104 protein-coding genes and 1 riboswitch (1 of these 105 running past the window's edge) are annotated in these 114,025 nt (G+C 69.8%); of the genes, 51 read left to right on the forward strand and 53 right to left on the reverse strand.

All coding sequences use genetic code 11. The features are described from left to right. Positions 1–4: 4 nt before the first annotated feature. Entirely contained in the window at positions 5–235 is a 231-nt protein-coding gene (locus tag B2363_RS12405; RefSeq protein ID WP_286930602.1) for a hypothetical protein, read from the forward strand. Further along, positions 232–621: a TA system VapC family ribonuclease toxin gene (locus B2363_RS12410; protein WP_286930603.1), complete on the forward strand. Its 390-nt coding sequence runs from the start codon at positions 232–234 to the stop codon at positions 619–621. The genes B2363_RS12405 and B2363_RS12410 overlap by 4 nt, the downstream gene beginning before the upstream one ends. Positions 622–648: 27 nt before the next feature. Here the strand turns inward: B2363_RS12410 and B2363_RS12415 are convergent, their stop codons facing one another. From B2363_RS12415 to B2363_RS12425, 3 genes are read right to left on the reverse strand one after another with little or no spacing between them, the layout of a single operon-like run. Beyond that, entirely contained in the window at positions 649–1,014 is a 366-nt protein-coding gene (locus B2363_RS12415; RefSeq protein ID WP_286930604.1) for a VOC family protein, read from the reverse strand. Between the two features lie 39 nt (positions 1,015–1,053). Further along, positions 1,054–2,196, reverse strand: coding sequence for an acyl-CoA dehydrogenase family protein (locus B2363_RS12420; RefSeq protein WP_286930605.1), 1,143 nt, complete (start codon positions 2,194–2,196; stop codon positions 1,054–1,056). Beyond that, positions 2,196–3,359, reverse strand: coding sequence for a CaiB/BaiF CoA transferase family protein (locus B2363_RS12425; protein ID WP_286930607.1), 1,164 nt, complete (start codon positions 3,357–3,359; stop codon positions 2,196–2,198). The genes B2363_RS12420 and B2363_RS12425 overlap by 1 nt, the downstream gene beginning before the upstream one ends. Positions 3,360–3,528: 169 nt before the next feature. Between B2363_RS12425 and B2363_RS12430 the strand changes: the two genes are divergently transcribed. Further along, a complete protein-coding gene (locus tag B2363_RS12430) occupies positions 3,529–4,362 on the forward strand; it encodes an alpha/beta fold hydrolase (protein ID WP_286930608.1) in 834 nt (277 codons plus the stop codon). Between the two features lie 66 nt (positions 4,363–4,428). Here B2363_RS12430 and B2363_RS12435 read toward each other — a convergent pair whose 3' ends face one another. From B2363_RS12435 to B2363_RS12445, 3 genes are read right to left on the reverse strand one after another with little or no spacing between them, the layout of a single operon-like run. After that, positions 4,429–5,160, reverse strand: coding sequence for an amino acid ABC transporter ATP-binding protein (locus B2363_RS12435; RefSeq protein WP_286930609.1), 732 nt, complete (start codon positions 5,158–5,160; stop codon positions 4,429–4,431). Beyond that, positions 5,160–6,023: an amino acid ABC transporter permease gene (locus B2363_RS12440; RefSeq protein WP_286930610.1), complete on the reverse strand. Its 864-nt coding sequence runs from the start codon at positions 6,021–6,023 to the stop codon at positions 5,160–5,162. The genes B2363_RS12435 and B2363_RS12440 overlap by 1 nt, the downstream gene beginning before the upstream one ends. Before the next feature lie 4 nt (positions 6,024–6,027). Next, positions 6,028–6,903 (reverse strand): transporter substrate-binding domain-containing protein, encoded by an 876-nt coding sequence (locus B2363_RS12445; RefSeq protein ID WP_286930611.1) that lies wholly within the window; start codon positions 6,901–6,903, stop codon positions 6,028–6,030. A gap of 94 nt (positions 6,904–6,997) precedes the next feature. On the opposite strand from B2363_RS12445, the gene B2363_RS12450 reads away from it, so the two are divergent. Beyond that, positions 6,998–7,537 (forward strand): PadR family transcriptional regulator, encoded by a 540-nt coding sequence (locus tag B2363_RS12450; RefSeq protein WP_181753694.1) that lies wholly within the window; start codon positions 6,998–7,000, stop codon positions 7,535–7,537. Here B2363_RS12450 and B2363_RS12455 read toward each other — a convergent pair. Next, positions 7,506–7,733, reverse strand: coding sequence for an SCO4848 family membrane protein (locus B2363_RS12455; protein ID WP_286930612.1), 228 nt, complete (start codon positions 7,731–7,733; stop codon positions 7,506–7,508). The two genes, B2363_RS12450 and B2363_RS12455, sit on opposite strands and share 32 nt — an antisense overlap. Positions 7,734–7,766: 33 nt before the next feature. Between B2363_RS12455 and B2363_RS12460 the strand changes: the two genes are divergently transcribed. The 5 genes from B2363_RS12460 (at position 7,767) to B2363_RS12480 (ending at position 11,835) form a co-directional block, all read left to right on the forward strand. Continuing rightward, positions 7,767–8,180, forward strand: coding sequence for a nuclear transport factor 2 family protein (locus B2363_RS12460; RefSeq protein WP_286930613.1), 414 nt, complete (start codon positions 7,767–7,769; stop codon positions 8,178–8,180). Then, positions 8,177–10,198 carry an NADPH-dependent 2,4-dienoyl-CoA reductase gene (locus B2363_RS12465; protein ID WP_286930615.1) on the forward strand — a complete coding sequence of 674 codons (2,022 nt, stop codon included), beginning with the start codon at positions 8,177–8,179 and terminating at the stop codon, positions 10,196–10,198. The genes B2363_RS12460 and B2363_RS12465 overlap by 4 nt, the downstream gene beginning before the upstream one ends. Positions 10,199–10,313: 115 nt before the next feature. Beyond that, positions 10,314–10,838, forward strand: coding sequence for a DUF1697 domain-containing protein (locus B2363_RS12470; RefSeq protein ID WP_286930617.1), 525 nt, complete (start codon positions 10,314–10,316; stop codon positions 10,836–10,838). A 71-nt stretch (positions 10,839–10,909) separates the two neighbouring features. Next, complete coding sequence (locus B2363_RS12475; protein WP_286930618.1) at positions 10,910–11,053, forward strand: hypothetical protein; 144 nt, start codon at positions 10,910–10,912, stop codon at positions 11,051–11,053. Continuing rightward, positions 11,050–11,835 carry a Sir2 family NAD-dependent protein deacetylase gene (locus B2363_RS12480; RefSeq protein ID WP_286930620.1) on the forward strand — a complete coding sequence of 262 codons (786 nt, stop codon included), beginning with the start codon at positions 11,050–11,052 and terminating at the stop codon, positions 11,833–11,835. Before B2363_RS12475 ends, B2363_RS12480 begins: the two co-directional genes overlap by 4 nt. Before the next feature lie 141 nt (positions 11,836–11,976). Here the strand turns inward: B2363_RS12480 and serA are convergent, their stop codons facing one another. After that, entirely contained in the window at positions 11,977–13,221 is a 1,245-nt protein-coding gene (gene serA / locus B2363_RS12485) for a phosphoglycerate dehydrogenase (protein ID WP_241732814.1), read from the reverse strand. A 51-nt stretch (positions 13,222–13,272) separates the two neighbouring features. After that, positions 13,273–13,360: riboswitch (ZMP/ZTP riboswitch) on the reverse strand. Positions 13,361–13,413: 53 nt separating this feature from the next. After that, the gene (locus B2363_RS12490; protein ID WP_286930623.1) at positions 13,414–13,842 is read right to left on the reverse strand and encodes a PaaI family thioesterase; all 429 of its coding nucleotides are present in this window, start codon (positions 13,840–13,842) and stop codon (positions 13,414–13,416) included. Between the two features lie 93 nt (positions 13,843–13,935). Here B2363_RS12490 and B2363_RS12495 point away from each other — a divergent pair, with 93 nt between their 5' ends. The 7 genes from B2363_RS12495 to B2363_RS12525 all read left to right on the forward strand — a co-directional run bounded on the left by B2363_RS12495 (position 13,936) and on the right by B2363_RS12525 (position 20,956). Then, positions 13,936–14,229 carry a metal-sensitive transcriptional regulator gene (locus tag B2363_RS12495; RefSeq protein WP_181753681.1) on the forward strand — a complete coding sequence of 98 codons (294 nt, stop codon included), beginning with the start codon at positions 13,936–13,938 and terminating at the stop codon, positions 14,227–14,229. Positions 14,230–14,234: 5 nt separating this feature from the next. Next, positions 14,235–14,462, forward strand: a complete 228-nt coding sequence (locus B2363_RS12500) for a heavy-metal-associated domain-containing protein (protein WP_181753679.1) — start codon at positions 14,235–14,237, stop codon at positions 14,460–14,462. Further along, positions 14,462–16,615 carry a heavy metal translocating P-type ATPase gene (locus B2363_RS12505; RefSeq protein WP_286930626.1) on the forward strand — a complete coding sequence of 718 codons (2,154 nt, stop codon included), beginning with the start codon at positions 14,462–14,464 and terminating at the stop codon, positions 16,613–16,615. The genes B2363_RS12500 and B2363_RS12505 overlap by 1 nt, the downstream gene beginning before the upstream one ends. A gap of 145 nt (positions 16,616–16,760) precedes the next feature. Further along, entirely contained in the window at positions 16,761–17,177 is a 417-nt protein-coding gene (locus tag B2363_RS12510) for a hypothetical protein (RefSeq protein WP_181753675.1), read from the forward strand. 100 nt (positions 17,178–17,277) lie between these two features. Beyond that, positions 17,278–17,568 carry a YbaY family lipoprotein gene (locus B2363_RS12515; protein ID WP_153302926.1) on the forward strand — a complete coding sequence of 97 codons (291 nt, stop codon included), beginning with the start codon at positions 17,278–17,280 and terminating at the stop codon, positions 17,566–17,568. Between the two features lie 4 nt (positions 17,569–17,572). Then, positions 17,573–19,549, forward strand: coding sequence for an ABC transporter ATP-binding protein (locus B2363_RS12520; RefSeq protein WP_286930629.1), 1,977 nt, complete (start codon positions 17,573–17,575; stop codon positions 19,547–19,549). Between the two features lie 60 nt (positions 19,550–19,609). Next, the gene (locus tag B2363_RS12525) at positions 19,610–20,956 is read left to right on the forward strand and encodes a hypothetical protein (RefSeq protein WP_181753673.1); all 1,347 of its coding nucleotides are present in this window, start codon (positions 19,610–19,612) and stop codon (positions 20,954–20,956) included. 68 nt (positions 20,957–21,024) lie between these two features. Here B2363_RS12525 and B2363_RS12530 read toward each other — a convergent pair whose 3' ends face one another. Beyond that, positions 21,025–27,045 (reverse strand): Ig-like domain-containing protein, encoded by a 6,021-nt coding sequence (locus B2363_RS12530; protein WP_286930631.1) that lies wholly within the window; start codon positions 27,043–27,045, stop codon positions 21,025–21,027. Between the two features lie 315 nt (positions 27,046–27,360). Next, positions 27,361–28,758, reverse strand: coding sequence for an NAD-dependent succinate-semialdehyde dehydrogenase (locus B2363_RS12535; RefSeq protein ID WP_286930632.1), 1,398 nt, complete (start codon positions 28,756–28,758; stop codon positions 27,361–27,363). A 53-nt stretch (positions 28,759–28,811) separates the two neighbouring features. Here B2363_RS12535 and B2363_RS12540 point away from each other — a divergent pair, with 53 nt between their 5' ends. Next, positions 28,812–30,488, forward strand: coding sequence for an alpha/beta hydrolase (locus B2363_RS12540; protein WP_286930633.1), 1,677 nt, complete (start codon positions 28,812–28,814; stop codon positions 30,486–30,488). 13 nt (positions 30,489–30,501) lie between these two features. On the opposite strand, the gene B2363_RS12545 is transcribed toward B2363_RS12540, so the two are convergent. Next, positions 30,502–31,143: a DedA family protein gene (locus B2363_RS12545; RefSeq protein WP_286931531.1), complete on the reverse strand. Its 642-nt coding sequence runs from the start codon at positions 31,141–31,143 to the stop codon at positions 30,502–30,504. 68 nt (positions 31,144–31,211) lie between these two features. Between B2363_RS12545 and B2363_RS12550 the strand changes: the two genes are divergently transcribed. Continuing rightward, the gene (locus B2363_RS12550) at positions 31,212–32,582 is read left to right on the forward strand and encodes a hypothetical protein (RefSeq protein ID WP_286930634.1); all 1,371 of its coding nucleotides are present in this window, start codon (positions 31,212–31,214) and stop codon (positions 32,580–32,582) included. Here the strand turns inward: B2363_RS12550 and B2363_RS12555 are convergent. The 5 genes from B2363_RS12555 to B2363_RS12575 form a co-directional block, all read right to left on the reverse strand. Beyond that, the gene (locus B2363_RS12555; RefSeq protein ID WP_286930635.1) at positions 32,569–33,708 is read right to left on the reverse strand and encodes a MalY/PatB family protein; all 1,140 of its coding nucleotides are present in this window, start codon (positions 33,706–33,708) and stop codon (positions 32,569–32,571) included. The genes B2363_RS12550 and B2363_RS12555 overlap by 14 nt on opposite strands. A 90-nt stretch (positions 33,709–33,798) precedes the next feature. Continuing rightward, positions 33,799–34,869 (reverse strand): cohesin domain-containing protein, encoded by a 1,071-nt coding sequence (locus B2363_RS12560; protein WP_286930636.1) that lies wholly within the window; start codon positions 34,867–34,869, stop codon positions 33,799–33,801. Beyond that, positions 34,866–36,704 carry an amidase family protein gene (locus B2363_RS12565; protein ID WP_286930637.1) on the reverse strand — a complete coding sequence of 613 codons (1,839 nt, stop codon included), beginning with the start codon at positions 36,702–36,704 and terminating at the stop codon, positions 34,866–34,868. The genes B2363_RS12560 and B2363_RS12565 overlap by 4 nt, the downstream gene beginning before the upstream one ends. 172 nt (positions 36,705–36,876) lie before the next feature. Then, positions 36,877–37,629, reverse strand: coding sequence for a hypothetical protein (locus B2363_RS12570; RefSeq protein ID WP_286930638.1), 753 nt, complete (start codon positions 37,627–37,629; stop codon positions 36,877–36,879). Between the two features lie 51 nt (positions 37,630–37,680). Beyond that, positions 37,681–38,256 (reverse strand): uridine kinase family protein, encoded by a 576-nt coding sequence (locus B2363_RS12575; RefSeq protein WP_286930639.1) that lies wholly within the window; start codon positions 38,254–38,256, stop codon positions 37,681–37,683. Between the two features lie 91 nt (positions 38,257–38,347). On the opposite strand from B2363_RS12575, the gene B2363_RS12580 reads away from it, so the two are divergent. After that, a complete protein-coding gene (locus B2363_RS12580) occupies positions 38,348–38,821 on the forward strand; it encodes an SRPBCC family protein (protein WP_181753652.1) in 474 nt (157 codons plus the stop codon). A 172-nt stretch (positions 38,822–38,993) separates the two neighbouring features. Here B2363_RS12580 and B2363_RS12585 read toward each other — a convergent pair whose 3' ends face one another. Together B2363_RS12585 and B2363_RS12590 are read right to left on the reverse strand one after the other, a co-directional pair. Further along, entirely contained in the window at positions 38,994–39,653 is a 660-nt protein-coding gene (locus B2363_RS12585) for a response regulator transcription factor (RefSeq protein WP_181753650.1), read from the reverse strand. After that, complete coding sequence (locus B2363_RS12590) at positions 39,650–40,831, reverse strand: sensor histidine kinase (RefSeq protein ID WP_286930641.1); 1,182 nt, start codon at positions 40,829–40,831, stop codon at positions 39,650–39,652. Before B2363_RS12590 ends, B2363_RS12585 begins: the two co-directional genes overlap by 4 nt. Before the next feature lie 67 nt (positions 40,832–40,898). Between B2363_RS12590 and B2363_RS12595 the strand changes: the two genes are divergently transcribed. After that, positions 40,899–41,741: an MOSC domain-containing protein gene (locus tag B2363_RS12595; RefSeq protein ID WP_286930643.1), complete on the forward strand. Its 843-nt coding sequence runs from the start codon at positions 40,899–40,901 to the stop codon at positions 41,739–41,741. A 13-nt stretch (positions 41,742–41,754) separates the two neighbouring features. Here the strand turns inward: B2363_RS12595 and B2363_RS12600 are convergent, their stop codons facing one another. Genes B2363_RS12600 through B2363_RS12615 form a run of 4 tightly spaced genes read right to left on the reverse strand, consistent with a single transcriptional unit; the run spans position 41,755 to position 45,048 of the window. Beyond that, positions 41,755–42,444: an NAD-dependent deacylase gene (locus B2363_RS12600; protein ID WP_286930644.1), complete on the reverse strand. Its 690-nt coding sequence runs from the start codon at positions 42,442–42,444 to the stop codon at positions 41,755–41,757. After that, positions 42,441–43,220 carry an inositol monophosphatase family protein gene (locus tag B2363_RS12605; RefSeq protein ID WP_286930645.1) on the reverse strand — a complete coding sequence of 260 codons (780 nt, stop codon included), beginning with the start codon at positions 43,218–43,220 and terminating at the stop codon, positions 42,441–42,443. The genes B2363_RS12600 and B2363_RS12605 overlap by 4 nt, the downstream gene beginning before the upstream one ends. Positions 43,221–43,255: 35 nt before the next feature. Further along, entirely contained in the window at positions 43,256–43,870 is a 615-nt protein-coding gene (locus B2363_RS12610; RefSeq protein WP_286930647.1) for a GyrI-like domain-containing protein, read from the reverse strand. Continuing rightward, a complete protein-coding gene (locus B2363_RS12615; RefSeq protein WP_286930648.1) occupies positions 43,867–45,048 on the reverse strand; it encodes a helix-turn-helix domain-containing protein in 1,182 nt (393 codons plus the stop codon). Before B2363_RS12615 ends, B2363_RS12610 begins: the two co-directional genes overlap by 4 nt. 89 nt (positions 45,049–45,137) lie before the next feature. Between B2363_RS12615 and B2363_RS12620 the strand changes: the two genes are divergently transcribed. The 3 genes from B2363_RS12620 (at position 45,138) to B2363_RS12630 (ending at position 48,795) form a co-directional block, all read left to right on the forward strand. Beyond that, entirely contained in the window at positions 45,138–46,814 is a 1,677-nt protein-coding gene (locus B2363_RS12620; protein WP_286930649.1) for an FAD-binding dehydrogenase, read from the forward strand. Positions 46,815–46,884: 70 nt separating this feature from the next. After that, on the forward strand, positions 46,885–47,904 hold the full coding sequence (locus B2363_RS12625; protein WP_286930651.1) for an SGNH hydrolase domain-containing protein: 1,020 nt from the start codon (positions 46,885–46,887) through the stop codon (positions 47,902–47,904). A 15-nt stretch (positions 47,905–47,919) separates the two neighbouring features. Further along, complete coding sequence (locus B2363_RS12630) at positions 47,920–48,795, forward strand: SGNH hydrolase domain-containing protein (RefSeq protein WP_286930652.1); 876 nt, start codon at positions 47,920–47,922, stop codon at positions 48,793–48,795. Between the two features lie 5 nt (positions 48,796–48,800). Here B2363_RS12630 and chrA read toward each other — a convergent pair whose 3' ends face one another. Continuing rightward, the gene (gene chrA, locus B2363_RS12635; protein ID WP_286930653.1) at positions 48,801–49,997 is read right to left on the reverse strand and encodes a chromate efflux transporter; all 1,197 of its coding nucleotides are present in this window, start codon (positions 49,995–49,997) and stop codon (positions 48,801–48,803) included. Positions 49,998–50,177: 180 nt separating this feature from the next. Here chrA and B2363_RS12640 point away from each other — a divergent pair, with 180 nt between their 5' ends. Next, a complete protein-coding gene (locus B2363_RS12640; protein ID WP_181753629.1) occupies positions 50,178–50,984 on the forward strand; it encodes a cutinase family protein in 807 nt (268 codons plus the stop codon). Positions 50,985–51,095: 111 nt separating this feature from the next. On the opposite strand, the gene B2363_RS12645 is transcribed toward B2363_RS12640, so the two are convergent. Continuing rightward, complete coding sequence (locus tag B2363_RS12645; protein WP_286930654.1) at positions 51,096–51,314, reverse strand: hypothetical protein; 219 nt, start codon at positions 51,312–51,314, stop codon at positions 51,096–51,098. A 317-nt stretch (positions 51,315–51,631) separates the two neighbouring features. Between B2363_RS12645 and B2363_RS12650 the strand changes: the two genes are divergently transcribed. The 4 genes from B2363_RS12650 (at position 51,632) to B2363_RS12665 (ending at position 54,597) form a co-directional block, all read left to right on the forward strand. After that, positions 51,632–52,198 carry a hypothetical protein gene (locus B2363_RS12650; protein WP_286930655.1) on the forward strand — a complete coding sequence of 189 codons (567 nt, stop codon included), beginning with the start codon at positions 51,632–51,634 and terminating at the stop codon, positions 52,196–52,198. A gap of 293 nt (positions 52,199–52,491) precedes the next feature. After that, a complete protein-coding gene (locus tag B2363_RS12655) occupies positions 52,492–52,917 on the forward strand; it encodes a hypothetical protein (RefSeq protein ID WP_286930656.1) in 426 nt (141 codons plus the stop codon). A gap of 552 nt (positions 52,918–53,469) precedes the next feature. Continuing rightward, complete coding sequence (locus B2363_RS12660; protein ID WP_286930657.1) at positions 53,470–53,997, forward strand: hypothetical protein; 528 nt, start codon at positions 53,470–53,472, stop codon at positions 53,995–53,997. A gap of 132 nt (positions 53,998–54,129) precedes the next feature. Next, positions 54,130–54,597: a DUF4265 domain-containing protein gene (locus B2363_RS12665; protein WP_286930658.1), complete on the forward strand. Its 468-nt coding sequence runs from the start codon at positions 54,130–54,132 to the stop codon at positions 54,595–54,597. Positions 54,598–54,651: 54 nt separating this feature from the next. On the opposite strand, the gene B2363_RS12670 is transcribed toward B2363_RS12665, so the two are convergent. Further along, positions 54,652–56,301 carry a capsular polysaccharide synthesis protein gene (locus tag B2363_RS12670; protein WP_286930659.1) on the reverse strand — a complete coding sequence of 550 codons (1,650 nt, stop codon included), beginning with the start codon at positions 56,299–56,301 and terminating at the stop codon, positions 54,652–54,654. 57 nt (positions 56,302–56,358) lie between these two features. On the opposite strand from B2363_RS12670, the gene B2363_RS12675 reads away from it, so the two are divergent. Beyond that, a complete protein-coding gene (locus B2363_RS12675; protein ID WP_286930661.1) occupies positions 56,359–56,517 on the forward strand; it encodes a hypothetical protein in 159 nt (52 codons plus the stop codon). A gap of 143 nt (positions 56,518–56,660) precedes the next feature. Here the strand turns inward: B2363_RS12675 and B2363_RS12680 are convergent, their stop codons facing one another. Both B2363_RS12680 and B2363_RS16315 read right to left on the reverse strand, forming a co-directional pair. Next, positions 56,661–57,335, reverse strand: coding sequence for a DUF4304 domain-containing protein (locus B2363_RS12680; protein WP_286930663.1), 675 nt, complete (start codon positions 57,333–57,335; stop codon positions 56,661–56,663). A 207-nt stretch (positions 57,336–57,542) separates the two neighbouring features. Further along, a complete protein-coding gene (locus B2363_RS16315) occupies positions 57,543–60,071 on the reverse strand; it encodes a zinc-ribbon domain-containing protein (protein WP_376785977.1) in 2,529 nt (842 codons plus the stop codon). Positions 60,072–60,091: 20 nt separating this feature from the next. Here B2363_RS16315 and B2363_RS12685 point away from each other — a divergent pair, with 20 nt between their 5' ends. The 3 genes from B2363_RS12685 (at position 60,092) to B2363_RS12695 (ending at position 62,408) form a co-directional block, all read left to right on the forward strand. After that, positions 60,092–60,994: a hypothetical protein gene (locus tag B2363_RS12685; RefSeq protein WP_286930664.1), complete on the forward strand. Its 903-nt coding sequence runs from the start codon at positions 60,092–60,094 to the stop codon at positions 60,992–60,994. 139 nt (positions 60,995–61,133) lie between these two features. Next, on the forward strand, positions 61,134–61,694 hold the full coding sequence (locus B2363_RS12690; RefSeq protein WP_286930666.1) for a hypothetical protein: 561 nt from the start codon (positions 61,134–61,136) through the stop codon (positions 61,692–61,694). 75 nt (positions 61,695–61,769) lie between these two features. Continuing rightward, positions 61,770–62,408, forward strand: coding sequence for a hypothetical protein (locus tag B2363_RS12695; protein ID WP_286930667.1), 639 nt, complete (start codon positions 61,770–61,772; stop codon positions 62,406–62,408). 123 nt (positions 62,409–62,531) lie between these two features. Here B2363_RS12695 and B2363_RS12700 read toward each other — a convergent pair whose 3' ends face one another. The 6 genes from B2363_RS12700 to B2363_RS12725 all read right to left on the reverse strand — a co-directional run bounded on the left by B2363_RS12700 (position 62,532) and on the right by B2363_RS12725 (position 69,795). After that, positions 62,532–62,813, reverse strand: coding sequence for a hypothetical protein (locus B2363_RS12700; RefSeq protein ID WP_286930668.1), 282 nt, complete (start codon positions 62,811–62,813; stop codon positions 62,532–62,534). Positions 62,814–62,982: 169 nt separating this feature from the next. Continuing rightward, positions 62,983–64,584: a TniQ family protein gene (locus B2363_RS12705; RefSeq protein WP_286930669.1), complete on the reverse strand. Its 1,602-nt coding sequence runs from the start codon at positions 64,582–64,584 to the stop codon at positions 62,983–62,985. Further along, positions 64,581–66,023 (reverse strand): TniQ family protein, encoded by a 1,443-nt coding sequence (locus B2363_RS12710; RefSeq protein ID WP_313601167.1) that lies wholly within the window; start codon positions 66,021–66,023, stop codon positions 64,581–64,583. The genes B2363_RS12705 and B2363_RS12710 overlap by 4 nt, the downstream gene beginning before the upstream one ends. Beyond that, a complete protein-coding gene (locus B2363_RS12715; protein ID WP_286930671.1) occupies positions 65,968–67,014 on the reverse strand; it encodes a TniB family NTP-binding protein in 1,047 nt (348 codons plus the stop codon). The genes B2363_RS12710 and B2363_RS12715 overlap by 56 nt, the downstream gene beginning before the upstream one ends. Continuing rightward, a complete protein-coding gene (locus B2363_RS12720; RefSeq protein WP_286930672.1) occupies positions 67,014–69,161 on the reverse strand; it encodes a Mu transposase C-terminal domain-containing protein in 2,148 nt (715 codons plus the stop codon). Before B2363_RS12720 ends, B2363_RS12715 begins: the two co-directional genes overlap by 1 nt. A gap of 4 nt (positions 69,162–69,165) precedes the next feature. Then, positions 69,166–69,795 carry a TnsA-like heteromeric transposase endonuclease subunit gene (locus B2363_RS12725; RefSeq protein WP_286931532.1) on the reverse strand — a complete coding sequence of 210 codons (630 nt, stop codon included), beginning with the start codon at positions 69,793–69,795 and terminating at the stop codon, positions 69,166–69,168. 412 nt (positions 69,796–70,207) lie between these two features. Between B2363_RS12725 and B2363_RS12730 the strand changes: the two genes are divergently transcribed. Further along, on the forward strand, positions 70,208–70,732 hold the full coding sequence (locus B2363_RS12730; protein WP_286930673.1) for a hypothetical protein: 525 nt from the start codon (positions 70,208–70,210) through the stop codon (positions 70,730–70,732). A gap of 63 nt (positions 70,733–70,795) precedes the next feature. Here the strand turns inward: B2363_RS12730 and B2363_RS12735 are convergent, their stop codons facing one another. Both B2363_RS12735 and dnaB read right to left on the reverse strand, forming a co-directional pair. After that, positions 70,796–73,162, reverse strand: a complete 2,367-nt coding sequence (locus B2363_RS12735) for an AAA family ATPase (protein WP_286931533.1) — start codon at positions 73,160–73,162, stop codon at positions 70,796–70,798. Positions 73,163–73,342: 180 nt separating this feature from the next. Further along, a complete protein-coding gene (dnaB, locus tag B2363_RS12740) occupies positions 73,343–74,680 on the reverse strand; it encodes a replicative DNA helicase (RefSeq protein WP_181753625.1) in 1,338 nt (445 codons plus the stop codon). Positions 74,681–75,160: 480 nt separating this feature from the next. Between dnaB and B2363_RS12745 the strand changes: the two genes are divergently transcribed. Both B2363_RS12745 and B2363_RS12750 read left to right on the forward strand, forming a co-directional pair. Further along, positions 75,161–76,471, forward strand: coding sequence for an MATE family efflux transporter (locus tag B2363_RS12745; RefSeq protein ID WP_286930674.1), 1,311 nt, complete (start codon positions 75,161–75,163; stop codon positions 76,469–76,471). 63 nt (positions 76,472–76,534) lie between these two features. Continuing rightward, a complete protein-coding gene (locus B2363_RS12750; protein WP_286930675.1) occupies positions 76,535–76,933 on the forward strand; it encodes a hypothetical protein in 399 nt (132 codons plus the stop codon). 84 nt (positions 76,934–77,017) lie between these two features. Here the strand turns inward: B2363_RS12750 and B2363_RS12755 are convergent, their stop codons facing one another. From B2363_RS12755 to B2363_RS12810, 12 genes are all read right to left on the reverse strand, one after another. After that, positions 77,018–77,797, reverse strand: coding sequence for a siderophore-interacting protein (locus B2363_RS12755; RefSeq protein ID WP_286930677.1), 780 nt, complete (start codon positions 77,795–77,797; stop codon positions 77,018–77,020). Beyond that, positions 77,797–79,488, reverse strand: a complete 1,692-nt coding sequence (locus B2363_RS12760) for an ABC transporter family substrate-binding protein (RefSeq protein WP_286930678.1) — start codon at positions 79,486–79,488, stop codon at positions 77,797–77,799. Before B2363_RS12760 ends, B2363_RS12755 begins: the two co-directional genes overlap by 1 nt. Further along, positions 79,485–79,931 carry a 50S ribosomal protein L9 gene (gene rplI / locus B2363_RS12765; protein ID WP_078699657.1) on the reverse strand — a complete coding sequence of 149 codons (447 nt, stop codon included), beginning with the start codon at positions 79,929–79,931 and terminating at the stop codon, positions 79,485–79,487. The genes B2363_RS12760 and rplI overlap by 4 nt, the downstream gene beginning before the upstream one ends. An 18-nt stretch (positions 79,932–79,949) precedes the next feature. After that, complete coding sequence (gene rpsR / locus B2363_RS12770) at positions 79,950–80,186, reverse strand: 30S ribosomal protein S18 (RefSeq protein WP_067861076.1); 237 nt, start codon at positions 80,184–80,186, stop codon at positions 79,950–79,952. 36 nt (positions 80,187–80,222) lie between these two features. Beyond that, on the reverse strand, positions 80,223–80,810 hold the full coding sequence (locus B2363_RS12775) for a single-stranded DNA-binding protein (protein ID WP_078699656.1): 588 nt from the start codon (positions 80,808–80,810) through the stop codon (positions 80,223–80,225). Positions 80,811–80,885: 75 nt separating this feature from the next. Continuing rightward, the gene (gene rpsF / locus B2363_RS12780; RefSeq protein ID WP_078701340.1) at positions 80,886–81,179 is read right to left on the reverse strand and encodes a 30S ribosomal protein S6; all 294 of its coding nucleotides are present in this window, start codon (positions 81,177–81,179) and stop codon (positions 80,886–80,888) included. Between the two features lie 127 nt (positions 81,180–81,306). Further along, positions 81,307–83,865 carry an ABC transporter permease gene (locus tag B2363_RS12785; protein ID WP_286930680.1) on the reverse strand — a complete coding sequence of 853 codons (2,559 nt, stop codon included), beginning with the start codon at positions 83,863–83,865 and terminating at the stop codon, positions 81,307–81,309. A 1-nt stretch (position 83,866) separates the two neighbouring features. Next, the gene (locus B2363_RS12790) at positions 83,867–84,610 is read right to left on the reverse strand and encodes an ABC transporter ATP-binding protein (protein WP_078699654.1); all 744 of its coding nucleotides are present in this window, start codon (positions 84,608–84,610) and stop codon (positions 83,867–83,869) included. A 51-nt stretch (positions 84,611–84,661) separates the two neighbouring features. Next, positions 84,662–85,735, reverse strand: coding sequence for an L-glyceraldehyde 3-phosphate reductase (gene mgrA / locus B2363_RS12795; protein WP_286930681.1), 1,074 nt, complete (start codon positions 85,733–85,735; stop codon positions 84,662–84,664). Positions 85,736–85,775: 40 nt separating this feature from the next. Further along, complete coding sequence (locus B2363_RS12800; RefSeq protein WP_286930683.1) at positions 85,776–86,606, reverse strand: transglutaminase family protein; 831 nt, start codon at positions 86,604–86,606, stop codon at positions 85,776–85,778. 8 nt (positions 86,607–86,614) lie between these two features. Then, entirely contained in the window at positions 86,615–87,541 is a 927-nt protein-coding gene (locus tag B2363_RS12805) for an alpha-E domain-containing protein (protein WP_181753608.1), read from the reverse strand. Beyond that, on the reverse strand, positions 87,541–89,016 hold the full coding sequence (locus B2363_RS12810) for a circularly permuted type 2 ATP-grasp protein (RefSeq protein ID WP_376785980.1): 1,476 nt from the start codon (positions 89,014–89,016) through the stop codon (positions 87,541–87,543). The genes B2363_RS12805 and B2363_RS12810 overlap by 1 nt, the downstream gene beginning before the upstream one ends. Before the next feature lie 158 nt (positions 89,017–89,174). On the opposite strand from B2363_RS12810, the gene B2363_RS12815 reads away from it, so the two are divergent. Beyond that, a complete protein-coding gene (locus B2363_RS12815; protein WP_181753607.1) occupies positions 89,175–89,609 on the forward strand; it encodes an HNH endonuclease in 435 nt (144 codons plus the stop codon). A 12-nt stretch (positions 89,610–89,621) separates the two neighbouring features. Here the strand turns inward: B2363_RS12815 and B2363_RS12820 are convergent, their stop codons facing one another. After that, positions 89,622–90,512: a siderophore-interacting protein gene (locus B2363_RS12820; protein ID WP_286930685.1), complete on the reverse strand. Its 891-nt coding sequence runs from the start codon at positions 90,510–90,512 to the stop codon at positions 89,622–89,624. A 112-nt stretch (positions 90,513–90,624) separates the two neighbouring features. Here B2363_RS12820 and B2363_RS12825 point away from each other — a divergent pair, with 112 nt between their 5' ends. Then, positions 90,625–91,737 (forward strand): lipid II:glycine glycyltransferase FemX, encoded by a 1,113-nt coding sequence (locus B2363_RS12825; protein WP_286930686.1) that lies wholly within the window; start codon positions 90,625–90,627, stop codon positions 91,735–91,737. A 56-nt stretch (positions 91,738–91,793) separates the two neighbouring features. Further along, positions 91,794–92,828 carry an alanine racemase gene (locus B2363_RS12830; RefSeq protein ID WP_286930687.1) on the forward strand — a complete coding sequence of 345 codons (1,035 nt, stop codon included), beginning with the start codon at positions 91,794–91,796 and terminating at the stop codon, positions 92,826–92,828. 12 nt (positions 92,829–92,840) lie between these two features. Here the strand turns inward: B2363_RS12830 and B2363_RS12835 are convergent, their stop codons facing one another. Further along, positions 92,841–95,030, reverse strand: coding sequence for a transglycosylase domain-containing protein (locus B2363_RS12835; protein ID WP_286930688.1), 2,190 nt, complete (start codon positions 95,028–95,030; stop codon positions 92,841–92,843). A 166-nt stretch (positions 95,031–95,196) separates the two neighbouring features. Between B2363_RS12835 and B2363_RS12840 the strand changes: the two genes are divergently transcribed. The 3 genes from B2363_RS12840 (at position 95,197) to B2363_RS12850 (ending at position 97,587) form a co-directional block, all read left to right on the forward strand. Then, positions 95,197–95,778: a PadR family transcriptional regulator gene (locus B2363_RS12840; protein WP_181753597.1), complete on the forward strand. Its 582-nt coding sequence runs from the start codon at positions 95,197–95,199 to the stop codon at positions 95,776–95,778. A 7-nt stretch (positions 95,779–95,785) separates the two neighbouring features. Then, positions 95,786–96,886 (forward strand): inositol-3-phosphate synthase, encoded by a 1,101-nt coding sequence (locus tag B2363_RS12845; RefSeq protein WP_181753595.1) that lies wholly within the window; start codon positions 95,786–95,788, stop codon positions 96,884–96,886. An 80-nt stretch (positions 96,887–96,966) separates the two neighbouring features. Next, a complete protein-coding gene (locus B2363_RS12850) occupies positions 96,967–97,587 on the forward strand; it encodes a LysE family translocator (protein ID WP_181753593.1) in 621 nt (206 codons plus the stop codon). A 16-nt stretch (positions 97,588–97,603) separates the two neighbouring features. Here B2363_RS12850 and B2363_RS12855 read toward each other — a convergent pair whose 3' ends face one another. Then, positions 97,604–98,551, reverse strand: coding sequence for a DUF808 domain-containing protein (locus tag B2363_RS12855; protein WP_286930690.1), 948 nt, complete (start codon positions 98,549–98,551; stop codon positions 97,604–97,606). 96 nt (positions 98,552–98,647) lie between these two features. On the opposite strand from B2363_RS12855, the gene ppgK reads away from it, so the two are divergent. Continuing rightward, entirely contained in the window at positions 98,648–99,397 is a 750-nt protein-coding gene (ppgK, locus tag B2363_RS12860; protein ID WP_181753589.1) for a polyphosphate--glucose phosphotransferase, read from the forward strand. Positions 99,398–99,416: 19 nt separating this feature from the next. On the opposite strand, the gene B2363_RS12865 is transcribed toward ppgK, so the two are convergent. Then, positions 99,417–100,013 (reverse strand): TetR/AcrR family transcriptional regulator, encoded by a 597-nt coding sequence (locus tag B2363_RS12865; RefSeq protein ID WP_181753587.1) that lies wholly within the window; start codon positions 100,011–100,013, stop codon positions 99,417–99,419. Between the two features lie 142 nt (positions 100,014–100,155). Between B2363_RS12865 and B2363_RS12870 the strand changes: the two genes are divergently transcribed. The 6 genes from B2363_RS12870 (at position 100,156) to B2363_RS12895 (ending at position 107,132) form a co-directional block, all read left to right on the forward strand. Next, on the forward strand, positions 100,156–100,935 hold the full coding sequence (locus tag B2363_RS12870) for an ABC transporter ATP-binding protein (protein ID WP_078699638.1): 780 nt from the start codon (positions 100,156–100,158) through the stop codon (positions 100,933–100,935). Positions 100,936–101,007: 72 nt separating this feature from the next. Then, the gene (locus tag B2363_RS12875; protein ID WP_231949000.1) at positions 101,008–101,799 is read left to right on the forward strand and encodes an ABC transporter ATP-binding protein; all 792 of its coding nucleotides are present in this window, start codon (positions 101,008–101,010) and stop codon (positions 101,797–101,799) included. Continuing rightward, on the forward strand, positions 101,796–103,664 hold the full coding sequence (locus B2363_RS12880; RefSeq protein WP_286930691.1) for an AMP-dependent synthetase/ligase: 1,869 nt from the start codon (positions 101,796–101,798) through the stop codon (positions 103,662–103,664). The genes B2363_RS12875 and B2363_RS12880 overlap by 4 nt, the downstream gene beginning before the upstream one ends. Before the next feature lie 76 nt (positions 103,665–103,740). Beyond that, a complete protein-coding gene (locus tag B2363_RS12885; RefSeq protein WP_078699635.1) occupies positions 103,741–104,637 on the forward strand; it encodes a branched-chain amino acid ABC transporter permease in 897 nt (298 codons plus the stop codon). Continuing rightward, positions 104,634–105,773, forward strand: coding sequence for a branched-chain amino acid ABC transporter permease (locus B2363_RS12890; RefSeq protein ID WP_286930692.1), 1,140 nt, complete (start codon positions 104,634–104,636; stop codon positions 105,771–105,773). Before B2363_RS12885 ends, B2363_RS12890 begins: the two co-directional genes overlap by 4 nt. 60 nt (positions 105,774–105,833) lie before the next feature. Next, positions 105,834–107,132 (forward strand): ABC transporter substrate-binding protein, encoded by a 1,299-nt coding sequence (locus B2363_RS12895; RefSeq protein ID WP_286930693.1) that lies wholly within the window; start codon positions 105,834–105,836, stop codon positions 107,130–107,132. 75 nt (positions 107,133–107,207) lie between these two features. On the opposite strand, the gene B2363_RS12900 is transcribed toward B2363_RS12895, so the two are convergent. After that, entirely contained in the window at positions 107,208–108,791 is a 1,584-nt protein-coding gene (locus B2363_RS12900; protein ID WP_286930694.1) for an ABC-F family ATP-binding cassette domain-containing protein, read from the reverse strand. 46 nt (positions 108,792–108,837) lie between these two features. Here B2363_RS12900 and B2363_RS12905 point away from each other — a divergent pair, with 46 nt between their 5' ends. The 3 genes in view from B2363_RS12905 to murJ are tightly spaced (at most 44 nt apart) and all read left to right on the forward strand, a layout consistent with a single transcriptional unit that may run on beyond the window. Next, a complete protein-coding gene (locus B2363_RS12905) occupies positions 108,838–110,313 on the forward strand; it encodes a CCA tRNA nucleotidyltransferase (RefSeq protein WP_286931534.1) in 1,476 nt (491 codons plus the stop codon). 44 nt (positions 110,314–110,357) lie between these two features. Then, a complete protein-coding gene (locus tag B2363_RS12910) occupies positions 110,358–112,409 on the forward strand; it encodes a DUF6049 family protein (protein WP_286930695.1) in 2,052 nt (683 codons plus the stop codon). Next, on the forward strand, positions 112,402–114,025 hold the 5' portion of the coding sequence (gene murJ / locus B2363_RS12915; protein ID WP_286930696.1) for a murein biosynthesis integral membrane protein MurJ. The gene runs 20 nt beyond the window's last position; only the first 1,624 of its 1,644 coding nucleotides appear in the window; it begins with the start codon at positions 112,402–112,404; the stop codon falls past the right edge of the window. The genes B2363_RS12910 and murJ overlap by 8 nt, the downstream gene beginning before the upstream one ends.

Consider the following 114,025-nt stretch of genomic DNA (forward strand, 5'->3'; position numbering starts at 1 on the left):
GTCCATGCGAACCACCGTCGACCTGCCTCCTGCGGTGCACCGCCGTGCGCTGGCACTCGCGGAAGCGCGCCACCAGTCGCTGTCCGCGGTCGTCGCCGAGCTCACGACCCGCGGCCTGGCCTGCCTCGGTGAGCCGGTCGAGATCAGCACCGACCACGTCAGCGGTCTCCCGGTGATCTCCATCGGGCGAACCATCACGTCGGCCGAGGTCGCCGACGCCCTGGACGACGAGTGACGGCACACCTGCTCGACGCGAACGTCCTCATCGCGCTCACCGTCGCGGAGCACGAGCACCACCGGGCCGCGGCCGCCTGGGCGGGGTCCGGCGTGGAGCTCGCGCTCTGTCCCGTCGTCGAGGGCGCGCTGGTGCGCTTCCTCGTCCGCCTCGGTGAGAGCCCGTCCACCGCGCAGGCCGTCCTCTCGGCGCTGTACGCCTCGGGCCGGTGCGCCTTCTGGCCCGACGCCACGTCCTACGCCGACACGCCGCTGGATCATGTCGTCGGGCATCGACAGGTCACCGATGCCTACCTCCTCGGGCTCGCCGCCAGCCGGGGCGCCCGTCTGGTCACGTTCGACCGAGCGCTCGCCGAGGCGTCCGAGCGTGTCGATCTGCTGACCTGACCGAGCGCTCGGCGGCTCCCGCAGGGATCAGTCCGCCGCGGCGCCCAGATGCACCACGAAGCCGCCGGGGTCGCGCACCTGCGCGACCCGCTCGCCCCACGGCATCACGTCGGGCTCGGCGATGCTCGTCGCGCCGGCCTCGAGCGCCCGCCGGTACGCCGCGTCGACGTCGTCCACGTAGAGCCACAGCGCGGCGCCGACGGGCTCGGCCGCCAGGTCCTCGTCGAGCCCGAGGCCGAGAGCGGAGTCACCGATGCTCAGGGCGACGTACACGTCGCGGCCCCCGGCCTCGAACGCGTAAGTGCGCTCGGCGCCGAAGGCGTCACGGTAGAACGCCTCGAGTCGCGGGAGGTCCCGCGTCGAGAGGATCGCGAAGCTGCTCCGTACCCCCATGCGGGCATCGTACGAACCTGCAGGGTCAGATGCCCAGCGTCAGATGCCCAGCGACCGGCCGACGATCTCCTTCATGATCTCCGTGGTGCCGCCATAGATCGTCTGGATGCGGGTGTCCCGGTAGGCCCGGCTGATCGGGTACTCGCTCATGTAGCCGTAGCCGCCGTGCAGCTGCAGGCACGCGTCGACGGTCTTCTTCTGCAGCTCGGTCGTCCACCACTTGCCCGCGGCCGCGTCGTCGATCGAGAGGGTGCCCGCGTTCAGGGCCTCGATGCTGCGGTCGACGAACACCTGGGCGATGCGCTGCTCGGTCTCGAGCTCGGCCAGCACGAAGCGCGTGTTCTGGAACGACCCGATCGGCTTGCCGAACGCGTGACGCGACTTCACGTACTCCAGCGTCATGTCGATCGCGGCGCGGCACGCGGCCGCCGCGACCACCGAGATCGTCAGGCGCTCCTGCGGCAGCTTCTCCATGAGGTAGACGAAGCCGCGGCCCTCCTCGCCGAGCAGGTTCTCCACCGGCACGCGGACGTCGTCGAAGAACAGCTCAGCGGTGTCCTGCGCCTTGAGCCCCAGCTTGTCGAGGTTGCGGCCGCGCTCGAACCCCTCCATGCCGCGCTCGAGCACGATCAGCGAGACGCCCATCGCGCCGGCATCGGGATCGGTCTTGCACGCGACGATCACGAAGTCGGCGTTGATGCCGTTCGTGATGAAGGTCTTCGCGCCGTTGACGACGTAGTGGTCGCCCTCGCGGACCGCCGTGGTCTTGATGCCCTGCAGGTCCGACCCCGTGCCCGGCTCGGTCATCGCGATCGCGGTGATCATCTCGCCGGAGACGAACTTGGGGAACCAGCGGCGCTTCTGCTCGTCGTTCGTGTAGCTGAGCAGGTAGCCCGACACCAGGTCGGTGTGCAGGGCGAAGCCGACACCGCTGGCGCCGATGCGGGTGAGCTCCTCCTGGAGCACCGCGTTGTAGCGGAAGTCCGAGACGCCGCCGCCGCCGAACTCCTCGGGCATCATGAAGCCGAGCAGGCCCAGCGCGCCGGCCCGCGTCCACACCTCGCGCGGGACGATGCCCTCGCGCTCCCACTCGTCGTGGTGGGGCACGACCTCCTTCTCGAGGAAGACGCGCACGGTGTTGCGGAACGACTGGTGCTCGGGCTCGAACAGGGTGCGTTCCATCAGTTCTCCTCGTCCTGGACGGCGACCTTGCTCTCGATGAGGTCGTCCACGTCCTCGATGCCCCACGCGGTCAACGCCTCGCGGGTGCTGGCGCCCGGGCGTTCCGGGGCGCGGTGGATCCCGGTCTCCGTCGCCGAGAAGCGCGGAGCGGGAGCGGGCTGGGTGACGCCGAACGCCGAGACGTAGGTGCCGCGGGCGACGTTGTGCGGGTGCTCGTACGCCTCCTCCGTCGGCATGACGGGTGCGACACACGCGTCGGTGCCGGCGAAGAGGGTGGTCCACTCCTCCTGGGTGCGGCTGAGGAACCACGTGCGCAGCGTGTCGCGCAGGTCGGCCCAGTTCTTCGGGTCGTTGCGGTCGGGCAGGTCGCCCAGGCCGACGGAGGCGAAGACCTCCTGCATGGCGTACCAGAACTGCGGCTCGAGCCCGCCGACGCTCATCCAGTAGCCGTCGGAGGTCTCGTAGACGTCGTAGAACGGTGCGCCGGTGTCGAGCAGGTTGGTGCCGCGGCGCGGCGACCACGTGCCCGACTGCTGCATGCTGATGGTCATCGACAGCAGGTGCGCCACGCCGTCGGTGATCGCCGCGTCGACGACCTGGCCCTGCCCGGTGCCGCGCGCGTGGGTGAGGGCGGCCAGCACGCCCGTGACGAGGTACATCGATCCGCCGGCGAAGTCGCCCAGCAGGTTCAGCGGGACCTGCGGGGGTCCGCCGGCACGGCCGATCGGGTCCAGCCCGCCGGCGACCGCGATGTAGTTGATGTCGTGCCCCGCGGCGTCGGCGAGCGGGCCGCTCTGGCCCCAGCCGGTCATCCGGCCGTAGACGAGGCGCGGGTTGCGCGCGAGGGCGACGTCGGGTCCGAGCCCGAGGCGCTCCATCACGCCGGGACGGAATCCCTCGATCAGGATGTCGGCACGCTCGACGAGGTCGAGGACCGTCGCGACGCCCTGCTCGTGCTTGAGGTCGATGGCCACGCTGGGCCGGTTGCGGCCCAGGACGTCGCGCTCGGGCGGCGCGACCTGCAAGGCGTTGCCGCCCGGTCGATCGATGCGGATGACGTCGGCACCGAGATCGGCGAGCAGCATGGCCGCGAACGGGCCCGGGCCGATCCCGACGATCTCGACGACGCGCATCCCGGCGAGGGGTCCTGTGCTCTGGGTCACGCCGTGATTCTGACACCATCGCTGTCACAGTGGCAACCGCGGTGCCACTGCCTCGCGCGGCGTGCCCGTCTGGTCCCGTTCACACCCGGGGAAATCTGTGCGATGCTGCATGCGACATCGTCAATGTCACATCGGGCGGGCGTCCGGTGGGTGAGCCTGAGGAGTTCCCATGTTGAGCGAGATGGCCTACACACGACGCGGCCAGGGCGAGCCGCTCGTCCTGCTGCACGGCATCGGGCACCGCCGCGCCGCGTACGAGCCGGTCCTCGACGAGCTGGCACGGCACTACGACGTCATCGCCGCCGACCTTCCCGGTCTCGGCGACTCGCCGCCCCTGCCCCACGGCACGGGCTACTCGGCCGAGAACGTGGCCGCCGCGATCGCGGAGAACTTCACGGCCTGGGGAGTCGACCGGCCGCACGTCGTCGGGAACTCGCTCGGCGGACTGCTCTCGATCGCGCTCGCCCAGCGCGGCGACGTGCGCTCGGCGACCTGCCTGTCACCCGCGGGCTACTTCCGGCCGTGGAGCCTCCTGCAGGCCACCGTCACCCTGCTGCCGCTCAAGCTGGGCTCGCACCTTCCGAAGCGGGTCCTGCGGGCGGTCTCGCGCCTGCCGATCGGCCGCCGCCTCATCGGCTTCTCGCTCTACAGCCACCCTGACCGCTACACCGCCGAGCGCGTCTACGGCGACGCCCTCGCAATGAGGCACGGCCAGGGCTTCTGGCGCTACTTCATCCGCTGCTTCCCGCTGGGCTTCACCAGTCCCGAGTCGTTCCGCGGCTCGGCCAGGGTGCCGATCACGATCGCGTGGGGCGACAAGGACCTCATCCTGCACAAGTCGCAGGCCAAGCTGGCCGCGAGGCGGATGCGCGGCGTGGAGTTCGTGACCCTCGCCGACTGCGGCCACGTGCCCATGGGCGACTCCCCCGAGCAGGTCGTCGCGGCGATCCGCGCCACCACCGCCCGCGCCACCGCGGCCCGGGACGACTCCTCCGTCGCCTGAGCGCTGGTCTCGATACGCCGCTCGTTCCTCGCGAGCTACTCGACCACCGGCCTGGCCGGTGATCCGTCAGCGGGCGCCGGAGTGGCGGGCCAGGAAGGCCGCGGTGCGCGGGTCGCGCGGCGCGGTGAACAGCTGCTCGGGCGGCCCGGACTCGACGATCCGGCCCTCGGCCAGGAACACGATCCGGTCGGCGCACTCGCGGGCGAAGTCCATCTCGTGCGTCGCCATGACGATCGTGCGGCCCTCGTCCTTGAGCTCGCGGACGACGTCGAGCACCTCGGCCACGAGCAGCGGGTCGAGCGCGGACGTGACCTCGTCGAGCAGCAGCAGCTCGGGATCCATCGCCATCGCGCGGGCCAGCGCGACCCGCTGCTGCTGACCGCCGGAGAGCGAGTCCGGGTACGCCGCCGCCTTCGCGTCGAGACCGACGCGCGCCAGCAGCTCGTGGGCCCGCTTCGTGGCCTGCGACCGGGAGACCCCCTTGACCCGGCGCGGTCCCAGCACGAGGTTCTGCAGGACGCTGAGGTGCGGAAACAGGTTGAACGCCTGGAACACGAACGCGATCCGCGCGCGGGCCGCGTTCTCGTCGATGGCCGGGTCGGTCAGCTCGAGGTCGCCCAGGAAGATGTCGCCGTCGTCGGTCAGCTCGAGCAGGTCGATGCAGCGCAGCAGGGTGGACTTGCCCGACCCGGACGCTCCGATGAGGCACACCACCTCGCCGCGGCCGACCGTCAGGTCGATCCCGTCGAGCACGACGTGGTCGCCGAACGACTTGCGGACTCCCTCGACGCGCAGCATCACTGGCCTCCCTGACGACGCATGGAACGGATGGTGAGCCAGTCGGTGAACCGCGCCAGCGGGATCGTCACGACGATGAAGAACAGCGCGGCCACGCACAGCGAGGTCACGTTGAACGTGGTGGCCTGGTAGACCGAGGCCGCGCGGAGCGCCTCGACCAGGCCGATCGTCAACACCAGCGCGGTGTCCTTCTGCAGCGACACGAAGTCGTTCATCAGCGGCGGCGTGACGTTGCGGACGGCCTGCGGCAGGATCACGCGCGTCAGCGTCTGGCCGTACCCCAGACCGAGGGCGCGACCGGCCGCCCATTGCGTGGGGTGCACCGACAGGATGCCCGCCCGGATCACCTCGGCCACGTAGGCGCCGTAGCTCAGCGTCAGGGCGATGACGCCGAGCCAGAACAGGCTGGTGGGGACCCCGGCAAGGCCGAGCGCCGGGAAGCCGAAGCCCACCAGCATCACGACGAGGATCGTGGGGATGCCACGGAACACGTCGGTGTAGGCGGCGGCGAGGAACTTGAAGGGCGCCATCGCCGGCGCCGGGATCACGCGGACCACCGCGACGAGCAGCGCCAACGGCAGCACGAGCAGCTCGACCGTGAGGAAGAGCCGCACGTTCAGCCAGAACGCGTCACGGATCGCGGGGAACGACTCGCGGGCGTGGTAGCCGCTGAAGAACGTCTCGCGGACGCGGGGCCAGCCCGGTGCGGACGTGACGACCCAGGCCAGCAGGCCCAGGACGACGAGGCTCGAGATCGTCCCCACCACCACGCGGCGCAGCGTGCGCCGGCGCCGGAAGGCGTTGCGCTGCTGCTGCCGAGCGGACGGAGGGGGAGGGCTCGCGAGCCCCGGGTCGTGGGTCACCGGGTCACTTCAGGACGGGGACGTCCTGCGACGCCGACAGCCACTTCTGCTCGAGGTCGGCCAGCGTGCCGTCCTCGGTCAGGGCGGTGACGGCTTGGTCGACGCACGGGGTCAGCTCGCTGTCCTTCTGCAGCAGGAGGCCGAACTGCTCGGGCTCACCGCCGTCGAACTCGAACTGGCCGGCGATCGTGGCGTCCTCGAGCTCCGCGGCGACGAGGTAGAAGGCACTGGGCAGGTCGGCCACGATGCCGTCGACCTGGCCGTTGGCCAGGGCGAGCGCCGCCTTGGTGGTGTCGTCGTAGACCAGCGGGGCGTCCTCGGTCTCGAGCGACTCGATCGCCTTGAGCGACGTGGTGCCGATCTGGGCGCCCAGGCTGGCGGTGCGGAAGTCGGCGAGGCTGGAGGCGTCGGCGAACTCGGAGTCGTTCCGGACGATGATCGCCTGTGCGGCCGAGTAGTACGGCTTGCTGAAGTCGACCGCCTTCTGGCGCTGCGCCGTGATCGAGATCTGGTTGATGTCGAAGTCGAACGCCTTCTTGCCCGCCTGGTAGGAGACGTTGAACGGAACCTTCGTCCACGCCACCTGGGCGCGGGTGAAGCCCATCTCCTCGGCCACGGCATAGGCCACGGCGGACTCGAAGCCTTCGCCGTTGCTCGGATCGTTGTCGGTGAACCACGGCTCGAACGCGGGGTCGTCGGTGGCGATCGTCAGCTTGCCGGACGTGGTCAGCGGCAGCTGGTCGACGGCGCACTCGCCGCCGGCGGACGCGGAGGCGGTGGACTCGGACGCCTTCGCGTCGTCGGAGTCGTCGGACGGCGCGCAGCCGGCCGCGACGGAGAGCATGAGCGCCAGGGGGACGGCGAGCAGGGATCGCTTCATGGTGCCCATCGTAATGGGCACGAGACACCGTCTCGTCCTGCGGATCCGTATGAACCTCGTTGCATATGGTCCGGCCGAGCCCTAGGCTCCCCGCATGGCCCTCGACCACGCGATCCTGGTGTCGCTGACCGAGCGCGCCGCCAGCGGCTACGACCTCGCCCGCCGCTTCGACGCCTCCATCGGCTACTTCTGGCCGGCCAGCCACCAGCAGATCTACAAGGTGCTGGCGCGGATGCAGGAGGCCGGCTGGGTCGAGAGCACCCTGCAGGAGCAGGACGGCCGACCCGACAAGAAGACCTACGCGATCACGCCCGACGGCGCCGCGGAGCTCGATCGGTGGGCCGCCCAGCCGACCGAGCGCGAGGCGCTGCGCAGCGACTTCGCCGTGAAGCTGCGCGCCTTCCGCGACGCCCGGACCGTGCTCGCCGACACGCGCGCCCGTCGCGCCGCCCATGCCGAGCGGCTGGCCGAGTACGAGGCCAGCGAGGCCCGCTTCTACCCCGACCCGTCCGCACTCGACGGGCCCGACCTCGGCTCCTGGCTGGCGCTGCGCGGCGGCATCCTCGGCGAGCGTCAGGGCATCGCCTGGTGCGACGAGATCCTCACTGCCCTCGAAGCGCGCGGATCCCGATGACGAGCACGATCACGCCCAGCGTCATCGCCGTGCCGATCAGCACGAGGTGCACCCAGAAGAACGACGTCGGCTCCTGCCACCGCGTCCCGCCCCACGCGCGGTCGTCGTCGACGATCGCCTTGAAGAAGCGGGGCCAGATGACGACGTTGAAGACGCCGGCCGCGATGAGCAGCCAGGACGCGAGCTTTCCGATCACCCCTCCATTGTCCCCACCGAAGGGAACCCGCCCATGAAGGCCTTCCGAGAACTCGTCGAGCGCGGCATCGCCACCGGCTCGTTGGCCGGCGTCGAGGACCTGCTGGCCGACGACGTCGTGTTCCGCAGCCCCGTCGCCCACAAGCCGTACCCCGGCAAGGCGATCACCACGGCGATCCTCAATGGTGTCGCGCGGGTCTTCGAGGACCTTCGCTACGTCGGCTCCATCGAGGAGGGCAATCGCAGCGCCCTCCTCTTCGAGACGAGGATCGGCGACGTCATCGTGAACGGCTGCGACTTCATCACGACGAACGACGAGGGCCTCATCACCGAGTTCACCGTGATGGTCCGGCCGATGTCGGGCGCCACGGCCCTCATGGAGGCCATGGCCGCGGAGTTCCCCCAGATCCAGGCCGACGCCGCCGCCTTCGCGGAGCAGCAGCGGTGAGCGAGTTCCCGCACCTGCTGAGTCCGCTCGACCTCGGCTTCACCACCTTGCGCAATCGCGTGGTGATGGGCTCGATGCACACCGGCCTGGAGGACCACGCGAAGGACCTGCCGAAGCTCGCGGCCTACTTCGCCGAGCGCGCCAAGGGCGGCGTCGCCCTGTCGATCACGGGCGGGTTCGCGCCGAGCTGGCGCGGCTGGCTGCTGCCGTTCGGCTCGGAGATGTCGCGGAAGCGGCACGCCGACAAGCACCGTCTCGTCACCGATGCGGTGCACGAGCACGACGGCAAGATCGCGCTGCAGATCCTGCACGCGGGCCGCTACGGCTACTCGCCGTTCAAGAAGGGCGTGTCGTCGGTGAAGTCGCCGATCACGCCGTTCCGGGTGTCCCCGATGTCGACGAAGGAGGTCGACCGCACGGTCACCGACTTCGCGCGGTCGGCCGCCCTCGCGAAGCGCGCCGGCTACGACGGCGTCGAGATCATGGGCTCCGAGGGCTACCTGATCAACCAGTTCCTCGCGGCGCGCACCAACACCCGCACCGACGCGTGGGGCGGGTCCGCCGAGAAGCGCATGCGGTTCCCGGTGGAGATCGTGCGCCGCACCCGCGAGCTCGTGGGCGACGACTTCATCGTCCAGTACCGGATCAGCCTGCTCGACCTCGTCGACGACGCGCAGTCGTGGGAGGAGACCGTCGCGCTCGCGAAGGCCCTCGAGGACGAGGGCGTCTCGATCCTCAACACCGGCATCGGCTGGCACGAGGCGCGGATCCCGACGATCGTCACGAGCGTGCCGCGCGGCGCATTCACGTGGGTCACGGCGAAGCTGCGCGCCGAGGTCTCGGTGCCGGTCGTCGCATCCAACCGCATCAACACCCCCGAGCAGGCCGAGGCGATCCTGGCCGCCGGCGAGGCCGACCTGATCTCGATGGCGCGGCCGCTGCTCGCCGACGCCGACTTCGTGAACAAGGCCGCCGACGGGCGCTCCGACGAGATCATCACGTGCATCGCCTGCAACCAGGCGTGCCTGGACCACACGTTCAAGAACCAGCGGGCCACCTGCATGCTGAACCCGCGGGCGGCGCACGAGACCGAGCTGGTCCTGCTGCCCACCCGGTCCACGAAGCGGATCGCCGTCGTCGGCGCGGGACCGGCGGGACTGGCGGCCGCCGTCGAGCTCGCGGGGCGCGGTCACGAGGTCGAGCTGTTCGAGGCACTGCCCGAGATCGGCGGCCAGTTCCGCCTCGCGATGCAGATCCCCGGCAAGGAGGACTTCGCCGAGACGATTCGCTACTACTCGGTGATGCTCGAGCGCCGCGGCGTGAAGGTGCACCTGAACCGCTGGGCCTCCGTCGAGGACCTCAGCGACTTCGACGAGGTGGTCATCGCAACGGGCGTCGAGCCGCGCGTGCCCGCGATCCCGGGTGTCGACCATCCCTCGGTCGTGACCTACCAGCAGCTGATCCGCGAGCAGGCCGTCGCCGGCGAGCGGGTGGCCGTCCTCGGTGCCGGCGGCATCGGCTACGACGTGTCGGAGTTCCTGCTGCACGAGTCCGGCGAGTCGCTCGAGCACTGGATGTCCCGCTGGGGCGTCACCGACCCCGAGGTCGAGCGCGGCGGGCTCGCCACGAAGACCAAGGCCCCGCCGAGGCGCGCCGTGACGCTGCTCCAGCGCAAGGCCACGACGTTCGGCAAGGACCTCGGCAAGACCACGGGCTGGGTGCACCGCACGACGCTGAAGGACTCGGGCGTCGAGTTCGTCGGGGGCGTCCGGTACGACCGCATCGACGACGACGGCCTGCACGTGACGGTCGGCGCCGACGGCGACTCCCCCGAGTCGCGCCTCATCGCCGCCGACACGATCGTGCTGTGCACAGGCCAGGAGTCGGTGCGCGACCTCGTCGAGCCGCTCGAGGCCGCAGGCGTCTCCGTCCACGTCATCGGCGGCGCCGACGTCGCCGCCGAGCTCGACGCCAAGCGCGCCATCCGGCAGGCCACCGAGCTGGCGGCTCGGCTCTGACGGTTTCCCCGGTTACGTGGGTTTGCTGTCACTTCCCGGGGATCGCATCCCCGGTAAGTGCGAGAGAACCCACGTAACCGGGGAATCTGTCCACCGGTCGCAGCACACTGGGGACATGGCCAGACGAGTGGTGCTGCTGCGAGCGGTGAACGTCGGCGGCTCGAAGCTGCCGATGGCGGAGCTGCGCGAGGTCGCGCAGGAGCTCGGCGCGCGGGACGTCTCGACGTTCATCGCGTCGGGGAACCTGCTGGTGGACGTCGACGAGCCGGAGGCGTTCGACCGGGCCCTCGAGCGAGCGATCGAGGAGCGGTTCGGGTTCTTCCGCGAGGCGATCAGCCGCTCCCCCGAGGAGTTGCGTGCGGCGCTGGAGGCGCACCCGTTCGCGATCGAGGGCGAGCGCAAGGCGCACCACGTCTACTTCCTGCTCGAGCCGCCGAGCGCCGAGCAGGTCGACGCCCTGATGGCCCGCGGTCTGCCCGACCGGCTCGCCGTGATCGGCCGTGACCTGCACATCCGCTACGCCGACGGGGTCGCGAACACGAAGCTGACGCCCGCGCTGATCCTGCGGACGCTCGGAAGTCACGGCACCGGACGCAACCTCAACACCGTCGAGAAGCTGGTCACCCTCGCGACGGTGTGAGCCTGTGGACGGGCGGGTGCGCGGCACCGTCGCGGGCTGACATCGTCACCGGCAGCCGTCACACTGGAGGAGTGCCCGTCATGGACCTGGAGTCGATCATCACCTTGGTGGGGTTCGCCGTGGACGCCCGCTTCGATGCGCTGGCGTCACGCTCTGAGGCACTGGAGCAGCGCACCTTCGACATCGGCGCGCGGCGCCGCCCGGGGGCCGGGTGAGCGACTGGTTCGAGCGCCGGTGGCTGGTGCTCACCGGCGCGGGCGTCAGCACCGACTCCGGCATCCCCGACTACCGCGGCCCCGAGTCGGTGCCGCGGCAGCCGATGACGTACCAGGACTTCATCGCCTCGCCGGCCAACCGCCAGCGCTACTGGGCCAGGGCGCACCTGGGCTGGAGCCGGATGGGCGGCGCCGAGCCGAACTTCACCCACCGCTTTCTCGCCGAGCGCCAGGACCGGCTCGTCGGGCTCATCACCCAGAACGTCGACGGCCTCCACGAGAAGGCCGGCTCGCTCGACGTCGTCGACCTCCACGGCCGGCTCGACCGGGTGATCTGCCTCGACTGCGGCGACGTCACGAGCCGGACCGAGGTGCAGGCGCGGCTCGACGCGCTGAACCCGGGCTGGACCGAGCAGGAGGTCACGATCGCGCCCGACGGCGACGTCGACCTCGAGGACACCGCGGGTTTCGTCGTGGCCGACTGCACCCAGTGCGGCGGCCGGCTCAAGCCTGACGTGGTGTTCTTCGGCGAGTCGGTGCCCAAGCCGAAGGTGAACCACTGCTTCGAACTCGTGGAGCGCGCGGGCCGCGAGGGGGCGGCGCTCGTCGTGCTGGGCTCGTCGCTGCAGGTGATGAGCGGCCTGCGCTTCGTGCGGCGGGCGGCCAAGGACGGCATGGAGATCGTGATCATCAACCGCGGCCCGACCCGCGGCGACGAGCTGGCCACGGTGCGGATCGACGACGGGGTCGCCGAGACCCTGCGGCGCCTCGGCGAGGGCTGAGACGCGACGGGGCCCGGTGCTAGGACTAGCACCGGGCCCCGTCGCCATGATCTCGATACGCCGCTCGCTGCGCTCGCGAGCTACTCGATCACCGGTGGTCGAGTAGCGCTGCGAGGAACGAGCAGGCGTATCGAGACCGGGTCAGCTCAGCTGGCGCAGGCGCACGGTCTCGGGCAGCGCGGCGAGCTCCTTGAGCACGTCGGCGCCGACCTCGGCCGAGACGTCGGTGACGACGTAGCCCAGCTCGCCGCGGGTGGCGAGCTGCTGGCCCTCGATGTTCACCCCGTGGTCGCCCAGGATCGTGTTGATCGTGGCGAGCACGCCCGGGGCGTTGTGGTGCACGTGCGCGAGGCGGTGACGCGCCGGGTCGCTCGGCAGGTTCAGCTCGGGGAACGTGACGGACAGGTTCGTCGTGCCGGCCTTGGCGTAGGCACGCAGCTTCGACGCGACGAAGCGGCCGATGTCCTGCTGGGCCTCCTCGGTGGAGCCACCGACGTGCGGCGTGAGGATCACGTTCGGCACGCCGCGCAGCTCGCTCTCGAACGGGTCGCCCTGGGCCTTCGGCTCCACGGGGAAGACGTCGAGGGCGGCGCCGGCGATGTGGCCCGACTCCAAGTGGCGGCGCAGCGCCGAGGTGTCCACGGCGATGCCCCGCGACAGGTTGAGGAACAGCGAGCGCGGCTTCATCGCGCGCATCTGCTCGTCGCCGAACAGGCCCGCGTTGCCGGGGCGGCCGTCGACGTGCAGCGAGACGACGTCGGAGATGGCGAGCAGCTCGTCGATCGTGGCGCACTTCTTGGCGTTGCCCAGCGCGAGCTTGTCGTCGATGTCGTAGAACACGACCGACAGGCCGAGCGCCTCGGCGATGACCGAGAGCTGGCTGCCGATGTTGCCGTAGCCGACGATGCCGAGCGTGCGGCCGCGCACCTCGTGGCTGCCGGCGGCCGACTTGTTCCACACGCCGCCGTGCATGGCGGTGGACTTCTCGTGCAGGCGGCGGGCGAGCGAGATGATCTCGGCGATCGCCAGCTCGACGACGCTGCGCGTGTTGGAGTAGGGCGCGTTGAAGACCGCGACGCCGTGGCGCTTGGTGGCGGCGAGGTCGATCTGGTTCGTGCCGATGCAGAACGCGCCGATCGCGAGCAGGTCGGGAGCGTTCTCCAGGACCTTCTCGGTGATGTAGGTCGTCGAGCGGATGCCGAGCAGGTGGACGCCCTTGACGGCCTCGATGAGCTCGTCCTCGGTGAGCGCGGCGCTGCGCGTCTCGACCTGGTAGCCCTTGTTGCGCAGGAAGTCCGCGCCGTCGGCGTGGATGTTCTCGAGGAGCAGGACCTTGACGTCCTGGTCGTCGATCGTGGTCATCGGTTCGTGAACGTCGAAGCTCATGCTCATCATCGTCATCGTGTGTGGCCTCCGGGTCAGCGGTCGATCGGGCTGACGCGGGGCCCAGGCGAACGGTCCCGTAAGTCGTGCTGTCCACGGCTCCCTGGTGGTAGCCACCTCAACGCCAGTCGCGCGCGGACCACCCCATCCTAGCGGCTCGGGCCTGATCCCTCGATCACGTCCGGGAGCGTGGACTCAGGCCGGGAGGTTGCCCTTCATCGCCTCGACCGCCTCCGGGGGGACCTCCTGGTCGAGGTTCGCCAGGCGCACCTGGCCCTGCGCGATGAGCTTCCCGTCCTGGTTGACCGAGTCCAGGTGCCACAGCTGCTGCGTGCGGCCGCGGTGGATCGGCGTCGCCGTGACGGTGATGGTGTCGCCGTTGCGCGCCTGGCGCAGGAAGTCGGTGGAGTTGTTGGTGCCGACGACGACACCCTTCGTGCCCAGCCAGATCTGGCCGGCCATGCTCGCGGTCGACTCGTGGACCGCGCAGTAGATGCCGCCGTGCGGGATGCCGAAGGGCTGCAGGTGGCGGTCGGTGATGGTGAAGCGCACCACCACCTTCTCGGGGGTCAGCTCGACGTGCTCGACACCGAGCACTCCGTCCAGTCCGGGAACTTCGCTCATGGAGGGGACTCTAGGCGAGCGCGCTCAGCCCTCGTCCGCCGACTGCCGCGGGCCGGGCTTGATACGGGTACCCCCTAGGGGTATGGTGAAGCCATGAGCCACGAACATCCCGGATACGCCGACGACAAGGCGGCCGTCCTCAAGCGGCTGGCCCGCATCGAGGGCCAGGTCCGCGGGATCAACCGCATGGTCGAGTCCGACACCTACTGCATCGACGTGCTGACCCAGATCAGCGCGACCACCAAGGCACTCGAGGCGGTGGCGCTGAAGCTGCTCGACGAGCACCTGGCCCACTGCGTCGCCGATGCCGCCGCCAAGGGCGGCCCCGAGGCCGACCTGAAGATCAAGGAAGCGTCCGACGCCATCGCGCGTCTCGTGAGGAGTTGAGGAAGATGAGCACCACCACCTACACCGTCACCGGCATGACCTGCGGCCACTGCGCCGCGTCCGTCACCGAGGAGATCTCGACCCTGCCCGGCGTCGAGGACGTCGCGGTCGACGTCGCCTCCGGTGCGGTCACCGTGACCAGCACGGCCCCGCTCGACGACGCCGCGGTCGCGGCCGCCGTGGACGAGGCCGGCTACGCGTTGGCGGGTCCGCGCGACCTGCCGATGGCCTGATGACCACGCACGAGACCGAGGTCGAGCCGACCACCACGTACCGGCTCGACATCGGCGGCATGAGCTGCACGTCGTGCGCCGCGCGCATCGAGAAGAAGCTGAACCGGCTCGACGGCGTCGAGGCCACGGTCAACTACGCGACCGAGAAGGCCACCGTCCACGCGCACCACGACGTGGACCCGAACGAGCTGGTCCAGACCGTGGAGAAGACCGGCTACACGGCGCAGGTCCACGACCCGCACGCCGGCCACGAGGGCCACGCCGCCCACGGCGGCCTGCACTCGGCCGAGTCGATGCGCAAGCGCTTGATCGTCGCCACGATCCTGACGCTGCCCGTCCTGGCGATCTCGATGGTCCCGGGCCTGCAGTTCACCGGGTGGCCGTGGGTCGCGCTCGCGCTGACGACGCCCGTCGTGCTGTGGTGCGCCTACCCGTTCCACTGGTCGGCGGTGCTCAACCTGCGCCACGGCGCGGCCACGATGGACACGCTCATCAGCATGGGCGTCACGGCGGCGTACGCCTGGTCGCTGGTCCAGCTGTGGATCGGCGTCACGGGCCACGGCGTGGAGCACGGGCACTACTACTTCGAGACGGCTGCCGCGGTGACCACGTTCATCCTCGCCGGCCACTACCTCGAGGCCACCGCGAAGGGCCGGTCGAGCGCCGCCCTGCGCGCCCTCATGGACCTCGGCGCCAAGCAGGTCACCCTCCTGCGCGACGGCCGCGAGGTCGAGGTGCCGATCGAGCAGCTCCACGCGGGTGACACGTTCGTCGTGCGTCCCGGCGAGAAGATCGCCACCGACGGTGACGTCGTCGACGGCGCCTCGGCGGTGGACGAGTCGATGCTGACCGGCGAGTCCGTCCCGGTCGACGTCGCCACCGGCGACACCGTCACGGGTGCCACGGTCAACCAGTCGGGCCGCCTCGTCGTGCGCGCCACCGCGGTCGGCCAGGACACCCAGCTGGCCCAGATGGCACGCCTCGTCGAGGAGGCCCAGGAGGGCAAGGCCGAGGTGCAGCGGCTCGCCGACCGCATCTCCGCCTGGTTCGTCCCCGGCGTCATCGCGATCTCGGCGGTCACGCTGCTCGTGTGGCTGCTCGTGGCGCCGGGCATCGGCGCCTTCGAGGCCGCCGTCGCGGTGCTGATCATCGCCTGCCCGTGTGCGCTCGGGCTGGCCACGCCCACCGCGCTGATGGTGGGCACGGGTCGCGGCGCCCAGCTGGGCATCCTCATCAAGGGCCCGCAGGTGCTGGAGTCCACCCGCGCGATCGACACGATCGTGCTCGACAAGACCGGCACGATCACCACCGGCACGATGACGGTCGCGCACGTCGACCCCGCCCCCGGCGTGGACGTCGACGAGCTGCACCGGCTGGCCGCGTCGGTCGAGGCCGCGTCCGAGCATCCCGTGGCGCGGGCGATCGCGGCACTCGCCGAGCCGCTCCCCGTCACGGCGTTCCGCAACCACGCGGGACAGGGCGTCGAGGGCACGGTCGACGGCCACGTCGTCCGCGCGGGCCGCCCGGGCTGGATCGGCGCCGACGACCGGCCCGATCGCACCGGCACCGTCATCGCGGTCTCCCGCGACGGCGAGGTCCTGGGCACGATCACCGTGGCCGACCGGGTGAAGGAGTCCTCGCGCGAGGCCGTCGCCGACCTGCGGCGCCTGGGCCTCGAGCCGATCCTGCTGACCGGCGACAACGAGCGCGTGGCCACGGCCGTGGCGGCCGAGGTCGGCATCGACCGGGTGCACGCCGAGGTGACCCCGCAGGACAAGCTCGACGTCGTGCGCGAGCTGCGGGAGCAGGGTCGCGTGGTGGCGATGGTCGGCGACGGGGTCAACGACGCCGCGGCGCTCGCCGGGGCCGACCTCGGGATCGCGATGGGCACCGGCACCGACGTGGCGATCGCCGCGAGCGACCTCACGCTCGTGCACGGCGACCTGGCCACGGCCGTCACCGCGGTCGAGCTCTCGCGGGCGACGCTGCGCACCATCAAGGGCAACCTGTTCTGGGCCTTCGCCTACAACGTCGCCGCGATCCCGCTGGCCGCCCTGGGCTTCCTGAGCCCGATGATCGCGGGCTTCGCGATGGCGGCGAGCTCGGTGTTCGTGGTGACCAACTCGCTGCGACTGCGCCGCTTCGGCCACTGATCGCGTCCGTCCGGCCCCCCCGATTCCGGGGGGCCGGACGTCGTCCCGGACGGCCCACGCAGACCGATGAGGCCTCCGCATGGCACGATTCCGGGAGAAACGCGGTGACCGTATCGGGACGGCGCCGCACCGACGAGGGGGAAACATGAACGTTCGCAAGCCTGCCGCCGCACTCGCCGCCGTGGTCCTGTCCCTGGGGCTCACCGCCTGTGGCGGTGGCGGCCAGTCCGTCGAGGACGCCTGCAAGGTGGCCGAGAAGGAGGTCAAGGACGCGATGGGTGACCTGAGCGGCATCGACCCCACCGACAGCGACAAGGCCACCGAGACGATCGCCTCCATGGGCGACGCCCTGCAGAAGACGCAGAAGAAGCTGGACAACCAGGAGGTCAAGGACGCCATCGCCGCGCTCTCGGCCGAGTTCGACAAGCTCGAGGGCGCCTTCGCCGACCTCAAGGCCGCCGGCCAGGACACCACGAAGCTGCAGGAGGTGTCCAAGGAGATGAGCACGCTCTCCACCGACATCCAGAAGAAGGGCGAGAAGCTCGACGAGCTCTGCGGCTGATCCGCACACCCCGCCGACGCCGCGGAGTCCCCTCGGGGGCTCCGCGGCGTCGTCGTCGGTGGCGGCGGCGGGTGTCGGGGCACGGGCATAGGCTGGCCGCATGTCGATGCTGACCGTCTCCGGTTCCCTGTCCGTCCGCGAGAAGATCGCGTTCCCCCCGGGCGGGGTGGCCACGGTCAAGGTCGTCGACGCCGACGGCGAGGTGCTCGCCGCCACGGCCCTGCCGGCCGACGGCGTGCCCGTGGAGTTCAGCCTCGACATCGACGAGCAGCTCGTCACCAGCGAGCTGTTCGTGTGGGCGTTCCTGCGCAACGAGGTCGGCGGCTGGGGCACCCTCGAGCTCGTCCCGGCCGACCTCGGCACGGTCGACCTGACACGGATCGGGGACTGAAGCCGTGCCGCGACCGGGCCCGTCCGTCACGCACCTGAGCGATGCCGAGATCGCTGCGGACAACCGCCCGGTGCTGCGGCGCATCGCCACCCTGTTGCGTCCCTACCGCGCCAAGATGGCCTCGGTCGGGGTCATCGTCGTGCTCGCGGCGCTGCTCACCTCGATCGTCCCGTTCCTCACCCAGGCGGTCTTCGACGACGCGCTGTTCGGCGAGGGAGGCCCCGACTTGGGCCTGCTGGGCTGGCTCGTCGCCGGCATGTGCGCGCTGCCGATCCTGGCGTCGATGCTCAACATCGCCCAGAACTGGCTGACCTCCACGATCGGCAACTCGGCGATGGCCGACCTGCGCAGCGAGCTGTTCGCCCACCTGCAGAAGATGGAGCTGGCGTTCTTCACCACCACGAAGACCGGCGCGATCCAGTCGCGCCTGGCCAACGACGTGGCGGGGGTCCGCACCGTCCTCACGGACACCGCCACCTCGATCCTGCAGAACACCGTCACGGTCACGGCGGCGTTCATCTCGATGGTGATCCTGTCGTGGGAGCTCACGATCCTCACGCTCATCCTGATGCCGCTGTTCGTGTGGCTCCAGCTCAAGGTCGGCCGCCGCCGCCAGCAGCTGGCCCGGCGCACGCAGGAGAGCCTCTCGGAGATGACCGCGATCACCGAGGAGTCGCTCAGCGTCTCGGGGATCCTGCTCGCCAAGGTCTTCAACCGCAGCAAGTCCGAGGCCGAGCGCTACCGGACGGCGAACCTCGAGCAGACCCGCCTGCAGGTCGAGCAGGCGATGACCGGCCGGCTGTTCTTCGCCACGGTGCAGACCTTCTTCGCCATCACCCCGGCGATCATCTACCTGTTCGCCGGCTTCATCATCGCGGGGCGACTCCCCGGGGATCCCGCCTCGCTGACCGCGGGCACCCTCGTGGCGTTCACCACGGTGCAGGCCCGCCTGCAGATGCCGCTGCTCCAGCTCATGCGCGTCTCGCTCGACGTGCAGACGTCGCTGGCGCTGTTCCGCCGCATCTTCGAGTACCTCGACCTGGAGCCCGCGATCGTGGACCGGCCCGGTGCGCGCGACGTGAGCCCGGCCGACCTGCAGGGCACGATCGAGTTCCGCGACGTGTGGTTCCGCTACCCCGAGCCGCGCACGCTCACCGGCGAGACCGCCAAGGACCGCTTCGGCGACTCCGCCGGCGCCATCGACGCCGAGTCCACGGCGCAGGAGGACGCCTGGGCCCTGTCCGACCTGTCGTTCACGATCGAGGGCGGCCAGCTGGCGGCGATCGTGGGCCCCTCGGGCTCGGGCAAGACCACCGCCACCTACCTGGTCCCGCGCTTCTACGACGTCGATCGCGGCCAGGTGCTGATCGACGGCATCGACGTGCGCGACATCAGCCTGTCGTCGTTGGCCGACTGCGTGGGCATGGTGACGCAGGAGCCCTACCTCTTCCACGGCACGATCCGCGAGAACATCGCCTACGCCAAGCCGGGGGCCACGCCCGAGGAGATCGTCGCGGCCGCCACCGACGCCAACATCCACGACCGGATCATGAGCTTCCCCGACGGCTACGACACCGTCACGGGCGAGCGCGGATACCGGCTCTCCGGCGGCGAGAAGCAGCGCATCGCGATCGCCCGCGTCCTGCTGAAGAACCCGCGCATCCTCATCCTCGACGAGGCCACCAGCGCGCTCGACAACGAGACCGAGCGGCTCGTGCAGGAGGCGCTCGAGCGGGCCACCTCCGGCCGCACCACGCTCGCCATCGCGCACCGGCTCAGCACGATCCAGAACGCCGACGTGATCTTCGGTCTCGTCGACGGTCGCGTCGTGGAGCAGGGCACCCACGCCGAGCTCGTCGACGACCCCGACGGGCTGTACGGCCGGCTGTACCGCGAGCAGTTCTCCACGCGCCGTCCCGCGCAGGATGCGCCGCATCCCGTGGGAGCCGTGGGGTTCCTGCGCGCCGATGTCTGCCTCTGATTCCAGGGGGACGCGACAAAGGCGTGGTCACCGCCCGCGAGGACTGCCAGAATTCACGCCATGACCACCGCCTACCTGGTGACCTCGGCAGTGCTGCTGCTGTCGGTCCTGGCGGTGCGGCACCACCGGCCGGCCGTGTCGGTGCCCGTGGTCATCCTCGTGCTGTCGGTGGCCGCCTGGAACCTGCTGCGGGCGCTTCGCGGACCCGACGACCTCGCGCCGAGCCTCCTCGTGGCGGTCAACGTCGTGGTCGTGCAGGTCAGCGCCGTCAGCTTCTTCGTGGCCGCGCGACGACTCGTCCACGGGCGCTGGGTGGTCGCGCCCTGGCTGTGGATCGCCGCGGCGGCGATCGCCGCTCTCAGCTTCGCCGGCATGGTGCCGGCGCTCGGCATCACCGACGGTGACCGCTACTACGACAGCCCGGTCTACGCGGCGCACCTGATCTACGCGTTCGGACTCCTCGGCGCCGGCGTCCTCACGCTGAGCACGCGCCAGCACGACCCGTCCAGGCACGTGCGCCGGGTCGTCCTCGCGGCCGAGGTCGCGGGCCTGTTCGTCGTGTCCTTCCAGGTGCTCGTTCCCGCACTGACACCGCTGGCCATCGCCGCCATCTGCCTCGTCCTGGTGTGGACGACGAGCCACGTCGGGTCGTGGTCGCGGTCGGCCTCACGGGCGGACCGCCTGATGAACTCGATCGGCGTCTTCATCTTCGTGATCGACCGCGCCGGGCGGCTGCAGGACTGGAACGGCCCGGCCGCCAGCCTGCTGCGCCTGATGGGTCGCACGGCCTCGCACGGGATGGACCTCACCGCTGCCCTGTCGATGCCTCCGCGGTTCGTGGACGGGGCCACCGTCACGCTGTTCATCCAGGGCGGTGAACTGCGCACGGCCCTGTCGGTGCACTCGGTCGACCCGCTCGCCCGCGACGGCGACCTGGTCCTGATGTTCCGTCCCGTGCGCTCCTCGGTGGAGGGCTCGTCCTTCCCGACCGTCTCCGGCGCCCTCAAGGGCCACGACCCCGGCACCCAGACCCTCGGCCGCAAGGCCGCCCTCGAGGTGCTGAGGACCGTGGCGGCGCAGGGCGGCACCGTCATCCGGCTCGTCGTCACACCGCGCGACCCGCACCGGACCGACGAGGTGATGTTCCTCATCGCGCGGCGCATGGAGGCCCGCGCGGCCGAGGCCGGCTTCCCCGACGTGGAGTGGGCCCGCCTGGACACGTGGACGTTCGTCACCGAGCTGCTGGAGCACGACTTCGACGCCGTCCCGGGAAACGTGCCGCTGGACGACCTCGGGGTCGACATGGAGGTCACCTTCCACACGCCCCTGCCGGGCGAGTCGTCGGCCGCCTTCATTCGCCGCGTGAGCGACGACGCCTACGGACGCGACACCGCCCACGGCAGCTGAGCCGGGGACCGAGCGGTGCCGGACGTGACTCGTCCGGGGCCCCTGAGGACCCCGGGCGAATCGAGCGATCAGGCCCGGCGGCGGCGTGCCATCACGATGGCGAGAGCACCGAGCGCGATCGCACCCAGTCCACCGGCCAGCGCACCGAGCGTGGCACTCGAGCCCGTGTCCGCCAGCGGCGAACGGTCGGCCGCGCGGTCGTCGGCCTTCTCGTCGCCCCGGTCGCTGCCGTCGACACTGTCGTCGTCACCCGCGACGTCGGGGTCGTCGCCCGGCTCGGCCGGCGCGTCGGGAGCCGCTGTCACGTCCACCATGACGGTCGCCGTGTCGCAGACGGGCACCGGAGTGGAGTCGTCGCAGCGCTCGTACTCGAAGGAGTCCGTGCCGACGAAGCCCTTCTTCGGCGTGTAGCGCACGGTGCCGTCCTGCAGGACCTCCGCGACGCCGTGCTTCGGCTGCGTGGTGACCCGCGCGGCCGTGAGCGGACGACCGGTCCGGCTGGTGTCGTTGCCCTCGACCTCGATGACCACGGGTCGACCCTCCTGGGTCGTGGCCTTGTCGTCGCCGGTCACGACCGCGTTGGCCCGCACCTTCACGGGGATCGTCACGGTGTGGCACTGCACGGGCTTCGACGTGTCGCACACCCGCAGGTCGAACGCGTCGTCACCGGAGTAGCCGTCGTTCGGCGTGTAGGTCACGGCACCGGTCTGGGGGTCGACGGTCACGTCACCGTGGGCCGCGCGTCCGGCGACCACCGACTGCGGATCCAGCGCCGCACCCGCGGCGCTCACCAGGTCGGCGAGCGGGAGCGTCAGCGCCTCGTCCTGGTCGGTCTCGACACCGTCGGAGACCAGCGGCGCGTTCGTGAACGCGTTCACGACCGTCACCGTGACCGTGGCGGTGTCGCACACCGGCGTGGGCGTCGACGTGTCGCACACGCGGTACTCGAACGTGTCCTCACCGGAGAACCCGGCCTCGGGCGTGTAGGTGACCAGGCCGTCGGCGTCCACCACGGCGGTGCCATGGGCCGGGGCCGTCGTGACCGTCGGGTGTGCCAGCGTCTGGCCGGAGGCCGAGCCGTCGTTGTCCCTCACGTCGACGTCGACCTCGGTGCCGAGCGCCGTCGTCGCGGAGTCGTCGGCCGCGGCGACCGCGTTCGCGGACACCTCGACGCCGATCGTGACGGTGGTGCACTGGGCCGGGACCGACGTGTCGCACACGCGGACCTCGAACTCGTCGTCACCGGAGTAGCCCGGGTCCGGGGTGTAGGTCAGCTCGCCCGTGGTCGGGTCGACCGTGACCTCGCCGTGGTCGGGACCGTCGGGGACGGTGACCGCGGTGGGGTCGAGCGGCTTGCCGGAGGGCGAGACCACGTCACTGAGCGGGATGTCCTTCGGAGTGTTCTGCGGCGTCGCGACGCCGTCCTCGACGGCGGTCTCGTCGGCGAAGACGTTCTCGACCGTGACCGTCACCGTGGCCGTGTCGCACACGGCGGCCGGCGTGGAGGTGTCGCACACGCGGTACTCGAACGTGTCCTCACCGGAGAACCCAGCCTCGGGGGTGTATGTGATCCGGCCGTCGGACTCGACCACGGTGGTGCCGTGCTCCGGCGCCTTCGTGACCGTGGGCGCCGCAAAGGGCTGCTCCGAGGCGCTGTCGTCGTTGCCACGGACGTTGATCGTCCGGGGCGTCTCGACCGCCGTGGTGGCCGAGTCGTCGGCCGCGTCGACGGTGTTCGCGCCGACCGAGACCTCGATCGTGACCCTCATGCACTGGACCGGGGCGGACGTGTCGCACACGCGCACCTCGAACTGATCGTCACCGGTGTACCCGGGGACCGGCGTGTAGGTCAGCTGGCCCGTGACCGGGTCGACCGTGGCGGTCCCGTGCTCGGGAGCCAGGGGGATGGTGACCTTCGTCGGGTCGAGCGGCTTGCCGGTCGCGGAGACGACGTCGTCCAGCTCGATCTTCTTCGCCGTGTTGTGCGGCGTCGAGACGCCGTCCTCGACCGCGCTCTCGTCACTGAAGACGTTCTCGACCGTGACCGTCACCGCGGCCGTGTCGCACACCGCGGCCGGCGTGGAGGTGTCGCACACGCGGTACTCGAACGTGTCCTCACCGGAGAAGCCGTCCTCGGGGGTGTACGTGATCCGGCCGTCGGACTCGACCACGGCGGTGCCGTGCTCCGGAGCCGTCGTCACCGTCGGAGCCGCGAGCGCCTGGCCCGACGCGCTGTCGTCGTTGCCACGGACGTTGATCGTCCGGGCCGTCTCGACCGCCGTGGTGGCCGAGTCGTCGGCCGCCTCGACCGTGTTCGCGCCGACCGTGACGCCGATCGTCACCGTGCTGCACTGGACCGGGTCCGAGGTGTCGCAGACGCGCACCTCGAACTCGTCGCCACCGGTGTAGCCGGCATCGGGGGTGTAGGTCAGCTCGCCCGTGGCCGGGTCGACCGTGACCTCGCCGTGGCCGGGCTCCTCGGAGACCGTGACCTTGGTCGGGTCGACCGGCTTGCCGGTCGCGGAGACCACGTCGGCGAGCGGGATGTCCTTGGCGGTGTTCTGGGGCGTCTTCACGCCGTCCTGCGCCGCGGTCCCGTCGCTGAAGACGTTCTCGACCGTGACCGTCACCGTGGCGGTGTCGCACACGGCGGTCGGCGTCGAGGTGTCGCACACGCGGTACTCGAACGTGTCCTCACCGGAGAAGCCGTCCGCCGGGGTGTAGACGATGCGGCCGTCCACCGTGACGGAGGCGGTGCCGTGCTCCGGAGCCGTCGTCACGGACGGCAGCGCGAGCGCCTGGCCCGAGAGCGAGGTGTCGTTCTGGCGGACCAGGACCGCGGTCGCCGTCCCCACCTCGGTGGTCGCGGTGTCGTCGGACGCCGCGACGGTGTTCGCGCCGACCGTGACCTCGATCGTGACCGTAGTGCACTGCGCCGGGCTCGAGGTGTCGCACACGCGCACGTCGAACTCGTCGTCGCCCGAGTAGCCCGGGTCCGGGGTGTAGGTCAGCTCGCCCGTGGTCGGATCGACCGTGACCTCGCCGTGCGCGGGTGCCTCGGGGATGGTCACCGCGGCGGGGTCGAGCGGCTTGCCCGAGGGCGCGACCACGTCAGCGAGCGGGATGTCCTTCGGGGTGTTCTGCGGCGTCGTGACGCCGTCCTCGACCGCGCTCCCGTCACTGAAGACGTTCGTCACCGTGACCGTCACCGTGGCTGTGTCGCAGGCCGCCGTGGGCGTCGAGGTGTCGCAGACCCGGTACTCGAACGTGTCCTCACCCGAGAAGCCGGCGGTCGGCGTGTAGGTGATCCGGCCGTCGGACTCCACCACGGCGGTGCCGTGGGCGGGAGCCGTCGTCACCGTCGGCGCCGCGAGCGACTGGCCCGAGGCGCTGTCGTCGTTGCCTCGGACGTTGATCGTCCGCGGGGTCTCGACGGGCGTGGTGGCCGTGTCGGCGGTGGCCGTCACCGTGTTGGCGGTCACCGTGACGTTGATCGTGACGGTGCTGCACTGGACCGGGCTCGACGTGTCGCACACGCGGACGTCAAACCGGTCGGCGCCGACGTAGCCGGCGTCCGGCGTGTAGGTCAGCTCGCCCGTGGTGGGGTCGACCGTCACGTCGCCGTGGCTCGGCTCCTCGGACACCGTGACCTTGGTCGGGTCGAGCGGCTTGCCGGTGGCGGAGACCACGTCGGTCAGCGGGATGTCCTTCGGCGTGTTCTGGCGCGTAGTGACGCCGTCCTCGGCGGCCGTCTCCTCGGCGAAGACGTTCGTCACCGTGACCGTCACCGTGGCGGTGTCGCACTCCGCGGTGGGCGTGGAGGTGTCGCAGACGCGGTACTGGAAGGTGTCCACACCGGAGAAGCCGGCGGTCGGCGTGTAGGTGATGCGGCCGTCGGACTCGACCACGGTGCTGCCGTGGGCCGGGGCCGTCGTGACGCTCGGCGCCGCGAAGGGCTGGCCCGAGGCACTCTCGTCGTTGCCGCGGACGTTGATCGTCCGGGGCGTCGCCACCGGGGTCGAAGCCGTGTCGTCGTCGGCCGTCACCGTGTTGGGCGAGACCGTCACCGCGATGGTGACCGTCGTGCACTGGGCCGGGTCCGAGGTGTCGCACACGCGGACGTCGAACTCGTCGTCACCGACGTAGCCGGCGTCCGGGGTGTAGGTCAGCTCGCCCGTGACCGGGTCGACCGTCACGCGACCGTGGTCGGGAGCACCGGGGACCGTCACCTTCGTCGGGTCGAGCGGCCGGCCCGACGGGGAGACCACGTCGGCGAGCGGGATCTTCTTCGCGGTGTTCTGCGGCGTCGTCACACCGTCCTCGACGGCGGTCTCGTCGCTGAAGACGTTGGTCACGGTGACGGTGATCGTCTGGGTGACCTCCTGGCCGGAGGCGTCGCGCAGCGTGTACGTGAAGCGGCCGGTGCCGGAGAACCCGGGGGCCGGGGTGTAGGTCACGACGCCCTGGTCCAGTGCGACCGTTCCGTGCTCGGGCGAGCCGACACCGACGAGCTCGAGGCCCGTGCCCCGGCCGAGCGCCTGGAGGGCTGCCTCGGAGATCGTCACGGGGACTTCGGCCTGCGTCGTGCGGCTGCCCGGGTCCGCCTGCGGCGTGACCTGGACGAGGACGGTCACGAGCGTCCCGTCGGACATGCGGTACGTGAAGGAGTCCGAGCCGGAGAAGCCCGCCGGCGGCGTGTAGGTGTAGCGACCGGCGGCGTAGGCGACCGTGCCGCCCTTCACCGAGGTGCGGTCGTACGTGCCGTTCGAGGTGTCCGTGACCGTGGCCGGGACGTTGACCTCGGTGGCGAGGACGACCTGCGTCTCCGCCGTGGCCGGCGGGGCGGGGTTCGGGTCCTCGTTGCCGATGGCGTAGGCCTTGTTGATCAGCGGGCCCGGGGTGGAGGGCGCGGTGGCGCTGACGTTGACGACCGCCTCGGCGCCGACCGGGAGGTAGCCGCCGTTGCACGTGGCGATCTTCTGCGTGGTGCCGGTCACGACGCACGACGTGTCGGTGCTCGTCACGCTGACGTTGCCGAGGTTGTTCGGGAGCACGTCGTTGAGGACGAAGCCCGACGTGTTGCCCGGGCCCTCGTTCTTCACCACGACGCGCCACGTGATGGTCTTGCCGACGACGACGGTGGCGGGGCCGGTCTTCGTCACGCTGAGCTTCGACTCCAGGGCGGTGGCGCAGTTCGTCGCGTCGCTGCGCTGGTTCGACGGGGCGGTCACGCGGCTGATCAGCTCGAACGTGGGCGTCGCCTGGTCGGCGTTGCGGATCGCGATCTGGTACATGAAGCCGTTGGTCGCGATGAGGGCGAGGTTGCCGTTCGTCATCGTGAACGCCGAGCCGTAGGAGTTGGTCGGCATGATGTCGGTCGGCACCGTGAAGGCCGTGACGGCACCGGTGGAGGGGTTGATGCGGTAGAGCTCGGACGCCTGGCCGTAGTTGGCGGCCCACAGGTAGCCCTTGAGGAACGTCAGGTCGGCGAAGCGGATGCTCCGCGAGAGGGTGATCGTCGTGCGCGTCGGTCGCGGGGTGCTCGAGGTGCTCGTGACGTTCTTCAGCCCGGCGATCCTCTGGATCGTCGTCGTGCCGGCGTTGCCCGAGGCCACGTAGTAGTTGCCGTCGGCGTCGAACTCGCCGCTGTCCCACAGGGTGCTCGGGGGCGCACCCAGCGCCGTGCTCGCGTCGCCCAGCGGCGTCACGGCACCCGAGCGGTTGATGCGGGCGAGCGAGCCACGGATGTTCGTGCCCGAGGTCTGTCCGTAGAACGTGCCGTAGAGGTACTCGTCGGTCGGGTTGAACGCGAGCGCGTTGAACACGTTCGCGCCGGTGTAGTTCGTTCCGATCTGGGTCCACTGGGAACCACCCGAGGTCGTGTACGAGCCGGTGTTGAGCTTGACGGTGCCCACCGGGTCCTCGGCCTGGGCGAAGAAGCGCGGGACCGTGCAGTCGAACGCGGGCGCGGGTGCAGCCTCGGCGACCGGCGCGGGCGCGAGGACCGTCATGGTCCCGGCGAGGCTGAGCGCGATCAGGGTGAAGGCGGTGGCACAGGTGAGCAGACGGCGGTGCAGACGGAACGCCATGGAAATACGAGACCTCTCGACAGAGGGAGCTTCAGAGCACGCGAAGGCAGGACGAGATCGGGCCCGATCGGTGCGATCCGGCCCGTCGTTGCTGGGTCCTGAGGGAGCGTGTCCGGCTCCCTCCGGACCGCTCCGGCAGGACGCTACCCGCGGCGGTCCTCGCCTGTCGGCGTTTCGGCGCCCTGCGGGCGCGGAGCCGTCGAGAAGGGTCCCAAAGAACTACACAGGGGTGACCAAAGTGTCATGACGCACACCACATGAGTCACATGAGGTGAGTTCCGAAGCACCCGCCGCGCCTGGCGACGGGCGGGCGGATCACGGGGCCAGACCCACGTACTTGGTCTCGAGGTACTCCTCGATGCCCTCGTCGCCGCCCTCGCGACCGAAGCCCGACGCCTTCATCCCGCCGAACGGTGCGGCCGGGTTGGAGACGACACCCTGGTTGATGCCGACCATGCCGGTGTCGAGGCCCTCGTAGACCTTGATCGCGCGCGAGTAGCTCTGCGTGAACGCGTAGGCGACGAGACCGTACTCGGTGTCGTTGGCCATCTGCAGCGCCTCGTCGTCGTCGGAGAACGTGAAGATCGGCGCGACCGGCCCGAAGATCTCCTCACGCCAGACCCGGGCCTCCCGGGGGACGCCGGTCAGAACGGTGGGCGGGTAGTAGTAGCCGGCACCGTCAGGCACCGCGCCGCCGGTGAGCACCGTGGCACCGTGCTGCTTCGCGTCGTCGACGAGCTCGGCCACCTTGTCGCGCTGCTTGGCCTCGACGAGCGGGCCCACCTCGGCCTGCTCCATCCGCTTCGCGAAGCGCGTGGCGAACTCCTCCGCGAGCGACTCGTGGACGATGAAGCGGTTCGCGGCCGTGCAGGCCTCGCCGATGTTGCGCATCTTGGCCAGCATCGCGCCGTCGACCGCCTTCTCCAGGTCGGCGTCCTCGAAGACCAGGAACGGGGCGTTGCCGCCGAGCTCCATCGAGACGCGCAGGACGCCCTCGGCCGCCTGCTCGATGAGGGAGCGACCCACCTCGGTGGAGCCGGTGAACGTGAGCTTGCGCAGCCGGGGGTCGCGGATGATCGGCTCCATCACCTTCCCGGTGCTCTTCGTCGTGACGATGTTGAGGACGCCGTCGGGCAGGCCGGCCTCGGTGAGGATCTCGCCCAGGCTCAGCATCGTGAGCGGCGTCAGCGAGGCGGGCTTGACCACCATCGTGCAGCCGGCCGCGATCGCCGGGCCGATCTTGCGGGTGCCCATCGCGAGCGGGAAGTTCCACGGCGTGATCATCAGGCACGGGCCCACGGGCTGCTTCAGCGTCAGCAGCCGAGTGGCGCCGTTGGGGGCGACGGAGTGGCGGCCGGCGATCCGCACGGACTCCTCGGCGAACCAGCGGAAGAACTCGGCCCCGTAGGCGATCTCGGCCTTCGACTCGCTGACGGGCTTGCCCATCTCGGCGGTCATCTGCTCGGCCAGCTCGTCGGCGCGCTCGGTGATGATCTCGAACGCGCGCCGCAGGATCTCCCCGCGGTCGCGCGGCGCGGTGCGCGCCCAGTCGGCCTGCGCGGCGACCGCGGCGTCGAGCGCCGCCCTGCCGTCGGCCACGGAGGCGTCGGCCACCGTCGCGAGCGTCTCCCCCGTCGCGGGGTTCTCGACGTCGAAGGTCGCGCCGCCCTCGGCGTCGCGCCACTGTCCTGCGATGAAGAGCTGATGGGCCATGCTCCCGACGCTACCGCGCTCGGCGCCTGCCTTCGACCTGTCAGACTTCGGCCATGCACGACCGCCTGCGCGGGTGGATCCGGCTCACGCTGCCGGGACTCCTCGGCGCCTTCGCCTTCGCCCTGCTGTCCCTGACGCCGTCCCTGCTGCCCCGGCCCGCCCTGTTCCAAGGACTCGTCACGGGCGTCACGGCCGCGATCGGGTACGGCCTGGGCGTCGCCCTCGCCTGGGTCTGGCGCGCCTTCGCCGACCGCGAGGCGCGACGACCGAGCCGGCGGCAGTGGCGCTGGACGATCGGAGTCGGGCTCGTCGCGCTCGGGATCGTCGACGTGATGAGCGTGCGCCAGCAGGACCGGGTCCGCGAGCTCATGGGCATGGGCGACGCCAGCGCCTGGCGCCTCGTCACGGTGCCGGTCGTCGCCGTGCTCGTGTTCGCCCTGCTGGTCGCGGCCGGCCGGGGGCTGCGTCGCGCCACCCGGTGGGTCTCGGCCCTCCTGGCCCGTCGGATCGGCGCACAGGCCGCCCGCGCCACCGGCGTGGTCCTCGTGGCCGCGCTGACGTTCTTCACACTGAGCGGCGTCGTCTACGACAACGCCATCGCCGCGGTGGACTCCTCCTTCGCGCTGGGTGACCAGCAGGTCTCGTCGAGCCTCGAGGCGCCCACCAGCACCTTGAGGTCGGGCAGCCCGGACTCCGAGCTGGCGTGGGAGGACCTCGGCCGGCAGGGACGCCGCTTCGTGGCACGCGGCCCGAGCGGCGAGGAGATCGCGGAGTTCACCGGCAGGCCGGCCCTCGACCCGATCCGCGCCTACGCCGGCACCGCCAACGCCGAGGACGTCGAGGAGCGGGCGCGGCTCGCCGTCGACGACCTGGAGCGGGCGGGCGGCTTCGACCGCGCCAACCTGCTGGTGGCCGGGACGACGGGCTCGGGCTTCATCGAGCCGAGCGCGTCGAACTCGTTCGAGTACCTCACCGGCGGCGACTCGGCGATCGTGTCGATGCAGTACTCGCACCTGCCGTCCTGGGTGTCGTTCCTGGTCGACCAGCGCGCCGCACGCCACGCCGGCCGCGCCCTCTTCGACGCCGTCTACGAGCGGTGGAGCGCCCTGCCCGCCGACGACCGGCCGCGGCTGTACCTCTTCGGCGAGAGCCTGGGCTCGTTCGCGCTCGAGACGGCGTTCAGCGGCGAGGCCGACCTGCGCAACCGGACCTCGGGCGGGCTCTTCGTCGGGCCCCCGGGGTTCAACTCGCTGTTCACCGAGTTCCGCGAGCAGCGCGACCCGGGCAGCCGCGAGATCGAGCCGATCTTCCGCGACGGGCGCACGGTGCGCTTCACGAACGACCCGTGGGGACCGACGATCCCCCTGACCCGGCCGTGGGACGGGCCGCACCTGCTCTACCTCGTGCACCCGTCCGACCCGATCACGTGGTGGAGCCCGGACCTGATCTGGGACAAGCCCGACTGGCTCTCCGAGCCGCGCGGCTCCGACGTCGCGAACGCGATGCGCTGGTACCCGATCGTCACCTTCTGGCAGACCTCGGCCGACATGGCGGTGGGGATGGCCGTCCCGTCGGGACACGGCCACGACTTCGTCGGCGAGCACGTCGCCGCCTGGGCCTCGGTGCTGCAGCCCGAGGGCTGGACCAGCGCCGACCTGCGCCGCCTCCAGCAGCAGATCGTCGACGCCGACGCCGAGAACGCCGGCGTCCCCCCGTCGCTGCGCGACTGACCCGGGGAAACCGTCAGCGCTCGCGCGGGTCGCGCAGCTCGCGGACGCGGGTGATGACGAACCAGCCGCAGACCACGAGGACGGCCAGGATCACGAGGCGCTGGAACCAGTCGGCCCAGGGCTCGATGACGTGCCAGTTCTCGCCCAGCGTGTAGCCGGCGCCGACGAAGATCGAGTTCCAGATCAGGCTGCCGAGGGTCGTCAGCAGCAGGAAGATGCCGAAGGACATCCGCTCCACGCCGGCCGGGATCGAGATGAGACTGCGGAAGATCGGCACCATCCGGCCGAAGAAGATCGCCTTCGTGCCGTGCTTGGCGAACCAGGCCTCGGTGACCTCGAGATCGCGCAGCTTCAGCAAGGGGGTCCGCTCGAACACCCAGGCGGTGCGGTCGCGCCCGAAGAGGCGCCCGAGCCAGTACATGATGCAGGCGCCGATCACGGAGCCGGCGGTGGTGGCGAACAGTGCACCGGCGAGGGAGAACCGGCCCTGGCTCGCGGCCAGGCCCGCCATCGGCAGCACGATCTCGCTGGGGATCGGGGGAAAGAGGTTGTCCAGGCCCACCGCGAGGGCGGCACCGAACAGGCCCATCCGGTCCATCAGGTCGACCATGAAGCCCGCGAGTCCGTCGATCTCCTGGTCGGTCGCCTGAATCATCACCCGGCAGAGCATAACGAGCGGTGCTCAGCGCGTCGCCGTTCCGACGAGCCGGGTACCGTCGCCGGGTGCACCCGTTCCGCCGTCTCCTCGCCGCCACCGGCGCCGTCGTCCTGCTGACGACACTGCTGGCCGCGTGCGAGGGCGAGGACTCCGGGCCCGACGCCGAGACCGTCCGGGCCGCCGAGCCGTCCGGGCTCGCCGCGGCCCCGGCCGGCGACGTCGTCGCCGCCTCGCGCTTCCTGCTCGAATCCGCATCGGCCGTCGTGCTGGTTCCCGCCGAGGAGCCGCAGGCCGCCCTCGACCGTGCGCTCGACCTCGGCGTGCCGGCGCTGCCGGACACCGAGGCGGGTCGGGCCGAGGCGAAGCGGCTCGGCGCCCGCATCCTGGCCGCGGACGACGCCGCCGGAGCCGGAGCAGACCCGATCGAGCGCGCCGTCCGCCCCACCATCGCCGCCACCGGGAAGCCGTCCCGCGAGCTGCTCGCGATGGCCGACCTGGGCGACGCCGACCTCGTGCGCATCGCCACCGACCCGCGCCGGCACGCGCCCTCGGCGAAGCTGTTGCGTTGCGACCCCGACGGCGCCCTGCTCTCCCTCGGCGCCGACGACTACGCCGTGCGCGTGGTGCGGACGGACGCCCAGGCGGTCGGCGGTGGCTGGTTCGCCACCCGCGGCAAGCACCTCGTCGCCATGTACGGGCACCCGTCCGGCCCGGCGCTCGGCGTGCTCGGGGAACAGGGCACGAAGGCCTCCGTCGCCCGCGTCCGCAAGCTCGTGCGCAAGTACCGGAAGGCGGCGCCGGACGAGCACTTCGTCCCCGCGTTCGAGATCATCACCACCGTCGCGGCCGCCGACAAGGGACCGCACGGCGACTACTCCGCCCGCACCGAGGTGTCCGACCTCGAGCCGCTCGTCGACGCGGCCGAGAAGGCCGGCATCGTCGTGATCCTCGACCTCCAGCCGGGCCGCTCGTCGTTCCTCACGCAGGCCAAGGAGTACGAGTCGCTGCTGCGGCGCCCCCACGTCGGCCTGGCCCTCGACCCCGAGTGGCGGCTTGGGCCGAAGGGCAAGCCTCTGCAGCGGATCGGCCACGTCGGCGCGAAGGAGGTCAACCGCACCTCGGCGTGGCTCGCCGCCCTCACGCGCAAGCACGCACTGCCGCAGAAGGTGTTCGTGCTGCACCAGTTCCAGACGCAGATGATCCGGAACCGCGACCGGGTGCGCACCGATCACCCGGAGCTCTCCACGGTCATCCACGTGGACGGCCAGGGCAGTCCGGGCGCGAAGTTCGGCACGTGGGGCGTCATCCGCGAGGATGCCCCCGCGAACGTCGGCTGGGGCTGGAAGAACTTCGTCGACGAGGACGAGCCGATGCTCGACGTCGCCCAGACCTGGCGCCGCGTGCGCCCCCACCCGGAGCTCATCACCTACCAGTGAGCGTGTCCCCGATCCGGTCGAGCAGGCGGCTCAGCCGCTCGGCGCTGGTGCCGAAGTTGAGCCGCGCGAAGGTGGAGGAGTCCAGCGAGGTGTGCGCCGTGAAGTCGGGACCGGGCGCGAGCCGGACCCGGCCGCGCTCGAGGATCCGGCCGGCCGGGTCGTCCGCGATCGGCGTGGCGCCGAAGTCCAGCCACGCGAGGTAGGTCGCCTCGGCGGGGCGGACTCCCACGCCCACCTCGTGGGCCCAGGCAGTGACCGTGTCGCGATGGGCCTGGAGCACGGCGACGAGCTCGGTCAGCCACGCGTCACCTTCGGTCCAGGCGGCCACCGCGGCGGCGCGAGAGAGTGTGCTGACCCCGCCGAGGTAGGCGAACGGCAGCGCGGCCAGTGCCTCGCGCACCCGGGCGGGTCCGACGTGGGCCACGGCGCAGTGCAGCCCCGCCAGGTTGAAGGACTTCGAGGCCGAGGTCACCGTCACCGTGCGGTCCTCGACGTCGCGGCCCAGCGAGGCGAACGGCACGTGCCGCCGGCCGTCGAACGCGAGGTCGGCGTGGATCTCGTCGGCGAGGACCACGAGGTCCAGCGCTGCCGCCGCCTCGGCGATCGGTCGCAGCTGCTCCGTCGCCAGCATCCGGCCCGACGGGTTGTGCGGGTTGACGAGCACGACGAGCGCCACGCCCTCGCGCCGCCACAGGTCGACCAGCTCGTCAGCCGTCGCCTCGAGGGGCAGCGGGACGACCGTGCGGCCGGCGTCGGCGATCGAGGTCAGGAAGACCGGGTAGCTCGGCACGTGCAGCGCGATGCCGTCACCGGGAGCGGTGAGCGTCTCCACCAGCACCTGGAACGCCTGGATGACGTCGGTGAACAGCCGGCCGCGCCCGCCGGCCGGGTCCCAGCCGTGCCGATCGGACATGCGCCGCTCGAACGCCGCCACGAGGGGATCGGGGGCGTCGAAGTCGGGATACCCCACGTCGCCGCGCGCGAGCCGCTCGTGCACCGCCCGGACCACGACCTCGGGCACCTCGACGTCCATGTCGGCGACCCATGCCGGCAGCACGTCGGCGGGCGTCGTCGTCCACTTGAGGTTGTCGCGGTCGCGCAGGGTCTCGTCGCTTCGGTCGAACACGCGTCGAGTCTGCCCCACGGTCCCGGACGCGGGAAGGCCGCGGACCCGGGGGTCTGTCACCCCGGATCCGCGGCCGCCTGGGACCCGACGTCAGCGCACGCGCAGCTTCACCAGACGGGAGCTGCCCTCGACACCCGACTGCGGGACGTAGACGAAGCGCACCGCCGAGCGGCCCTTCTTCGCCACGCGCAGCCAGACCGTCGCGCTGCCGTCCTTGACCTCGACGTTCTTCTTGACGAGCCGGCCGCCCACGTAGACCCGGATCGTGCCCTGGGGACTGATCCCCGAGGCCTTCACCGACACCCGCGCCTTGAAAGCCGCCTTGGCCTTCACCGAGCCGGGCACCTTGGCGCCCGTGCGGCTCACGGCCTTCGTCGTCACCCTGATCGCCCTCGCGACCGCGGTGCCGTCGGCGTGATCGGCCTTGGTGGCCGTCACGCGGGCGGAGATCGAGGCCTTGTAGTCCGCCGCCGTCAGGCGGTACGTCGAGCGCGTGGCCCCGGCGATGGCCTTGCCGTTGCGCAGCCACTGCACCCGCGTGGAGACGCCCTTCACCGACCACGTGCCGGGCGAGACCGCGAGCACCTTGCCGACCTGGGCACTGCCCGAGATCTTCGGGGCGGTGACGGCGGTCGGTGCCGCGATCCGGTCGACGGCAACGGACGCGCCCTCGACCTCGACCGTGCGAGCCTCACCGTCGGTGCCGACGAGCTTCAGCGACGGCACGGCGAGGGCCGCGGTGCCTGCCTTGCGGGCCGTGAACGTCGCCGAGACGAGCGACACGTCGCCCTCCGCGGCCGGCGAGGTGCCCAGCTTGGTGTGCAGCACGACGAGGTCGCCCTGCACCGACGCGTAGGTCGAGCCGGTCACGTCGGTCGACGCGCTGTCGGCCTCGTAGGCCAGCACCGCCGGGTCGAAGTCCAGGGCGAGCTCGTAGGCGAACACGTCCTGCACGTTCTCGGCCGCCACCGTGACGGTGACCTCGTCGCCGACGGCCACGCTGGAGTCCGAGGTGGTCACCGCGAACGTCGGCTCGTCGGCCTGCGCGGGCGTCATCGCCAGCGCACCGCCCAGCAGGGCCACCGAGATCGCCCCGACCGCGCCGCGCCGCATCGTCTTCTTCGTCATCTGTCGTCCTCGGATCGTCTGGTCGCGGTTCACGGTGCCTCCTGCGCGAGCGGGCCGTAGAGCGCCGGCGTGGTGCGATGGCGCGTGCCCTGCTCGTAGTCGTAGGCCAACCCGAGCAGCGGGCCCTCGTCGAACTGGCGACCCAGGAACTCCAGGTTCATGCCCGCCGAGGGGTCCGCGGCGTCAGCGCCCATCGGCACCGTCACGGCCGGCATCCCGGTGTTCGGGCTGAGCCGCATGTTGGTGCTGAAGGTGCCGTACTGCGTTCCGGAGGGGTAGACGACCGCGTCGATGTCCTGCGCATCGAGCAGGGCCGTCACCTGCGTGTGACCGAGCGCGAGCTGCGTCGTGTGCGAGCCGTTCGGCCCGGCCCACGCCTGGTAGGTCTCCTCGGTGATGCCATTCCGCTGGACGTACGTGGAACGGTAGGCGGGCGCGAACTTGCCGCTGTCGATGATGCCCTGCAGCGTGTTCGCCTCGACCTCGGACGACAGGTGCGTCGCCATGTACTGCGCGAGGTCGTGCTTGAACTCGTTCGTGCTGCCGCTGCCCTCGTTGAGCACGCGGGTGAACGCGGTGCCCTCCTCGGCGGTCATCTGCACCGGGACGACGGTGGCGCCCTGCGCTTCGAGGTCGGCCTTCGCCTGCTCGAAGCGGCGGGCCGCGGCGGCCTGTCCGGCGTTCGTCGCGGTCAGCGACGGGACCATCTGCGGGAAGTAGCCGATCCGCTTGCCCTCGAGGGCGTTCGGGTCGAGGTACTTCGTGTACGAGTTCGGCACCTTGCCGATCTGTCGCTGCGTGACCGTGTCGTTCTCGTCGACGCCGACCACGGCGTCCATCGCGATCGCTGCATCGGAGACCGAGCGCGCCATCGGGCCGCCGGTGTCCTGCGACAGGGCCAGCGGCACGATGCCGTCGCGCGAGGCGAGGCCCACCGTGGGCCGGACGCCGACGAGCTGGTTGTAGCTCGACGGGACGCGGATCGAGCCTCCGGTGTCGGAACCGAAGCCGAGCGCGGCGAGGTTCGCCGAGATCGAGGCACCGGTGCCGCCCGAGGAGCCGCCCGCGGTCTTGCTCGTGGCGTAAGGGCTCGCGACCAGCGTGCTGCGCTGCGTCGTGGTGTCGCCGTTCACGGTGACGCCCTGGAAGGCGGAGAACTGCGAGCTGAAGCCGTAGGCGAACTCGTCGAGGCTGGCCTTCGCCAGCACGACGGCGCCCTGGGCGCGCAGGCCCTCGACCATCTCGGCGTCGTCCTGCGTCTGGTTCTCCTCCCAGCACGCACAGCCGGCCGTGGTCGGCATGTCCTTCGTGTCGTAGTTGTCCTTCAGCGCCACGGGGATGCCGAGCAGCACGCTCGTCATGCCGTTCTCGGCGCGCTCGGCGTCGGCCGCGGCGGCCAGGTCGAGTGCCTCGGGGTTCGTCGAGATGATCGACTTGAGCGGCCGGCCGTTCGCGGCGGGGTCGACCTTCGCGTTGTCGTAGGCCTCGATGCGGTCGAGGTACTGCCGGGTGAGGTCCACCGAGGTCAGCACGCCGGCGTTCATCGCGGCCTGCATGTCCAGGACCGACGCCTCGACGAGCTCGAACTTCCCGTCGTCGTAGATCATCGCCTGCGCGAGTCGGGCCACGTCGGTGACGGTGATGGTGTCGTCGCCGTCGTGGTCGGCGGCGGACACGGCGGCCCAGCCGTCGTCGGCCGACGTCGTGCCGACGCGGCCGGCGAGCAGGTCGACGTCCTCCTGCGTGACGGCGTCGTCGCCGGTGAGGTCGGCGGCGGTGAACCGCGGTGCGAGGTACGAGCCGGCGTCGGTCGTCCCCTCGGCGCTGGTGGCCGGGGTGCCGGCGGCGATCAGGACCGCCCCGGTCATGCAGGCCAGTGACAGGGCTACCCCTGTTCGGATGGGTGTGCGTCTCACCATGTTCCTCTCGACGTGGGATCTCCCCGACGTCGTCACGCTAGGAACGCGATGTTGCGCAGGTGTTTCGTGTGGGTGTTGGTGTCAAGAACTGCGGGTCGCCCGGGTTACGAGTGGTGTCGCGTCAGTCCGGGAGCGCTCGCGAGGACTGCCACGCCGTCTGCGCCGCGAGCAGCACGATGGCTGCGACCGCGATGACCAGCGCGGTCGTCGACTCCCCGGCGACGGCGGCGATGATGCCGACCAGCGCCCACATGACGGCTGCCGCGTAGCCCGGGCTCCGCGGCAGCTGCGAGTTCACCGCGAGGGCGAAGACGACGGCCGCGACGAGCAGGGCGATCTGCCAGCCGCGGTCGTCGGGCTCGGCGAGGTCGAGCTCGAGCACCCCCGTGCCGAGGTTGAGGAAGACCGCCGCGCTGACCCAGCCGGCGTAGATGCCCGAGGTCGCGCGGGCGAGCCAGGTGGTCCACGCGGGCTCGACCGGGCGGGTGTGCGCCGCGAGGCGGGCCGCGTCGATCGCCACGGCGGTCATGAAGGCCAGCACGAGGAACGTGGCCCAGCTGATGGCGGCCGCCGACACCGCGATCCAGACGGTCGCACCGACGTAGAGCAGGATCAGGTCGACCACGAAGCGCCGCTTTCCCACCCCGTCACCGCGCCACAGGGTGGCGATCGCGTGGGCCAGGGCGAGCCCGTAGATGAGGCTCCAGATCGAGAACGCCCAGCCGGCCGGGGTGATGAGCAGCGAGTCGCTGTCGTCGCCGGGCCGGGCGACGTCGGCGAGGGCCTGGACCACCGGGGCGACGATCTGCGCGATCGCCGCCGCGAGCAGGGCCCAGCCGAGCCGACGATCGGTGTGCACGTCGGTGGAGGTCATGCCTCCACGCTAGGCGCGGCTCCGGGGACTCGCAGGGTGACGGGTGAGCGCTCAGCGGGTCGGGAAGAGCACGTCGGCGACCTCGCGCGGGGCGAACCGCTGCTCGAAGTCGCGCTCGTTCGGCTCCCAGACCTCGGTCCACACCCGGTCGTGGTCGTTGCCGTCGTCGCGGTCGCGCGCGATGCCGCGCTGCGTCGCGGTCCACAGGTCGATCTCGCACCAGACCGCCAGGTCGAGCAGCGGCAGCGTCGTGGGGTGGAACAGGCCCACGAGGTCGATCACGAGGACGTCGGCACGCGGCACCGGCTCGGGCTCGGTGAGGCGGCCCCGGTCCCAGTCGTGGCGCTGGAACTCCCCGGGGACCTCGTCGCGGAACGGACGCAGCACGTCGTCCACGAGCCGGTCGCGCTCGACGCCGTCCCAGTCGGGCGAGCGCCGGTGCACCCGCACCGGGTCGAGGAAGTCGTCACCGCGCAGCCGCACGGCGTCGGGCAGGGCGGCAACCAGGCGACGGGCGAGGGTGGACTTGCCCGACCCACCGAACCCCGAGATGCCGACGATCGCCGGGCGGCCGAGCTCACGCTGGCGGGCGGTGACGACCTGGACCAGCTCGTCGAGATTGCTCATCGCGTCCCAGCCTCGCCCGGCCCACGGGCACCCGCAAGATCTCGGGTCCGCAACGCTGGTCATCGTGGGGGCTGCCGCCTACGGTCGGGGCATGACCGACCACGTGGTTCTGCGCTACACCCGCACCTACCCGCTCGAGGTGGCCGAGGCGTTCGAGCGGCTGCTCGAGCTCGACCTCACGGCGCTGTTCGACCGCCGGTACGCCGCGATCCCGCGCATCGCGCAGGTCCGCGACCAGGAGGGCCCGTGGCGCACGCCCGGGCAGACGCGCACCATCGTCCTGGCGGACGGCGGCACGATGCGCGAGGAGCTGACGGCGGTCGAGAGCCCGTCGCGGTTCACCTACCGGATCTCCGGCATCACGGGCCCGATGAAGCACCTGATCACGTCGCTCGACGGCGCTTGGACGTTCGAGCCGGCGGGAACCGGCGTCCGCATCGGCTGGACGTGGACGGTGCGCCCCGAAGGGCGTCTCGGCCGCCTGGCGATGCCGGTCTTCGGCCGGATGTGGCGCGGCAACGCGCGGCAGGCCTTCGACAACATCGAGAGGCTGCTGGTCCGCTGACCGGAGGACCTCAGACACGCATCGGCCGGGGCGCGCGCGGCGCGTCCCGGTCGATGCGTCCCCCCGAGTAGGTCCCTCCCGATGGGGCGAGGCCGGCACCATGCGGGCCGGCCCAGTCCCTGTTCCATCCTGCGGGCGCGCGCCCGGCGTCGGAACCCCCGGAATCGGGGGGTCACTCCTCGTCGAGGACGTCCCCCGGGGCAAGCCCCACCGCGCGCTCGATGTCGCCCGGACTGGTGTGCTGGAGGTAGTCGCGCAGCTTGCGGCAGGCCACCCGGTAGTGCTCCCGGGCCGTGTCCTCGGTGATGTAGAGGGTGGCGGCGATGTCGGCCCAGTGCCGGCCGCGGGCACGGCCCGAGATCACCTCGCGCTGGCGGGTGCTGAGGTCGAGCCGGGCGCCGCGGCGGTCGAGCAGCTCGGTCAGCCCGACGAGCGACTGGGTGACCACGACGCGGTCGCTGCGGACGTCCTCGATCGCCTGCATCGTGACGTGGGGCGGGTCGGCCTTGTGGACCACGCCGAGCGCGCCGGCACGCAGGCACAGCGCGAGCACGATGGGGCGGCGCTCATCGGTGTAGAGGCACACCCGCAGCCCGCGCTCGCGCAGGGCGCGGATGGCCGCGCGGCCCTGCTTCGTGGTGGTCGACGTGCCCTGGGGACCGCGCAGGAGCAGGTCGAGGACGACGACGTCGCAGTGCACCGGCGCGGCCTCGAAGTCCTCCACGCTGGCGTAGGTCGCCACGACGTCGAGCCCCGGGTGCACGGTGGCGAAACCGCCGCGGATCACGGTGCTGTCGTCGATCACCACCACACGCGTGCGTCGCACGGTCATGCGTCCACCTCCGCCACCGGCCCGGTGATGGTCACCGAGGTTCCGCGGCCCGGCGCCGAGCTGACGTCCACGGTCACGCCGACGTCGCGCAGCGCCTGGCCGACCTGCGTGTCGAGACCGAAGCCGAGCGGCTGGTTCCCCTGGTCGAAGCCCACCCCGTCGTCGGACACCACGACCTCCCACGTGGAGCCGTCGGTGTCGGCGTGCACCACGACCTGGTCGGCCTGCGCGTGCAGCCGCACGTTGTGCAGGACGGTGGTCACCGCCCGTCCGACGGCCGTCCACACCGCGTCGTCCAGCTCCACGTGGGCGCCGAGGGCCACGGCCGGCTCGAGCGGCAGGTCCTCGAAGCCCTCCAGCGCGTGCGCGAGCATGGCCCCGACGGTGCGGGCCGAGGAGTCGATCCGCGCCGGCTCGGCGCCGAGGTAGGTACGCAGTCGCTGGGCCTCACGGTCGGCCTGGAGCCGTAGCCCGGGCAGCACCTCGGCGGGCGTGTCCTCGTCGGACAGCAGCCGCAGGATGCTCGAGGCGTCGTGGACCGTGAGCTGGTACCGCTCCAGCTCGAGGGCGCGTGTCGCGGCGACGGCGTCCTCGCGGGACTGGTCGGCGTCCACCGCGAGGCCGCGCAGGTAGTGGGTCAGCAGCGCGACGACGAGGGCGTAGCCGGGAATCGTGAGCGCATTGCTGAGGCTGGTCTCCCACGACGTGGTGTTCGCCGTGAGGGTCCAGGCGAGGTACCAGCCGCCGAGCGCCACGCCGTGGACCATCGCCACCCCGGGCGGCAGCCACGCGGCCGCCAGCGCCCCGACGTTGACGGCGAAGCCCGAGGCCCACGCCTCCCACGTGCCCACGACGAACGGGTCGGGCAGCAGCAGGTTCATCGCGGGAACGGCGAGCCACGCGAGCAGCAGGTCGGGCACGTGCCAGGCGCCGCGGCGCACCGAGCCGGTGACCAGGCACTGCACGATCAGCAGCAGCGAGACCGCGACGACGGAGAGCGTCAGGGCCCAGTAGGCACCGCGGTGCTCCGCGACGCCGGCGCCGGAGGCGGCGGCGAGCAGGATCTGCACCAGCACCACGGCACGCATCGTGGGGGCGACGAGGGCGATGCCGCGCTCGGCGCGGCGTGCGGACGATCGTGAGGACGCCCGGCTGAGGGCCTCGGATCGACTGTCCACGCCTGACATCGTCGCAGACCTCGGCGGGACCGGCCCAGCACCGCTCTCGCACCCGTAGCCTGAACCGGTGCGCCTCACCTCCTTGCACCGCTACCCCCTGAAGTCCGCCCGGGTCGAGGACCTCGCGGCGGCCGAGGTCGAGCCGTGGGGACTCGTCGGCGACCGCCGCTGGATGGTGGTGGACGAGGCGGGCCACTTCATCTCCGCGCGCGAGTCGCACCGGCTGCTCACGGTGCACCCGCGGCTCACTGACGGCGGCCTGCACCTCAGCGCGCCCGGTGCCGCGCCGTTCGAGGTCGCGCCGCCCGATCCGGCGCGCCAGGTGCCGGTCAGGCTGTGGAAGACCGAGTTCACCGCCGCCGAGGCCACCGATGCGTCGGCCTGGCTGAGCGAGCTGCTGGGCGGGTCGGTCCGGCTGGTCCACCTCGACGACCCCACCCGCCGGCCGATCACCGGCTTCGCGCGCCCCGAGGACCGCGTCAGCCTCGCCGACGGGTACCCGCTGCTGGTCGCGACCGAGGCGTCGCTCGCCGCCCTCAACGCGTCGATCGAGGAGGGCGGCGGCGAGCCGGTCCCGATGTCGAGGATGCGACCGAACCTCGTCGTCGACGGCGACCTGCCGTGGGCCGAGGACGACTGGCGCCTGCTGCGGGTCGGCGACGCGACGTTCCGCGCGGTGAAGGGGTGTGCGCGCTGCGTCATCACCACGCTGGAGGCCGATCACGGGTCGGGCGCCGTGACCGGCGGCAAGGAGCCGCTGCGCACGCTCGCCCGCACCCGGCGGTTCGGGAAGAAGGCGTGGTTCGCGGTGAACCTCATTCCCGAGACCCCCGGCGCCACGGTCCGCGTCGGCGACGAGGTCGAGGTGCTCGAGGCCGCTCCTCCCGGCGGCGGCCCGCTCGGCGCCTGACTTCGCCGGTGGCTCAGGTCCCGAGCAGGTGGTCCACCCAGCGCGGGACGACCTCGGTGGCCGGGCCCTCGTAGGTGGTGTGGAAGTCGCCGTCCGGGGTCGGGACGAGGTTGAGCTCCACCGTGGTGGCGCCGGCCGCGTGGGCGTAGTCGACGAACCCCGCCGCGGGGTAGACCACGCCGGACGTGCCGATCGCGGCGAACACGTCCACCTCGGTCAGCGCCTCGTGAATCTCGTCCATCCCGTGGGGGTACTCGCCGAACCAGACGATGTCGGGCCGCAGCGCCCGGCGCCGGTTGCACGACGGGCAGCGCGGCTCGTCGGCCAGCGTGCCCTCCCAGTCGTGCCGTGCCTCGCAGCGCTGGCACCGCACCCGGCGCAGCTCCCCGTGCATGTGCAGCACGCGGCGCGAGCCGCCGCGCTCGTGGAGGTCGTCGACGTTCTGCGTCACCAGCAGGAGGTCGTCGCCGAGCGTCTCCTCGAGCCGGGCGAGCGCCACGTGCGCGGCGTTCGGGCGCACGCGGCCGAGCGACGCGCGGCGCTCGTCGTAGAAGCGCTGGACCAGGCGGCGGTCGCGCCGGAACGCCTGCGGCGTCGCCACGTCCTCGGGTCGGTGCCCCTCCCAGAGCCCGTCGGCGTCGCGGAACGTGGCCAGGCCGCTCTCGGCCGAGATCCCGGCGCCCGTCAGGACGACGACCTTCACGCCACGCTCCCCCGCAGGGCGTCACCGATCTCGCGCACCGCGGTGCGCGGCCCCGCGACCGACCAGACCAGCCCGTGGGCGTCGATGCGCTCCGCGGATCCACCAAGGCCGGCGACGAGCGCGGTGCCGGGCAGCCAGTCCCAGTCGGGGGTGCTGTGCTGGAACCAGCAGCCGAGCCGGCCGGTGGCCACCCCGACGAGGTCCATCGAGCCCGAGCCGAGCATCCGGATCGTGGCGGGCAGGGCGGCGGCGCGCACCCAGGCGTCGAAGCCGGCACCGCTGCCGATGAAGCCGGGATGGGCGTAGGTCGCGGCGCCGAGCCCGGCGAGCGGCGCGTCGGCGATCGGGGCCATCGGCTCGCCGTTGCGGGTGGTGTGCAGGCCCGGACCACCCACCAGCACGGTGCCGGAGGCGTGGTGCGCGACCGCGCCCAGCAACACGTCGTCGCCCTCGGCCAGCGCGATCGCCGAGCACCAGTAGTCGGACCCGGTGGCGAAGTTGTAGGTGCCGTCGACCGGGTCGATCACCCAGCGCCGGCCGGACGTGCCGCCGCGCGAGGTGCCCTCCTCGCCCAGCAGCCCGTCGTCGGGACGCTCGCGGTCGAGGCGCTCCACCACGAGGGCCTCGGCGGCGAGGTCGGCCTCGGTCACCACGTCGGACACGTTGGTCTTGGCGCGGGTGCCGAGATCGCCGGTGGCGCGGATGCCGGCGGCCAGCGCCGCAGCCTCCACGACGAGGTCTCGGGCCAGGTTCGCGTCAGCGGGGGTCACGGTCACGCCTCCACCGTAGGAGGTGCCGCGCAACCGCCGGCTCAGAGGTCGAGGACCGGCTGGCGCAGAATCGTCCGGAGCTTCTCGGGGGCGGCGCGGCGCGGGTCGCTGAGGTAGATCTCGTGGTGCCTGCCGATGAGCCGCAGGCCATGGGCGGGGATGAACTCGTCGTGCATCCGCTCCAACACCGGGCCCTCGGCGTCGTACGGACCTACGTGCAGCGTCTGGACGCACCGGCCCTCGTCGAGCGTCTCCACCCGGAGGACGTCCAGCCGGGGCGCGCCGCCCTTGCCGGCCACGGTGGCGCGCGCCTCGTCGACGTGGGCGTCCTCGATCCAGTCGGGGACGAGGCTCAGCACCGTCCAGTCCCACCGCGACTTGTCGCGCGCGGTGGTGAACGCGGCCATGTCGTCGGCCCACCACAGCGCCTCGAGCGGCGGCACGACGTAGTCGCGGTCGAGCTCCCGCTTGCTGAGGAACTTCAGGTTGTAGGCGACGGGATACAGGGTCGTGAGGGCGTCCTCGTACTGGCCGCGCTCGTTCGGATCGCCGTGCCCGTCGATCATCAGGTAGCGCATCGGTGGGACGGTGACGATCTCGAATGCACCACGTGGTGCGGTGTACGTGGAGATCTGCCTCTTGGGGTCGACCTTCACCCATCCTCCTGCGACACGAGTCCCGATGCCATCAACGCGGTCTGGAAGACGTAGCGGTTCCAGGGGTCACGGGGGTCGCGTCCGGTCACGGCGGCGATCCGGCCCAGCCGGTAGCGGACCGTCTGAGGGTGCACGTGCAGGTGCGCCGCGGCGGGGGCGGCGCCACCGGCCTGCAGCACGGCGTCGAGCGTGCGCAGCGCCTCGGCGTCCTCGCTGAGGCGCCCCAGGACCACCCGGGCGGCGCGCACGGGATCGGCGTCGGGGTGGCCGGACGCCAGCGCGACCACCTCGAGGTCGCCGGCGCCCAGCAGCGGGCCGGTCCAGGCGAAGCCGGGCGCGTGGCCGACCGCGTGCAGCGCCAGCCGGTGGGCCCGCGGAGCGGTGCGCGGCGTGACCCCGGCGTGGTGGGCGGCCCTCAGACCGAGGCCGGTCAGCTGCTCGGCCAGCGCGGCCGGATCGGCGTGCGCGAGCAGCACCACGCCGACCCCGTCCATCACGGTGTGGATCGAGGTGATGAGCGGTCCCTCGTCCGACTCGCGGACCCCCGCGACGGCCGCGGCCGCCTGGACGGGGTCGGGGCACGCGCCGATGACGACGAGGTCGAAGGAGGTGGGCAGCTCGGCCTCGAGCTCGCGCAGTCGCGCCGCGAGCGTTCCGGCATGGCTCTGGCGCCCGAGCAGCAGGTCGGTCAGCAGCTGGCGCAGCGAGCTCTCGCGGTCGGACCCGAGGACGCGCCCCGTGGACTCGTAGCCGTCGTAGATCGCGTCGGACAGCTCGTCCAGGGCGGCGAACCAGACCCGCACGAGCGAGGTGACGTCGTCCACCGAGACGTCCTCGCGAAAGCGGCCGGCGACCTCGTCGAGGAAGGTCGTCGCTGGCACCCGGTAGGCGCGCAGCACCGCCGAGAGCGGGCGGCCGTCGCGGGCACGGACGGCCCCGACGCCGCGGAAGAGCCGGATGTCCTCGTCGGTGAGGGCTCCGTCCTGCGCCCACAGGTCGAGCACCCGGTGCAGCGTCCACACGATGATCGAGCGAACCTCCTGGAGCTGGCGCTCGTCCAAGGTGGCGTAGGCGGGGATCTCGCGCGCGAGCGACGTCAGGAAGGTCTCGACGAGCGCCGACTCGCCCTCGGTGAGGCGGGCGCTGATCGCGCGGCGTCGGTCGACGGTCTCGGGCACGGCTCGTCCTCGTCCTCACTGACAACACTTCTTGTCACTGAGGCACAAACGTACTGGTGCCGGCACCCCGCGTGCGTCACCGTGGCGGCATGTCCTTCACCCCCGATGTCATCGTCGTCGGCGCCGGGCTCGCCGGCCTCGTCGCCACCCACGAGCTCTCCCAGGCCGGCAAGCGCGTGCTGGTGCTCGACCAGGAGAACCGCAAGAACCTCGGCGGCCAGGCGTTCTGGTCGCTCGGCGGCCTGTTCTTCGTCGACAGCCCCGAGCAGCGACGCACCGGCATCAAGGACTCCCCCGAGCTGGCCACGCAGGACTGGCTCGGCTCCGCAGGGTTCGACCGCCTGGACGACGAGGACGTCTGGGGCCGGCGCTGGGCCGAGGCCTACGTGGCGTGGGCGGCCGGCGGCAAGCGCGACTACCTGCGGGCGCTGGGCCACCGCGTCATGCCGATGGTCGGTTGGGCCGAACGCGGCGACGGCGCGGCCAACGGGCACGGCAACTCGGTGCCGCGCTTCCACATCACGTGGGGCACGGGCCCGCGCCTCGTCGAGACGTTCGCCGACCCGGTGCTGAAGGCCGAGACCGGAGGACTGGTGCAGTTCGCGTTCCGCCACCAGGTGGATGAGCTGCTGACCGAGGACGGCGCGGTCGTCGGCGTCCGCGGGTCGGTGCTGGAGCCCGACGAGTCCGACCGTGGCGTGAAGTCGTCGCGCGAGGTGGTGGGCGAGTTCGAGCACCGCGCCGCCGCCGTGGTCGTCACCTCCGGCGGCATCGGCCACAACCACGCACTCATGCGTGCGAACTGGCCCACCGAGCGGATCGGTCCGGCCCCCGAGCACCTCATCTCCGGCGTCCCGGCCCACGTCGACGGCCGCATGCTCGAGATCTCCGAGCGCGCGGGCGGCCGCATCGTGAACCGCGACCGGCTGTGGGCCTACACCGAGGGCATCACCAACTGGGACCCGATCTGGCCCGACCACGGCATACGCATCCTGCCCGGCCCGTCGTCGATGTGGTTCGACGCGAACGGCCGCCGGCTGACCGGCATGTCGGGTGTCCCGGGCGCCGACACCAACGGCGCGATGAAGCAGATCCTGGCCACCGGTCACGACTACTCGTGGTTCGTGCTCACGCAGTCGATCATCGAGAAGGAGTTCGCCCTCTCGGGCTCGGAGCAGAATCCCGACATCACCGGCCGCGACATCCGCGTCCTGCTCAAGGCCCGGCTCGCGAAGGGGGCGCCCGGGCCCGTGGAGCGGTTCAAGGAGCACGGCGTCGACTTCGTGGTGGCCTCGTCCCTCGACGACCTGGTGACGGGCATGAACGAGATCGCGCGCGGGCCCCAGCTGGACGCGACGATCCTGGAGCGCCAGATCGTCGCCCGCGACCGCGAGTTCGACAACGCGTTCACGAAGGACGTGCAGGTGATGGCGATCCACAACGCGCGCCGCTCGCGGATGGACAAGATCGTGCGGGTCGCGAAGCCGCACCGGATCCTCGATCCCACGCACGGCCCGCTCATCGCCGTGCGGCTCAACGTGCTGTCGCGCAAGACGCTCGGCGGCCTGCAGACGAACCTCGACTCGCAGGTGCTCGACGCCGACGGCGCACCGGTCCCCGGCCTGTACGCCGCGGGCGAGGTGGCTGGCTTCGGGGGTGGCGGCGTGCACGGCTACAACGCGCTCGAGGGCACCTTCCTCGGCGGCTGCATCTTCTCCGGCCGCGCGGCTGGTCTGGCGCTCGCGGGGCCTCAGACGCGGGCCTGAAACCTGCGCGCCTTCGTGGCACCCTGAGGAGAAGGAGGATGCACGGCTGTACCGGTACCGGGGGGTGCCCATGCCCGGAGGACGACGCGCACGCCGGCTCGCGCTGGCGACCGTGACGCTGCTCGCCCTGGTGGCCTCTGCCCTGACGACCGCGACAGCGCCGGCCGCCGCCGATTCCACGCTGTCGAGCATCCCGGTCGCCGAGCTCGACCTGGCTCCCGGGACCGAGGCCTGCTTCCCGGGCCACCATCCCGGCGAGACACAGGTGCTGACGTGCGAGTACGGGCACCAGGGCCCTCGCGTCCTGGCCATCGGGGACTCCCACCTGCGCGCCGTGTCCCCCGCGCTGCGACGGCTGGCCGAGGAGGGCAAGATGCGCGTCACGCTGATCATCCGCTCCCGCTGCGGGCGGTCGTCGCGGGTCATCGAGAACGACACGCGGTGGATCCGCGACGACTGCCAGACGTGGCGCCGCAACGTGGCGAAGTACATCCGTGAGCCCCGCGCCATCGTCACCCACCACCGCGCCTCGACGATGGCCGGCCGCACCTCCCAGCGAGGACCTGACACCGTGAAGGCGTGGCGCGTCGCCCTCGAACGGCGGATTCCCGTGATCGCCCTGTCCGGCGCCGCCAACTGGCCGTTCAAGGACCCCATGCCGACCCAGTGCCTGCGGGAGAACCGGGCGCCGTCGCAGTGGGGCAACTGCTCGGCGAGCGTCCGCAAGGTGATGAAGTTCGACTGGACCGTCCCCGCGGTGGTGCTGGCGCGGCGGGCGTACGGCCCGACCGCCGCGTTCCGGATCGACCTGCGCGATGTCCACTGCCCGAAGCGCCGGTGCCGCGTCGTGACTCCGTCGGGCCAGATCATGTACCGCGACCACCAGCACCTCACGGCGACCTACAGCCGCTCGCTCGCGCCGTTGGTGGAGAGACGCCTGCGCGACACGGGAGTCGTGTTCCCGAGCTCCGAGGCGTCCCGCTCGAAGCGCGTGGCGACCGCTGTCGCCCGGTGCGCGGCACTGCAGCCGCTGCCGGCGCCGATGGTGTGCACGTCGCGCCACGGCCCGCGCCCCGGCATGGCACCCTGAGACCGGGGAGGTGCCATGCGCGCTCGGATCGTCGTCGTCCTCGGCCTCGCGGCGCTGGTCCTGGGCGCCCTCCCTGCGGCCGCCCTGGACACCCCTCGGCTGTCGAGCATCGGGGCCGCCGAGCGCGACGTCGCTCCGGGAACCCGCGCGTGCTTCTCGGGCTCGGAGTCCGGCGTCACGAAGGCGCTCACCTGCCACTACGGCCGCAAGGGCCCGCGCCTGCTGGTGATCGGCGACTCGCACATGCGGGCGCTGTCCCCCGCGTTCCGGCGCCTGGCCGACACGGGGAAGATCCGCGTCACTCTCATCCTCCGTTCGCGCTGCGGGTGGTCGTCGCGGCCGATCAAGAACCTCACGGCGTGGGTCCGCGAGGACTGCCAGACGTGGCGGGCGAACGTCACCCGCTACATCCGCCGCCAGAAGGGCGTGCGCGCGATCGTGACGAGCCACCGCGCCTCGACGATGCCCGGCACGCGGGCCCAGCGCGGGCCCGACACCCTCCGGTCGTGGCGCGTCGCCCTCAACCGGCGGATCCCCGTGGTCGCGATCTCGGACTCCCCCAACTTCGTGCTGTCAGGCCCTTCTCCGACGCAGTGCCTGCGCCGCAACTCCGCCCCGCGGAACTGGCGGAAGTGCTCGGCCGACGTCGGCGACGTCATGTGGTTCGACTGGACCGTGCCGTCGGTGAAGCTCGCCCGGAAGAAGTACGGCGCGCGGTCGGCGTTCCGGATCTCCATGAAGGAGACGTACTGCCCGAAGCGCCGGTGCCGCGTCGTCACGCCGCGGGGCCAGATCATGTTCCGTGACCACCAGCACCTCACGGCCACCTACACGCGCTCGCTCGCACCGCTGATGGAGCGGCGCCTGCGGGGCATCGGGATCCTGCCGTAGGTCGCTCAGAGGAAGAGCTGGCCGCCGGCGGCGGCGGCGATGACCGCCACCCAGACGGGAACCCGGCTCCACCACTGCGAGACGAACACGGCCACGGCGATCGCCAGCGTCCCGGGCGAGATGATGCCCTGCGTGATCACGGGGTCGTAGAGGGCCGCGGCGAGGATGCCGACGACGGCCGCGTTGACACCCATCACCACGCGGCGGGCCGAGGGCGCCTGGCGCAGCCGGTCCCAGAACGGCAGCACACCCACCACCAGCAGGCCCGCCGGGAGGAACACCGCCACGAGGGCGATCGACGCACCCAGCACCCCACTCGGTCCGGACTCCATGCTGGCGCCGAGGTAGGCCGAGAACGTGAACAGCGGCCCGGGCACCGCCTGCGCCGCGCCGTACCCGGCGAGGAAGGTGTCGGCGTCCAGCAGACCGGCCTGCACGGTCTGCGACTCCAGCAGCGGCAGGACGACGTGGCCGCCGCCGAACACCAGCGCGCCCGTGCGGTAGAAGATGTCGGCCAGCCGCAGGCCGGGATCGTCCGTGACCGCGACCAGGATCGGCAGCGCCACGAGCAGGACCGTGAACACCGTCAGCGCGGCGATGCCGCTGCGGTGCGAGACCCGGGCGAGGTCGCGCACGGTCTCGGGGCGCTCCGCTCGCAACCAGAGCCAGCCGATCAGCCCGCCCAGCACGATGACGCCCACCTGCGCCACGGGGCTCGCCACAACCAGCAGGACTGCCGCGCCAAGGGCGGCGATGACGATCCGCTTGAGGTCGGGCGTCAGCGTGCGCGCCATCTGGATCACGGCCTGCGCAACGACCGCGACCGCCGCCGCCTTCACCCCGTGGAGCCAGCCCGCTCCGGAGACGTCACCGGACGCGGCGACCCCATACGCGAATGCCACCAGGAGGACCGCGGACGGCATCGTGAACGCGAACCAGGCCGCCAGCAGACCGCCCACCCCGGCGCGACGCAGGCCGATCACCATGCCGACCTGGCTCGAACCGGGTCCCGGCAGGAACTGGCACAGGGCGACGAGGTCCGCGTACGCCGCATCGGTCATCCAGCGGCGGCGCTCGACGAAGGCCTCACGGAAGTACGCCAGGTGTGCGACCGGTCCGCCGAACGAGGTCAGCCCCAGGCGCAGGAACACCCAGAACACCTCGGCGACCGTGCCCTCGCGCGCCGTCCCCGATCCGGTCATCGCGACCATCATGACCTGCCGCCGTGCGAACGCGCCCCTCGAGTGGCCCCGGCGGGATGATCGTGCCCGAGCTGCGGACGGGTCAGCCCCCGATTGCGGGGGTGTCGGCGGCGGCCGGCCGGCCCGAAGGTGAGTCCACCGGGTCCTCGACGGAGCGGGCCCACAGCGGAAGGACCCTTCATGACCCCACTCACGATCCTGCGCAACGGAGCCCTCACCGGCGCCGCGGCGATCCTCGGCGTCACGGTGCTCGCGGCTCCCCCGAGCCAGGCGGCCGCCTCCTCGAGCCTGTGCTCGAACGTCATCACCGTCGTGGTCCGCGGCAGCGACGAGGCCGCCGGAACGACGAACACCGCAACCACCAGCACCGCGCTCTACGCCTACAAGACGGGCATGGGCCGCCCGGGCCCCGTCGCCGGCGATCTGCAGACCGTCAGCAAGAAGACCGTCTACATCGCGGGCCTCAAGTACAACGCGGCCATCGGGATGGCGGGGCTGGCCTACAACAACAGTCGGCACGGCGGCGTGGTGAACCTGCAGAAGTCGCTCAACTACCTCGCCACCAAGTGCCCCAACTCGAAGACGGTGCTCATCGGGTTCTCCCAGGGCGCCCACGTGATCGGCGACGCCCTGTCGGCCAGCAGCGGCGTGCGGCCCAACGCCACCGCGCGCGGCAAGATCGCCGCCGTGGTGTTCTACGGCGACCCGATGTACAACCCCACCGAGCCGTTCGTCGCGACCAAGGGACTCAAGAAGTTCGGCATGCTCGGCACGCGGGCCACCGGTGACCTCAAGGCCTTCGAGGGCCGGCTGCGGTCGTACTGCTTCTCGGGCGACCCGGCCTGCCAGGGCTCGACCAAGCGCGGGGGCCAGAACCTCACCGCACTGAACAACGCGGCGGGCCTGGCGATCCACCGCTCCTACTTCACGGCGCGCTCGACGCCGCGTGTCGGAGCGGTGAACTTCATCGCCGGCAAGACCGGCTGACCCACACCGCGAGGAGACCTACGCGGTCGGATGTTGTGCCGCTTTGGCCCGTATATGGGCCAAAGCGGCACAACATTTCCATTTTTTGGGGGGAGCTCGCGCTCCCTTGGCTCAGCGGCCGAGCACCTCGGCGGCGTCGACCGCGCCGTGCCGACTCTGGATCGCCTCCGCGAGGGCTGTCACGTGATCGTCGGAAACGTCGATGCCCACCTCGGAGAAGCCTTTCTGCAGTTCCTCCTCGACCGTGCCCTCGGTGGCGCCGTCCTGCCAGGAGGTGACGCGGTCGACGACGGTCTGGACGGCTTCGAGATCGATGTTCGTGTCAGTCATGCCCGGGACGTACCCGGTCCGGGCGGTCGCAAGCGTTCGCGCGGCAGCGGGTCGGTGGTTCTCCGCGCTGTCGAGGTGCAGTAAAGATCGCACACAAGCACGCCGCGAACTCTGCACAGATCACGCGGATACCCGACCTTGTGCGACTTTCGCGGAGAAGTGACGTACCGCCACACCTGGAGCGGGCCTCGGGCACGAAGGATCGAATCCGTCGGTTCGCCGCCGGGTGCCCCACGACGTTGTCCCGCTCTTCGGGACGGACGGCGACCGCACATCCGGCTGGCGCACGTGGAAGCCTCCTGAGACATGATTGCCGCATGATCGACCTCGTGGCTCGCTCGATCGAGCGCCTCCGCGCCGCTGGAGTTCGGATTGATCAGGGCCTCTCCGATCAGGAGGTTTCGCGAGTCCAAGATCGGTTCAACTTCGTCTTTGGTCCCGAGCACCGTGAGTTCATCCAGTCCGCGGTGCCGGTCGGAGGGTCGTGGCCCGACTGGCGGAACGGCTCAGATGAGGACCTGCGGGCGTTGCTGGACTGGCCAGTTGAGGGCGCACTGTTCGACGTGCACAACAGCGGCTTCTGGCCAGTCTCCTGGGGTGATGCACCCGATGGTCGGGACGAACGGGAGCGCCGGGCTCGCTCACACCTCGTCCGTGTTCCAAGACTCGTCCCGCTCTTTTCGCACCGATACCTGGCTTCGGACCCGCAGTTCTGTCCCGGTCCGGTCTTCTCGGTGTATCAGACTGACGTCGTCTTCTATGGCGACAACATCCTCGACTACGTCGCCCACGAGTTCAGCGTTCCGCCGCTTCAGCCGTCACACCGGACGCATGTGCCTTTCTGGTCTGATCTCGCACTCGGAGCAGGCAACCACGATCTGTGACCCCGTACATCCGCAAGACCGCGCGTCCCGATCGCGGCGTCATGACGCGAGCGGTCTGGACGTCGCTAACATGGCTGCGAGCCTGCCCAACGCGTCCGGGCCGGTAGGACGCGTCACTGAGTACACGGTTGGTTGCCCGTTCGAGTCGGCCCAGGTCCGAAGAGCCACGATCTCTGATCGTGGCTCTTGAAAATTCCCGTGGGGTCCTGCGAGCCGGTTACCTGCCAATGGCTTGCGCTGACGCACGTCGCAGGCTGGACGATTCGACCGAGCACCTCCCCTAGGGTTCGGACATGCAGGCTCTGACCACCGTCACGGTGACCCGTCCCTGGCATTGGGGCATCGCAATCCTTTCCGATCCGAGTCTGGGTGGAGAGATTCCTGAGGTCGTGCCCAAGTCTCGCGCCTCGTCGAACGGCAAGGGTGTCGTCGTACTGGTCAGGCACGCACAGGACGTCGAGGCGTCCGACGGTGACTTCGTCTGGGCGGAGGCGTCGGTGATAGTTCGCCACTGGCCGGGAGCGCCACCGATCGACCCAGATCGCACGGTCGTGTTCGAGGGCTCACTACCGACGCCGACAGGTCGGCTCGAGTTGGGTGACGCTGACGAGGGGATCGTGATGACGGGCTTGACGGCGTCATCGACGCTGCGTGTCCTGTCGCCATCGGACGATCCCGATTCGCCTGACCGCGTGTGGGTGGATGTATGGGACGCCTGACGACTCGCCGGAGCGGGAGGTGACGACGGCATCGGAGTCCTCTCAAACGAGAGGATGCTTGGATGTGCTGCGCCGCGCGTTGTCAGGTGTTGACTCCGGATGTATCGCAGCGCTCCGTCCGCGCCGGTGTGACGGGTCGGGTAAGAGCAGTCGTATCGAGATAGCAGACGAGGGACGCCAGATCCGACGGTCGGGCCCTGAACCCGCTTCATTCGATTAAGATCTCAGCGATCCCGCCCAAGGCGCATCTACCCGGTAAGGGTGCGTCCTGCCCGCCGCATGGTGAGGGTGGCAGCCCGTTCGAGCCGGGCCGGGTCCGGGGAACTCACGCCTCGGCGGGAGGCGTCGGAGTTCCCACTCACAGGCGCCGGCATGTGGCCGATGTCTGAGCCGCCCACGGGTGCTGCAGGACGAGCTCTTCCGTACCACTCAGTGCTTATTCGCGGGTGATCTTCGCGGCGGATGCCCCCTGAGGACCCCCTGTCAGGCCGTCAGTCCGCCGACTGGTGAAACGCCTCGACCGTCGGCTCCGCTGTGGCACATTGAGCCTTCATGATCACGATCGAAGATCTGCTGCTGCCCGACCCCCGATGGCGCGACTACGCCTCCACGCCGGAGATGGATCCGCTCACCGAGGACGATGCTCTCCAAGAGGCCCAACTCCTCGATATCCGCTTCGACGCGCTCAGGTCAACTGCCGGCCTGCTGTTCGAGCTGAGAACCGCGTTGCAGTTGCAAGAAGCCAACACCGGCGTGCTGATCCTTCGGGGCGTGCAGACCCTGGCATGGAACGCGAGTCTGCGCGAGACCGAGAGAACGGCGTGGACGGTCGGCAGCTCGGTCGTCACCACCGCGGATCAACTCTTCGGGCTGGAGTTGGGGCTCTGGCCAGCCCAAGGAGCTCAGTTGACGCTGAGAGCCCAAGGAGCCGCGTTTCTCGCGGGCGACGTGCCGGGACTCGATCGAATCCCCGACTACCTCGAAGACGACGAGGTCACCATCCGTGCCCAGCTGGCTTCATGGCAGTCGGAGTTCGAGCCCCTGAGCGCTGTCTTCCTCGACCCGGAACCGACGGCCTGAAACCGGCCAGCCGGACCTGTTGGGGCTCCACCTGTGTCCCGTATGGCTCTCCTTGCGCACCGGCCGCTGCAATGATCGACACATGAGGCACGCACACGAGGGATCGTCGCGACGTGGATGCGGTCCGCTTCCGTGACCACCACACCGGAACTGATCACGACTCACGCCGATCCGCTGCGGAGGGACCTAGCGGACTTCATCATCAGCGCACTCCTGCCTGAGGAAGGCCGCTTCGAGCAGCTCTGGGCGCGGCGGGTGGATGAGGATCGATTCGAACTGTGCTGCGTTCCGTTCTTCCTCTACGACATCGCGATGGGTGACATCGTCGCCACGTCTCCGGCAGAGGGAAGGCGGTATGTGCTGGACCGCGTGGTCCGACCGTCCGGGAGGTTCGTCTTCCGTGCGTTCTTCGAGGAGCCACAGGATTCGGTCAGGAGCGTCGTGGTCGCCGAGCTCGGTGCGCTGGGAGCCGGCCTTGAGTGGTCATCTCGGAGTCTGCTCGCCATCGATACCGACCAACCGTCGGCTCGCGCGATCGCGGACTACCTCCAAGGATGTGAGGACCAGGAGTGGCTGGTGTACGAGACAGGGGCGACGTAGACCGCCCATCGCGCGCACCGGATGCGGAGGCGCTGGCTTCGAGCCACCGCCGTCCTAAATGCGGCCGTCGAGGACGGCTGCGAGGAAGGAGCGGTCGCTCGCGCGACGCGCGGCGCCCTTGTGGTTGAGCTTGTGCACGGGGGACCCTTCGAGAATCTGAGCGGCTCTCTCGGAGTCGTAGTCCTCGCCCATCACGCGGTAGAGCTCCCGTGGCGCGATGCCCCACGACCGCCCGACCGAGGCGGCTCGTTGCCACTCCTTGTCGAAGGCAGGGTCGAGGAGGCAGAGAACCTCGAAGATGTGATGGATGAAGTAGTAGTCCAGCGCCTCGTCGTATGACGACCAGTAGGCGTGGAGTGCCTCCGCGAAGAGAGAGGCCAGGTACCCGCCCGGCTCCGAGGCGAGTGCCCAGACCGAGAGACGAGCGGTCCCATCGGCGCGCTTGCCTTCCTTCGGGAATGCGAAGAAGCCAGATGGCACGGTGAACGGCTCAGTGACCAAGCACGTGGAGTCGAGCCAAAGCCCCCCATAGGTGCGCAAGAGATCCATGCGAAGAACGTCCGAACGCTCGCGCGGGACCATATTCGGCCGGTACGCCTCGAACTTCGGTCGGGGCACCCATTCCTCTGAGTTCTCGTCGGTCAGGATGACCAGTCGCTCGCCGAACACTTTCTGCATCCGATCGAAGTTCTCACGGACGACCGGCGGGGCCTGATCAAGTCCCTGCGCCCAGTAGGTGAACACCCGGTCCGAGGGTTCACGAGACACAGACTCGAGCGCAGCGTGACGCAGCTCCTCGACTCGAGGCTCGAAGAATTGCCACAGGTGAGCCCGGTCGCGGAAGTTCCCGGCCCGCGTTCTCAGCATGGCGACGACGGTCTCCCACGGCAGCTGCCCGTCCAGTTGCGCCGCCCGCTTGCTGGCCGCAATCATCCGTCGCCGCCAAAGGCGCTTGTCGGAAGCGGCGGCTCGGGCATGCGCCCTCTGAGCCAGGCGGGCCGCTTCATAGGCGACCAAGGCAGTCGTCCTTGGATCCTCGAGCACCGAGTGAAGGAGATCAGCGGCAAGCACGGGGTCGCCCGATTCGATGCGGCGTGCGCGCTCCACTCGCGCGCCCCATGACTCGCTCGGTTCCCTGCGGGACGCCCGGCGAAACCGCCTCGGCGACTCGGGCGGGAGAGGCACCGCCCGCAAGTTCGACCACTTCACCGAACCACGGCCGCCGACATGAAGTTCCAGCTGCACGTCGCCACGAAGGTCGGACGGCTCGACCACCAGTTCAAGGTGCTGACGACCCGAGCTGTTGACGGCCGGCCACGACCGTGACACCACGGCGCGGCCGGCTCCTTGACCGGCCCGAGACAGCACCATTCGAAGCGAGTGCGTCGCGAGTACAGGCTCCACTGGCCTGTCGATCTCCGCCGTGACGTGGAACCGATACGGGCGCCGCGACAACGGAGCCAGATCGCTCGCATGACATCGAACGAAGCTCTCTCCCGCGACGGACGCCGTCACCAGCAGCCCGGGCCCGTCCGTGATGGTCCGGACATGGTCGGACGACGGTTCCCAGCCGCTTTGGAGCACGTTGAAGCCGCTTGACCGGTTGGCCTCAGGCAGCGGTTGCACGCGGCCGACGCTACTAGGGAACGCGGACGAGGTGAGGGAGACATGCACCTTCTCCTTGGGCGGCGTGCGCTGAACCACGATGCCAGCACTGTGTGAGGTGCTCGGCCTGTTCGGATGGCTACGACGGGTGCTTGAATGGAGCACTCGCAGGAGCTCTTCGTCGTCCAAGCGGAGCAGCGAGCGGCTTGGAATCTCGAGACCGCGTCGGAGTCGGCGCATCCCTCGCTGGTCGAGGGCGACTATCTGCACCGCTTGCAGGCCGCCCGCGATCGCATCAGGGACCGGGATGAATGAGGTTTCCTTGGTGTGAGCGCTGGGTGTTGGGGATCACGGCGACTCCCAGTGAGGTCCGGTTGGATCTCGTTTGACGCCGGACCATCCTGACTAGGGCTGCCTCATTACCGGCCATGGGTGATCTTGGCGGCGGATCCCAGGACTCAGCCTGGAGTCGGACTCTCCGGGCGCGCCCGGGCCGCTTCGTCTCGGACCCACTTGTCGAATCTCTCAGCCGTTGGCCGTCCCAGCGGTGTGACGTTGCTCAACGCGCAGTCGAGTTGGGTTGCGAGGGCGTCGGAGGGACCGGCGTCCATGAGGAGGAGCGCCTCAGCGCGCGCGAAGAGGACGTCACCAGGGGTGCGCGTCAACCAGCCGAGGTCCCCGTCGCGTACGCGCGCCAGTAGCACCTCACGACTGAACATGCGGTCCAGCTCGGACCAGCCGGCCCGGTCCAACTGCACCAGCATGTCGTTGACGGCCCGGCTCGCCGACTGCGGATCGGTGACGTCCCACCACCCCTCGGTGCCCTCTGGGGTTCCTTCGGGGTGAAGGCGCTGTCGGTACATCCCGAGTGACTCGGTGACGGACCGCCCCATCGCCTGCCCCAAGAGCTCTGCCTCCCACCGCAACCAGGGCTCCGGGGCGAACGCGAGATTCACGATGCACCTCAAATGCTCGGCGTTGCTGAAGGAGGACGACTGGACATTCACGACGGCCCAGTCGCCGACGGCCGAGGACTTACGCCAGGTGGGCGCCGTTCCCTTGTAGCCGTGAGCGCGGGCTGCCGGGCCGAGCTTGGTACGCAGTTCGGCCTTGAGGGCGGCTTGGGCGGTCACAGTCGAAGGATGCCACTGCCGAGAAAACAATCAACCCTGCTGTTTTCATTACATCTTTGCGTTCGTACAAAGTTCTGCGTCGTCTCGACATGTCGAAGTGCATCATGTCGATGCGCTGCGCGACACCCGTGTGGTGACGAACGGAGTCTGGAGATCGCGTTTCGCCCGGCGCTGACGTTGGCTCGGCGACACCGGGCAGTCGCGAGATCAGTTCCAACTTGTGCCGCGGGAGAGTCGTTTGCCGCGTCGTGACGCTCGGTAGCAAATCGGACACCCGCTCCCGAGTCGTGTCCGGTTCTTGACGTTGTTGATCCATTCATGACCACAGGAACCTCGCCATCGACATCGGTCATGTGATGCAGGGCGCAGGGTGCTTGGTCCTCGGCCAGGGTGGGTCAGGTTTTCAATCAGCTCGCTGGACAGCTCGGGAAATAAGTCCTGCAAAGACTCCCCGACCCGAGGCGCCATGCGGGCCGCCACCGTGCGTTGACGCGCACACGCCGGGCACCCGTGGCCGCCCAACGCGCGAGACGCGACGGCGGTCTCCCATTCGTGCTCACAAACGATGCAGCGCCATATCGCTACGAAGTTCGAACCGGGTGCGATATCGGCGGCGGTCCGGTCGGAGCGAGCCGGGACAGCGATGAACTCCTCGGCCAGCTCGGGATGCAGCGACTGCAGACTGAGCTCGTGGGAGACCCTGCTTTTGAGTTCGCCTGCACGTGTTCGTGCGCATGCTGGGCATCCTCTGCCTCGGACGCGGGACGCAGGCTGTGCCGTGAACTCCAAGCTGCAGTCAGAGCATCGCCACCTGCATATGAGGTTGCTCGAAGGACGAAGTGTCGCGGGGGTTCGATCGGGCTGGACAATGCACTGCACGAACTCTGACGCGATCTCCGGGTGGGTGGCGAGGAGAGATTCCGCTGGTGACGCAATTGATCTCTGTCGCGACGCCGAGGCGGTCCGGCCGCGAGCACACGTCGGGCAACCTGCGCCACGGCCAGCGCGCGCTGCGATGCTCGATGTCCATTCGTGTCCACATGCCGCCCGCCAGCTGCACCGGTCTCGGGCATTCGGCGGCAGCCAGTCGGGGCTGATGCCAGGGCGCGTGAGGTTGGCCAGGAACTCCATCTTGAGATGCGGGGCCGCATCGATGGCTGACCACGACGGACGGCCTTGGGTGGTTTCGCGCCATCGCATGAGAGCGGCCGCTAAGGCCAGCCCGCATTCTTGGACGGTGGGTTCTCGCCAGTTGCCTCCCATCTCCTGCAGCACGGGCGCTAGAGCATTCGCCCATGTCACCGCGTCAAAGTCGTCGTCAGGCACCCTGCATACCCGCCCGCCCACTGATGGGAGCGAAATGGGCCTGATCCGTACGTAGGAGCGGGAAGCGAGGGCATCGACCTTGCGGCGGTCACGGTCGGTGTTGGAATGCCAGTGCTTCGGGTCTAGGTCAACGAGAAGGTCCAATTCCGGAAGGCTCAAATCGACTCGCCAAGTTCGCCCGTCGGCTCGCACCGGCAGATCGAGCACCACTCTCAGACCGGTGGAGATTCTCAAGATCTCTGCGACCTCGAACTCAAGCCGGGACTGCCCCCGCGCCCCACATCGCGAGCACCCGGCTCCGGCGACCCGGGACGCTACAGTCGTCACCCACTCATGCCCGCGGGAGCAGCGCCACTGACACAAATCGTTGGACCCAGGCCAGATCTGGTCTGCGGTCCGGTCGGGGCGCGCGATGTTCTTCACGAGTTCCCGGGCGAGATCGGGGTGGAGCCCACCCAGTGACGCGTGTGCAGGGGCCAAACTGCGCGTTTCAGCGCTCCGTTGCTGGGCGCACTCCGGGCATCCGCTCTTCTTGCTGATCCGATTGACGACCGTCGCTTCCCACTCGAATTCGCAGGAGCTGCATTTCCACATGCAACGGTCGACCGAGTTGGGCCGAAGATCGACAAGCGTCAATCCCGGGCTGGTGAGGTTCTGGACGAGTTCTGTCACGGGAAATGTTGCGTGACCGGCGGCGGTGCCGGTTGCGGTCGTGGGACGTCGACGGAGCTCAGCGCGACGCTCGTTCGCACACTGCGGACATCCCCTTCCGGTCGTCCGGTTGGCGACGGTCGCCTCCCAACGATGTCCGTTGACACACCGCCATAGGCATCGTTGCTTCGAATGCGCACGAAGGTCGCGCGGACTCATGTCCTGCCGGTCGAGATTTGCCTCGAACTCGGACGCGATCTGGGGAAAGAGGTCGGCCAAACTCATACCCGGCGGAGCCTGAGCTCGAGATCTCCGGCGGATGGCTCGCGCGCACGCTGGACAACCGGTTCCCCTGGATCGGGCCGACGGCTTCGCGTCCCACTCATGGGAACACACCGGGCAGCGCCAACGCACTGGCAGGTTGCTACCGGTACCAAGCGTGGACACGTCCACATCAGGTCGTCCCACAACGTGGAGCGCCTCCGCGAAGATCGCGGGCGACGCATCGCGAAGGAGAGCTACCGGAACGGGACCAGGCACGCAATCATTCTGCATCCACCGCGGGCTGCAGTTGGAGAGAAGCCAGGGTGTGCGCCAGCCCGTTTGCGAACCCATATCGGTCTTGCGGCTCGCCAAGCGGACAGCCGAGTAGCGCGATTCCTTAGCCGGTACCCGGCGACTGGGAGCCCACGCGACAACTCCCGCAAGACCAAGACGTTGAGGCGCCCCCAGCACGATGAGCGTTACGGTGTCCCTCATCTGCTCGCGACGGGGGTCATATGCGCAACAACTGGCTGTGCCTCGCCATGGTGATCTCAGCCCTGCTCACCGGTTCATGCACGGTTGAACCCTCCCGCGGGGAGCAGACGCTCGAAGAGGCGATCGGCTATTCACCTGACGCGATGGAGCGCTTGGTCTCAAAGCGCGATGCCACCCTCCGCGACTGCATGGCGCGAGCTGGGTTCGACTGGCGCGTCGACCCGGCGGACCCTGCACTTCTTCTCGCTCCCCGAGGAATCTTCGGTGCTCCCACCCCAGAGGCGGAACGGGCTTATCGGCTCGCGCGAGGATACGGCGTCACGCAGATCTTCCGCTCCCTGAAGTCGAGCAACGAGATCTTCGCCGCGGAGGACTCACAGAGCGATCGCGTCCGGCGGCTCCCTGACTCCGCTCAGGTCGCTTACCAAGAGGCACTGCTCGGAGATGGCAATGCGCCCGGATGCCAGATGGAGGCGTTGCAGTCCGTGGGGGGCCTCGATCTCGAGGAAGGCGGCGAGCTCGGCGACGCCTACGGCGTTGCCCTCGAGTCCATGCAGACGAGCAGCGCCTACGAGCGGATCGAGGAGGACATCGCTGCCTGCATGCGTTCGAGAGGCTTCAAGCACGGGACATCCGACTGGCACCTCATCAAGCGCCTCGTGAAGATGACTGGCGGCACGATCTCGGGCAGGGAGTACACGATCGGCCAGGGCGGCGGCTCGTCGGAGGTCCGCGTCAGATCCGACGAGCTGGCGGCACTCCATCGTGACGAGATGGCACAGGCGCGCGCGGAGGTAGCCTGTGCCGACCCCCACGAGAAGGACGTGCAAGCACTCCTGCGGGACTACACGCGGCCCGTCCTCGAAGACCATCCGGACGAAGTTCGCGGACTTCGCGGACAGTTGCATGCCGTTTCGCAGTGACGACCGGCGCACTCGTGTGCCACGATGCAGCGTCAGCCATCCAACGTCGGGGGACATGAAAATGGGACATCGGTTTTCGCGAGGGATCTGCGTAGGGGCACTCGCCGCAATTCTTGCCATGGGAATGCTGGGCGCGGGCATGAGCACCGCAGAGGCCAAACCAGAATGGGTTGGAGCAGGCTCGGCCTGCAAGTCCGGCGGCGTCAAGAACAACTCCAAGATGACGATGTGCTGGGCACGCAAGAAGCTCAAGAACGACCGCTCGAAGAAGGCCGACTACTTCGCGTACCGCCAGACCTTGACCGCTTACGCGCTCAAGCGGCGCAAGATGCAAAAGATGTGGGTCGAGCCACTGCCAACTGGCGTCGCGCAGTCGTGGACTGGTTCGGATCCGTTCATGCCAGATCGCACGCAAGAGACTCAGGACAGTTGCGTCACGTACTCCGCATCAGTGGGTGGTGGTGCGATTCCGGCGACCTTCAGCATCTCCACCAACGTGTGCAAGAAGGAACGATTCGGTCCGAAGCTCTACAAGACTCCCGGTCATCACGCCGGAATCTGGTATCGGAAGTCCTGCATCGCCGCGGGCAAGGCGCGGAAGGTGTACGCCGGCGTCACCGTCCGGGTCAAGAACGGCAAGACCGCCACCTGGACACCGCGTCGGTACGGAGCGAACGTCGGAAATCGGATCTGCCAGTGAAGGTGAGACGTGAGCGGTAAAGACGTCGCGCCCCTCCCGGATTCGGAGGGACGCCCCAGCTCACGTCCCCCCGGCTTGACGGCAACCGTTCTGGCGGCAGTCGTCGGTGCTTTCCTGGTCGGCATCTTCGCCGAGGTGTCGGGGAACCTCACCTGGGGTGCCTTCGTGTCCGAGGCCGGCGGTCCGTGGTTCGTGCTGGCCTACGCCATCGGTGCGTGGTCCTCCGCCGGAAGACTCCCGGTCGTCCTGACCGGTGCCGGGGCGCTCGTCCTCGCGCTGGCCGTCAACGTGGTCTTCAGGGAGGCCGTCAACGGTCCGGAAGCGACGGACCAGTTCCTGCGCTACCTCGCGCCCTTGTGGTTTCCTTTCGCGGCCGCCGTGGGAGCTGTCTTCGCCGGCGCGGGAGTGGCAGTGCGGTCACGCTCCCGCATCTGGGCCGCCTGCGGCGGCGGGCTGCTCATCGCGGCTCTGATCCTCGACTCCGTCGTGTCATGGGAACGGTCCGGCCAGGACGGGCTCGCCGTGGCGGCACTCGACCTCGTGCTGTTGGCGCTCGCCTGCGGGCACCTCGCCCGGCGCGTGGATCTTCGCTGGCTCCTCGTCGCCGTAGCGGGATGGCTCGTCGTCGGCGCGACGGTCGGGATTCTGACCTACGACTGGGTACTCGGCGGAGTGGACCAGGGTCCCGACGACGTCACCATCCACGACGATTGATCACGTCCACCTCCCGGCGCGACCGCTCCAGCATGAGACCTTCGGTGCACGTCGGGCGGTCATATAGCCGCTTCGCACTTGCCCGGGCTTGCTCCATGATGCACGACCGCTTTTTCATCCTTTCTATTCCTTTTTACTTCTCGATCCGGCGCGGCCCCCGCTCCAGGTCGTTCCGGCCGCGATGCCGGTGTACCGGTCGAGTTCCGCCCACTGCTTGCACAGCTCGAGGACCGGGCACTGGTCGCACATGGCGGTCAGTGTGCGCGCGAGCTCCTCGGCTACGGGTGGACTCTTCAGCCGCAGCCATCGCGCTTCGCTCTCGATCCAGATGCGGCCGCGGTCCCGGCAGTTGCCGTCAAGCAGTTGGACGGCGAGCGAGGCGGCCTTGACCTCACGGGGGCTCACGGCGCAGCTTCCAGTAGGAGGATCACCGGTGAGGGGTTGGGGCATTCGCAACGTGTCTCCGGGGTGGCTCCGCACACGTCGATGTCCGCGTCGGGCTCATCGGCCAGGACACGGCTGCGGAATCCGCACCAGTCGCACTCGACAGCCACCCACCGTGGCGTGGGCGGACTCACGGCTTGGCCTGTTCTGCCAGCACGAGCAGTGCTTCCTTGGCTCCCGCGTCTAGACCGATATCAAAGTTCCTTAGGTGTTCGCGAAGCCGCGGCCGGTGCTCGATCGGGGCGCATGCGAGGTGAGCTGAGGCGTAGTGGCTCCAAAGCCAAGCGATCGCGAGGCGGCGTGCTGGTGGCCGTGTCCTGGGACGTCGTCGGCGCCACCGCGAGAACCATGTGTCGTCGATGGCCAGCGTGCGGATGCGGGATTCGCGCTCGCGGCAATTGACCGAAGGGAGATCTTGGGCGAGGCGGGCGAGGCACTCGGCCAGTTCGGCGGGCGACGAGGTCAGGTGACGGATGGCGGTCCGAGCCGTCGCGCGTGCCAGGTCGTCAGGTAGTCCGAGCAGCCGCCCGGCGTCCGTCCAGGTCCGTTCTGGGTGTCCGGCCTTCACGAGGCACAGGGAGGCGAAAGTCGAGACGACGTGATCGCGTGAGTCGAACATGCCGTGCAGGTGCCGGTAGGCCAGATCGGGCGAGATGGCTTGGGGAACGCGGTGCGAGGGGGTGAGCCGGCTCATGCGAGCGAGGTGGGCAGGGACGCGAAATCGGCGGCCGTCGCCGTTCATCACGATGCGGGTCAGGGCCGCTGTCATGCGGGTGTGGTCAGCGATCCAGCCGAGGACGCTCTCGCTCGTGTCGGGGACGACGTCGAGCCACGGCTGGAACTGTTCGGCTGCGGTGTCGAGGTCGGTTGCTGTCAGGAGTTGGTGTGCCTCGGTAAGCACGTGACTGCGCGTCACGAGGCTCACGGGCGGCTTGATCGCCCATCTGCGTCGCGGGCCGACGACGTCGAGTCCGGCCGCCCAGCGGGGAGGTAGGGCTCGGTGGGGAGCCAGGTGCAGCAGAAGTGCGGCAGCTGCGGTGACGGACTGCAGGTACTCGGCAGCCGTCACCGTTTCGGCGCAGAGGCGGATCTTGCCGACGTGCAGAGCCTGGTCGTGTTGTCGCTGACGCTCCACGCATTCGGTGTTGGCTGCAACGGCATCGAGTTCGCCTAGATCTTGGCGGCAGTGTTCTCGCGGACCTCGCCCGAGGGGGTTCCCGCAGATGGTGCGGGCGCCGATGGATCGGAGCGGGGAGTGTCGTTGGTCTCGGAAGACTCGCGCGCAGGTTGGGCACTCGCTGAGCAGGATCACCTGGTGGCGGACGCAGATGGTGGTCGTTGGGAGCCGCCAGCTGAGGCGCCACGTCCCGTCTGAGGCGAGGCACTCAGGACAGCAGGCGGTGCCGTGTCCGGGGAACCAGCCTCGCGCGGAGATCGTCCGGAAGGTCGCCGGTTGGGTGGGGTCGAAGCCCGTGACATCGATGCCCGGGTTCGCGGCGAGGGTCGCCACGCGGAGTCGTTCCCCTTCGATTCCCGACAGCTCGGTGAGCCGAGCCGTGAGTTCTGGCTGTGGGTTGATCATCAGGAAGCGACGCCCGGCCGATCCGGTGCTGGGCGTGAGGAGCTTCAGGAGAGCTGCGGTGGTCATGCCGTTGGCGTCAGCGAGGTGCTCGAGGTAGCAGTCGAGCCCTTGACCCTCGGTTGGGTGAATCGTGACCGGGAGGCGGTTCATGAACTCTGTCCCGCCATGAGTGCGTTCACCGGCACCACGGCCGATTCGTCCAATGCGATGTGGGCCAGGGCGAGGATGTGCCGCATGATCTCGTCAGGCAGCGTCAGGTCGGCCTCGTGGATCCGCGTGCTGGTCAGCGCGGAGCGGTGGTCCGGTACCGGGCCGTGAGTGAGGTGGATCCAGGCCCAGTCATTGGCCACGTCGACGGTGGTGTGGTGTGCCCGCGTGAGGGTCCGAAGGCGTGGGTCGGTGAGTCGGGTCTGGTCGAGGATGCGTCGGCGACGCCGGTAGTCGATTAGGCCGTCGGCGAGGAGGGTCTCGCCGAGGTCGGCGACCTTGGCGAGTTGTCCCGAGGTGGCGCCCCAGCCGGCGAAGAGGTTGCGTGTCTGTGCGCCCCAGTTCGAGCGTTCGGTGTGGAGGTCGTGGCGTTGAGCGGCTTCGTCAGGGCGGTGGCCGGTCTGGAGCTCGGTGAGCAGGGCGTGGAGGACGTGAACGGCCGCAGTCACAGTGTTCGGTCGTTGCGTACGGGGGTGGGCCGCGGGGATGTGGCGCGGTTCCATTCCGGAGGCTGCGAATTGCTCGGACAGTTCGTGTATCTCACGCTGCAGGGCGCGGCTGTTCCTCGGTGGGCTCGCCACGGAAGCTTCGAAGGCTGTGCGCTTGGGATGCCCGGTGCCGGACCATCCTCGGACCAGCTTCCGCAGGCTTCGGGACATGTACCTGGCGAGTGCAGGTCGCTGGGCGGGTTCTGTGGCCTGCAGCGCGGCCTCAACCAGTTCAGCGCGCCGTCCGAGGGAGGTGTCCGCTGCCCACGCGCGCACGATCCAGCGCGCGGCCTGGGCGGGGTCGTCGGTCAGGTGGCGGCCCGGCGAGCTCTGCGGTGAGTCGAGGGTGCCGGCCAGGACGACGAGACTCCGGAGGCGGTTCATTTTCGTTCTCGCGCCATCGCTCGTGATGGCCCGATCCGCGAGGCTGCCCAGACACGCGGCCGTCTGCACCATCTCCTCGCTCGCGGGGTGGATCGTCTCGGTTTTCGGATCTCCGTTCAGCAGGGTCTTGCAGTTCAAGCAGACGGGCGTGAAGACCAGGTCCCAGTCGCGCAACCGTCGACCGTCGATCGAGGTACAGGACCGGCAGTTCCACGTCCTTGCGTGAACTCGCCAGCCCCGTGACCGGAGGGTGCCGCCGGCCACGCAGGGCGGATACCGTTCCAAGGTCATTTCCCGCAGCGTCTCAAGCTGGAGCCCGGTGCATGCCGCGATCCGACCCATGTCCACCTCACGAACGAACGCTGACCGCCGTAGTCCGTTGGCGTCGGCGAGGCGGCCAAGGTAGGAGGCGAGCCCTTCGCTCGGGTGCGGATCTACTCGGACAGGCAACATGTCAGGACCCATAGCCGCCTCGTCCCTGCCCGCTTGCGGACGTGAGGTCAGCCTCATTCTCGTGGGCGCGCAGCGAGAGCAGCACGCTGGCGAGATGATCACGAGTGACCGGTTGCTCTTCGCTCAGGGCGCCAAGCACTGCTCCCGTGAGCAGGGTGGCGGTGTCGCCGAGGTAGCCCTGGGAGCGGCGCCAGATGTAGGCGGCGTGCTCGCGCGCGAACACTCCCGGTTCGTTGCTTGGGGCGTACGGGAGCAGGAGCTGTTCAGCGGCTTTGAGCAGTTTTTGCCATTCACGGCGTCCGTCGGGCGTGGCGATCTCGTGGGGTCGGAGTTCGATGGCCTGGAGTCGGCCGCGGATCTGGGGGTCTCCGTAGATCGGTCCGCTGCTCAGCAGCGCCCCGACGAGGACGAGGGTGCCGCCGAGTTCGCCGAGCTCGGAGTTCAGGTACTTCAAGTAGTCCAGGACGTCGCGCCCCTGAGTGTGGTTGACCCGGAGCATGTGGACGTCGTCGATGATGACGAGGCGCACTCCGTGCCGGAACAGTGCTTCTTGGACCCGGGTGGTGGTGGCGCGGGTGACGCCTTCGCTGGGGTAGCGCAGGAACGACAGGATCTGCGCGTTGACTTCCTTGATCGCGGACGCGGCTCGAAGGGTCACGTAGATGACTGGGACGAGGTCGGCGGTCATGTGCGGTTCGGGTTGCCACGTCGGCCGGTCGTGGGTCACCGATCCGCCGAGCCAGTCGCGGTGTAGCTCGGAGGCCCAGTCCTTGACGAAGGTGGACTTGCCGGTGGTAAACGGCGCGTTCACCGCGATGATCCGCTGTGCGCCGCGAGGCCGGCGACCAGCCCTGTTGACCAGGGAAGACATCGCGCGGGTTGCCGCGGTCATCTGGGTCGATCTCAGCACGAGTGCGTCGCAGGCGGCATGGAGGGTGTCGAGGTAGTCGGTGCGCGCGTCGTCGTCGAGCGCTGCGAGGTCCTCGACGGGAGCTGGCAGGCCGCCGTTGTGGGCCGTGGCCTGCAGGTGCCATTGGTGTGCGTCCATCAGGCCAGCTCGTCCAGGTCGGGCCACGGTTCCTCGGCAACCTCGGCACCAGGTCCGGGGCGCTCTCGTTCAGGCAGGAGCATCGCCCCGGCATACAGGTCCGCTTCGGCTTGGGCGATGCGGCGCGCCTCGGTGACTTCGGCGTGATCAATGAGCGCCTGCTCGTGTCGCAGGCGCGCGGCGGACATCTGCGTGCGCCATTCCTCCGTGGACCGGGAGCGGGTCAGCTCGGTGAGTTGAGCAATGATCTCGGTCTCGGCGGTGTGCGAATCGATGACCCGGTTCCCGCCACGTTCCTTGATCAGAGCGAGCGCCTTGTCTCGGACCACGTCGACCATCGGCGCGTGTACGAGGTGCCGGGCGCGCCAGCCGATCTCGTGGATGCGGCCGGTGTCGGGGTGCCGGAACCAGATCCGGGTCACGTCCCGTGGGTCGTGATGGAACGGGGCCTTCTCATCTGCGGCTCGAAAGGCACCGTTGCGCAGCTCGCGGAAGTCGTCGAGGATCCGGTCGTCGTAGGTCAGGCCTTTGATGGTGACGCCGTCGTGGCGGACCTTGCGCCACACGATCGGGAGGAACTGGAAGATCAGGTCAGGGTGTTGCGGGACATGGATCCGCCCGGTCGCCTCGATCATCGCGTCCCACATCTCCAACGGCGTCAGACGTGCCTGCGTCGCACCTGGCAGGAACAGGCCGCGGTGTGGGGTGCGGTGATAGTCCAGAGCGACGAATCGCTTCAGGTGCTGCTCCAGTTCCCGCGCAGTCAGCAGTGGTTCGCCCGCTGTCATCCCGACGAACCGGCCGCGCTCGTGCACCGCCCGGCCTTTGAAACCCGGGATCTGTTGGTAGGCGCGCTGCAGCGTCTCGTGCCACCGCTCCACGTGCGGGTTGTCGGTCGGTTTGCTTCCGCGCGACAGCATCAGATCGATCCCGAAGGACCGCAACAGGTCACGGAACTCTGCCGAGACGAAGATCGACCCATGGTCGGCGCGCAGCGACGACGGACGCACCCCCGGCAGGTAGTGGACGCCTTTCAGGTCACGGTCCGGGCGAGAAGCTCGCGGGGTCGGCAACCACGAATCCTGATCGCTGAAGTCGAGGGATTCGGGGACGCCGCACCAGCGGAAGTCGTCGATGTGGTCGTCGGAGACAACCATCGAGAACGGACGCATCGTGTCGTACAGCGCCAGCCCGGCCTCGATTGTCCGCGACGACCGCGGGGTCACCCTCAGTGCGACGATCACTCGCGTCGCCACCGACATGACCGTCAAGATCTCGACACTGTAAGGACGCTCCTGCAACTCGTCCCACACCAGATTGTCCGCGCGGGTCGCGTCGATCACGACGTGAGAGGGGTGGACTGCTGGGTAGGACGCCGTCGACGACACCTTTCGCTGCGACCTCGACCGGTGAGCCCTGGTGGTCGAACCCAACGCCCTCCACCGGTGCGACAGGTATTCACGCTTCAAGCGCTCCGGGAGATCCGCGTCCTCAATGCCTGCTTGCTTCATCGCCACGGCGATGCGCCGATCAAACTCCGCCAGGTTGACCTTGCTCACCGAGCCGTCGAACTGCGCGAACACGTCATCGGCGATCTTCAGAAACCGTGAATCTAGCGCGTCGAAACCTTTCCGTCCCCGGGTGCTGCGGCCGTCCACAAGACCCCGAAGGCCGTCCCTCTCGTACGCCCGAAGCCAGCCGTAAACCGTACTGCGCTTGGCACCACGTGCTCCGGCACCTGTCCGCGCAACCTGCCGATCGGCGCGATCTTCTTGCTCGAGTTGAGCGACCATGGCATTCACCCGTGTCCGCAAAGAGGTCGATTCCGGAGTATCGAACGGTGAAAATGGCTCTCCGAGTTGTCGCAGTTCAGCAATGCCACTGCGGAATCCCGTGAGAATCTCCTGGATGACCTCAAGACGGAACAAGGCTGTCTGTCGTGTCGACTCCGGGAGCGCGGGCCACCACGGCATGATCGTCGCGTCGATGACGTCATCGTTTTCGAAGACGAGATTCGTGAACTCGACGAGCTCACGCGCTCCGTGGGAATCACGCACCAAGGCGCCGTAGCGTTCGATCCCTTCGACGAGAACTAGCCCATTTGTGGTGAGTACTGACGACCCCACCTGGACGCTCGTGACCGACATCGACTCAAACCTTGAACTGGAAAGCGGTCTCAGTCGTCAACGGTCGCTCCAGGTCGACCTGTACGTCGCCGCACCAGACCAAGTGCCACAGTGTCGCGACAATCAGTTGCCTATCTGCCACGTCTGGCAACTGACGGAGTTGAAAGAACTGCGCCCCAGCGGCCCGCGCCATTTCCATGCGGATGACGAGGTGCCACGGTTCGGGGTTTCGGAACCCGTGCAGCCACATCAGGTTCGCCCGCTTCACTGCAGAGTGGCCGGCGAACACCCTGTGGCGCCATCCGCGCTCTTCGCACGCGGTCCGAGTGCGCTGCACTGATTCCAGAAAACGTTCGTCCTGACGTTCAGGCGGACGGGCGTCCCACACCGTCACTGATCCATCACTTGTGACGGTAAGGAGATCGGGTACGTGGCGCCGAACCGCGTGCCCACGGTGCATGCCGGCTCCGCGCTCGAACAGAAGTCGGAGCGGCTGGGCGACGATCCAGTTAACGCACTCGAGTCGGTCGAGCTCACGCAACAAGTCATGCTCAAGACCTGATTCCAGCAACACCTCAGCGCCGGTGGTGACGGAGTGAGCTCTCACGGGAACGTGCCGCGACGCGGCTGTGGATCGCGGACCCCGTACAGGCATCAGTTCCCGCACGGGAGGAGACCCGCTCGTCCAATCCCATGCGTGCGGGCCACCGCCCACATCGAACTGCCACACGCACCCGGAAGGATCGCAGTCACGTGTGTTGGAAGGGGTCAGCGAACTACAGTTGCCCACGGCGGGTCCTTTGCTTGCATTCGGTTGCCTCAGGTCCCGCCCAGGGGCGTATCCGTGCCAGCGGATGCGCCCCGACCTACGTCTTCGACGTGACGGGATCTGATCCCGAACCTAACCCCGATCGAGCCTTCCGTCGAGGAAATTCGCACGGCAGAATTTGCAGGGGTTCCGGGCAGAATGCAATTTCTGTTGCGAGTTTCCCGCCGTCAGATAGCGCTCTCACGCTGTGTGCGAGTTTCCATGACGTGCGAGTTTCCATTCAAAGGAGATCGAAGGCATGGACGATTGGTACGTCCCGACCAGCCGTGAGCTAGAGACGATGTCGGCGGAGCTCCTCAACCGGCTCCCCTGTCGAAATCCCACTTGTCGCGAGTTAGTCATCGCAAGCGGCCGCCGCGGCCCGCTCTCACGGTTCTGTTCAAGCAACTGCCGTGCGGAAGTGAGTCGCGAACGACAGAAGCTGTTGGACGCCTGGGCGGCCCTCGACCGCGCATACAGCGCCGCCGTCCCGCCACTGCCCCTCGCGCGCCTCGACCAAATCCGAGCGCGGCTCATCTGGTTGCTTGAGCGATATCTGGGACCCGGCGACGTCAAGGCGAATCCCGATGTCCGAGCGCGTGAACTCCACGAACCCCGACCGCCGCTCGCCATGTTCTGGGATGAGGAACTCGAAGGTCCACGTCGAGGAGACGCCGAGGTGCGGCGCGCGTGGAAGTCGACCATCGCCGAGTTCAACCGCCGATTCAAAGATGGCGACAAGATCGACCATCGGCCCCGGCGATTCGCCCGGCGGCAACACTGAGGGAGATACCGCTCCACTCACCGATCGAGCAGTACTCCAGCCAGCCGGATCAGTTGGACCTGACTAGGCGACCGGTGCAACCGACTTGCTGTCGAGATCCGAAGCACCTGCATCCGCCGACAGTCTCGTTGCATCCAAGTCGAGTGCGACGCACATTTCGCTGAAGTGATCACGGTCAACGGCGGCGATGAAGTCGAAGGCAGACCGAAGAATGTTGACCGCTTCCCCGATGCCTACAGGGCGACTGATGTCTGCGTCCTCGTTGTGGGACTGCTGGTGGAGAAACCGGGTGACCCGTTGGCGGAGTGGATCTGCCACGAGCCCTTCTTCGAAGGTTCGTCGCATCGATCCTTCGAAATCACCGATCTTGCTCGGGCACTTGAAGGCAAGAAAGGCTTCAAGCATGCGCCGGGCGGCGTTCGGGATGATCGCCGTTGCTTCAAGTTCGCTCGCGAGATCACCCGCAACGCTGTCGTCGATGACGAGGCTGCCCACGCGCCAGAATAGGTAGTGATACTGGGAACGGAGTTTCTTCCGAAGCGCTACGTCTGACCACGACACCATCGCTGGACGACGAACGGGCTCGCCGCTAGCTGAAGGCCCGAAGCGCGTGCGCAACTCGTAAATTGCGTACGGGCACGCCTTCTTAACTGGGCCGGGAAGCCGATCCAACTGGTTGCTCCACAGGCGGAACAGCTCAAAACTGTGGGTGAACAGGAGGACCTGGTGGGTGGAGGCGTTGCCAACGAGCGCGCTCCACAGGTGGCTAGAGACGCCGACGAGGATCTCGTGATCGAGGCTGGAAACGGGGTCGTCGATAAGCACCGTCGCGGAGATCCCCCGCGTCCTCTCGTCGCGGAGGCTGCACAGAAAGTAGAGCAGTGAGATAGCGGTCCGCTCTCCCTCGCTCAGGTCAGTAGCCGGTTGTCCATTGCGCTGTATGGAGTAACGCTTTCCTTCCTTTCCGAAGGAGAGTTCCTCACGTCCGAAAAGAGTCGCAAGGTCCCGAGTAAGTTCCTCTGCCAACGGAGAGGCGTCGAGGTCCTGAACGTTGATCCGTTCACGTTCCTGACCCAGTTCCCGTCGTTCCAAAGTCAGTTGTTCGATTTGTGTATTGCTGTCCTGAACAAGACCTTGAGCTGCTGAGTGCTCCCCTGCGATCGCGGTCAGACGGGCGCGCTCGATGCGATCGGCGGCAGCGGAGACGACGCGCTGGAAGTCGGCTGACCGGTCGTTGTGCTCATCGATCACGGCGTTGAGAGCGTCGAAGTCGACAATTCCGTTACCCACGAACGGGTCGCCTGGCACAACGACCGTGAACGGACTTGCTCGCTTACGAGCGACGAGCTCCCGGAGCGCAGCTATTCGTTTCATGTACTCGGCAACTTGCCGAGTCGACTCTTCGCGTTGAGCCCCGTAGCGCTCACGGAGATCGGGGTAAAGCAGAGCTCGGTCAGGAATCATCCTCAGGACCTGGCCGATTCGTTCATCCTCATCCATCAATGCACGATCGAGCGCATCGAGCTGGTCTTGAAGTTTGGTGAAGCTCTCGTCAAAATGTCGGTCGAGTTCGGCACGCCTGTCCTCATTGAGAACGTTGTTGCACATGAGGCACCGTTCTCGATGCTCGTGAAGATCGATCCCCTTCCGGACCCATTGCTCGGCATCGGTGTTGCCGGCGAGCTCCGTCAGAGCATCACTCACGATGCTCTCCTCCAGAGCGGCAGTGACATCGACTTCGAGCTGCGCGAGGCTGAACTGGGTCGCAGGCAGGAGCTCCAATTCCTCGAGCCGTTGGCTCTGCACGATTTGGAGATCCGCCGCGATCTCGTCATCGGATGCCTCCGAGGTGACCTTCGTTGGATCATTCAGACCGTCACGAACCCTGACCGCGTTGTAACTGCGCGCCGTGAACCGCCCGCCCGCCGTCTGCAACTCCTGAGTGATCGTGCGTGCGACGTCAGTTTCGAGTTTCCGTGCGGATTCTTGGCCGCGCTTATACCCATCCTGAGCCCGGGAAAGTTCAAGCTCGACTTCCGCCAAGCGCTCGGCGATCTGCGTCAACCGCCTATCGCGATCGACGTTGGGCGCGCCGAGGACAAGGAGTGGAAGCGCCTCACTTCGACCGCCGACATCGAAAAGTAGGTTCTTCTTGACGAAGTCCTTGTCGAAAACGCGGACCCGAGACCAGAACGCATCTGATCGATCCGTCACCCGCCGCGCCGCCCCATCGGGACTCATGGCTTCCACGATGACGCCCGGGCCAGAGTGGTCGTCGTCGGCCATGCTCGAGAACGCCCGCGCGAGGCTGCTCTTGCCGCTTCCGTTTCCTCCATAGATCACGTTCACGCGCGAGAAGTCCTCGACGTCGGACGACGGCGACCAACGATCAAAGATCCCGGCACCACTGACCTCAACTATGCGGCGCATCACTAGAGAGACTCCTGTCGACGGCGATGATCTTCGAATTCGCGCGCTTGGGAGGTCCGTCCAACTGTTGAACCGCTCGCAGCCGCCAAGACCCCTAGCGCCTCAGCAGAAACAGTCAGAGTTGTTTCCAGGACACAAGGGCGTTTGTCCAAAGTTCGCTGCATCTCGACACGCGCCGACTCAGGCGAAGTCGGCCCCCGAGGCGCCGCCGGCGGCGCTCTCGGGCTCGCGCGCCATGGGGGTGAAGCGCGAGTAGTGGCCCTGGAAGGACACGGCGACCTTGTTGACCGGGCCGGAGCGGTTCTTCGCGACGATGATGTCGGCCTCGCCGGGACGCTCGGACTCGCCGGCGCCGTGGGCGTCGGGGCGGTTCAGCAGCATGACGATGTCGGCGTCCTGCTCGATCGAGCCGGACTCACGCAGGTCGGAGATCTGCGGCGTCTTGTCGGTGCGCTGCTCGGAGCCACGGTTCAGCTGGCTGATCGCGACGACGGGAACGCCGAGCTCCTTCGCCAGCAGCTTGATCTGACGGGAGAACTCCGAGACCTCGACCTGGCGGTTCTCGACCTTCTTGCCCGAGGTCATCAGCTGGAGGTAGTCGAGGACGACGAAGTCCAGGCCGTGCTGCTTCTTGATGCGCCGGGCCTTGGAGCGGATCTCGGGCATCGTCATGTTGGGGCTGTCGTCGATGATGATCGGCGCGGCCTGCACCGTGGCCATCGCGCGGCCGATGGCGTCCCAGTCGCGGCCCGACATGGAGCCGGCACGCATGTGGTGGATGGCCACCTTGGCCTCGGCCGAGAGCAGGCGCATCGCGATCTCGGAGCCCGTCATCTCCAGGCTGAAGATCGCCGAGGTCAGCCCCTGGCGGATCGAGGCGTTGCGGACGAAGTCGAGCCCGAGCGTGGACTTGCCGACACCGGGTCGGGCGGCGACGACGATCATCTGGCCGGGCTTGAAGCCGGTGGTGAGGCGGTCGAGGTCGGGGAAGCCCGACATGACGCCGTGCACCTCGCCGGAGCGGGTCTCCAGCTCCTCCAGCTCGTCGATCGTGGAGGACATCAGGTCGGAAAGGACGTTGTAGTCCTCACCCGACTTGGTGCCGTCCACGTCGAGGACGGCCTTCTGGGCGCGGTCGACGATGTCCTGGATCTCGCCGGTGCCCGACTGGCCGAGCTGGGCGACCTGCTGGCCCACCTCGACGAGGCGCCGCAGCACGGCCTTCTCGTGGACGATCTCGGCGTAGTAGTCGACGTTCGCCGCGATCGGCACGCCTTGGACGAGGTCGTGCAGGTAGGCGGCGCCGCCGATGCGGCCGATCTCGCCGCGGCGCGTGAGCTCGGCGGCCACCGTGATGGCGTCGGCCGGCTCGCCGCGGCCCGACAGGTCGGTGATGACGTCGAAGATCAGCTCGTGCGCGGGACGGTAGAAGTCGCGGCTCTCGAGGAGGTCGGTGGCGGGGTCGATCGCGTTCTTCGACAGGAGCATCGCGCCCAGGACGCTCTGCTCGGCTGCCATGTCCTGAGGCGGAACGTAGCCCGAGCCCGCGGAGTCCGAAGATCGTTCGGACTCGTACAGATCGGTAACGCTCACGGCACTCCTCGACGTGATCGGCAGCTGGGGGAAAACCTACGGGCGAGGTCCGACAAAAGACCGGCTTGAAGACCGGCTCCCCCCGGTCCAGAACCTCACCTCGGGTGACCTTACGGGCCCGCGGGACGGGGGTCGAGACAGCCGCGCACAGGCCATGTGAACAAGTCCCCCGATCCTGTGGAAAACGCCGGTCGGGAGTGTGCACAGTCGGTGGACCACCCTGTGGAAAGCCTTGTGTGGCACAGGTCACACATGCCTCTGACCTGCGGAAACGTGAGTCACAAGGTGTGGAACGAAGAAGGTGGGGTGTGATTTTCGCCGTCCGAGTTTTCCACGGCGACTACCACGCCGAGCACCGACATGTCGATAAATCCACCACATTCGTCACAGGAGTATCGTCGCCCCATGCGGAACGCCTCTCTCGATCGTCGAATCCTGGCCATCACCGTTCCGGCGTTCGCCGCGCTGATCTGCGAACCGCTCATGCTGATGGCCGACACGGCCATCGTCGGCCACCTGGGGCGCGCTGAGCTGGCCGCTCTCGGGGCCGCCTCGACCATCCTGTCGACGGTCGTCGGCCTGTGCGTCTTCCTCGCCTACGGGAGCACCGCCACGGTCGCGCGGCACCAGGGCGCGGGCGACGAGCGACGTGCCCTCGAGGCCGCGCTCGGCGGCGTCTGGCTGGCCCTGCTCATCGGGCTGGTGCTCGGCACGCTGGCCGCCCTCACGGCCCGCCCGCTGGGTGCCGCCCTGGCCAGCTCCGACCGCGTCGCGGACCTCACCACCGACTACCTGCTGGTCGCGGCCGCCAGCATCCCCGCGGTCCTGCTCGTCCTCGCCGCCACCGGGGCGCTGCGCGGCGTGCTCGACCTGCGCACCCCGCTGGTCGTCATGATCATCGCCAACGTCCTCAACGTCGTGCTGACCGTCGCCCTGGTCTACGGAGCGGACCTCGGCATGCGCGGGGCTGCGCTCGGGCTCGTGCTGGCGCAGTGGGCCGCCGCGCTGGCCCTCGTCGGTCAGGTGATCCGCCGCAGCCGGCACACGCACGCCTCCGCCCGTCTGCGGTGGCCCGACGTCGCGCGGGCCGGGCGCGACGGCGTCCCTCTGCTGCTGCGCACGCTGAGCCTGCGGGCCGTCCTGCTGCTGGCCACGCTCGTCGCGGCCGGCTTCGGCGACGCCTCGCTGGCCGCCCACCAGATCGCCACCACGATCGTGATGCTCTTGGCCTTCGCGCTCGACGCCTTCGCGATCGCCGCCCAGACGCTCACCGGCCACTCCCTCGGCGCGGGCGACGCCGAGGGCACCCGCGAGGTCACCCGGCGCGTCATCGCGTGGGGCTTCGGGTTCGGCCTGGCCGCGGGCGTCCTGCTCGCCGTGTCCGCTCCCTGGGTCGCCCGCGCCTTCAGTCCCGACGCCGACGTCCGGGCTGCCGCCGTCCCGGCCCTGCTGATCGTCGCGGCGATCCAACCGCTCTCGGGTGTGGTCTTCGTGCTCGACGGCGTGCTGATCGGCGCCGGCGACGGCGTCTACCTGGCGTGGGCCGGGCTCGTCGCGCTGCTGATCTATGCACCCGTCGCACTGTGGATCCGCGAGACCGACGCCGGCTTCACGTGGCTCTGGGGCGCCTACGCCCTCTTCCAGGCGACACGGTGGGTGACGCTGTGGGTCCGGCAGCGCGGCGACCGCTGGCTGGTCCTGGGCGCGGCCCGCTGAACCCACGCCGAACGTTCACCTGCGTTTCAGGTGGTTGACAGGTTCGGGGGCTTCCGTGGAGGCATGAGCATTCCCGTCCTGCGGACCATCCCGCGACTCGCCCGTTCCGGCTCCGACCGCGTCGGGCGCGTGTACGTCCTCACCACCGACGAGCTCGCCGGCGTCCTGCGTGAGACCGGGCCCCTCGAGGTCGTCTCCCTCGAGGGCCTGCGCAGCCACATCGTGCGCGGCACCACGCGGCCGGCGGGGCGGCGGCTCCCCGGCCGTCGCCGCCAGGTGCCGTGCGGCGACGTCGAGCGCACCGAGCTCGACCTCCCGAACGGCACCGCGTGGCTCGACCGCGAGCTGGGCACCGACCGGATCATGGTGCGCACGTGGGCACCGCGCGACGGCTCCGAGCTCGACCAGACCCTGTGGTGGCAGGGCCACCCGGTCGCGGCCCGGCTGCCCGAGGCCGCCTGAGCCGACCGAACGAGGTTTCCTGTCACTTCACGAGGTTCGCGAACCACGTTCAGTGACAGTTTCCCCGGTTAACCGGGGAAACTTCTACCGGCGCCAGTACCCCGTGGCGTCGAGGCAGTCGCGGGGGACGCCGCGGTCGTCGGCGAGGTGACGGCGGACCTGGCGGACGGCGCCGGCCTCGCCGGCCACCCAGCAGAAGGTGGGGACGTCGGGCCACGGCAGGGCGCGGACGGCGTCGATCCAGGCCTCGGCGCCGTGCACCCACCGCACCGTGACGCCCGGCAGCGCGGGCAGGTCCTGGATCCCCCCGGGGGAGGCCACCTCGATCACGATGTCGGCGGTCATCGAGCCCGGCCAGGCGTCGAGCAGGCGCGCGACCGCCGGGAGGGCGGTCTCGTCGGCGGCCAGCACCATCCGCTCGATCCCGGTGGGCAGCAGCAGCGAGCGGGTGGGGCCGACGATCCACGCCGGGTCGCCCGGGGTGGCGCGCCGCGCCCAGCCGGCCGCGAACCCGCCCTCGTGGAGCACGAAGTCGAGGTCGAGCTCGCCGCCGGCGAACCGTCGGGGCGTGTAGTCCTTGGCCACCGGGCGGCCGCCCGCGCCACCCCACTCGAGCCGGTCGGGACCCTGCACCGGCAGCGGCGGCCGGTCGGTGCCCTCGAGCGGCACCAGCAGCTTCACGTGGTCGTCGAAGCCCTCGGAACGGAACGCCGCCGCGGTGCCGCCGGCGACGGCGAACTCCTCGAGCTGCTCACCCGCGAGGGTCACGCGGCGCGTGGTGGGCGTGACGTCGGCGACGCGCACGACGCGCAGCTCGCGCATGATCGTGGGCCAGGCCACCGCCTCGCGCCGGGTGCGCGCCATCAGTCGCCCTTCTTCGCCGCGAATCCGACGGTGGTCCAGTCGAGCTGCCCCAGCGCGGAGGGGCCGAGGTTGCGCACCGTGGGATCGACGGCCTGGACGTCGGGCATCACGGCCAGCGGCAGGATCGACGCCTGGGCCCGCGCCACCTTGTCGACCTCGGCGATCGCGCCGGCCCGCTTGGCATCGTCCAGCTCCTCGATCGCCGCGTCGAACGCCTTCCCCGTGGCCTTGGACGACTTGCCGGTGAAGTTCATCGGGCTGTCGATCGGGGTAAACAGCCGCTTCGTGTCACCGAGGTCGAACGGCCCGACCTGCCAGGCGAACGTCGTGAGGTCGAACTTGAGCGGGATCACGAACTTCTCGAAGAAGGTGGCGCCGGGAACCGTGGTGACCTTGACCCGGACGCCGACCTCGGCCAGGTCCTCGGCGATCGCCTCAGCTCGCTGGACCGCGCCCGAGCGGGTGTCGGGGACCGGCAGGCTGAGGACGAGCGGGCGACCCTTGCGCACCACCGGACCCGTGCCGTCCTTGCGCCGCCAGCCCGCCCGCGCGAGGAGCTTCTGGGCCTTCGCGACGTCGCGGGCGATCGGGGCGGTGTCCCGGTAGCCGACCTGACCGGGCAGCAGGGCCACCGAGGTCATCGGATCGGTGGGCACGCCGTACCGCTTCGACGTGTCGGCGACGATCCCGGCCGAGTCGACCGCGAGCGTCACGGCGCGGCGGACGTCGGCGTCCTCGAGCGGGCCGGCGCCGCCGTTGATGGTGAGGTGGGACCACTCCGAGCCACGGGAGGCGCGCAGGTCGGCCTTCGCGAGGTCGGCTCGGGTGGCCGGCGTGACCGGGGCGGACTCGAGCTCGCCGGCCAGGAACGCCTGGGCGAGCACGTCCTCCTCGCCGATCCGCCAGACGATGGAGTCCAGCCGCGGCGCGCGGCCCCACCACCGCGGGTTGCGCTCGAGGGTGATCGTGCCCGTGCGGCGCTCGATCTTCGAGACGAGGTAGGGACCGTTGGCCGAAGGCGCCTTGGCGGCCATGCCGCGGTTGAACCGGTCAGCCGACTTCGTGTGGGCCTTCGGGAGCGTGGGGTAGACGGCGGCGGGCCAGTCGGCGGTGGGCTCCTCGAAGACGACGTCGTACGCGAATTTCCCGTCGGGCTCGACGGCCTCGACGAGGTCGTAGACGGGGGGCGCCGCGGCGGCGTAGTCGTCGTCCTGCAGCGCAGCCACCCAGGCGACCATGTCGGCCGAGGTGATCGCGGTCCCGCCCTGCCAGACCGCCTTGCGGTTGAGCTCGACGCGGACGGTCAGCGGATCACGGTCGGTGACCTCGATGCTGGTGGCGTAGTCGGGGTCGGCCGACCACGAGCCGTCCTCGGCCACCCGCACGGCACCGCCGAGGGTGGGATCGAGGATCTGCGGCGCCGTGCTGGCGACGCCGTCGGTGTGCACGGGGTTGAAGTTCGCCGGGAACGACGAGACGCCCAGGCGCAGGGTGCCACCGTCGCGGACCTCGTCGGCCTCGGCCGGACGCAGGTCGGACATCGGCAGCGACGTGTCCTCGGCGGGCTTCTTCTCGGGAGCGGCGTCGTCGTCACCGCCGCCGAGGCAGCCGGCGAGCAGCAGGCCCGCCAGCGCCCCGACAGCAAGGCGCCGGGCCCCGCGTGAAGCGGGACCCGGCGTCTTGGGGATCACTTGGAGGCGACGACGTTCAGCTTGACCGTCGCAGCGACCTCGGGGTGCACGCGGACGGAGACCGTGTGCGCGCCGAGGCTCTTGATCGGGTTGCCGACCTCGATCCGACGCTTGTCGACCTTGACGCCGGCCTCGGCCAGCGCGTTGGCGATGTCGGTGACGGTGACGGCGCCGAAGAGGCGACCGCCCTCACCGGCGTGGGCGGGGACGTTGATCGCGGACGACTCGAGGTTGCCCTTGATCGACTGCGCGGTCTCGAGGTCGTGCACGGCGCGCGCGTCGCGAGCAGCCTTGATCGACTCGACCTGCTTGGCGCCGCCCTTCGTCCAACGGATGGCGAAGTTGCGCGGCAGCAGGAAGTTGCGGCCGTAGCCGTCCTTGACCTCGACGATGTCGCCGGGCTGGCCGAGGTTCGTGACCTCGTGCGTGAGGATGAGCTTCATCTGTTCTGTGCTCCTGACTCAGCGACCGCTGGACGTGTAGGGCAGCAGCGCCATCTCGCGCGCGTTCTTGATCGCCTTGGCGATCTGGCGCTGCTCCTGGACGGAGACGCCGGTGACGCGACGGGCGCGGATCTTGCCGCGGTCCGAGATGAACTTGCGCAGCAGCGCAGTGTCCTTGTAATCGATGGTGGTGACGCCGGCGGCCGCGAGCGGGTTGCTCTTCTTCTTCGGCTTCCGGACAACGGGCTTGGCCATGATGCTCCTGGAAATGTTCTTGCTACGTGTGATGGATCAGAAGGGGGGCTCGTCGTTGGAGCCGCCGGCGTTGCCGCCGCCGCCCCAGGGGTCGTTGCCCCCGGAAGGCTGCTGCGGCGCGGAGGGCTGGGCCCACGCGCTGGCATCGGACTGCTGACCGCCCTGCTGGCCGCCACCGAAACCTCCGGAGTTGCCGCCGGCGTTGCCGCCGAAGCCTCCGGAGTTGTTACCGCCGAAGCCGCCCTGGCCGCCGCCGCCACCCGACGTGCGGGTGACCTGTGCGGTGGCGTTGCGCAACGACGGGCCGACCTCGTCGACCGTCATCTCGACGCTCGTGCCACGACCGCCGTCCTGACGCTCGTACTCACGGACCTTCAGCGCACCGGTCACGATGACGCGGGTGCCCTTGGTCAGCGAGCCGGCGACGTTCTCGGCCAGCTGGCGCCAGGCCGAGCAGCGGATGAACAGCGTGTCGCCGTCCTTCCACTCGTTCGTCTGACGGTCGAACGTGCGCGCGGTGGACGCGACGGTGAAGTCGGCGACTGCCGCGCCCGACGGCGTGAAACGCAGTTCGGGGTCGCGGGTCAGGTTGCCGACGAGGGTGATGGTGGTTTCGCCTGCCATGGATCAGCCTTCTCTCGAGGTGCTCTCGCGACGAGTGTGTCGGATTCGGGGGACGGAATCACTCCGTCCACAGAATCACTTCACGTCGGGACGCGTGACCTTCGTACGGACGACGGACTCGTTCAGGGAGAGCTGACGGTCCAGCTCCTTGACCGAGGCGGGCTCGGCGGACAGACCGACGACGGCGTAGATGCCCTCGGACTTCTTGTTGATCTCGTAGGCGAGACGGCGCTTGCCCCAGACGTCGATCGCATCGACCGAGCCGCCGTCGGCGACGACCGTGTTGTTGAGGTAGGTCGAGAGGCTCTTCTCGACGGAACGCTCATCGATGTCGGCGTCGAGGATGACCATGACTTCGTACTTGCGCAGTGACACTGCGGATCTCCTTTGGACTGAGCGGTGACGGGCTTTCCGTCACAGGAGGGTGTTGCCTCGAACGGCAACCTCACGAGTCTAGCAGCGGCCCGTCGTTCCGGACCAATCCGACGGTCGACCGTTACTCGCCCGTGATGGCGCGCAGGACGTCGAGCTTCGCCGCACGCCGCGCGGGCAGCACCGCCGCGAGGACGCCCACGAGCGCCGACACCACCACGAACACCGCCAGGGAGCCTGACGGGATCGCCAGGTCGCTGATGCCGTCGTCGGCGAACGACCGCTGCAGCGCGATGCCGAAGAGCAGGCCCGCGCCGATGCCGAGGACGGCACCGAGGATCGCGATCGCCACCGACTCCAGGCGCACCATCCGGCGCAGCTGGGGACGCGTGAGCCCCACGGCACGCAGCAGGCCGATCTCGCGCGTGCGCTCGATGACGCTCAGCGCCAGCGTGTTGATGATGCCGAGCACCGCGATCACGATCGCCAGGCCGAGCAGGGCGTAGATCAGGTAGAGCAGGGTGTTGACCTGCGAGCGCTGCGCCTCGGCATAGCTCTCCTTGTCCTGGACGACGATCGTGGGGTTCTCGCCCACCGCGCGCTCGAGGTTGGCGCGCACCGTGCGCGTGCCCGTGCCCGGCTCGGCGTTGAGCGCCAGCGTCGTGTCGCCGCGCTTGATGCCCGCCGTGGTGACGGTGGACAGCGGCACGACCGCCTGGCCGACGATGTTGCTGTCGGAGTAGACGCCGGTGACCGTGCCCTCGACCTTGCCCGTGCTGAACGACAGCTCGACGACGTCGCCCACGGTGCGGCCGAGCGACTCGGCGAGCGACTCGCTCAGGGCGATCGTGCCGTCCGCCGCCGGGGCCTCTCCCGCGGTGTAGTCGAGGTCGAAGACCGAGCCCAGCTGCACCGGGTCGGTGGCCGACGCGAAGACCTGCGAGCCGTCGGCGCGGAACACGATCGCCTGCACGGGAGCGACGCCCGCGACACCGGGCACCTCGGAGACCTTCTTGGAGATCTCCGGCGAGAACGGCTGCCCGCTCACGTTCTGGATCACGAAGTCGGCGGAGAACTCGCGATCGACGCCGGCGTCGATCGACTTGTTGATGGAGGCGCCCAGGATCGACATCGTGGTGACGAGCGCCAGGCCGATCATCAGCGCCGAGGCCGTGGCCGCCGTGCGCCGCGGGTTGCGGCGGGCGTTCTGCGCGGCCAGCTTGCCGACCGACTTGTACAGCAGCCGGTACAGCGCACCGAAGACCGCGAGCACGGGGGTCGCGATGATCGGGCTGCCGAGCGCCACGGCCATGAGCACGCAGAAGATGCCGGCACCGACCCAGGCGATCGGCTGGGGGACGTCGAGCCACGAGCCGGCCGCCATCGCCCCGGCGCCGACGAGGCCGAAGAGCAGCGCCAGCACGAGTCGCCACCGCAGCGACGACTCGGGCATCGCGATCTCGTCGCGCATCGCGGCCACCGGCGGCACCCGCGCCGCCCGGCGCGCCGGGATCCACGCGGCGAGCATCGTCACGAGCACGCCCACGACGTAGGCGAGCACGATCGTGCGTGTCCGGAACACCAGGGCGGTGCCCGACAGGTCGAGCCCGAAGTTGCTGAACAGCACCTTGAGCAGCATCGCCAGGGCGAAGCCCAGCGCCAGTCCCAGCGTGGAGCCGATGATGCCGATGACGAAGGCCTCGGTCAGCACCGACCGGCTCACCTGTCGGCGGGACGCGCCGAGGGCCCGCAGCAGGGCCAGCTCGCGGCTGCGCTGCGCGACCAGGATCGAGAACGTGTTGACGATGAGGAACGTGCCCACCACGAGGGCGATGCCGGCGAACACGAGCAGGAAGGTGTTGAGGAAGCCGAGCAGCTGGTCGAAGAGGTCCTTGGACTCCTGCGCGACGAAGTCGCCGGTGACCGCCTCGGTCCCCTCCGGGATGACCTCCGCGACCTGGTCGGCGACCTGCTGCTGCGTGGCTCCGGGCTTGGCCTCGACCTGGATGACGCTGTACGCGTCCTGGCCATCGAGGAAGTACTTCTGGGCGCTCACGTCGTCGAACATCACGAGCGTCGCGCCGGCCAGGCCGCCGGAGGTGAAGTCGAAGATGCCGACCAGCTCGGCCTTGAGGATCGGCGGGTCGCTGGGCAGCGCGATCTTGGCGGTGTCGCCGATGCGGTAGCCGGCGACCTCGGCCGAGCGCGCGTCGAGCGCGATCTCCCCCTCCTTCGCGGGAGGGCGGCCGCCGTTCCAGCTCAGCATCTGCTCGCCCGCGGCGTTGGGGATCGGGTCGGCCGGGCCCGCGTTGAGCGCGATGGTCGGGGCGCCCGTGCCGCCGAGGAGCCGGTTGTTCTTCTTGACCACGAAGAGGCCACCGCCGTTGACGGCACCTTCGGCGCGCGCCACGTCGGGCAGCGCCGCGACCTGGCCGACGACCGAGGCCGGGATGGTGCGTGCCTCCCGGTTGACGCTCATCGCGACCGCGTCGCCCTCGCCGGTCTGCGGGCGCACGGCGACGTCGGTGACGGTGCCCAGCGCGATCTGGTCGAAGCTCTTGCCGATCGTGTCGGTGAACACGAGCGATCCGGAGAGGAACGCGATGCCCAGCACGATCGCGAAGGCGCTCAGGAAGAGGCGGACCTTGCGGGCTACGAGGTTGCGCCAGGTGACTCGGCGCACGTCACGCGCCGATCCGGCGCTGCACCACGCTCATGCGCTCCAGCACCTTCTCCGCCGTGGGGTGACGCAGCTCGGAGACCACGCGGCCGTCGGCGAGGTAGACCACGCGGTCGGTGTAGCTGGCCGCGACGGGGTCGTGGGTCACCATGACGATCGTCTGGCCGAACTCGTCGACGCTGCGACGCAGGAACGAGAGCACCTCGGCGCCCGACGTGGAGTCGAGGTTTCCGGTGGGCTCGTCGGCGAACACGATCGAGGGTCGGCTGACGAGCGCGCGAGCGCAGGCCACGCGCTGCTGCTGGCCGCCCGACATCTCGTTGGGGCGGTGCTTGAGTCGGTCGGCGAGGCCGACGGCGTCGATGACGTTGCGGTACCACTTCTCGTCGGGCTTGCGGCCGGCGATCGACAGCGGCAGCAGGATGTTCTCCTCGGCCGTCAGCGTGGGCACCAGGTTGAAGGCCTGGAAGACGAAGCCGATCTTCTCGCGCCGCATCACGGTGAGCGCCTTGTCGTCGAGCTTGGCCAGCGTGGTGGGTCCGATCGTCACGCGGCCGCCGTCGGGAGTGTCCAGCGCGGCCATGCAGTGCATGAGCGTGGACTTGCCCGAGCCCGACGGACCCATGACGGCGGTGAACTCACCCTCGTAGATCTCCAGTGAGACTCCGTCGAGCGCACGGACCTGCGCATCGCCCTTGCCGTAGGTCTTCGTCAGCTCGTGCGCGTGCGCCGCGACGGTCTTCTCCATGGGCAGAGCCTAGGCGAGAAAACCTGAGTTCCGGCACGGGGTCACTCAGAGTTACACGATGTGAGCCGAACCACCCCACAGATCGACCCGGGCGTCGGCGTCGTGTCCGACCAGCTCGTCGATCCGCTCGAGCTCCTCGGCGGTGAAGTCGGTGTTCGCCGCGGCGGCCACGTTCTCGTCGAGCTGCTTCGTGCTGGAGGCGCCGATGAGGGCCGAGGTGGCCGCTCCCGGACGCAGCACCCACGCGATCGCGAGCTGGGCCAGGGACTGCCCGCGCTCGCGGGCCACGTCGGCCAGGCCCCGGAGGCGGTCGCGGTTCGCCTCGACCACGGAGTCGTCGAAGGACGACCGTCCGCCGGAGCGCTCGACCGGCTCGTCGCCGAGGTAGCGGTCGGTCAGCAGGCCCTGCGCCAGCGGCGTGAAGGCGATCGATCCCATGCCGGTGTCCTCGAGGGTGTCGAGGAGCTCGTCCTCGACCCAGCGGTTCACCATCGAGTAGGCGGGCTGGTGGATCACGAGCGGTGTGCCGAGGTCGGCCGCGACCTCCGCGGCCCGGCGGGTGCGCTCGGCCGAGTAGGACGAGATGCCCACGTAGAGCGCCTTGCCCTGGCGCACGGCGGTGTCGAGCGCGCCGACCGTCTCCTCCACCGGGGTGTCGGGATCGGCCCGGTGCGAGTAGAAGATGTCGACGTGGTCCAGGCCCATCCGCTGGAGTGACGCGTCGAGGCTGGACAGCAGGTACTTGCGCGAGCCCAGGAACCCGTAGGGGCCGGGCCACATGTCCCAGCCGGCCTTGGTGGAGATGACCAGCTCGTCGCGGTAGGGGGCGAAGTCGCCGCGCATCATCCGGCCGAAGTTCTCCTCGGCCGAGCCGTACGGAGGGCCGTAGTTGTTGGCCAGGTCGAAGTGCGTGATGCCGAGGTCGAACGCGTGACGGAGCACCTCACGCTGCGTGTCGAAGGTGCGGTTGTCACCGAAGTTCCACCACAGCCCGAGGCTGATCGGCGGCAGCAGCAGCCCCGACCGGCCCACGCGGCGGTACTCCAGCCCTTGGTAGCGATCGGCGTCAGCCTGCCAGGGGCGGTTCGTCTCGGGAACGCGGTTGCGGGTCCAGTCGGTGCTCATGGGTCCACGGTAGGGCGCACCCACGACACCGGCGACCGGGTCAGGCCAGGCGGGTGATCTCGACCTCGACGGTGGTGCTGACCTCGCCGTCGGTGGAGTAGATGCCGCGCAGGTTGGGGTTGTCGTCGAAGTCGCGTCCGCGCGAGACCACGATGTGGCGCTCGCCGGGGGCCTCGCCGTTCGTGACGTCCCAGCCCACCCAGCGACCGTCCCACCACTCGAGCCACGCGTGCGGCTCGGCCGCGACCGGGGCGTCGACCTGCGGGTCGGCCTCGGGGTGGACGTAGCCGGCCACGAAGCGCGCCGGGATGTTCACGTGGCGCAGGGCGCCGATCGCGATGTGCGTGATGTCGTGCGTGACGCCCCGGCCGGTCTCCCACGCCTCTTCGGAGGTGGCGCTGACGTGGGTGGCGGCGACGAGCCGCGTGACGCGGGTGCGCAGCAGCTCCACCACCCGCTCGACGTAGGCGCCCGGGGTGGGGGCGTCGGCGCGGATCGCGTCGAGCTCGGTCACGAGCGACGGCGCGGGACGCACCTTGTCCTGCTGGTGCACGAACTCGCAGTAGCGGTCGAGGGTGTTCGGGTCGAGGGCGTCCCAGCCGATCGACTCGCCGGGCTCGGCGGGGTCGGCCGTGTCGACCACCGAGGTGGCCACGACCGTGAGCTCGTCGTGAGGCTCGGTGACCTCGAACGCCGTCACGGTGGCGCCCCAGTAGTCGCGGTACTCCTGCGACCACGCGGTGGGCGCGATCTCCAGGCGCGTGCGCCGCACGTACTGGTGGGCGGTGGTCTGCGGCGTCAGCCGGGCCTCGCTGTAGGAGGCCACGGTGGGCTCGGAGTACGTGTACGTGGTCGCATGGCGGACCCTCATCCTCAAGCTCACAGCGACACCCGTCCTCTCCAGCTGTGCCAGTCCTCCTGGGCGAAGTAGCGCGCGGTGATCGCGTCGCTCGCGGCCGAGCAGGCGCGCTGCAGGCGCTCCATCTCGACCGGCATGGTCTCGAGGATCTCGTTCAGCGGACGGTACTCGATCTCGGTGCGGGCCCGTCCGAGCAGGCGCAGCGCCTCGTCGGAGAAGCCCGCGCGGCGTCCGGTGACGTCGAGCCGGGTCAGCGCGCGCTCGGCCTCGCTCAGGCTGGAGATCAGCGACCGCGGGAACCAGCGGTCGAGCAGCAGGTACTCGGCCGAGGCGCTGTCGCGCTCGATGCCGCGGTACGTCCGCAGGAAGCTCTCGTAGCCGCCGCACGCACGCAGCGTGTTCTGCCAGGCGATGCCCGACGCCCCGGCGCTGGCCGCGGTGGACAGCAGGCGCGCGGTCATGTCGGTGCGCTCGATGTTGCGGCCCAGCACGTAGAAGTACCAGCCCTGGTCGCGGGGCATGGAGTCGTCGGCCGTGCCGGCGATCATCGCGGTGCGCCGGCGGACCCAGTTGAACATCTCCGCCGGACGCATCGAGGTGGCTGCCGGGACGCCCTGCCAGGTCGTGTTGATCGCGGACCAGACGTCGGTGGACAGCGTCTCGCGGGCACTGCGGGCGGCCTCACGCATCGACCCGATGACCGAAGCGATCGAGCTCGATGACTTCTGGTCGTAGGCGAGCAGGTCGAGCATCGACCAGCGGTTCGGCACGCCCTCGAAGCCCTCGATGCCCATCACCGCGAAGAGCTGCTGGCAGCTGGTGACCTCGTCGATGGCGGGGTCCTCGACCAGCATCTGCATCTGCACGTCGAGCAGGCGCGCCGTGTCGTCGGCGCGCTCGAGGTAGCGGCCGATCCAGAAGAGGGACTCGCCGATCCGGCTGAGCATCAGCCCTCACCCCTCAGCGGCGCGTTGATGGGCGCCATCGTCTGGGTCTGGGTGACCGGGTCGAGGTCGTCGTCGGGCTCCTCGATCGGCTCGGTGGGCCGGGCCAGCACCCACGTGTCCTTCGATCCGCCACCGCGGCTGGAGTTCACGATGAGCTCGCCCTCGGGCAGCGCGACGCGGGTGAGGCCGCCGGGCAGCACCCACACGTCGTCGCCGTCGTTGACCGCGAACGGGCGCAGGTCGACGTGGCGGGGACGGATCCCGTCCTCGACGAGCGTGGGGACGGTGGACAGCGAGATCACCGGCTGGGCGATCCAGTCGCGGGGCGCGGCGATCACCTTGGCGCGCAGCTCGTCGAGCTCCTCGCTGGTGGCCGCCGGGCCGATGACGATGCCCTTGCCGCCGGAGCCGTCGACGGGCTTGAGCACGAGCTCATGGAGCCGGTCGAGGACCTCCTCGCGCTGCTCGTCGTCGCCGCAGCGCCACGTGTCGACGTTGCGCAGGATCGGCTCCTCGTGGAGGTAGTACCGGATCAGGTCGGGCACGTAGGTGTAGAGCAGCTTGTCGTCGGCCACACCGTTGCCGACCGCGTTCGCGATCGTGACGTTGCCGGCCCGCGCGGCGTTGATGAGGCCGGGGACGCCGAGCGAGGAGTCGGCGCGGAACGCCAGCGGGTCGAGGAAGTCGTCGTCGATGCGGCGGTAGATGACGTGCACCGGGGCCAGCCCGTCGGTGGTGCGCATCATGACGCGGCCGCCGTGGCAGACCAGGTCGCGGCCCTCCACCAGCTCGACGCCCATCGTGCGCGCCAGGAGGGTGTGCTCGAAGTAGGCCGAGTTGTAGACGCCCGGCGTCAGCACCACGACGGTGGGCTCGCTGACGCCCGCGGGCGCCGCGGCGCGCAGCGCCGACAGCAGCTGGCGCGAGTAGCGCGCCACGGGGCGGATGCGGTGGTCGGCGAAGACCTCGGGCAGGCCGCTCGACATCGCGCGGCGGTTCGTCATGACGTAGGAGACGCCCGACGGCACGCGCGCGTTGTCCTCCAGGACGCGGAAGTCGCCGGCGCCGTCGCGGATCAGGTCGATGCCCGAGACGTGGATGCGCACGCCGTTCGCGGGGTCGATCCCGGCGACGACGCGGTGGTAGTGGCTGGAGGTGACGACGGTCTCGCGCGGGACCACGCCGTCGCGGAACAGCTCACCCGCGCCGTACGCGTCGGCCAGGAACGCCTCGAGCGCCTTGACGCGCTGCTTCACGCCGGACTCCACCTCGTCCCACGCATCCGCCTCGATGATGCGGGGCACGATGTCGAGCGGGAAGGGACGCTCCTCGCCGGCCACGCCGAAGGTGATGCCCTGCTCGAGGTACGACGACGCGAGCCCGTCGGCGCGCTGGCGGACCTCCTCGGGAGGCATCTTCCCGAAGGCCGCGTGGACGGAGGAGTAGAGGTCGCGCAGACCCTCGTCGCCGTACATCTCGTCAAAGCCCGCGACGGGTCCGTATCCCTCGAACAGTTGCGCCTGGGTCACGGACTCCACCTTAGGGGCGGATTGTCACTTGCACGTTTCGGCCGCCGACGCTCCCGAAATGGCCTCTCGCGCGGTTACGCTTCGTAGCGGAAAGGGGCGCGCCCATGACCGCAGGTGACGTCTTGGTGCTCAACGCGAGCTACGAACCACTGCAGCGCGTGTCCCTGCGCCACGCCATCAAGATGCTGGTGCGCGAGGTGGCGGTCATCGAGGAGGCGGCCGACGACTCGTTCGGCCCGTTCCCGCGGCCCCGGGTCCTGCGCCTGGTGCGCTACGTCGTGGCGCGCTGGATGCACCGGCGCAGCCACCTGTGCACCAAGAGCGCGATCAAGGCCCGCGACCGCCGGTGCGCCTACTGCGGCGGCTCGGCCGAGACCGTCGACCACATCGTCCCGCGCTCGCGCGGCGGCGGGCTCACGTGGGAGAACGCCGTGGCCGCCTGCCTGCGCTGCAACCACAAGAAGGGCAACCGCACCCCCGCCGAGGCCGGCATGCCACTGCTCATCACCCCGGCGCGGCCCACGTCCTGGGTCGCCTGACCGGGGAATCGGTCAGAGGCCGACGGACTCGTAGATGTCGTCGAGCTCGTCGAGGTAGGCGCCCTCGTCCTCGCCGGCGCGCTGGTAGGCCTCCATCGCCTTGGCCTGGACCTGCTCGGCGACCTTCTCGTAGCGGGCGTTCCACTTCTCGGCGTCGATCTGCCAGTAGCCGCACGTGTAGAAGGAGGCCTGCGGCCAGCCGAGGTCGCGGCGCAGCAGCTTGCGGGCGGCACGGCCGGCGCGAGCCTCGCCCGCGAGCCAGACGTAGCGACCCGTCGGATCGGCGGGCAGGTCACGCGCGCGGAGGGCGGCCTCGAGGGCGTCGGGGATGTCGTGGTCGTTCTCGACGACCTGCCACTGCACCGTCACGTCCGCGGTCGAGGGCAGCGGGACCTCGTCGGACGCGTCCTTGACCACCACGTGCACGTCGGCCCGGACGCCGGGCGCGAGGCCGCGCAGGATCCGCGCGAGCGCCGGGACGCCGGTCAGGTCGCACACGAACACCTGCTCGGTGGCGTCGGCCGGCGGGCGGTAGAGGCCGTGCGGCTCGAGCAGGCCGACGCGGTCGCCGGGCTCGCACGTGCGCGCCCAGTCGGAGCCGACCCCGTGGTCGTGCAGCGCGACGTCGACGTCCACGCGGACCCGGCCGTCGACGATGCGGTGGTCGGAGATCGTGTAGACCCGCGGCACCAGCTCCTCGGCGCCCTCGGGGTACGTGACCGACCAGTCCTCGCCGATCTCGGGCAGGACGACCGGGGCGTCGGGACGCGGCGGCAGCAGCAGGCGCACGTACTCGTCGGGGATGCCGGTGGACTGCCACTCGTCGATGTCCCCGAGGGTGATCGAGACGAGGTGCGGGGTCAGGACGCGTCGACCGAGGACGGTCGCGACAAAGGTCTTCACTGGGATCCTCCGATGCTCGGCCGCCGGGCGGCCCGGCCCGGATCGGCCTCCAGGCACGTCCGGGGTACTGCGTTAGGCCAGCCTAACAAACATCGTTGGATAGCCTCGAGCCGTGACCCTGCACGTACGGACCATCGGAGCCGAACAGCACCTGGCGTTCGTCGCCTCGCGCGGTTCGGCGAGTTTCCTGCAGACCCCCGCGTGGGCGGCGGTGAAGTCCGAGTGGCGGGGCGAGTCGATCGGCTGGTTCCGCGGCGACGAGCTCGTCGGCGCCGGTCTCGTGCTGTACCGGCAGGTGCCGAAGCTGAAGCGCTACCTGGCCTACCTGCCCGAGGGCCCCGTGCTCGACTGGAGCCACGACGTGCCTGAGGCGCTCGGCGCGATGAGCGCCCACCTCAAGGCCAACGGGGCATTCGGCATCCGCATGGGACCGGCCCTGGTGACCCGTCGCTGGGAGGCAGCCACCCTCAAGGCTGCCCTCGCCGACGACGTCCTGACCCGGCTCGGCGACGTCCCGGCCGACCACACCGACGACGCGGCGCTCGCCGTGGCCCAGCAGCTCCGCTCCCTCGGCTGGCGCGAGCAGGCGGCCGAGGGCGGCTTCTCCGCCGGCCAGCCCAAGTACAACTTCCAGGTGCCGCTCGCCGGCCGCACCGAGGATGACGTCCTGGCCGGCATGAACCAGCTGTGGCGCCGCAACATCCGCAAGGCCGCCAAGCAGGGCGTCGAGGTCACCCTGGGCACCCGCGACGACCTCGCCGAGTTCCACCGCGTGTACGTCGAGACCGCCGAGCGCGACCACTTCACGCCGCGGCCGCTCTCGTACTTCCAGACGATGTGGGACGCGATGACCGCCGAGGACCCGCAGCGCCTGCGCCTCTACCTGGCCCGTCACGAGGGCGACCTCGTCGCCGCCACCACGCTCGTGCAGGTCGGCACCCACGCCTGGTACTCCTACGGCGCCTCCACCACCGCGAAGCGCGAGGTCCGCGGCTCGAACGCGGTGCAGTGGCAGATGATGCGCGACGCGCTCGCCGGCGGTGCCGAGGTCTACGACCTGCGCGGCATCACCGACACCCTCGACACCGACGACTCCCACGTGGGCCTGCTGCAGTTCAAGGTCGGCACCGGTGGCGAGGCCGTGGAGTACCTCGGCGAGTGGGACCTGCCGCTGAACCGCCCGCTGTACGCCGCGTTCACGGCCTACATGAAGCGCCGCGGCTGACCCGGACCGCGCCGGCCGAGGGCGGCCGCTCGGGTCAGGTCGGGAATGATGGGGCCATGGCGTTCGACCTCGAGATCCGTGCCGCCGACTGGCGCGCCCACCTGGCCACGACCCACGCCGCGCTGCCGGGCTTGGTCCCGGTGATCAAGGGGAACGGCTACGGGCTCGGCCGCCAGCGGCTCGCCCGCGAGGCAGGCGGGCTGGGACTGGAGACCATCGCCGCGGGCACCTACGAGGAGGCCGACGAGCTGCTCGGCGCCTTCACCGGTGACGTGCAGGTGCTGACGCCGTGGCGCCCGTTCTCCCGCCGCGTCGCCGACTCGCGCGTCGTGCACACGCTCGGACGTCTCGAGGACATCCCGGCGCTCGCCGCCCGGCTGCCCGGCGCCCGCGTCCTGGTCGAGATCGAGACCTCCATGGCGCGTCACGGCTTCGACCGGCACCGCCTCACCGAGGCCGCCCGCGCCATCGCCGAGGCGGGGCTCGTGGTGGAGGGCTTCGCGATGCACCTGCCGATGACCGGCGGGAACCTCGACGAGGCGCGGATGTGGTGCGCGGTCCTGGAGACCTCAGCGCTGGAGACGACCACGGTGTTCTGCTCGCACCTGACCGGTCCCCAGCTCGAACAGCTGGGCGCCGAGCGGCCTCAGCTGACCATCCGTCCGCGCGTGGGCACGAGCCTGTGGCTCGGACGGCTCGACACGTTCAGCGTCCGCGCCACCGTCATGGACGTGCACACCATCCAGCGTGGCGAGCGGATCGGCTACCGCCAGGGCCGCGTCCCCCGCGCCGGCCACGTGCTGGTGATCGCCGGCGGCACGAGCCACGGCATCGGGCTCGAGGCTCCGCGGGCGGTGACCGGCGTCGCCGGTCGCAGCAAGGCCGCGGCCAAGGGCGGTCTGGCCGCCGCGGGCCTGGCCCTGTCGCCGTTCACGATCGACGGGAAGCTGCGCTGGTTCGTCGAGCCGCCCCACATGCAGGCCAGCATGGTGCTGCTGCCCGAGGGCGCGACCGTCCCGGCCGTGGGCGACACCGTGCCGGCCCAGGTGCGCTACACGATCGCCAGCTTCGACACGATCCGCGAGGCCTGAGCCGAGCGGGACTCAGTCCCGTCCGCCTCCACCGCCGCCGGCGCCCCCGCCGCCTCCGGGCGTGGGGACGGTCGGCGGCGGTTCGGACGAGGGGGGCGGGGTCGTGGGAGCCGGCGTCGTCGGAGCCGGCGTGGTCGGCGCGGGCGTCGTCGGCTTCGGGGACGGCTGCGTCGGCCGCTTCGTGGGCTCGGTCTTCTTCTTCTCCGGCTCCTTCTTCGGCACCGGGTTGGAGATGGCCGTGCCCTTGTCGGCCTTGATGTTCGCGCGCGGAGGGAACGAGCCGCACTCGGAGCCCTCGAGCGCGCTGTTCATGAACGCGCCGAAGGTCTGCGCCGGGTAGGTGCCACCGAAGAACGGGTTGAGGTAGCCCTCGAGCTCCTCGTTGCCCTTGCCGCGGTTGTACATGACCGCCGTGGCCAGCTTCGGGGTGGCGCCCACGAACCACGAGGACGAGACGCGCTCGTTGTCGCCGTCGCCGTCGGTGGCGGTCGCCGTGCCCGTCTTGCCCGCGGTGGGGCAGAAGGTGGCGGCCTGCCGGCCCGATCCGCTGCGCACGACGGTCTGCATCGCGGCCAGCGTGTCAGCCGCGACGTCCTCGTCGATGGCCTGCGTCGTGGCGACGTTGTGCTTGAACACGCGGGCGCCGTTGCGGTCGTTCACGCGCTCGATGACGTACCAGTCGGCGCGCTTGCCCTCGGCCGCGATCGTGGCGTAGGCGTTGGCCATGTCGATCGGCGCCACGGGGGCGTAGCCGAGCGAGACGCCGATGACCGGATCGATCCGCTCGAGCGTGGACTCGGGCAGGCCGGCCTCGCCGGCCGCCTCGATGATCTTCTCCTCGCCGTCCTTCATCTGGTCGGTGAGGTCGACGAACGCGGTGTTGACCGAGAACTCGGTCGCGCGCTCGAGGTTGATCCGTCCGTAGGACCGACCTCCGGAGTCGCCCTGGTTCTGGATCTCGGCGTCACCGATCCTCAGGGGCGCGTTGCCGTTGAGGCTCGTCTGGAGGCTGTAGCCGTTCTCGAGCGCCGCGATGACCGCGAAGACCTTGAACGTCGAGCCCGGCTGCGTGCCGAGCGTGGCCCAGTTCAGCTGGTTCTTGAGGTAGTCGGGACCGCCGTACATCGAGCGGACCGCGCCCGTGCCGGGCTCCACCGAGACGAGCGCCGTGTTCAGCTCGTCCAGGCCCTCCGGCCGCACCTCCTTGACGGCGTCGACCGCGTCGGCCTGCTTGTCCTTGTCGATCGTGGTGACGACGCGCAGGCCGCCACCCTCGATCTCGGAGTCGAGGAAGCCCTCGGCCGCCATCTGCTTGCGGACCAGGTCCAGCACGTGACCCTTCGGGCCCTCGAAGCGCTGGTTGGCGCGCTGCTTCTTGAACTTGGGGAACTTGCCCTTGTGGGCGGCGGCCTGCTCGGCCGTGATGGAGCCCTGCTTGACCATGCCGTCGAGCACGTAGTTGTACCGCGGCAGGACGCGGTCCTTGGCGCCCTCGGCGTAGGGGTCGAAGTACGAGGGGTTGTTGATCACGGTGGCCAGGAAGGCGGCCTGGCCGACGTTGAGCTTGGCGGCGGGCTTGCCGAAGTACGTGCGCGAGGCGACCTCGACGCCGTAGGAGCCGTTGCCGTAATAGATCGTGTTGAGGTAGCCCTCGAGGATCTCGGACTTCGTCAGCTGGTTGTGGATCTTGACCGAGAGGATCGCCTCCTTCGCCTTGCGCGTGTAGGAGCGGTCCTGGTTCAGGTAGAGGATCTTGACGTACTGCTGCGTGATGGTGGAGCCGCCGCCGGTGATCTGGCCACTCGTCGCGTTGTTGCGGGCGGCGCGGATGATGCCGCGGACGTCGATGCCGCGGTTCTCCCAGAACGTGCGGTCCTCGGCGGCCACGACCGCGTCGCGCATGACCTCGGGAATCTCCTCGTACTCGAGGCTCTCGCGGTTCTGCGTGGCGAAGCTGCCGAGCTTGGTCTTGCCGTCGGAGTAGTAGACGTTCGTGGTCTCGGTCTGGAAGTCCGCGTTGGGATCGGGGATCTTCACGGTCGCGTAGAGGATCGCGAACAACAGCGCCCCGGCGATGAAGCCCAGGACGGCGAGGAAGAGCAGCCACCGCAGGACGCGGATGGGCCACGAGCCGTTCCCACCGATGCCACGGGCGAACCTCGAGAGGCGGCCCTGCTTGTTCTTCGTGCGAGTTTTCGCCACGAATCGTTCCTTCCGGACGACGAGTACCAACGCAACAGTCTGACGGAACTTCCTGAGAAACCCATGACCGGCCGGGTCGGGGTCTCGATTTTCCGCTGACTCGATGTATCGTACCGATATAGCCGTTCGTGGCATCGAACGGAAGTCACGGTGGGGGGAGGCGACGATGGCACGACGCGGAGCAGCACTGGAGCTGGCCGTACTCGGACTGCTCGCCGACTCCCCGATGCACGGGTACGAGCTGCGCAAGCACGTCAACGGCCTGCTCGGCTGGACGCGGCTGCTGTCCTACGGCACGCTCTACCCCTGCCTCAAGCAGCTGACCCGTGGCGGGTTCATCGCCGCCGACACCGAGACGTCGCCGCGCGGCAAGCGCCCGCGCATCGTCTACCGGCTCACCGCCGAGGGCAAGGAGTACTTCACCTCCCTGCTCGAGGACGGTGGCCCCTCGGCCTGGGACGACGAGAACTTCGGGGTGCGGTTCGCACTGTTCGCCCGCACCAGTTCCCCCACCCGGGTGCGCATCCTCGAGGGACGCCGGTCCCGTCTCGAGGAGCGCCTCGACAACGTCCGCACGGCTGCGGCCCACCGCCGCGAACGCATGGACGCCTACACCCGCGAGCTCCAGCGCCACGGCCTCGAGTCAGTGGAGCGCGAGATCAACTGGTTGACCGAGTTGATCGACCGTGAACGCGCCGACGCGTTCACGGAGCAGGAAGAAACCAGTACGACAGACAAGGAAAAGTGAGGTCTCCATGAGTTCGGAGAACAAGGTCCGCGTGGCCATCGTCGGCGTTGGAAACTGCGCCACGTCCCTGATCCAGGGCGTCGAGTACTACAAGGACGCCGACCCCGAGGGCAACGTCCCCGGGCTCATGCACGTCAAGTTCGGCCCGTACCACGTCAACGACGTGGAGTTCGTCGCCGCGTTCGACGTGGACGCCAAGAAGGTCGGCTTCGACCTCGCCGAGGCCACGCAGGCCAGCGAGAACAACACCATCAAGATCACCGACGTCCCGCCGCTCGGCGTGACGGTCCAGCGTGGTCCGACGCTCGACGGCCTGGGCAAGTACTACCTCGAGACCATCGAGCAGTCCGATGCCGAGCCGGTCGACGTCGTGCAGGTCCTCAAGGACACGCAGGCCGACGTGCTCGTCTCCTACCTGCCCGTGGGCTCGGAGGAGGCCGACAAGTTCTACGCGCAGTGCGCCATCGACGCGAAGGTCGCGTTCGTCAACGCCCTGCCCGTGTTCATCGCGTCGGATCCCGAGTGGGCCAAGAAGTTCGAGGACGCCGGCGTCCCGATCATCGGCGACGACATCAAGAGCCAGGTCGGCGCCACGATCACGCACCGCGTCATGGCGAAGCTGTTCGAGGACCGGGGCGTCGCCCTGGACCGCACGTACCAGCTGAACGTCGGCGGCAACATGGACTTCAAGAACATGCTCGAGCGTGATCGCCTGGAGTCCAAGAAGGTCTCCAAGACCCAGGCCGTGACCTCGAACCTGCACGGCTCGCTGGCCGGCAAGGTCGACGACAAGAACGTCCACATCGGCCCGTCGGACTACGTGGCGTGGCTCGACGACCGCAAGTGGGCCTACGTGCGCCTCGAGGGTCGCGCGTTCGGCGATGCGCCCATCAACCTGGAGTACAAGCTCGAGGTCTGGGACTCGCCGAACTCGGCCGGCATCATCATCGACGCCATCCGCGCGGCGAAGATCGCCAAGGACCGTGGCGTCTCGGGCGCCCTGCTCTCGGCTTCGTCCTACCTGATGAAGTCGCCGCCGGAGCAGCGTCCCGACGACGAGGGCCGCGAGCGCCTCGAGGCCTTCATCGCGGGCACCGAGGAGCGCTGAGCTCCAGCACCACCTGTGAGACGCACCGGATCCTTCGGGACCCGGTGCGTCTCGCCGTTTCGGGGCCCTACGATCCGAGGGTGACGACCTACCTGTCCTTCCTGCTGTTCGCGACGCTGCTGGCGGTCGCCCCGGGGCCGGACACGTTCCTGACCCTGCGCGCCTCGGTGCTCGGCGGCCGGCGGCGCGGGCTGTTCACCGCGGCCGGCATCACGCTGGCGTGCGCGGCGCAGGGCATCCTCGCCGCGTCGGGCCTGGGCGCCGTGATCGCACACGCCGAGCCCGCCTTCCAGGCGATCCGCTGGGCGGGAGTCGCCTACCTGACCTGGCTCGGCATCACCGCGCTGCGCTCGGCGCTGCACCGCGACGGCGGGGCCTGGGCCGTGGGCCCGGGCATGGCGACGGTCAGCCGGCGTGCCGCCTTCCGCCAGGGCTTCGTCTGCAACATCACCAACCCGAAGGTGCTGGCGTTCAACCTCGCCGTGCTGCCGCAGTTCGTCTCGCCCGGCCAGGGCCTGCCGGCACTCCTCGCCTACGCGCTGACGCTGGTGGCCGTGGGTGCTGTCGTGCTGCTCGTCGTCATCGAGGTGGCGCACGCCGCCGCGACGAGGCTGGTGCGACCCGCCTTCCGTCGCACGGTCGACGGCACCACCGGAGCCGTGATGCTCGGCTTCGCCACCGCGCTCGCCGTCGAGTCCTGACCCGGCCGGCGCGAGGTCAGTGCTTGGCGCGGCCGCCGATGAGCCGCTTGACCCCGTTGACCAGGAGCACCACGACGGCGCCGATCAGCAGGCCCAGCAGGGCGGACGCGGCCGTGTTGGCCACCCACTCGAAGGCGCCGTCGGCGAAGGGCATGATGTCGGCGATCCAGTGCTCGAGGTCGTGCACCCAGCCGTAGATCGTGTGCCAGCCGAGGTCGTCGGTGCCCACGAGGATGATGTGCCCGCCGACCCAGAGCATCGCCGCGATGCCGATGATCGCCAGCGCCGACAGCACCTTCGGCATCGCCACCACGAGCAGGCGACCCACCCGCCGGGCCAGCTTCGACGGGCGGCCCGCGAGGCCCAGGCCCACGTCGTCCATGCGCACGATCAGCGCCACCACGCCGTAGACGAGGGCGGTGATGCCCAGGGCCACGATCGCCAGGATCACCGCACGCGAGATCAGTGACTCGTCGGCCACCTCGTTGAGGGAGATGACCATGATCTCGGTGGAGAGGATGAAGTCGGTGCGGATCGCGCCCGAGACGACCTGCTTCTCGGCCTCGGGGCCCTGCGCGGTGCTGGGCTCCTCCTTCTTCTCCTCGTGCGGGTTCAGGACGTGCCAGATCTTCTCGGCACCCTCGAAGCACAGGTAGGTGCCGCCGAGCATCAGCAGCGGGGTGAGCACCCAGGGCAGGAACTCGCTCAGCACCAGGAGTCCGGGCAGGATGAACAGCATCTTGTTGCGCAGCGAGCCCTTGGCGATCCGCCCGATGATGCTCAGCTCGCGCTTGGGGTCGACGCCGTGCACGTAGCGCGGCGTGACGGCGGCATCGTCGACGACCACGCCGGCCGCCTTCGCGCTCGCCTTGCCGGCCGCAGCCGCGACGTCGTCGACGGACGCCGCCGCGAGTCGGGCGAGTGCTGCCACGTCGTCGAGCAGGGCGACAAGTCCTCCAGCCATGCGCTCAGGGTACGGCCGATCACCGAGTGCCACGAACGGACGGTCGTGTCCGGTGTGCGCGGCCGGCACGGCCCGTCGAGGGCTAGGGTTCTGGTCATGGCTCTGGGCTTCGGCATCGACATCGGCGGCACGGGAACGAAGGGGGCACCGGTCGACCTCGACTCGGGCAGCCTCGTGGGCGAGCGGTTCCGCATCCCCACACCCCAGCCCGCCACTCCCCGAGCCGTGGCCGAGGTCGCGAAGCAGATCGTCGACAACTTCCCCGACGCGGCCGACGTGCCGCAGATCGGCGTGGCCATCCCCGCGGTCGTGCAGCACGGCGTGGCCCGGTCGGCGGCGAACATCGACCCCACCTGGATCGACACCGACGTGGACGCCCTCTTCACCGAGGTCCTCGGCCGCCGCGTCCACGTGGTGAACGACGCCGATGCCGCCGGTGTGGCGGAGAACGACCACGGCGCCGCCCGCGAGGAGGACGGCCTCGTCTGCGTCATCACTCTGGGCACCGGGATCGGCTCGGCCCTCATCAACGCCGGCACGCTGGTGCCCAACACCGAGTTCGGCCACCTCGAGGTGGCGGGTCACCCCAACGCGGAGAAGTGGTGCGCCACGAGCGCCCGCGAGCGCGAGGACCTCACGTGGGAGGACTGGGCCGACCGCCTGCAGGTGTACTTCAGCCACCTCGAGCGGATCCTGTCGCCCGACCTCTTCGTCGTCGGCGGCGGCGTGAGCAAGAACAGCGAGAAGTTCCTGCCGCTGCTGGACCTGCGCACCCCGATCGTGCCGGCCGAGCACCGCAACAACGCCGGGATCATCGGCGCGGCCGCCCTCGGCGCCCGCGGCTGAACCGCTCGGTCGAGCGGTCTCACACCGCGGCGAGCAGGGCGCGCACGGCGCGCTCCATCACCTCACGGCAGTGGGGGGCGGGGTAGCCGTGGTCGTCGAACATCAGTGACCAGGCGTTCCAGCTCGTGGCGACCGTGATCGCGTCCACGAGCTGCGTGGGGTCGTCGGCCTTCGCGAGCTCGGTCGCGAACGCGTTCTCGATGTCGGAGCGCACCCGCCCGATGTGACCGCGCCGGCTGGCCTGCAGGGCCGGGGAGACCGGCTCGCCCAGCACGGCCGCGCGCGCGGCGGGGGCGATGTTGACCAGGCGCCGCTCGCGCTCGGCGCAGAACCGGCTGATCCGATCCTCCAGCGGGGCGCCAGGGTCGATCACCGTTCTTAGCTGGTCGTCGAGGCGGAACCAGTAGTCCACGGTGGCGCCCAGCAGGCTCTCCATGTCGTGGAAGTTCGACCACAGCGTGCGGCGCGAGACGCCCGCACGCTCGGAGATCAGCGCTGCCGTCGGCTTGAGGACACCTTCGCGCAGGAGATCGGCGTGCGCCTGGAGGATGAGGGCCCGCGTGCGCTCGCTGCGCTGCATCCGACCGTCGGTCTGCCGGTATTCCATTGATCCCACCGCTCCATCGTGGCGGAGAGGAGTACCCCGCAGACTTTCGACACACCGAGTGTAGATATATAGTGACTTGACTCACAACGTATGTGAGGATTGCGTCACCTTCAGTTGAGGGGGCTGCCAACAATTCAGAGGGAGTGAAGGTTTGCTGACGGTCAAGAACCTCGAAGTCGTCTACAACGACGTCATCCTGGTCCTGCGCGGCGTGAGCCTGTCGGTTCCGGAAGGCCAGATCGTGGCCCTCCTGGGAGCCAACGGCGCCGGCAAGACGACTCTGCTGCGCGCCCTCTCGGGCCTGCTCGACATCCACGACGGCGAGATCACCAAGGGTGAGGTCCGGCTTCGCGACACCCCGATCCACACGGCCGACGCGCCGAAGATCGTGGCCGCGGGCCTGGGTCAGGTCCTCGAGGGCCGACGCGTGTTCAGCGAGTTCACGGTCGAGGAGAACCTGCGCGTCGGCGGCCACACGCGCCGCGGCAACCTCTCGGAGGGCATCGAGGAGGTCTACGAGCTCTTCCCCGTACTGAAGGAGCGCCGCAAGAAGACCGCGGGCTACCTCTCCGGCGGCGAGCAGCAGATGCTCGCGATGGGCCGCGCGCTGGTCGCCCAGCCCGAGATCCTGCTCCTCGACGAGCCGAGCCTGGGCCTCGCCCCGCGCATCGTCGCGCAGATCAAGGACATCGTCGTCCAGATCAACGAGCGCGGCACCACGGTGCTGCTGGTCGAGCAGAACGCCACGATGGCGCTCTCGATCGCGCAGCACGGCTACGTCATGGAGCACGGGAAGATCGTGATGGACAAGCCGGCCGCCGAGCTCCTCGACGACGAGGACATCCGCGACTTCTACCTCGGCCGCGGCGACATGGCCACCAGCTACCGCGACGTGAAGCACTACAAGCGCAGGAAGCGCTGGCTCTCGTGAGCTCCGCGTCCCCCCATCTCCATTCTCTTTCCACACCGTCCCGTCCCGGAGGGTCCCTTGTCTGAACCTGTCGTGAGTGTCCGAGGCGTCGAGTTGTCGTTCAGCGGGGTCAAGGCCCTGCAGGGCGTCGACTTCGATGTCTTCGACAACGAGCTCTTCGCGGTGATCGGCCCGAACGGAGCCGGCAAGACCTCGATCTTCAACGTCCTGTCCGGCGTCTACCGCCCGCAGCAGGGCACGGTCGACTTCGCCGGCACCGACATCCGCGGCATGCGCCCGCACAAGATCGCGAACCTCGGCATGGCTCGCACGTTCCAGAACATCGAGCTGTTCGAGAACCTCGACGTCGTCGACAACCTCATGCTCGGTCGCCACGCGCACGTCGGCTACGGCTGGCCCTCCGCGGTGGCCTGGCTCGGCAAGGCCAAGCACGCCGAGGTCCGCAACCGGCGCCGCGTCGAGGAGATCATCGACTTCCTCGAGATCGAGGGCTACCGCCAGCTTCCCGTCGGGATGCTGCCCTACGGCATCCAGAAGCGCATCGAGCTCGGCCGCGCCCTCGCGATGGAGCCGAAGCTGCTGCTGCTCGACGAGCCGGTCGCCGGCATGAACGGCGAGGAGACCGAGGACATGGCCCGGTTCATCCTCGACATCCGCAACGAGCTGCACATCCCGATGATCCTCGTCGAGCACGACATGGGACTCGTGATGGACCTGGCCGACCGGGTCATGGCGATGGACTTCGGCAAGCCGGTCGCCACCGGCACGCCGCACGAGGTGCAGTCGCACCCCGACGTCATCCGCGCCTACCTCGGCCCGGTCGACGACGCCACGCTGGCCGAGGTGCAGGGGGAGCTCGCATGAACACCACCGCAACGAACACCCTGGCGCGCCGCATCCGCACCCGCGCCGAGGAGACGCCCGACCGCATCGCGATGCGTGAGAAGAACTACGGCCTCTGGGAGGAGGTCACCTGGGCCGACTACTGGGACCGCTCCGAGCTCGTGGGCCACGCCCTGCTCGCGCTCGGCGTCGAGATCGGCGACCGCGTCGCCGTCCACAGCGAGAACCGGTGCGAGTGGCTGTGGTCCGACGTCGGCATCACCGCCGTCCGCGCCGGCACCGTGGGCCTCTACCCGACCAACCCCGCGCCCGAGGTGCTGCACGTCCTGCGCGACTCCGGTGCCTGCGTCCTCATCGCGGAGGACCAGGAGCAGATCGACAAGTACCTCGAGATCGCGGACGAGTTGCCCGACCTGCGCACCGTGGTCTACATCGACCCGCGCGGCATCGCGGGTCGCTACGACGACCCGCGCCTCATGTCGTGGGACGACTTCCTCGCCCTCGGCGAGCAGCACCGCACCGACCACCCCGGTGCCGTCACCGAGCGAGTCGAGGCCGCCGAGCCCGGCGACCTCGCGACGCTCGTCTACACCTCCGGCACCACCGGCCCGCCGAAGGGCGCGATGCTGTCGATCTCGAACATCGAGTTCGTCATCGAGACGCTCCAGAGCGGCGGCGCGTTCGTCGACCCGCCGGCCAGCGACCGCGACCTCGTCGTCTCCTACCTGCCGCTGTGCCACGTGGCCGAGCGCGTGTTCACCACGTGGTTCAACGCCGCCGTCGGCTCGCAGGTGAACTTCGCGGAGTCGATCGAGACGGTCCAGCAGGCCCTGCGCGAGGTGCAGCCCACGCTGCTGTTCGGCGTGCCCCGCATCTGGGAGAAGATCGCCGCCGGCGTGCACATCCGGATGAGCGGTGCCTCCTGGCTGAAGCGCAAGAACTTCGACTTCTGGATGAAGCGGGCGGCCTGGATCGGGCGCACGCTCGTGGAGAACCAGGGCAACCACACCGCGGCCACCAAGGCGGTCTACGCGATCGGCTGGGTCTGCCTCTACCGCCCCCTGCGCGAGCGCCTCGGGCTGGCCAAGGTCCGCTACGCCGCGTCGGGCGCCGCCCCGATCGCCCCGGAGGTGCTGGAGTTCTTCATGGGCATCGGCATCCCCATGCACGAGGTCTACGGCATGACCGAGAACTCCGCGATCGCCACGGCGAACATGGCCGGACGCGTCAAGGTCGGCACCGTCGGCGAGCCCCAGGTGGGCGCCGAGATCCGGATCGACGACGAGACCGGCGAGATCCTCACCCGTCACGCCGGCACGTTCGCGGGCTACTGGAACAACCCCGAGGCGACGGCGAAGACGGTCGACGCCGACGGCTGGCTGCACACCGGAGACGTCGGCGAGTGGGTCGACGGCACGCACATCAAGATCACCGATCGGATCAAGGACATCATCATCACGGCAGGCGGCAAGAACATCAGCCCCAGCGAGATCGAGAACAGCCTCAAGTCGTCCCCGTACATCAAGGAGGCGATCGTCATCGGCGACCGTCGCAAGTACCTGACGGCGCTGATCGGCATCGAGCTCGACACGGTGGGCAACTGGGCCCAGGCCCGCAAGCTCGGGTTCACGACCTACCGCGACCTCTCCGAGAAGCCCGAGGTGATCGAGCTCGTGCAGTCGGTCGTCGACGAGACCAACCGCAAGTTCGCCAGCGTGGAGACGATCAAGCGCTTCGCGATGCTGCCGAAGGAGCTCGATCACGAGGAGGGCGAGCTGACCGCCACCCAGAAGATCAAGCGCTCGGCCATCAACGAGCGGTTCGCCGAGGCCATCGAGGGCCTCTACTCCGACACCGACCGCGCTGCCCACGAGGTGAAGGCATGAACGAGCGACAGCGAGTGAGCATGGAATCGGTCATGCCGGCACCTACCTACCGTGCCCTTTCCCAGGAGGTGACGGCATGACGACGTTCTTCCAGTCCTTGCTCAGCGGTCTGGCGCAGGGGTCGATCTATGCCCTGCTGGCCCTGGGCTACGTGATGATCTACAAGGCCACGCACGTGATCAGCTTCGCCCAGCCGGCGCTGATGGTCTGCGGTGGACTCTTCGCCTACCACGCCACCAGCGAGTGGGGCCTGGGCTTCTGGCCCGCCCTGATCGTCGCGATCATCCTCGGCGCCCTGCTGGGCATGCTCGTCGAGCGCCTCGCGCTGCGACCGATGGTGGGCAAGCCGGTGTTCACGCTGGCGATCATCACGATCGGCGTCGACATCGTGCTGCGCATCTTCGCGAACCGGTACATGGGTCCGGACCCGCGCTCGGTGCCCTACCCCGGCGGCAGTGAGCGCTACGAGTTCTGGGGACTGTCGATCTCGCACCAGCGCGTCGGCCTGATGGCGGTCACCGCGGTCACGGTCATCGCCCTGGCCCTGTTCTTCCGCTACGCCAAGACCGGCCTGGCGATGCGTGCCACCGCCCTGAGCCAGGAGACGGCGCTCGCGCAGGGCATCCGCGTCGGCGCGATCTTCGCCCTGGCCTGGGCGATCGCCGGAGGGCTGGCGGCCATCGCCGGCACCTTCGTCGCCGCCACGGGCGCCGGCCTCGAGCAGAACACCTGGATCATCGCGCTCAAGGCGCTGCCGGCCATCATCATCGGCGGCCTCGACAGCATCCCGGGCGCCGTCATCGGCGGGCTCGCCGTGGGGGTGGTCGAGTCGCTCACCGCGGTGTACCAGCCCGACGTGGCCCCCTGGCTGGGCAACAACTTCGCGCTCGTCGCGCCCTACGCACTGATGTTCGTGGTGTTGCTGGTCAAACCCTATGGACTCTTCGGCACGAAGGAGGTGGAGCGGGTATGAGCACCGTGCTGCGCTCAGCGCCCTCTAAGCAGGCCCGGAAGTCCACCGGTCTGCGCGGCCGCCCGCTGCTGCGGACGAGCTACGACCAGGACCTCACCCTGGCCAACACCCCCGCCAAGCGGCGCGGTGTCATCGGGATCGTCATCGCCTCGTTCCTGGTGCCGTTCCTGCTCACCGACGACCTGCTGCAGGTGCTCACGCTCGGCATGATCTCCGCAGTCGGCGCGATCGGGCTGAACCTGGTCACCGGCTACGCCGGCCAGGTCTCGCTGGGCCACGCCTTCTTCATCGGCGTCGGCGCCTACACCGGAGCGGTGCTGGGCGGCGATCCCGACAGCGCCGTGCTCGGCTACGGCCTGCCGATGTGGATCTGGCTGCCGGCCGGCGGCATCGTCGCCGCGCTCGCCGGACTGCTGGTCGGGCCGCTCGCCGTGCGGCTCCGCGGCCTCTACCTGGCGATCGTCACGCTCGGCCTCGTGTTCCTCGGTGACCACATCTTCCGTGAGGCCCGGAACATCACCGGCGGACCCGGCGTCGGCCGCCGCGGTGCCGAGCTGGAGCTGTTCGGCATCGACTTCTCGGCGATGGAGCCCATCGCCGGCGTCTCGCGCGGACAGGCCCAGTTCTTCCTCGCGCTGGTGTTCCTCATCGTCTTCGCGATCCTCGGCCGCAACATCGCCCGCTCGGGAGTGGGCCGCGCGTTCGGCGCCGTGCGCGACCGCGACGTGGCCGCCGCCGTGATCGGTGTCGACCTGACGAAGTACAAGATGATGGCGTTCGCGATGTCGTCGTTCTTCGCCGGCGTCACCGGAGCGCTGTACTACGCCGTGATCGGCGTCTTCGAGCCCGGCGCGTTCAGCCTGCTGCTGTCGATCCAGTACCTCGCCATGGTGCTGATCGGCGGCGTCGCCACCATCAGCGGATCGATCATGGGCGCGCTCTTCATCGCCCTGCTGCCGCGGATCAGCCAGTTCATCGCGCACTACGTGCCGGGCGAGCTGCTGACCGTGTTCCAGCTCGAGGCGATCCTCTACGGCCTGTTGATCATGGGCTTCCTGATCTTCGAGCCGCGCGGACTCTTCGGGATATGGACCCGGATCCGCAACTACTGGAAGGGCTGGCCCTTCTCCTACTAGACCCCGGCCGCGAGGCCGTGGCGGTGCAACCGCACCGTCGAACCACCCAGGAGGAAAAAGATGAAGCAACACCGACAGTGGGCCCGCGTGGTCGCCGGTGCGGCGGTGGCGGCCCTCGTGCTGGCAGGCTGCCGTGGCGGAGGCGACGAGGACAGTGCCTCAGGACCTGGCATCACCGAGGAGGCCTGTCCCGAGGCCGTGAACGAGGACAACGGCTGCATCTACCTGGGTGCGATCTCCGACCTCACCAAGGGCCCGTTCGCTCCGCTGGCCGTTCCGATCACCGAGGCCCAGAAGGCCTTCTGGAACAAGGTCAACCAGGACGGCGGCGTGGGCGGCTACGACGTCAACATCGACAAGTACGTGGCTGACGCCGAGTACAACCCGGAGATCCACAACAAGAAGTACCAGGAGATGCGCAACGACATCCTGGCGCTGGGTCAGACGCTGGGCTCCTCGCAGACCCTGGCGATCCTGGAGGACATGAAGTCCGACAACGTCGTCGGCGTGCCGGCCTCGTGGAACTCCGCGTGGGACTTCGAGGACCAGATCCTCCAATCGGGCGCGAACTACTGCTTCGAGGCCATGAACGGCGTCGACTGGGCCGTGAAGAACCGTGGCGTCAAGGGCAAGGTGCTCGCGATCCACTACCCGAACGACTACGGCGGAGACGCGGCGGCGGGCGTCGAGGCGGCGGCCGAGGCCAACAACCTCGACTTCAAGGCCATCGAGACCGCGACCGGCCAGGACAACCAGGCCGGCGCCGTCGCGGCGGTGCTGAAGGAGAAGCCCGACCTGATCTACGTCACCACCGGTCCGGCCGAGATGGCCACGATCCTCGGTGGCGCGGCTGCGCAGGGGTGGAAGGGCACCGTCGTGGGGTCCAGCCCCACGTGGAACCCGGCCCTGCTGCAGACCGAGGCCGCTCCGGCGCTCGAGGCGATGTACTTCCAGGCGGCTCCGTGGGGCCCGTGGGGCACCGAGTCGGACGGTCACGCGGCCATGCGTGACGCGCTCGCCGACGTGGACTCGCCGAGCGACGGCTACACCTCCGGTTGGGTGTGGGAGTACCCGCTGCTCGCCGCGCTCAAGGCTGCGGCCGACATGGACGGCGGCATCACCCGCGAGAACGTGGTGAAGGCCTCGACCGAGCTGGACAGCGTCGACTACGAGGGCATGCTGCCCGACGAGGCGTTCAACCAGACCGGTGAGCCGAACGACGTGGCCTGGCGCCAGAGCGTCATCGGTGGGGTCGACAAGGAGGCGCCGACCGGCGTCTCGATCGTCCAGGAGATGTCGGCCGGTCCGACGGCCGAGGGCTACGAGTACACCGAGCCCTGCTTCGCCCTGCAGGGCTGACGCACGACACGTGAGGGGGCCGGCCCGGTGGGCCGGCCCCCTTTCTCGTGCCCTGACGGTGCGAAGTCTCCCCGGTCAGGAGGGGACATGGCGGGTGACCTCGATCGTGCGGTCCAGCGACAGGTCGGCGAGGAACGCCGCGTCGTGGCTGACCACCAGAATGGCCCCGCGGTAGGAGTCGATCACCTCGGTCAGGTGCGCGATGCTCGCGAGGTCGAGGTTGTTGGTGGGCTCGTCGAGGACGAGCAGCTGCGGTGCCGGGGTCGCCAGCAGCAGGCTGGCCAGGGTGGCGCGCCACCGCTCGCCGCCCGACAGCGTGGACGTCACCTGGTCCACGGCGTTCCCTCGGAACAGGAAGCGCGCCAGCTGGGCCCGCACCGTGCCCGGGTCGGCCTCGGGCGCCGCGTCCCGCACGTTCTCCAGCACCGTCCGCCCGGGGTCGAGCAGGTCGACGCCCTGCGGCAGGTATCGCCACGGCACGTGGACCACCGACTTCCCGGCCCTCGGCTCCTGCAGCCCGAGCAGCGCGCGCAGCAATGAGGACTTCCCCGCACCGTTGCGCCCCACGAGCGCGATCCGCTCGGGCCCCCGCAGGTCGAGGTCGAAGGGGTGCGACGTCCCGAACGCGGGGATCACGCCCTCCGATCGCAGCACCTCACGACGGGCCGGGACCTCCGTGTCGGGCAGGTCCACCCGGATCCGGCGGTCGTCACGCAGGCGCTCCTGCGCCGTCGCCAGGGCGGTTCGCGACGCGTCGAGCCGGCCCTCGTGCATCCCCCGCAGCCGGCCCGACGTCACCTCCGCCTTGCGCTGGTAGGCGCCCGCGACGATCTTCGGCAGGCTGTCGGCGTTCACCCGGCCCTTGCGGTCGCGTCTCGCCTGTTTCACCTGCTGGTCCATCAGGTCCTGGTGCTGGCGCCTGACGTCGGCCTTCGCCGCGGAGACCGACCTCAGCGCCGCCTCCTGCTCCGCCTCGATCGCGGCCGCGTAGTCGCTGAACGGCCCGCCGAACCACCGGACGGCACCGCCACGGACCTCGCCGATGTGGTCGACGCGCTCGAGCAGGCTCCGATCGTGGCTGACGACCACGAGGACACCGGTGAACTCGTCCACGATCCGCGTGAGTCGCGCACGGGCGTCGGCGTCCAGATCGTTGGTGGGCTCGTCGAGCAGCAGGATTGCGGGATCCGCGATCATCAGGCCCGCGAGCCGCAGCAGCGTCGCCTCGCCGCCCGACACCGCCGAGACGGGTCGTTCGGGCCCGAGACCGGCGAGGCCCACCTGCCCGAGCCACCGCTCGATCCGGTCGGGCAGGTCCCAGCCGTCGCCGACGAGGTCGTAGTCGGCCGGGTCGACCGAGCCGTCCTCGATACGCGTGAGCGCGGCCAGCGCGGGTGCGACGCCGAGGACGTCGGCCACCGTCGCGCCGGCGGAGGCACGGGTCTGGGGGAGGTACGCCCTGCGGCCACTCGCGTCGACCGAGCCCGAGGTGGGCTCGAGCTCGCCGGCCAGCAGACGCAGCAGCGTGGACTTGCCGCTCCCGTTGTCGCCGACCAGTCCGTGGCGGCCGGGGCCGAGGCCGAAGGTGAGGTCATCGAGGATCGTGCGCCCCTCGGGCAGCACGAACGAGGCATGGGAAAGAGAGAGGAAGGATGACATGGAGATCTCCGGGTCGCGGGTGGGCGTGGCGGGATCTCAGTTCTCCATGCGCTCCAGCATACGTGAGGCAGCGCCGAGACCGATAGACTCGATCCTTGTGGCCGAATTGACCGCGCACGAGAAGACGCGCCTCGACGAGTTGGGTGCGACGCATCCCGTGCTGACCGAGCTGGGCGCCCGTTTCGACGGCGCCGGCCACGAGATCGCCCTCGTCGGCGGGCCCGTGCGCGACGCGCTGCTGGGCCGGCCCGTCACCGACCTCGACTTCACGACCTCCGCCTCGCCCGACGAGATCGAGCAGATCGTCAAGGGCTGGGCCGACACCACGTGGGACGTCGGCCGGGCCTTCGGCACCATCGGCGTCCGCAAGGGCACCGAGACCCTCGAGATCACCACCTACCGCGCCGACGAGTACGACCCCCAGTCGCGCAAGCCGGTCGTCGCGTTCGGCACGAACCTGAACGACGACCTCGCGCGGCGCGACTTCACCGTGAACGCGATGGCGGTCCGGCTGCCCGGTCTGGAGTTCGTCGACGTCCACGGCGGACTCGACGACCTCGCCGACCGCACCCTGCGCACGCCGATCGGTCCCGACATCTCCTTCGGCGACGACCCGCTGCGGATGATGCGCGCGGCCCGCTTCGTCGGCCAGCTCGGCTTCATCGCCGCGTCCGACGTCACCGAGGCGATGGCCGCGATGGCCGACCGCATCCAGATCGTCTCGGCCGAGCGCGTCCGCGACGAGCTGAACAAGCTGCTGCTGTCGGACCATCCGGTCCTGGGCCTGCGCGTCCTCGTGGACACGGGCCTGGCCGAGCGGGTGCTGCCCGAGCTGCCGGCGCTGCAGCTGGAGCGCGACGAGCACCACCGCCACAAGGACGTCTACGAGCACTCGCTGACCGTGCTGGAGCAGGCGATCGCTCTCGAGCACCGGCTCGAGGAGCGTCCCGACCTCACGATCCGGCTCGCCGCCCTGCTGCACGACATCGGCAAGCCGCGCACCCGACGGTTCACCGGCGACGGCACCGTCACGTTCCACCACCACGACGTCGTCGGGGCGAAGCTGGCCCGCAAGCGCATGCGGGCGCTGCGCTACCCCAACGAGATCACCGACGACGTCGCCATGCTGGTGGAGCTGCACCTGCGGTTCCACGGCTACGGCACCGGCGAGTGGACCGACTCGGCGGTCCGGCGCTACGTCCGCGACGCGGGCGACCAGCTCGAGCGCCTCCACATCCTCACCCGCGCCGACAGCACCACCCGCAACCAGCGCAAGGCGCTGCGCCTCCAGCGCACCTACGACGAGCTGGAGCAGCGCATCACCCAGCTGGCCGCGCAGGAGGAGCTGCAGTCCATCCGCCCCGACCTCGACGGCAACCGCATCATGGAGGTCCTGGACATCGGTCCCGGTCGCGAGGTCGGCGAGGCGTACCGGTTCCTGCTGGACCTGCGCATGGACCGCGGTCCGCTGCCCGAGGACCAGGCGATCGAGGCGTTGCGCGCGTGGTGGGCCGCGCGCTGAGTCGCAGCCGCGGACGCCGACGTCGCTCCCACTACGATGACGTGGTGACGATCCGCGCGTGGCTGACCGCCCTCGTGGTCGCGGTGTCGCTGCTCGTGGGTGCTCCGAGCCCGAGCGCCACCGCCTCCGACGGCTCGCTGGGCGTCCGCATCGACGGCTTGACGCCCTCGCGGCTGTCGGCCGACGCCACCATCACGATGAGCGGCATCGTCCGCAACACCGGATCCACGCCGTGGACCTCGGTGCAGGCCTACCTCGTCATCCCGCGCACGCCGTTCCAGTCGCGCGGCCAGATCGAGTCCGCCATCGAGGACGGCCAGTCCTACACCGGCGAGCGCGTGATCGACGCCGGCTCGTTCGCCGAGCTGGGTGACCTCGCCCCGGGAGGGGTGCGCCGGTTCACGGTCTCGGTGCCCGTCTCGCGGCTGGGGCTGTCGGGCCCGGGCGGGGTGTACCCCGTCGGCGTCCAGGTGCTGGCCACCGACGAGGAGGGCCAGCGGTCGAACGACGCGGTGGCGCGGGCCACCACCTTCCTGCCGTGGGTGCCCGATCCCGCCGCGCCCGTCCCGGCCGGCCTCGTCTGGCCGTTCACCCCCACGTGGGAGCCCGACGGCAGCGAGCTGGAGGAGGCCGCCCGCTCGGTGCAGCAGGGGCAGCTGCGCCGCTACCTCGACGCCGCCGCCGCGACACCCCGCGAGGGCCGCTCGATCGTGCTGGATCCCTCGATCCTCGACGACCTCACCCGGCTGACCGATCCCGAGAACCTCCCCCAGGGCGTGGACCTCACCGCGGCCGAGACCGCCGCGGTGACCGACTGGCTGGCCGACCTGCGCGGGCTCGCGCTCGACTCGGCCACGTGGATCGTGTCCTACGCGCGCCCCGACGAGCTCGCCCTGAGTCGCTACCCCGAGAACGCCGAGACGCTGTGGAAGCGCGTGGACCGGGCCACCGACGACAGCCTGGCCGACAACGCCCTGAGCGGCCCTCGGGCCTCGTGGCCCACGATCGCGGGCACCACGCTGGCGATGCTCGAGGACATCCGCGCCCGCGGCGACGGGCCCACACTCGTCTCGCGCCAGACCCTGCCCGGCTGGGAGCCTCGCCTGGGCTCGGTCGTGAACCTCGAGACGCTCAACGGGCCCCTGCCGCTGCTCGTCAACGGCGCCCTGCCCGACGTGCCCGGCAGCGAGACGCCCGTGACGATGCGCCAGCGGATCCTCACCGACGCGGCGCTGGGCGCCGTCTCGCGCGAGAGCGACAGGAACTCGCGGTCCGACGCCCTCACGATCGTCGATCCGAGTTGGGATCCCGGCACCACCGGTGGTCCGGTGATCGCGCAGGCGGTGACCACGAGCGGCTCGGGCGGCCTCACCCGTCCGGTCACCGCCACCGACCTGACCCGCTCGGCCCCCCCGAACTACAGCGGCGACGTGGTCGAGGAGGTCGACACGCGCTCCCTGGGCGCGGCCACCCTCGACGCCATCGCGAACCTCTCGGAGGTGGCGAACCTCCACGACTCCGTGGTGGTCGACCCGACGCGTGCCGACCACGACCGCGACATCGCGGCGCTGATGTCGGTGCGCTGGCGGCCGAACACCACCGCGCTCGACCAGCGCGTGAGTCGCGAGCTCGCGGCGCTCGAGTCCGACCTGGACAGCATCTCGATCGACAGTCCGTCCACCATCACCCTGTCGAGCAGTCGCGGGGGCTTCCCGCTCACGCTGGCGAACGAGACCGACAAGACCGTGCGCGTGGGGCTCGACCTCGTCGCCGACAACTCCTCGCTGGAGCTCGACGACATCGAGCCCGTCGAGATCGACGCGGGCGAACGGCACACGTTCACGGTGCAGGTCGATCTCGGAGACCAGACGTCGAGCACGGTCAGCGCGCGTCTTGCGACGGACGGCGGCGTCACCTTCGGCGAGCCGGCGGTGTTCAACATCCGCAGCAGCAACGTGGGGCTCATCGTGTGGGTCGCGATGGCCGCGGCCGGCCTGCTCGTCGTCGCCACCTGGGCCCGCCGCTTCCTGGGCCGGCGCCGCCGGGCCGCGGCTCCGGAGGCGGAGGCCGACGGCTTCGAGGGCCCCGATGAGTGACCCGAACCTCGCGCGCGCCAGTGCGTGGATGGCGCTCGGGACGATCGTCTCGCGCATCACCGGCCTGCTGCGGTCGCTCGTGCTGCTCGCGGTGGTCGGCAGCGCACTGAACGGCTCGCTGTTCAACGTCGCGAACTCGATCCCGAACTCGCTCTACATCTTGGTCGCCGGCGGCATCTTCAATGTGGTCCTGGTGCCCCAGCTCGTCCGCGCCATGAAGAACGACCCCGACGGGGGCGACGCGTACGCCAACCGCATCGTCACCCTGGGCCTGCTCGTGCTGGGCGTGGCCACGATCCTGCTGATGGTGGCGGTACCGCTCCTGCTGCGCCTGCTGTTCGGACCCGACATGTTCACCGACGAGTTCACGCGCCAGCGCGAGTCGGCCTACCTGCTGATGCTGCTGTGCATGCCGCAGGTCTTCTTCTACGGCGCGTTCGTGCTCGTCGGTCAGATCCTGAACTCGCGCCAGCGCTTCGGCCCCATGATGTGGGCCCCGATCGTGAACAACCTGGTGGCCCTCACGGTGCTGGGTGCGTACGCCGTGATCTTCGGCGTGGCCAGCCCTGGCGCGGCCGACGGCTTCAGCACCGGAGAGGCCTGGCTGCTGGGCCTGGGGTCGACGCTCGGCATCGCCGTGCAGGCCCTCGTGCTGGTGCCGTTCCTGCGTCAGGTGGGCTTCCACTACCGCCCCCGCTTCGACTTCCGCGGCGTCGGCCTGGGCCACACGCTGCGGCTCGGCGCGTGGACCCTGGCGTTCATCGTCGTCAACCAGATCTCGTACTTCGTCATCGTCCGGCTCGCGTCCGGCGCCGACATCGAGGGTGTGAAGCAGAAGGTCTCCAGCGCCGGACAGGTCGTCTACGACGTCGGCTTCCTGATCAGCCAGGTCCCGCACGGCGTCATCACCGTGTCCCTGGCGACCGCGATCATCCCCACCCTCGCCGCTCGCGCCGCCGAGCACGACTACGCCCGGATGCGGCTCGAGCTGAGCCGCACGCTGCGCCTGGCGCTGATGCTGATCGCGCCGATCGCGGTCGCGGTGGCCTGTCTCGGACTGCCGATCGCCTCGGTCCTGGCCGGATTCGGCGCGGCCCGGGGAAACACGGACGCGATCGGGACGACCATCTCGGCGTTCGCCCTGGCGCTGGTCATGTTCAGCACGCACTACATCGTCCTGCGCGGGTTCTACGCGCTGGAGGACACCCGGACGCCCTTCTGGATCCAGCTGGCCATCGCCGCCGCGAACATCGGCCTGGCCGTCGCGCTCACCACCGGTGCGGCCCCGATCGAGGTCTCCACGCGGCTGGCCCTGGCCTACGGACTGGCGTACACGGCGGGCCTGGCCATCTCGGTCACGGTGCTGTCGCGGCGGATCGGCTCGCTGGCCGACCCCGAGACGGTTCGCTTCGTCGTCCGGCTCGCGCTCGTGTGCACCGCCGCGGCCGCGGTGATGCTGCTCGGCCGCTGGGGCTGGGACCGGTTCGTGGCCGAGGGCGACCTCTCGCCGCTGTCCGCGCTGGGTGAGCTGGTCCTGGTGGGCCTGGCCGGTGCCGCCACCACGGTTCTGGTCGCGCGCCTGCTGCGCGTGGAGGAGCTGAGGTATGTGGTCTCAA

It is taken from the genome of Aeromicrobium sp. UBA7512 (assembly GCF_002476985.1).
In the GTDB taxonomy this organism is placed as follows: Bacteria; Actinomycetota; Actinomycetes; order Propionibacteriales; family Nocardioidaceae; genus Aeromicrobium; species Aeromicrobium phoceense.

What these genes read in the sequence shown, in the direction of transcription:
- B2363_RS12675 (WP_286930661.1), top strand. Translation starts at nt 56,359, where the DNA reads ATGGAGCACTCGCAGGAGCTCTTCGTCGTCCAAGCGGAGCAGCGAGCG.
- B2363_RS12620 (WP_286930649.1), top strand. Translation starts at nt 45,138, where the DNA reads ATGTCCTTCACCCCCGATGTCATCGTCGTCGGCGCCGGGCTCGCCGGC.
- B2363_RS12415 (WP_286930604.1), bottom strand. Translation starts at nt 1,014, where the DNA reads ATGGGGGTACGGAGCAGCTTCGCGATCCTCTCGACGCGGGACCTCCCG.
- B2363_RS12540 (WP_286930633.1), top strand. Translation starts at nt 28,812, where the DNA reads ATGCACGACCGCCTGCGCGGGTGGATCCGGCTCACGCTGCCGGGACTC.
- B2363_RS12895 (WP_286930693.1), top strand. Translation starts at nt 105,834, where the DNA reads ATGAAGCAACACCGACAGTGGGCCCGCGTGGTCGCCGGTGCGGCGGTG.
- B2363_RS12430 (WP_286930608.1), top strand. Translation starts at nt 3,529, where the DNA reads ATGTTGAGCGAGATGGCCTACACACGACGCGGCCAGGGCGAGCCGCTC.
- B2363_RS12640 (WP_181753629.1), top strand. Translation starts at nt 50,178, where the DNA reads ATGACCCCACTCACGATCCTGCGCAACGGAGCCCTCACCGGCGCCGCG.
- B2363_RS12840 (WP_181753597.1), top strand. Translation starts at nt 95,197, where the DNA reads ATGGCACGACGCGGAGCAGCACTGGAGCTGGCCGTACTCGGACTGCTC.
- B2363_RS12810 (WP_376785980.1), bottom strand. Translation starts at nt 89,016, where the DNA reads ATGTACGGCGACGAGGGTCTGCGCGACCTCTACTCCTCCGTCCACGCG.
- B2363_RS12750 (WP_286930675.1), top strand. Translation starts at nt 76,535, where the DNA reads ATGAGCATTCCCGTCCTGCGGACCATCCCGCGACTCGCCCGTTCCGGC.
- B2363_RS12585 (WP_181753650.1), bottom strand. Translation starts at nt 39,653, where the DNA reads ATGACCGTGCGACGCACGCGTGTGGTGGTGATCGACGACAGCACCGTG.
- B2363_RS12685 (WP_286930664.1), top strand. Translation starts at nt 60,092, where the DNA reads ATGCGCAACAACTGGCTGTGCCTCGCCATGGTGATCTCAGCCCTGCTC.
- B2363_RS12630 (WP_286930652.1), top strand. Translation starts at nt 47,920, where the DNA reads ATGCGCGCTCGGATCGTCGTCGTCCTCGGCCTCGCGGCGCTGGTCCTG.
- B2363_RS12735 (WP_286931533.1), bottom strand. Translation starts at nt 73,162, where the DNA reads ATGCGCCGCATAGTTGAGGTCAGTGGTGCCGGGATCTTTGATCGTTGG.
- B2363_RS12905 (WP_286931534.1), top strand. Translation starts at nt 108,838, where the DNA reads ATGCGCTCCAGCATACGTGAGGCAGCGCCGAGACCGATAGACTCGATC.
- B2363_RS12405 (WP_286930602.1), top strand. Translation starts at nt 5, where the DNA reads ATGCGAACCACCGTCGACCTGCCTCCTGCGGTGCACCGCCGTGCGCTG.
- B2363_RS12805 (WP_181753608.1), bottom strand. Translation starts at nt 87,541, where the DNA reads ATGCTCAGCCGGATCGGCGAGTCCCTCTTCTGGATCGGCCGCTACCTC.
- B2363_RS12830 (WP_286930687.1), top strand. Translation starts at nt 91,794, where the DNA reads ATGGCGTTCGACCTCGAGATCCGTGCCGCCGACTGGCGCGCCCACCTG.
- chrA (WP_286930653.1), bottom strand. Translation starts at nt 49,997, where the DNA reads ATGACCGGATCGGGGACGGCGCGCGAGGGCACGGTCGCCGAGGTGTTC.
- rplI (WP_078699657.1), bottom strand. Translation starts at nt 79,931, where the DNA reads ATGAAGCTCATCCTCACGCACGAGGTCACGAACCTCGGCCAGCCCGGC.
- B2363_RS12690 (WP_286930666.1), top strand. Translation starts at nt 61,134, where the DNA reads ATGAGCACCGCAGAGGCCAAACCAGAATGGGTTGGAGCAGGCTCGGCC.
- B2363_RS12790 (WP_078699654.1), bottom strand. Translation starts at nt 84,610, where the DNA reads ATGGAGAAGACCGTCGCGGCGCACGCGCACGAGCTGACGAAGACCTAC.
- B2363_RS12655 (WP_286930656.1), top strand. Translation starts at nt 52,492, where the DNA reads ATGCAGGCTCTGACCACCGTCACGGTGACCCGTCCCTGGCATTGGGGC.
- B2363_RS12545 (WP_286931531.1), bottom strand. Translation starts at nt 31,143, where the DNA reads ATGATTCAGGCGACCGACCAGGAGATCGACGGACTCGCGGGCTTCATG.
- B2363_RS12650 (WP_286930655.1), top strand. Translation starts at nt 51,632, where the DNA reads ATGATCGACCTCGTGGCTCGCTCGATCGAGCGCCTCCGCGCCGCTGGA.
- mgrA (WP_286930681.1), bottom strand. Translation starts at nt 85,735, where the DNA reads ATGAGCACCGACTGGACCCGCAACCGCGTTCCCGAGACGAACCGCCCC.
- B2363_RS12490 (WP_286930623.1), bottom strand. Translation starts at nt 13,842, where the DNA reads ATGAGCGAAGTTCCCGGACTGGACGGAGTGCTCGGTGTCGAGCACGTC.
- B2363_RS12710 (WP_313601167.1), bottom strand. Translation starts at nt 66,023, where the DNA reads ATGAGGCTGACCTCACGTCCGCAAGCGGGCAGGGACGAGGCGGCTATG.
- B2363_RS12470 (WP_286930617.1), top strand. Translation starts at nt 10,314, where the DNA reads ATGGCCAGACGAGTGGTGCTGCTGCGAGCGGTGAACGTCGGCGGCTCG.
- B2363_RS12570 (WP_286930638.1), bottom strand. Translation starts at nt 37,629, where the DNA reads ATGACCTCCACCGACGTGCACACCGATCGTCGGCTCGGCTGGGCCCTG.
- B2363_RS12445 (WP_286930611.1), bottom strand. Translation starts at nt 6,903, where the DNA reads ATGAAGCGATCCCTGCTCGCCGTCCCCCTGGCGCTCATGCTCTCCGTC.
- B2363_RS12725 (WP_286931532.1), bottom strand. Translation starts at nt 69,795, where the DNA reads ATGCCTGTACGGGGTCCGCGATCCACAGCCGCGTCGCGGCACGTTCCC.
- B2363_RS12845 (WP_181753595.1), top strand. Translation starts at nt 95,786, where the DNA reads ATGAGTTCGGAGAACAAGGTCCGCGTGGCCATCGTCGGCGTTGGAAAC.
- B2363_RS12815 (WP_181753607.1), top strand. Translation starts at nt 89,175, where the DNA reads ATGACCGCAGGTGACGTCTTGGTGCTCAACGCGAGCTACGAACCACTG.
- B2363_RS12885 (WP_078699635.1), top strand. Translation starts at nt 103,741, where the DNA reads ATGACGACGTTCTTCCAGTCCTTGCTCAGCGGTCTGGCGCAGGGGTCG.
- serA (WP_241732814.1), bottom strand. Translation starts at nt 13,221, where the DNA reads ATGAGCTTCGACGTTCACGAACCGATGACCACGATCGACGACCAGGAC.
- B2363_RS12435 (WP_286930609.1), bottom strand. Translation starts at nt 5,160, where the DNA reads ATGCTGCGCGTCGAGGGAGTCCGCAAGTCGTTCGGCGACCACGTCGTG.
- B2363_RS12855 (WP_286930690.1), bottom strand. Translation starts at nt 98,551, where the DNA reads ATGGCTGGAGGACTTGTCGCCCTGCTCGACGACGTGGCAGCACTCGCC.
- B2363_RS12565 (WP_286930637.1), bottom strand. Translation starts at nt 36,704, where the DNA reads ATGACCGGGGCGGTCCTGATCGCCGCCGGCACCCCGGCCACCAGCGCC.
- B2363_RS12515 (WP_153302926.1), top strand. Translation starts at nt 17,278, where the DNA reads ATGTCGATGCTGACCGTCTCCGGTTCCCTGTCCGTCCGCGAGAAGATC.
- B2363_RS12730 (WP_286930673.1), top strand. Translation starts at nt 70,208, where the DNA reads ATGGACGATTGGTACGTCCCGACCAGCCGTGAGCTAGAGACGATGTCG.
- B2363_RS12575 (WP_286930639.1), bottom strand. Translation starts at nt 38,256, where the DNA reads ATGAGCAATCTCGACGAGCTGGTCCAGGTCGTCACCGCCCGCCAGCGT.
- ppgK (WP_181753589.1), top strand. Translation starts at nt 98,648, where the DNA reads ATGGCTCTGGGCTTCGGCATCGACATCGGCGGCACGGGAACGAAGGGG.
- B2363_RS12510 (WP_181753675.1), top strand. Translation starts at nt 16,761, where the DNA reads ATGAACGTTCGCAAGCCTGCCGCCGCACTCGCCGCCGTGGTCCTGTCC.
- B2363_RS12460 (WP_286930613.1), top strand. Translation starts at nt 7,767, where the DNA reads ATGAAGGCCTTCCGAGAACTCGTCGAGCGCGGCATCGCCACCGGCTCG.
- B2363_RS12720 (WP_286930672.1), bottom strand. Translation starts at nt 69,161, where the DNA reads ATGTCGGTCACGAGCGTCCAGGTGGGGTCGTCAGTACTCACCACAAAT.
- B2363_RS12450 (WP_181753694.1), top strand. Translation starts at nt 6,998, where the DNA reads ATGGCCCTCGACCACGCGATCCTGGTGTCGCTGACCGAGCGCGCCGCC.
- B2363_RS12745 (WP_286930674.1), top strand. Translation starts at nt 75,161, where the DNA reads ATGCGGAACGCCTCTCTCGATCGTCGAATCCTGGCCATCACCGTTCCG.
- B2363_RS12715 (WP_286930671.1), bottom strand. Translation starts at nt 67,014, where the DNA reads ATGGACGCACACCAATGGCACCTGCAGGCCACGGCCCACAACGGCGGC.
- B2363_RS12530 (WP_286930631.1), bottom strand. Translation starts at nt 27,045, where the DNA reads ATGGCGTTCCGTCTGCACCGCCGTCTGCTCACCTGTGCCACCGCCTTC.
- B2363_RS12645 (WP_286930654.1), bottom strand. Translation starts at nt 51,314, where the DNA reads ATGACTGACACGAACATCGATCTCGAAGCCGTCCAGACCGTCGTCGAC.
- B2363_RS12625 (WP_286930651.1), top strand. Translation starts at nt 46,885, where the DNA reads ATGCCCGGAGGACGACGCGCACGCCGGCTCGCGCTGGCGACCGTGACG.
- B2363_RS12775 (WP_078699656.1), bottom strand. Translation starts at nt 80,810, where the DNA reads ATGGCAGGCGAAACCACCATCACCCTCGTCGGCAACCTGACCCGCGAC.
- B2363_RS12495 (WP_181753681.1), top strand. Translation starts at nt 13,936, where the DNA reads ATGAGCCACGAACATCCCGGATACGCCGACGACAAGGCGGCCGTCCTC.
- dnaB (WP_181753625.1), bottom strand. Translation starts at nt 74,680, where the DNA reads ATGGCAGCCGAGCAGAGCGTCCTGGGCGCGATGCTCCTGTCGAAGAAC.
- B2363_RS12660 (WP_286930657.1), top strand. Translation starts at nt 53,470, where the DNA reads ATGATCACGATCGAAGATCTGCTGCTGCCCGACCCCCGATGGCGCGAC.
- B2363_RS16315 (WP_376785977.1), bottom strand. Translation starts at nt 60,071, where the DNA reads ATGAGGGACACCGTAACGCTCATCGTGCTGGGGGCGCCTCAACGTCTT.
- B2363_RS12500 (WP_181753679.1), top strand. Translation starts at nt 14,235, where the DNA reads ATGAGCACCACCACCTACACCGTCACCGGCATGACCTGCGGCCACTGC.
- B2363_RS12900 (WP_286930694.1), bottom strand. Translation starts at nt 108,791, where the DNA reads ATGTCATCCTTCCTCTCTCTTTCCCATGCCTCGTTCGTGCTGCCCGAG.
- B2363_RS12505 (WP_286930626.1), top strand. Translation starts at nt 14,462, where the DNA reads ATGACCACGCACGAGACCGAGGTCGAGCCGACCACCACGTACCGGCTC.
- rpsR (WP_067861076.1), bottom strand. Translation starts at nt 80,186, where the DNA reads ATGGCCAAGCCCGTTGTCCGGAAGCCGAAGAAGAAGAGCAACCCGCTC.
- B2363_RS12800 (WP_286930683.1), bottom strand. Translation starts at nt 86,606, where the DNA reads ATGAGGGTCCGCCATGCGACCACGTACACGTACTCCGAGCCCACCGTG.
- B2363_RS12705 (WP_286930669.1), bottom strand. Translation starts at nt 64,584, where the DNA reads ATGAACCGCCTCCCGGTCACGATTCACCCAACCGAGGGTCAAGGGCTC.
- B2363_RS12890 (WP_286930692.1), top strand. Translation starts at nt 104,634, where the DNA reads ATGAGCACCGTGCTGCGCTCAGCGCCCTCTAAGCAGGCCCGGAAGTCC.
- B2363_RS12420 (WP_286930605.1), bottom strand. Translation starts at nt 2,196, where the DNA reads ATGGAACGCACCCTGTTCGAGCCCGAGCACCAGTCGTTCCGCAACACC.
- B2363_RS12755 (WP_286930677.1), bottom strand. Translation starts at nt 77,797, where the DNA reads ATGGCGCGCACCCGGCGCGAGGCGGTGGCCTGGCCCACGATCATGCGC.
- B2363_RS12535 (WP_286930632.1), bottom strand. Translation starts at nt 28,758, where the DNA reads ATGGCCCATCAGCTCTTCATCGCAGGACAGTGGCGCGACGCCGAGGGC.
- B2363_RS12580 (WP_181753652.1), top strand. Translation starts at nt 38,348, where the DNA reads ATGACCGACCACGTGGTTCTGCGCTACACCCGCACCTACCCGCTCGAG.
- B2363_RS12880 (WP_286930691.1), top strand. Translation starts at nt 101,796, where the DNA reads ATGAACACCACCGCAACGAACACCCTGGCGCGCCGCATCCGCACCCGC.
- B2363_RS12525 (WP_181753673.1), top strand. Translation starts at nt 19,610, where the DNA reads ATGACCACCGCCTACCTGGTGACCTCGGCAGTGCTGCTGCTGTCGGTC.